Origin of the sequence: Bacillus cereus group sp. BfR-BA-01379, assembly GCF_022663605.1 — a bacterium.
Taxonomy (GTDB): Bacteria; Bacillota; Bacilli; order Bacillales; family Bacillaceae_G; genus Bacillus_A; species Bacillus_A mobilis.
Genome location: NZ_JAKUFT010000014.1, coordinates 1 through 84155, shown reverse-complemented (window position 1 = coordinate 84155; position 84155 = coordinate 1). Strand labels below are relative to the sequence as shown.

The window sequence follows — 84155 nt, the reverse complement described above, 5'->3', positions numbered from 1 at the left end:
GAAATTAGAATTTGATTACAACGGCAATTTAACACAAGTTTGGGATTCTAAAATTAGTAGTAAAATAAATAATCATTACGTAATTACGAATGCAGGATGGAATGGTGAAATTCCTCCTGGTGGGTCTGTTACAATCGGAGGAGCAGGAACAGGCAATCCTGCTGAACTATTAAATGCATCCATTAGCGAAAACTAAACGTAACCTCCATTAATTATTTCACTAAAGTTTGAATTTAGGTTTGAGTCCTCTGACCTAAATTCAAACTTTTAATTTTATGAAAAATCACAAATCTATATTACGATAACCTATTATAATCATATTTAGTTTCTAATATGAAGTTCATGTGAAGTTCATCTGAATTTTACATGAATTTCCTTTCAGTTCTATTGTCTTCCTATACTAATCACATTATCCTTTACATATAGGAATTATTTTCATTCCACTTCAAACTATCTATATATATAAAGAAAAGATAGTCGCCTATTAGGGAAAGGCATCTAAATATAAACATAACATAAGAAAAAGCACGCTTATAAGCGCACCATAAGAGTGCTTCTTCATACAATTCTCATGTAAGAGTTCTCGAAAATCATGTTAATCACAAAGAAAAGGCATTAGCTTTTATAAGCTAATGCCTTTTCTTTATTCATATTGTTCAGCGTTCCATTCTTCTATATTCCATACTTTTGTGACCCATTCTTCATAGAAAGACGGCTCATGTGAGACAAGTAAAACTGTTCCTGTATATTGTTGTAACGCTTCCTGCAAAGACTTCTTTGTTTCTATATCCAAATGATTAGTCGGTTCATCTAAAATTAACACATTGCTTTTCGTTACGATAAGTTCACATAAACGCACTTTCGTTTGTTCTCCGCCGCTTAATAAACGAATGGGTTTTAATACGTGCTCTTCTTTCAAGCCACACTTTGCTAATGCTTGGCGTACTTCTTTCCTAGTCATATCTGGTCTTTCTGTCCAAATTTTCTCTAATGGTGTTGTTTCTGAAGCAAACTCTTCCTGTGCAAAATAGGCAGGATTTACTCGCTCGCCAACAGAAATCGAACCACTGAGCGGCTTTATTTCGCCTAATAACGTTTTTAACATCGTCGTTTTTCCAATTCCATTATGACCAACAATCGCTATCTTTTCTCCCTTTTTCACTTGTAAATTCAACTCTGAACATAATGGATTACTATAACCTATCCTTAGTTTCTCAGCTTGCAATATACGACTTACTGGCTCCTCATAAACAGTAAAATCAAAACGGGATCGAGTTACATGATTGACCTTTTCAATCCTTTGCATTTTCTCTAATACTTTCTCTCGACTTTTAGCCTGTTTCGCTTTTCGAATTTTATTTTTTTGAATAAATGTTTCTAACTGAGCAATTTCTTTTTGTTGTTTCGCATGCGCTGATTGTAATTGTTTCCTTTGCAATTGATAACTTTGCACAAATTTTTCATAATTTCCTACGTACCGCTTCACTTTCCTTTCTTCTAGATGATAAATAACATTCGTAATACTGTTCAAAAATACTTCGTCATGTGAAATGATCACATAAGCTTTTTCATACAGCCTCAAATACGATTGTAACCATTCTATATGGGCTGTATCTAAATAGTTTGTTGGCTCATCTAGCAATAAAACATCTGCTTTTTCTAAAAGGAGCTTCCCAAGTAATAACTTTGTTCGCTGTCCTCCACTTAACTGTGAAACATCCTTTTTCAAACCTATTTCAAATAAGCCTAAGCCTATTGCTACTTCTTCAATTTCTGTATGAATTTGATAGAAATTAGAACTTTCCAATATAGTTTGTAATTCGCCATACTTTACTAACAGTTTTTCTATTTCTCCTGCTCCATTCATTTCTTCAGCAATTTTTAACATTTCGCATTCAATCGTATACAAATCCGAAAATGCACTTTGTAGGTATCCTTCAATTGTTATCCCCTCTTGTAAATCCATATGCTGTTGTAAAAAACCTATCTTCACATGTGGAAACCATTCAATGTTTCCGTCATCATGTATAAGTTCTCCTGTTAAAATTCTTAACAATGTTGATTTTCCAATTCCATTTTTCCCAACTAACCCAACATGCTCGCCCTTTAATAGTCGAAAACACGCATTATATAAAATGGTTTTCTCACCATACGAATGACTTAAATTTTCTACTGTTAATATACTCATTTTTTTCTCTCCTCTACTTATAGTTCATAAGCTAAATAGAGAGAACAACAGTATAAAGCCTTATTTAATTGTATATATAAAAAATGGGTAAGGTGAATACACCTTACCCATTACATATTATCGTAAAAAAGGATTAAGGTTCTTTACCTGCTGTCTTCAATTTAGCTTAATCGTTAAAAATGGGCAGACTTCTCCCGTATCAAGCTAAAACCATTTGAAGAACAGTTGATAAAGTCATTTTATCCTTTCACTCCTTTAACATTTGTTATATTAAGAGTATAAACTACTCTGTTATATTCTATTCTCTATTTTTTCTTTTGTTCCTTCTCCTCTTTATCATTTTCTGCATAAATTTCTTTATACATCTTTTCTAATGCATATGGACTTGTAAAGATGAGCGTTAACGAATCAACTATTTTCTCTATAGATTTCATCTTTCTCCCCCTATCTAAAAAAGCCTCTTAACAGTAATTATACAAAAAACTGTTAAAAGGCTTTTTCTATTTTTTCATATACGGGGCTAATACTCTCAGAATTTCTTCCTTATCCTTCTTTAACTCAAGTGATGTTAACATATCCATCGTTCTCGGCCTAGGTAATTTCACTTGTACCTCGCCAACTATTGATGCTGGTCTTTGAGATAAAATAAATACGCGATCCGAAAGCAAGATTGCCTCATCTAAGTCATGTGTGACCATAACGATTGTTTGCTTCTCTTGGTACCAAGAGTTTAAAAGCCAGCTATGTACTTCCATTTTTGTAAAGGCATCTAATTTTCCAAAAGGCTCATCAAGTAGCATAATTGGCTTTTCACATAAATATGTGCGCAGAAAACTAATTCTTTGACGCATACCACCAGACAATTCATCTGGATAATGGTCTGCATACTCATCTAGTTCAAACTGCTTTAATGCTTCCATTCCCTCTGTTAGCCTTTGTTTTTTCGGTTTCCCTTCGATTTCCAATGGAAGAACTATATTTTGCAAAGCTGATCGCCACGGTAGTAATAAATCTTGTTGCGGCATATAACTTACAACATCTTGCTCTTGCATTTGCTTATCGTTATACGTTACATCCCCACTTGTTGGATTTTCAACATTTGCAATCATATTTAATAATGTGCTTTTCCCGCAACCACTTGGGCCCACAAAAGAAACGAACTCTCCCTCTTGTATAGTAGCACTAATATTTGCTAATACATTCTTTCCATCAAAAGCTTTTACAACCTCTTTTATTTGTAATCCACTCATTTTTCGCTTGGAAGGAACTCATTTGTAAAGGCATCTTTCACATCAATTTTCTTCTTAATAACTTTGTTATCATATAAGAAATTCATGTAATTCGTCCAAACTTCTTCCTTCTGTACTCCCCATGCTTTTGCATCATCTTGATACTTCGTACTTAGCCACTTTTGACTTTCTTGTACTAAGTCTTTATTCACGTCTGGAACAGCTTTAATTAAAATATCAGCAGCTTCTTTCGGTTCTTTAATTGCAAAATTATAACCGTCTGTCGTTGCACTCATAAACTTTTTCACAAAGTCTTTATCTTGTTTCGTATGTTTTTCACTCGTAATCATAACAGGACTATAGAAATCAAGCGCTGGGTCTAAGTCTTTCACCATAATCGTATTTAACTCTTTTCCTTGGCGCTTCGCTTCAATTCCATCCCATCCGTAATAAATCCATTCAAAGTCTGCATCACGGCCGATTGATTTAAAGAAATCGGTTTGTCCTAATATGATTTTTTCAACTTTATTAAAATCAGCTTGATGTTTCTCCATAATTGTCTTTAACGTTGCTTCTTCCGCTGGTCCTCCCCAGCCTCCGTAACGTTTACCTTCAAAATCTTTCGGTGAAGTCATGTTATCTTTCTTAAGCGATGCAAAAGCTGAAGTGTTATGCTGAATAATCGCTCCAACAGATACAACAGGAATACCTTCTACACGAGCCAACGTTACATTTTCTTGTGCGCTTATTGCGAAGTCAGCTTTTCCTGAAGCTATCATTTGCTCCGCTGTCACATTATCACCAGGCTGAATAATTTCTACATCTAAGCCTTGTTTTTTATAATAATCTTTCGCTTGCGCTACATATAAGCCAGTATGATTCGTATTTGGAAACCAATCTAATACTACTTTTACTTTTTGATCTTTACTTGCACTTTCTTCTTTCTTCGCCGGATTACATCCAACCACACCTACTGCTAATAAGGCAGCCAACATAACTTTTAAACCTTTTTTCATTTTCTGCCGTCCTTTCTATATATCCATGGTGCTGTTATTCTTGCCATAAACTCTACGATAAAATACAGGCATAATGTCACCATAACAATAATTGCTGCCACACCAAATACTCGGGCTGTTAAAAAGGATTTTGTAGCTCTCGTAAGCATAACTCCTAATCCTTCACTGGCACCGAGCCATTCCCCAATAATCGCTCCCATTACACTATATGTAACTGCAATTTTTAAACCTGAGAAAAAGTATGGAAGCACTGCTGGAAACTTTACTTTCTGGTAAACTTGCCATTTCGTTGCCTTCATCGTTTGCAACAACTTCAACATATTTTTATCTACCGTTTGAAAACCTTCTAAAATGCTAAGCGCAATCGGGAAGAAACAAACGAGTATGACTACCATTACTTTCGGTAGCATTCCATATCCAAACCAAATAATAAATAACGGTGCAAGTACAACGATTGGAATCGTTTGCGAAATAACAAGCAGCGGATTTATTAAAATACGAAATAAAGGGATAACGTCCATAATAATTGCAATACTTGTCCCAATTAAAATCGCAAAGAATAGTCCAATTAAAACCTCTTGTAACGTTTGCATCGTATTCGGTAATAGTAAATCTTTCATTCCAATTAATTCTTGAACAATGGCAGAAGGCTTCGGTAAAATCCACGGTTCAATTTTAAATAATGAAACAGATCCTTCCCATATCGCAATGAGAAGGATAAGCCAAATAGTTGTAATTATTTTAGATTGCTTCTGGTTTTGCATATTCATCACGGTACTTCCAAACCTTTTCATCTATCGTTACACCAGTGCTTGGACGATAGTGGATTTTAATAGAAGTAATCACTTCCTCTGCTCCAGCATCCACACAAGCTTGTTGCGCACGTTTAATGACATCAAGAAGTACATCTAATTCTCCTTCCAGCGTTGTTTCCATTGCCCCTACTTCATAACGAACTCCCGATTGTTGTACAACCTCAATTGCTTTATCAACAACAGAATACACATCTTTGTTCTTCGCTTGTGGTACTACTGAAAATGAAATTGTAACTTGTTGTGACATAGTAAAATCCCCCTTATAAAATGAAATGTTAAAACAAGAAAAGGCTTTCCTACGCAGTAGGAAAGCCTTGTATGCAAGTTATTATAGAATAACATATGCTACATCACTTTAAGTAACTCCCTACGCTGGCATTATCCAGATCAGGTTGAGGGTCGATGTTTGTTTACATCCTCTCAGCCAATTGGCTCCCCGGTCCTTAATTCGTTTTCATTGTAGCATGATTTATTTTATTGAACAAACAAAAGCACGTATAATCATTTCATTTAACTTTTGAATTCCCCTATTAACTCTTGTAACTCCTGTGAAAGCCAGCTTAAAGAACTGGCTAATTCAGCAATATCTTGTACAGACATTTCCTGTTCTTTCATACTTTCTTCAACATTACTACTACTATTCGCATACGTATTTGCGATAAGTGATAGTTCATTTACAATCCGCACAATATTTTGGCTATTTTGCAATATATCACTTGAATTGTCAGAAACAACTCTAACCTGATTTGTAACAGATTGTGCTGATTTTGAAATCCCACCAAAGAAAGCACCACTACTTTCAACAAGTTTCATTCCAGATTCTACTTCTTTTAAAGCATTTTTCATTGAAACAACAGCTTCTTCCGTACCAGCTCGTGTTTCCCCTATTAATTTTGCTATATCTTTTGCTGATGCTTCGGTCTGCTCTGCTAATTTACGCACTTCATCCGCAACAACGACAAATCCCTCACCAGTTTCCTCAACACGTGAAGATTTAATAAAAGCATTTAGAGCTAGCGAATTCGTTTGATTTGAAATACCGGTAATTACTGTTACAATATCACTAATTTCTTTTGATCTTGTTTCCAAAGAATAAATAATAGAAGATAAATCTTGTACTGCATTTTGTATTATGTTCATTTGATTAATCGTCTGTTCAATAATGCCATTTCCTTTTACTGAATGATGCTTTGTACCTTCAGACTCTTTCGCCATTTGTTTTGCAGTATTCGTTATCTCTTCCATCCTATCTTCCATTTCATGTATAATATCTAAATACTTCGGTACTGCAGTTTCTTGTAATTGAACGCCAGCCCTTAACTCAACTATAGAACTTACGATTCCTTGAACTGCCATGCTATTCTCTTTCGTACTCACTGACAATTCTTGTGAAGATGAGGAAACCTGTTCTGCTGTCTGCTTCACTTTATCTATAATTCCTTTAAACTTCTCGATGGTATTATTAAAATACGCATTAATAATACCAATATCATCTGGTCTTTCCTCTAATTTAATACTTAAATCACCTTCACCGACTTTACGTAATCCTTCACGTAAATCTCGCAATGGAGCAAGTGCGTTACGTACGATTAGGAATTGAATAACCGTTGCAATTAAAACAGAAATACAAATAAACATTAAACCTTGTATAATGAACTTTTGTTTTGTCATAGGAACAATAGAAGCATCTACATCAGCTGCAACAATTGCCACAATATTATCTTCCTCATCTTTAATTGGCTCTAATATCGTTACCCATGATCCCAATGCGTCTTCATATACTACTGTCATGTTTGCTTTTTTTGTGCTCATTACTTTATCATATGCTTCCATCCAAAGACCTGGTTGTTTATAATATTCCCCTGGCCTTACCTCAACAACATTTGCTAAACCTGTGGACAAATCAATGATTTGTAGCTCACCTTTTTCATTTTTTTTCGCTCCAACAATATACGTTTGTCCAACACTATTCAATTCTTCCGTTGATTCATCTAATTTCTCTGTTAACTTCTCTCTCTTTTCTCTTTCTGCCGCTGGGTCTTTTGCAACATCTCTCAATATTTCTGCATCTAATTTATGTAATACCGTATCTCCTGTTTCAAAAGAATGCCTTTCAAATATAGACATCATACTATTTTGAAACATGTTAAAACTTAACGCTCCCATAGTACCAACAAGCGTCAAAATAACTAATACAGTTAGCAATACATTTTTTTGAAGAAATGATAGCTTGTGCCAATATTTTTTCATTAACATCACCTTTCTTAATTAATTTACTATAAAGTAACGCTATTAAAATATACACCTTATTAATAAATGATAACGGTTCTCATTTTTTTACAAACAAAAAAAAGACCAATGAAAAGAGCATTGGTCAAGACCAACCCTATCCGTCCGGTAACTGGCTAGCATAACCTTTCGGCCGTAGCTCCTGTAGTTTTGCGTCCTAATGTTTCCATCAGTTTGCCTTTCTCGCTGAACGAGTTGAACGATATGGGAGTTCTATGAGAATTAAAGTATTCTCTATCAAAGATTACAACATAAAAATTAAAAAGTCTACCTATTTAAAGATGCAAATGTAAAGTTTTAATGTATTATTTTTTCGAAATAATTTAACAAAGTTCGTGAATGTTACATTTCTTGTGTTATATAATAAAAAATGTATATAACACAAGGATTATTTTGAGTATTTATTTTAATTTTCATTCAAATTAAATTATTCGAATATATCTTAACTAATGAATTTCGGAGGTAGTTTATTATGTTTTGGCTACAATTTCTTACATTACTACTCTGCATTTTTATTGGCGCACGCCTAGGCGGAGTTGGTCTAGGAGTAATGGGTGGCGTTGGTATGGCAATACTTGTTTTCGTCTTCCACTTACAACCTACAGCTCCTCCTATTGATGTAATGCTTATGATTTTAGCAGTAATTACAGCTGCCGGTGCACTGCAAGCCGCTGGAGGAATGGACTACCTTGTTCATCTGGCTGAGAAAGCATTACGAAAAAATCCAAAGCGCATTACATTCTTTGCTCCAATTGTTACTTATTTATTTACACTATGCGCAGGAACTGGTCACGTTGCTTATTCTGTACTTCCTGTTATCGCAGAAGTCTCTCGCGAATCTGGGATTAGACCGGAACGACCAATGTCAATTGCCGTAATCGCTTCCCAACAAGCAATTACAGCAAGTCCTATATCAGCTGCAACAGTTGCCCTTTTAGCAATGTTAGCTGACTATAAAATTACTTTATTAGATATTTTAAAAGTAAGTATTCCTTCTACCTTCATCGCTTGTATGGTAGCTGCATTTGTTGCTAGCAAAATGGGGAAAGAATTAAATGAAGACCCTGAATACTTGAAACGTTTAAAAGAAGGAATGATTCCTAAAATTGAAGAGAAGAAAGAATTTGTTGGTTTAAAAGGCGCTAAACTATCCGTTATCCTTTTCTTAGTAGGAACTTTCCTTGTCGTACTTCTCGGTTCATTTGAAGCACTTCGCCCAGGATGGATGGTCGACGGGAAGTTAGCTCGTCTTTCCATGCCAAACACAATTGAAATGGTTATGTTAACTATCGCAGCTCTTATTATTATTTTCTGCAAACCAAATGTAGAAAGCATCGTGTCTGGTAACGTCTTTAAAGCGGGGGCAACAGCAGTTGTTGCTATTTTCGGTATCGCTTGGATGGGAGATACTTTCTTTAACGGAAACTTAAATATGATTCAAGGATCAATTCAGCACCTAGTAACAAGTGCACCATGGCTATTTGCCATCGCATTATTCATTCTATCTATTTTACTATATAGCCAAGCCGCAACAGTACGTGCTTTAATGCCTCTTGGATTATCACTCGGTATTCCACCAGCACTACTAATCGCGATGTTCCCTGCAGTAAATGGATATTTCTTCATTCCAAACTATGGAACAATCGTTGCTGCCATTAACTTTGATCGCACTGGTACAACAGGCATTGGTAAATATGTTTTAAATCATAGCTTTATGATTCCAGGTCTAATCGCAACATTCACTTCTATCGGAATTGGAATGCTCTTAATTTCAATTATGTTTTAAAGAAAAAGTACAAACCTACAATTTTAAAGGGTTTGTGCTTTTTTAATCAAACGTTTGTTTAAATAAACGAAACAACTCATTTTGCAACTCTACAAACCTATTCCGTTTCAAATAATCCCCCTTATTTCTAATTATTAATACCAAAAAAGCTATGTAGCATTTTAATACTACATAGCTTTTTTCTACAAATTCTTACTTACTTCCTCTACTAACTTCTTCGTACTTTCATACGCAGATTCCGCTAAACTAATCGCAGAAATAACTGAAACACCGTCCGCACCAGCTTCTATAACTGAAGCTGTATTTTCAATTGTAATGCCACCAATCCCAACGATCGGTGTTGTAATTCCTTGTTCTCTAAAATGAGCTAAACCTCTCGTTCCTTGCACTGCTTTCGTATCTTTTTTCGTACTCGTTGGAAAAACAGGGCCAACACCTAAATAATCAGCTCCGTTTTCAATTGCCCAGCATGCTTCTTCAATTGTATGCGTAGATACACCAACAATTTTATCACCCATTTTTTCACGAACAGAAGTAATTCCTTCATCATCTTGTCCAACATGCACACCATCTGCATCTAACTCGATAGCTAGTTCCACATCATCATTTACAATGAATGGGACACCGTACTCCTTACAAATAGCTTGTAGTTCTTTTGCGAAACAAATACGTTTCTCTCCCGTTAAAGCCCCTTCTCCCTTTTCACGGAATTGAAAAATTGTTATACCACCTTCAAGTGCATCTCTCAACACTTGTAGTGGTTCCTTCGTACAATTGTTACTTCCCATAATAAAGTATACTGATAACAATCTAGACATTTCAGCCTTTGTAATACGTGACATCTAATTCCCCTCCTTACTATATAAGCTCACTCTTCCCATACTTCTCAATATCATCTGAAGTGGTATTCGCTAACTGATTTAAAAATTCAATTTGGAAACTACCAGGTCCCTGCTCCACTGTCTTAGCAGCTGCCAGTTCCGCAGCTACACCATAAAACGTTAATGCAGCTACTGCTGCCTTTACATAATCCTTTTCTACTGCTACAAATGCTCCTATTACAGAAGTTAGTAAACAACCAGTTCCCGTAACTTTCGTTAAAATAGGGTGACCATTTCGAATAAGAATCGTTCGCTCCCCATCTGTAACAACATCTTCTTTTCCAGTAATCACCGCAACTGTATTTAATTCATCGGCTGCCTGTTTCGCAATACTTACAACATTGCCATTTCCAGCACCGGCGTCTACCCCTTTAATTTCCCAACTCTCATTAATAACGTTCGCTATTTCAGCTGCATTTCCGCGAATAATTGCTAAATCAATTTCGGCCGGAATATGTCTCGCAACTTCTGTTCGATACGATGTTGCTCCTGCACCAACTGGATCAAACAACACTGGTACATTGTTCACATTTGCTGATTTACCCGCAAGTAACATCGCTTCTACTTCTTCAGGACGAAGTGTCCCCATATTTAATACTAACGCTCCAGCAATGCTAGCCATTTCTGCTACTTCTTCTTTTGCATACGCCATTACAGGCGATGCTCCTAACGCTAACAAACCGTTAGCTGTAAAGTTTGTTACAACCACATTTGTAATATTATGAATGAGCGGATTAGATTCTCTCACCAAATCCACTACTTTACTAATTTCTTTCATATTCATCCTTCTCATCCCCTAACTATAGTGATGGGAGATACACAAAAAGGCACTTTGCGCGTACGCAAAGTGCCTGAACATGTGCTTTTACACTCTCCCTACGCTGGCATTATCCAACAGGTTCAAATGGTCAATGACGGATTAGTCATACTCTCAGTTTGCATCCACAAACTCCCATGTGTTTAGTATTCTTCTACTTCAAAGTCTACTCTTATTCTACTAAAATAACAAGTTCTTTACTTTTCTATTTCATATAGAAGCAATAATAAAACAACACGCATAATAAATATCTATTTCTCATAGTCTCATCATGGTGCATATTATGTTCTATCGCCATCATTCACCTTCAAACGGATGTTATCCCACTAAAAAACGTTCAAATCTGGAGCGAAACTGAATCTCAAGAAGATGTATGCTATAGTTAACGTATGGAAATTTGAAAGGATGTTTTAAATATGTCAAAAAGCGTTATAATCGCTGAAAAGCCTTCCGTTGCACGTGATATTGCGCGTGTACTTAAGTGCGATAAAAAAGGAAATGGCTACCTTGAAGGTAGTAAATATATTGTAACTTGGGCTTTAGGTCATCTCGTTACATTAGCAGATCCAGAAAGCTATGATGTGAAATATAAAAAGTGGAATTTAGAAGATTTACCGATGCTACCTGAGCGTTTGAAATTAACGGTTATTAAACAAACAGGGAAGCAATTTAATGCTGTAAAAAGTCAGCTACTTAGAAAAGATGTAACTGACATTATTGTAGCAACAGATGCTGGACGTGAAGGAGAATTAGTCGCTCGCTGGATTATTGATAAAGTTCGAGTTAACAAACCAATCAAACGTCTATGGATTTCATCTGTTACCGATAAAGCGATTAAAGATGGCTTCGCTAATTTAAAACCAGGTAAAGCATATGACAATTTATACGCTTCAGCAGTTGCACGTTCAGAAGCTGACTGGTATATCGGTCTTAACGCAACTCGCGCTTTAACGACTCGCTTTAATGCCCAGCTGAATTGCGGCCGTGTACAAACACCTACTGTCGCTATGATCGCTAATCGTGAAGATGAAATAAAAAACTTCAAAGCTCAAACTTACTACGGCATCGAAGCACAAACGACGAATCAGTTAAAGCTAACTTGGCAAGATGCTAACGGTAATAGCCGCAGTTTTAATAAAGAAAAAATTGATGGCATTGTAAAAGGTTTAGATAAACATAATGCTACTGTTGTGGAAATTGATAAAAAACAGAAGAAGTCATTCTCTCCTGGTCTTTACGATTTAACTGAATTACAACGTGATGCCAATAAAAAGTTCGGCTACTCTGCGAAAGAAACATTAAATATTATGCAGAAATTGTATGAGCAACATAAAGTGCTAACGTACCCTCGTACAGATTCACGCTATATTTCATCTGATATCGTTGGAACACTTCCAGAACGTCTAAAGGCGTGCGGAGTTGGAGAGTACCGTCCTTTAGCGCATAAAGTATTACAAAAGCCTATCAAGGCTAATAAGTCATTTGTTGATGATAATAAAGTAAGTGATCATCACGCAATTATTCCGACAGAAGGATACGTTAACTTCTCGGCCTTCACAGATAAAGAACGTAAAATTTATGATTTAGTTGTAAAACGCTTCTTAGCAGTTTTATTCCCAGCATTCGAATACGAGCAACTAACGTTACGCACAAAAGTTGGTAATGAAACGTTCATTGCACGCGGAAAAACTATTCTGCATGCCGGTTGGAAAGAAGTATATGAAAATCGCTTTGAAGATGATGATGTAACGGATGACGTAAAAGAGCAACTTCTACCTCACATTGAAAAAGGCGATACATTAACTGTAAAGTTAATTATGCAAACATCAGGTCAAACAAAAGCACCTGCACGATTTAACGAAGCTACTTTACTTTCAGCAATGGAAAACCCTACAAAATATATGGATACGCAAAATAAACAACTTGCTGATACACTAAAATCAACTGGTGGATTAGGTACTGTAGCAACGCGTGCTGATATTATTGACAAGCTATTCAATTCATTCTTAATTGAAAAACGTGGTAAAGATATTCACATTACTTCAAAAGGCCGTCAGTTACTTGATTTAGTGCCAGAAGAATTAAAATCACCTACACTAACTGGTGAGTGGGAACAAAAGCTCGAGGCAATTGCAAAGGGTAAACTGAAAAAAGAAGTATTCATTTCAGAAATGAAGAACTATACGAAAGAAATTGTTTCTGAAATTAAATCGAGTGATAAAAAATATAAACATGACAACATTTCTACAAAGTCTTGTCCAGACTGTGGTAAACCAATGCTAGAGGTAAATGGCAAAAAAGGAAAGATGCTCGTTTGCCAAGACCGTGAATGTGGTCATCGTAAAAATGTATCTCGTACAACAAACGCTCGTTGTCCACAATGTAAGAAAAAATTAGAATTACGTGGTGAAGGTGCAGGACAAATCTTTGCATGTAAATGTGGCTATCGAGAGAAATTATCCACATTCCAAGAAAGACGTAAAAAAGAATCTGGAAACAAAGCTGATAAGCGCGATGTTCAAAAATATATGAAACAACAGAACAAAGAAGAAGAACCATTAAATAATCCGTTCGCAGAAGCTTTAAAGAAATTAAAATTCGATTAAACAAAAAGGTTCCTACCTCTATCGGTAGGAACCTTTTATTATTAATGAATAATTTTACTTCCTTTTGCGTTCTCAACAAACTTTTCACTCGATTTATTAATTGGTGTTTTCAATAATAACGCAGCAACAATCATAACTACTACGAAAGCACTTAACACAAGTAAATCTCGCGTTACGATATCCCATAGCATTCCGCCTACTGTTTCACGAATTGCACTAATTGCGTATGTGAACGGTAAGAACGGATAAATTGCTTGGAAGAACGCTGGTGTCATTTGAATTGGGAATGTTCCGCCCGATCCTGCTACTTGCAGTACAAGTAAAATAATCGCCATCGATTTCCCAACGTTTCCGAAAATAGAAACAAGTGAGTATACGATACAAACGAAGACTCCACCAATAAATAAACTAAATAACACAAACCAGAACTTATCGACTACGTACGTACCGAGCAAGAATATATCTCCCATCGATACGATAAACGCTTGCGAAAGACCTATCGTTAAAAATGTTAATAAACGTCCGAAGTAAATTTCATGGCTCTTATAACTCGCGCCCTCTTCGTGTACTTCTACTGTTAATAATGAAACCATTAATAATGCGCCTACCCATAATGCAAGCACTGTATAGAATGGTGACATTGCTGAACCGTAGTTCGGCATCGCAAATAATTTATTCTCTTTTAAATTGACTGGATTCGCAAAGTAATCACTTTGCTTTTCAACATCATTTTTCAATAAGCGTATGATGTCTTTTATATCCTCTTCAGATTCAAAATCACGAATTTTATTTGCTAATTCTTTAACCTTTTTCTCAGTTTCCGGCATATCAGCTTTAATGTCTGTTAATTTCTTTTTACCGTCCACTAAGCCTTTTGATGAATCTTCTAGTAACTTTTTAACATCTGGAAGCTTTTTGTCTGCTTCTTTTAAAATTTGAGATGTGTTTTTAGACATACGTTTCGTACGTTCAATTGCTGTGTTAAAGTTTGGAACGATTTCTGAATCATATGTTGCTAAGAAATCGCCTAATTGAGCTGAAGCATTTTTAGTTGCTTCATTAATACTTTCTACGACCTCTTTTGTAGGCTTCTGTCCATTATTGATTAGTGTAGTTGCCTTATTCGTTGCATCTATACCTTTTTGAACAGAATTTTGTATTTTGTTTAATTTTGCAATTCCGCCATTAAGGTTTTTGTCACTATTTACATCTGCTAATACCTTATTTGTACTTTCTAGAACCGGAATCGCATCACCAATTAGATTATTAGTAGCTTGTAGTTGACCATTTAAATCATTTAAAGCTACTTTTGTACTATCTAATCCATTAACACCTCTATTATTTACGTCTGCTATAACACCTTCAAAATTATTTTTTGCCTTTTCATATTCATTTTTCACACTATCGTATGCTTCATTTGCATCAGCTTTAGCTTGATCGACTGTGCTAACTGCTTTTTTATAATCTGCTACAAACGTTTCATTATAATCTTTTTCCGCTTGATCAATTAATCCATTTGCTGCATCTAATTTTTGATTCGCTACATCTGTTACATCTTTCTTTACTTCTTGTCCTGTACCGATAACATTTACAATATCTTTAATACCGTTGTTTGCATTTTCCATACCGCTTTTCAGCTTAGTTAAGCGATCCACTCGCCCTTGGAAAAAGCTTTGACCAAAATCAGTCGTTGCCGATTTTTGAAGTTCAGTAAATACATTAATAAGGTATGCAATACTATCTGTACGACCTTGAAGATTTTCAGAAACCGCATTAAGGTCTTGTTTTGCCTTTTCTGGATCAAACTGGCCATTTTGCAATCCATTCACAACACTTTTCCCGTATGCTGTTCCTGCACGTGCTGAGTTTAAAACATTATTCACTGTTTGATTAATGTTTCTTGCAATATTTTTATAACCTTCATCGTTCATCTTTGAAAGATCCGGGCGTGCTGGAAACTCCGGTAATCCCTTCATACCAGAAAGGTCTATCCCTGGATTCATTAAAAAGTTCGTAAAAGTATTGGCCTTATCCATTACATCTTTTGCTACAGTTAAATTATTTCTCATTGTTCCAGGTGCATTCTTTAATGTTTCATCATTGTTGGCAAAGAACTTATCTAAGTTCCCTAACGCTTCTTGCCCATCATTGATAACACTTTCTACAACTGGCAACTCTTTCTGAGCTACTTTTACCAGATCCTCTGCTCGAGTCGCATCATCTAACGCCTTATCCATTAATGTATTCATTTCTGGGAACTGCGCTTCTAGCTTAAACACAAGATCTTTTACTTTCTCGATACTTGGTAAGTTTGTTTCTAAATCGATTCCAAGGTCATTGAAGATTTTAAAAATCTCACCGTTCGCTGTTTTAACGAAGTTTTTACTAATTTCTTCTGTAATACCTGATGCACCTTTTGCTGTAATTTTCGGTGCAATCGCATTTACTTTTTCATTTACATAGTAATCAAGTTCTGGCTTTTGCGGATTTTCATCCAGAACAGTTGCAATCTTTTCAGAGAAATCTTTCGGGATTGTAATACTTGCATAGTAATCCCCGCGCTCAACTCCGTAAATTGCTTGTTTTTGATCTACAAATTTCCACCCAAGATTTTTGTTTTTCTTAAGAGAATCTACAATCTCTTCCCCGATATTGATATCTTTCCCTCTTAAGTTAGAGCCTGCATCTTGGTTAGAAACTGCAATGGGAACCTCTTTTGTATTTCCATAAGGATCCCAGGAAGCTTTAATGTTAAACCATGCATATAATGATGGTAAAATCATTAATCCTAAAACAATAACAATCGCAGCCCAATGTTTAGCTACATTCCGTAAATCTGTCTTATAAATACGCCAAATTTGTTTCATAGAAGTTATCACCTAATTATATATTTTTCCTTCTTTAGAAAATGATACATACATTTTGCAATTATATCACTTTCTACATCGTGGATTAACCAAAAACGAACTATTTTTTCTCATTAACTTTGACTTACTACATTATATAACGAAGTCAGTCAAAGTATGAATACAAAATGACCAAATCGGTTTTACATTCAATAATAACAAATATATAGGAAATGTCATAAAAAATACAAGTATTTTATCTTGGAAATACTTGTATTCCTAAAAAAAATCCTCACAGCTTTTCATCATCTGTGAGGTTTTCTTCTATTATATATCTACTTGTACTTCTACACCGAAATGATCTGAAATTATATTTCGGTTTGTACCATTAAAAATGACTTTTGAAGAGCGAACCTTTTCACTTTGGTTACACAATATTAGATCGATTCGCAAATTATGTTTATTTTCATCCCAACCAGCAATCTCACCTTGGACAGTTGTTCCTTCATCCTTCTCTGTTGCTAGTTCATATGTGTCATACAAACCTTTTTGTATCATATACTCATAACCCTCTCCTTGCAAACGGGCATTATTATTAAAATCACCCATTAAGAAGGAAAGTTCATTGCGATTTACACGCTCCATTAAACGATCAACTTGAACTGTGAATGACTCTTCTTCATCATTCCACCAACCGAGGTGACAAGAGTAAAACGTGATGTTCTTACCATTATAAGCAATTGTTGCACTTACAATTTTGCGTGTTTTCCAATACGTTGTATCCTTATTTTCTGATACAAAAAACGTATCTTCATTTATAACATTATGTTTCGTTAGAATCGCTAATCCTTCTTCATACACATCATATCCAATATGAGAGAAATCCCAAGTAATATTGTAATCTTTTACATGTAACGCTCTTAACTCTTCTAATAGTAAAAGTCCAAAATTATCTTTTTTCTTGTGACCGCATACATTTTCAGCTTGTATAGACTGACTTACCTCTTGCAATGCGATCACATCATAATCTTCTTCTTGAATGACATTAGCAAGATATTTTATCTTTTCTAGTTGATTCTCTTCTTGCCAAGAGTGACAGTTTAAAGTTAGCAATTTCATCTTATTACGCACCTAACATATCTTGAATGTCTGACTTTAATACGTCAGCTTTCGGACCATATACTGCTTGTACACCTTTATCTTTTACGATAAGTCCTAAAGCACCATTTTGTTTCCATTGTGCTTCTGGTGCAACAACATCTAAATCTTTTACTGTTACACGTAAACGCGTCATACAAGCATCTACGTCAGCAATATTTTCTTTACCACCTAATAAATCAATAACTTTTGTTGCTAATGAACCATCTTGTACATTTCCTGTTCCTTCTGATGACTCATCTTCATTATCAATGTAGTTACCTGCACGGCCTGGTGTTGGTAAGTTGAACTTTTTAATTAAGAAATTGAATAATGTAAAGTTCAGGCCGAAGAATACTAATGAAACGATAACGAAATTGATTAAATCTCTAGTTAGTCCTGCATTAACCATCATCGGTGTACGAGTAATTAACTCAATAAATCCAAATGCGTGAACACGTAAGTTGATTAAATCTGCTAATGCGAATGCAAGTCCTGTTGTAATTGCATATACAACATATAATACTGGAGCAATAAACATGAACATGAATTCAATTGGTTCTGTTACACCTGTTAAGAATACTGCTAATGCTGCTGATAAGAACATTGGTTTATATTTTGCACGCTTTTCTTTATCAACATTACGGAACATCGCGAAAGCGATACCCATTAACGCTGCTGTTGAACCGATAACTTGTCCAGCTTTGAAACGAGCTGGTACAACATTATTTAATAGATCGTTATATGCTTTTGTATCTCCATTTGCTAATAAGTTATTTAAATCTGTAATCCATGCAAGCCATAATGGATCTTGTCCTGCTACAACTTGTCCAATTTTTGAGCCAGTTAACATTGTATACGTTCCGCCTAGCTCTGTGTAGTTCATCGGAATCGTTAACATATGGTGTAAACCGAATGGTAATAGTAAACGCTCTAACGTTCCATATACAAATGGTGCAACAACCGGTGCACTATCCTTTGAAGCTGCAATCCAGCGACCAAATTCATTTAATCCACTTTGAATGAATGGCCATAAAAGTGATAATACAATTGCAGTGACTGTAGACCAAACAATTACAACGAATGGTACAAATCGTTTTCCGTTAAAGAATGCTAATGCCTGTGGCAGTTTGTTATAGTTATAATATTTGTTATATAGAGTAGCTCCTAAGAAACCTGTGATAATCCCTACGAAAACTCCCATGTTTAATGCTGGTGCACCAAGTACAGAAGTAAAGTAATCTTTTACAATTAAATCTCCTGCTAATATTGAAGAAACTTTCGCTTTTGAATCCGCTAACATTTCAGCGTTTACGCCAAATATAGCTCCTGTAATTCTGTTCGTTAAGACGAATGCTAATAGCGCTGCAAATGCACCACCTGCGCGATCTTTCGCCCAAGATCCCCCAATTGCTACTGCGAATAAGATGTGCAGATTTGTAATAATTGCCCAACCGATATCTTCCATTACGCGAGCGATTGTATGAACTGCGTTAATATCCCCAGCAGACATCCCAATCAACTTACCAATAGAAATCATTAAACCAGCTGCTGGCATTACAGCTACAACAACTAATAATGCTTTCCCGAACTTTTGCCAAAAATCAAAAGACGTAATTTTCATCTGTTCTTCCTCCCCTTTATTTATAACAACATAATGATTTAAATTATAATTTCTGTTTCTATCATGAAAACGATTCCTTATGTTACTTTACTTTTATCTTTACGCAACCGTTTTCATAAATCTATTTTAATAAAAGCGTTTTCACTTTGCAATAGAAATTTATTTTTTTTCATAAAAAAAGATGCTCTAAGAGCATCCTTTTTTATTATGAAATGCGATAAACCCTTGTTTCATAAGGCTTTAACGTAATTGTAGTCACTTGTTCATGTTCCGCAACTTCATAGTTATTTAAAAGCAAACGTTTGCGTTCTAGTGCAAATGAACCCTCATTATACATTGCTTCCTCTTTTGAGATATTACTAATTACAACGATTTTTTCATCGTTTAATGTACGAGTATATACATAAATTTGCGGATCATCTTCTAAAAGTAAATCGTACGTACCGTAATTCAGTACATCATGCTCTTTTTTCAGGGCAATCATTTTCTTATAGAAGTTGAAAATAGAGTTTTCTTCATTCTTTTGCTTTTCAACATTAATCTCTTTGTAGTTTGGATTCATACCAAACCAAGGTGCACTTGTTGTAAAGCCAGCATTCATCTCATCGTTCCACTGCATAGGTGTACGTGAATTATCGCGGCAAGAAGCCCATATAATCTCCATCATATCTTGATGTGATACACCCTCTGCAATTTTCTCGCGATATAAATTTTTAATTGCTACATCATCGTAATCTTCAATATTTGGGAATTGAACATTTGTCATTCCAATTTCTTGTCCTTGATAAATAAACGGTGTACCGTGCATAAAGAAATACATTGCTCCAAGAGCTGTTGCACTTTCACGCCAATATTGTTTATCATCTCCCCAAGTTGAAACGATACGTGGCTTATCGTGATTCTCAATATATAAAGCATTCCATCCTTTATTTTCTAACCCTTTTTGCCATTTCGTTAATACCTTTTTCAATCCTACAACATCAAGATCTTTCTTCTTCTCTGCATCCCATAAGCTTAAATGCTCGAATTGGAATACCATATTGAACTTACCTTGCTCTTCTCCAACCCAAAGCTCAGCATCTTCAATCTTAACGCCATTCGCTTCGCCAACAGTCATAATATCGTACTTAGAAAATGTATTTTCTTTTAACTCTTCTAATAAAGGTTGAATACCATCTACATTCATATGTTTATCAAAAGATGGTACATACTTTAGTTCTTTTGGATTTGGCATATCTTTGAAGCCATCTTCTTTTTTAATATGGCTAATTGCATCCACGCGGAAACCATCAATTCCTTTATCAAGCCACCAATTAACTGTATCGTATAACACTTCGCGAACTTCTTTATTCTCCCAGTTTAAATCTGGTTGTTTACGCGAGAATAAATGTAAATAATATTGTCCTGTTACTTCATCATATTCCCATGCCGAACCATTAAAAATACTTTCCCAGTTGTTTGGTTCCGCACCATCTTTACCATCGTGCCAAATATACCAATCACGCTTCGGATTGTCTTTAGATGAACGAGACTCAATAAACCATGGATGTTCATCACTTGTATGATTAATAACTAAATCAATAATAAGCTTCATATCACGCTTATGAACTTCATCTAGTAAAGCATCAAAGTCTTCCATCGTACCAAACTCATCCATGATATCTTGATAATCACTAATGTCATAACCATTATCATCATTAGGTGACTTATACATTGGACAAATCCAAATTACATCTATACCTAAATCTTTTAAATAGTCCAGTTTCGCAATAATCCCTTGTAAATCCCCAATACCATCACCATTTGAATCCATAAAGCTACGTGGATAAATTTGATAAGCAACCGCTTCTTTCCACCATGTCTTATTCATAGTCATTCTCTCCTTTTGCATCCCATCGGAAATTTTATGCAAACGTTTTCGTAACACTATCATAACAAAATATGAATAGTTTGCAACTGTTTTCATTGAACTCTATGTAGATTCCTTATTCTTATGCTTTATTTATTTCTCACAAAAGCAAATCTCATTCCTCACCTGCTCTTGTCCACGCACGTTACATACGCTTTTCATATATTAATAAAAAGCACTGCTTATTTTTAGAAAGGAGTGATAAATTGAAACAAACAAAATTAACAGGTCGTATCGTTGTTCCCTCCGATCCTGACTATGACGTAGCCCGAATGAATTTAAATTTAAGTATTCCTAAACTCCCTTGTATTATTGTTTTTTGCCAAAATAAAAATGATGTGTGCAACGCCTTAAAATGGGCACGCGAACGTCATGTACCATTTCGCTTAAGAAGCGGCCGTCATAGCTATGAAAATTTTTCCCTTTTAAATAGAGGACTTATTATTGATGTGAGTGAAATGCATCGCATTACTGTTAATACAGATACATTAACAGCAACAATTGAAGCTGGCGCAAATCTTGGCACTGTTTATAAAGAGCTTTGGAATTATGGTGTGACAATACCGGCTGGTACAAGTGCAAGCGTTGGAATTGTTGGATTAACACTTGGCGGTGGCATCGGTATGCTTTCACGCTTATTTGGATTAACATGTGATCAATTAGTAGAAGTTGAAATGGTACAAGCGTGCGGTAAATTTGGAGCAAAACTCATTCGCGCAAACGAACATGAAAACCATAACTTGCTTTGGGCATGCCGCGGTGGTGGTGGTGGAAACTTCGGAATTGTTACTTCTTTAACTTTTCGAGTGCATCCTATAAAGAATGTATCAATCTTCTCCATTACATGGAAATGGAAAGATCTTATCGCTGCATTTCAAGCGTGGCAAAACTGGGCGCCTTATATAGACGAACGTCTCACTTCATCAATTGAATTATTCGCAAAGCAACGAAATAAAATTGAAGTAAAAGGTGAATTTGTTGGCCCTCCCTCTGAACTCCATTCCTTATTATCTCCTCTTCTTGAAACTGGTACCCCCTCACTTTTTATAGATGAAGTTCCGTATATACAAGCTGTTCAATTCTTTAATAGCGGTAATATTCCTGAAAACTTTAAGCGTTCTGGTTCCTACGTGTATAACCCTATCCCTCTTAAAGGAATTCAAATCATGCAACATTTTCTTTCTCATGCTCCAAATAAAGATGCGAGTATTTGGCACCAATCGCTCGTAGGTGCTGTTGAAAATATTCCGCCTACTGAAACAGCTTATTTTCATCGTAAAGCAATTATTGCGCAAGAATACATTACCTCTTGGAAATGTGATGCTGAAGAAAATCGCAATATACACTGGGTTAAAGATTTACGAGAAAGCTTAGATCCTTATACACGAGGTGACTATGTCAATTGGCCCGATATCGACATTAAAAATTGGCAAACTAGTTATTACGGTTCTAACTTTCAAAGATTACGTAAAGTGAAAACCATATATGATTCGTGCAATGTTTTTCGTTTTCAACAAAGTATCCCTCCTTTTCATACGTAAAAAAGGAAGAACAGAATGCTGTTCTTCCTTTTTACATTGAAAATCGTTCAATTGTTTGTTTCAAGTCCGCTGCTTGCTTCTCTAAATCCTTTAATAATTGATCGATTACTACCATATTTTTAGATTGTTGCAACGTCACACGTGCCACTTCTTGCGAACCAGCTGACGTTTCCTCAGCAATTGCTGCTACAGCCTTCGTCTGTGCTCCTGTTTGATGAATGTGACTCACTTGTTCGTTCATATAGCTGCTAATTTGCTTTGTTGCATCGGCAACTTCCATAATACTTGATGACATTTCTGTTAAAATTAATTCGGTAGCTTCCCCACGTTTTGCCTCTTCTTTAGCTGTTTTCACTTGCTCTGTCATTTTCAATGCGACTTGTTGCACTTCCTCTTGCATATTCCGTAATAACTGCGAAATATTTCTTGCAGAATGATCGCTTTCATCAGCAAGTTTACGTACTTCTTCAGCTACAACTGCAAAGCCCCTTCCGTGCTCTCCAGCACGAGCTGCCTCAATAGAAGCATTCAGTGCTAATAAATTCGTTTGACTAGCAATCTCACTCACAACAGAAACAATATGTTCCACTTGTTTCATTCGTTCTTCTAACTTCTGTACATTTTGCATCGAATTTTCATTTTCTTTTGCCAATGTTTGAATACCTTGAATTAAAGAAGTAAAGACTCGTGTACTTTGCCCTAAAGCTTGAACCATTTCTAAAGACAACTCGTCAGACTGTTTTGCTTTTTCTTCTACTTCACTCGCAATAGAAGTTGTTGTATCAACAGCCGAAACAATCGCCTGAATTGATGCTGCTGATTGCTCAGCACCTGAAGAAATCTCTGCAAGAGTCTCAGATACACCTTGCGCTTGTCTCGTTGCTTCGCCTGTTTGTTTTCTAATCTGCTGTACTTGATTGTTTGTATAAGAAAATGTTGTATCAATATTTTTTACCATGCCCCTTAAGTTTCCTAACATCATATTAAATGCAACACTTAAAGATTTAATCTCATCATCTGTTTTTGGTAACGGGACATCTTCACGAATATCGCCATCGGCCGCCTTCCGTGCAGCCTCCTCCAACTTTCTAAGTGGTTTAATTAAAAAGATTGCTGCTCCATACGCTAAAATTCCAGACCATACTACACCTAATAACATAACGATAATATTATAAACAGTTTGACTTACATAACTTTGAAAATAATCGTATATCACGTAGATAAAAAATATACTTGTTGAATATGTAATAAAAGCTAAAACTGTAGTAAATAGCATAAGTTGTGTACGTAAACCAAAAGAAAATGTTTTCCTTTCTTTTTCCATCTTCCCTTTCCCCCTTTTTATAAGCAATATAAATACTACCTATATATTATTATCCATATTTTCATTATAGAAGGATATAGGGATTTTAAAAATCATTATTTCTTTGAATATCCAATTGCACGAAAAAAATAAAGGATTCTGACAATTCGTGGCTAATAACAGAAATAAGGGGCAACATTTGTAAAATATATTTTTGACTGGGGGTTTTGTATGATTCAGGTTCGAAATCTAGTAAAATCATTCGGCTCACTTGATGTTTTAAAAGGAATTGATTTAGAAGTCAAAGAAAAAGAAGTTGTTGTTTTAATTGGTGCCAGTGGTTCCGGTAAAAGTACATTACTTCGCTGTCTTAACTTTTTAGAAATGTACGATGAAGGTGAAATTCACTTACAAGGTGAACGAATTGATCCTAAGCATTCAAATTTAAACAAAGTCCGTGAAAATGTCGGTATGGTTTTTCAGCACTTTAACCTTTTTCCCCATATGACCTCACTAGAAAACATCATAGAAGCACCTATTCATGTAAAAAAATTAGAAGCAGCAAATGCAAAGGATATTGGAAATCAACTATTGCAAAAAGTCGGCCTACAAGATAAAGCAGATGTAACGCCTCACCTCCTGTCAGGTGGTCAAAAACAGCGCATTGCCATTGCACGAGCTCTTGCTATGAACCCTAAAATTATGCTATTTGATGAACCTACCTCAGCCTTAGACCCTGAACTTGTTGGAGAAGTATTGCAAGTTATGAAAGAACTTGCTGAAGAAGGAATGACCATGGTTATCGTTACTCATGAAATGAATTTCGCAAGAGATGTAGCTGATCGCGTCATTTTTATGGATGATGGAAAAATTGTAGAGGACGCTCCGCCAACGCAATTCTTTTCAGCTCCATCACATGAACGAGCAAAACAATTTTTACGCAACGTTTTATAATGTAACTTCTGTTTCAAACGAAAAGAAATACATTCATACGGTGCACAACTCAATAACATACTTAAAACCATCCGTATGATCAATATATAGGAGGGGTTTTATGAAAAGAAAACTATTAACCATTGTTGCGAGTATTACATTATGTACATCCTTCATACTAGGAGCCTGTAGTAAGGAAAGTGCTACTACTTCTTCAAATGGTGAAAAAGAATTCCGTTATGCGATGAGTGGCTTATATAAACCTTTTAACTATAAAGAAAATGACGGAAAGCTTGCCGGTTTTGATGTGGAAATTGGTGAGGCACTCGCGAAAAAAATGAATATGAAACCCACTCCTATTACAAATCCGTGGGAAACGCTAATTCAAGGTCTACAATCGAAAAAATATGATGCTATATTGGGCAGTATGGCAATTACAGAAGAACGCTTAAAAGCTGTTAATTTCTCAAATCCTTATTATCGTTCTGGTGCCCAAATTTTTGTGGCTAAAAAGAATACATCTATCTCTTCTCCAGAAGATTTGAAAGGTAAGAAAATTGGTGTTGTAAAGGCTAGTACCTTTAAAGCCCTTGTTGCAAAACATACAGATCAAATCACAGAATATGACAGCGATATTACTGCACTTATGGACCTAGAGCCTGGGCGTGTTGACGCAGTAATCACTGATCAAATGGTCGGTTTACGTATGATCAAAGAAGGTAAATCAAATATAAAAGAAGCTGGAAAACCATTAAATCTGGATGAAATGGGAATTGCTATTCGTAAAGATGATAAAGCAATGGTTGAGAAAGTAAATAAAGCTTTAGATGAAATCATTAAAGATGGTACGTATGAAAAAATCAGTAAAAAATGGTTTGGGCGTAATATTCTCGGTGAAGAGGAAAAAACGAAGTAAATTAGCCCTTCAAATGTTTCATACATTATGCCCCACTTTTTATGTGGGGTATTTCATTCCCTACCAAAATCCATACAATATGAGGTGACACATATGTTTGAAATTTTTATGTCTACTTATCCCACACTCTTAAAGGCTACTATTGTCACATTACAATTAACATTAACTTCCCTAGTACTCGGTTCACTAATTGGATTACTATTCGCTTTTTTTCGAATCTCTAATAATAAGATTTTAAATAGTATTGCTCATGTATATATCGCCATTATTCGTGGTACACCTTTAATTGTTCAAATTGCCATTCTCTATTTTGGGATTACATCCGTTGTTGTTTTCACTCCTTTTTGGGCAGGAGCAATTGCTTTAGCAATCCATAATGGTGCATATATTACTGAAATTTTCCGCGGATCCATTCAATCTGTCGACCGTGGACAATTAGAAGCTGCTCGCTCTCTAGGTATGCCTTACCCTTTAGCAATGCGCCGTATTATATTACCGCAAGCATTTCGGCAATCTCTTCCTCCTTTAGGAAATCAGTTTATTATTGGATTAAAAGATTCTTCACTTGTTGCTTACGTAGGAATGTCCGAATTATGGGGATCAGGTTTATCTATTGCTGCAGGTAACTTCCAACAATTAGATACATATGTAATCGTTGGTTTATATTATCTCGTGCTTGTTCTCCTATTCACTTACCTTGTTAACCTTTTGGAAAAACGACTACAACGAAAAGAAATGAACTCCGGCCAAGTCCATAGAAAGAATAAAAAAGAAGTCTCTTTATAAAAAAAGCAAGCCAGAGATGGCTTGCTTTTTCATTGCAAAATATATCAATTTTTACTGATTTACTTTTTTAATACTCTCTTTTTCCTCTATATGTTCCTCACGATATGAAATATTATGAGGATCTAGTCCATTTCCTAAAGAACCATAGAAATGCTCTCTATGCGGATCCACTAATTCGCTTCCTTGATAATACACACGTGGTGTATTCCATAGTGCTGCCAAAGCTTTTGTCATTGGCATCTCATGATAGCGTTCCGGCCACATTTCTTTAATTTTATCTTTTACTAACGGATAGTATTTAGAGCTCATAGCAGGGAACAAATGGTGTTCTGTATGATATGAGAAATTGAAATGTAAAACATCTACCCAGCGCGGCACTGTTACTGATAAACAGTTTGCTAACGGATCATTTACTGGAACAATTGGATTTAAGCGGTGATTTGTTGCGATATATGCCATTACAATAAAGTTGGCAATTAACAACGGAATCACATATGCAAATAACCATTTTGCTGGTCCCATAATAAACAATAAACTAATCCAAACTGTCCAAGGCAAAAGAAGTTGAAGCCATACAGATTTTTGATTGGATGACTTAAATTCTTTTATAAAATGAAAGAACATTCGAGTCGAATGCAATGTAAATTGAATGGTTAATGACAGAAAACTAAAGAATGAACGTACATGAAGAGGCATACGATATACCCAGCTCAAAAACTTACTCTTTTTAAGCTTCTCAAGTGTCGGCCATGCATCTGGATCATTCTCTTCATGTTGTGTATGAACGTGATGCGTTGCATTGTGCCACTTTCTCCAAAGTTTAGGTCCTGTTGATAATGGCATAAACGCAATTGCTCCTAAGAAATCTCGAAGCCATGCCTTTCTTACAACAGTTCCATGTAAAATTTCATGGCCTAAAAACCCAAGTGAAGCAAAACATAATCCAAGAACAATCGCAATTCCTAGATTCGCCCACACATTCAATTCAAATACACCAATCGATATTAACCCCGCCAATGCCACAAGCAAATAAGCCAGTCCACCAAATAAACGAGTAGGAACTGGTTTAAATGCTTTTTTCGGCAAATGTGGTGATACACGTGCTGCATACCACCCAAACGTATGAAGCTCCTTCATCCTTTTGCCCCTTTCTTATGCCGCGCCTTGCGCAACTTACATATATCAATTCTTGCTTCCAGATTGATTTTACTAGGTGATCAAAAAAGCATCTATTATAAGGAAAATATACTCACTCTATCGTCACTTATTTTTTCGCTTTTATTATCAATGAAAAACATTTCTCTTTTTACTCTCTATCAACCTTTCCACATGATGAATCATATCAATAGAATTTCTATATTGTCAACAACTTTTATGACCTAGTAATAAAAGTTGGTTATATTTTTATAATCATACTTTATTTCACTAAAGAAAAAACATAGACTTTATAAGGTTTCACCCATTATGCATATACATACACTGACATACTATAGACTCTATCTTATTCAAGAACTCTCTATATAAACAACAAATAAACTCACCTGAATCTAGCTTTACACAACTCCTACCTCTTCATACCGATGACATTAAATAATTATATTAAAATAATTTTATCTTTCTTTTAATAAAAATAGACTCCTTCTAAAACAGCACACATGAATTTCCTATCATATGGAAATATTAAAAGGAAAATTGTTCTAAAATCGGGAGGTTTCTATAATGACAAGCGATACATTTCCACAATTCCCATTATCTTATTGGATTGAATCTACTCAAATCCCTGCTTTTCCAACTTTATCTGAAAATATAAAGACGAAAGTTGCTGTTATCGGTGCTGGTATTACAGGTATTACTACTGCCTATTTACTTGCAAAAGAAGGAATCGATGTTGCTTTAATTGATTCTGGTCTTATTTTAAATGGAACGACTGGGCATACAACTGCAAAAGTAACAGCTCAACATGATCTTATTTATGATGAATTAATCAATCATTTCGGTTTGGAAAAAGCGAGGCTTTACTATGAATCAAATAATCATGCTCTACAATTCATCAATGAGACTGTGCAAACATATAAAATCGACTGTAATTTCTCAAGTGAAGATTCATATTTATATACAACTACTGATAATGGATTAAGAAATTTATCGAAAGAATATGAAGCCTATCAAAAATTAAATATACCTTGTGACTATGTTCAATCTCTATCGATTCCGATTCCCATCCAATCCGCACTTGTCATGAAAAATCAAGCACAATTCCATCCCATCCTTTATTTAAAAACACTTTTAGAAAAGTTTGTGGAGATGGGCGGAAAAGTTTATGAACAAACAACAGCTATTGATGTGGAAAAAGGTGATTATCCACAAGTCATTACAAAGGGCGGACATCGCATCACTTGTGAATATGTTGTCTCTTGTTCACATTTTCCCTTTTATGATGCAAATAGCTTTTTCTTTACGCGAATGTATGCCGAACGCTCTTATGCTCTTGCAATCAAAGCAAAAACAAATTATCCAGGTGGCATGTATTTAAGTATTGATGATCCAAAACGCTCCTTACGCTATACAACAAACAACGGGGAAAAATTAATTTTAATTGGCGGAGAAAGTCATAAAACAGGACAAGGAATAAACACGATGCTTCATTACGAAGCACTGTATTCTTTTGCAGAAGCAACGTTTGGAGTAGATGAAGTTCCCTATAGATGGTCAGCACAAGATTTAATCACGCTAGATAAGCTTCCTTATATCGGACATATTAACGAAAGGAATCCAAATATATTTGTTGCAACTGGATATCGTAAATGGGGAATGACAACTGGAACTGCTGCTGCTCATTTATTGAAGGATTCCATTCTAAAAGTACACAGTCCATATAAAGAACTGTATGCACCATCACGCTTCCATGCAAATCCAGATATAAAAACGTTCCTCTCCCAGAACATTGATGTTGCGAAACATTTAATTGAAGGAAAGATCGAAACCGCATTACGTAAACCAGAAGATCTCGAAGTTGGTGAAGGATCTGTCGTGCATGTTAATGGGAAACGAGCAGGTGCTTATAAGGACAAAGATGGAAAATTACATATTGTCGATACAACTTGTACACATCTTGGCTGCGAGGTTGAATGGAACAATGGTGATTGTACTTGGGATTGTCCTTGCCACGGTTCCCGCTTTTCAATTGAGGGCGATGTTATGGAAGGTCCAGCAGATCAACCGTTAAAACGAGTTGATAATGAGTAAACAAATAAAGAAGTTCAACAGGATTCCTGTTGAACTTCTTTATTTGTTATAAAACCATTTCAGATAAATTCCGACATAAGAAGGAAAATTTTAACATCAAATAAAATAATATATTTATCTATAAATTAAAAGGGGTGAACATTATGCAACCTTCAGCTCCACCTCATCTAGAATCTACTGAAACTATCTTTTCAAGCTCTATTACAAAACTTGTTGTTTTTATTTGTTGGCTAGCCATTCTAGCTGATGGATATGATTTAGGTATTTACGGTGCCGTTCTACCAAAACTCCTAGAAGACAAAAGCTGGGCACTTTCACCCGCACACGCTGGTACAATTGCTAGCTATGCTTTATTTGGGATGTTTATTGGCGCTATTCTAGTTGGAACCATTACAGATCTAATTGGACGAAAATGGACACTTATATGCTGTTTAGCACTTTTTTCTATCACAATGGGCCTAGCTGCACTTGCTCCTTCCCCCGAATTATTTGGGTTATTTCGATTTATTGGAGGAATCGGATTAGGCGGTGTTATTCCAACAGCTTCAGCACTTACTGTTGAATATTCACCAAAAAAGCGGCAATCTTTTATTTATGCTCTTATGTTTACTGGCTATCCTTTAGGGATCGTGTTAGGGGCTATTTTGTCTATGTTTATGTTAGAAGATTTCGGATGGAGAATTATGTTTGGCATCGGAATGATTCCACTGCTCCTCATTCCTTTCATCATTCGTTATTTACCTGAATCCATTCAATTTTTATTATCACGTAATCGCCAAGAAGAAGTGAACCAAATTCTTAATCGTTTTCAAATTAAATTCCATGAAAAAGATGAAATTCCTGAAACACTAGCTAATACACAAAAGAAAAACGGATTTCTTACTTTATTCTCAAAAGAATACATAAAAGCAACGCTACTTTTTTGGATTACTTATATAATGGGAATGTTTTTAATATATGGTTTAAATACTTGGTTACCGCAGATGATGCGCCAAGCAGGATACCCTCTTGGATCTAGTTTATCATTTTTACTTATGCTAAATATTACTGCCGCTATCGGTGCTTTATTTGCTGGAGCAATCGCGGATCTTATAGGGGCCAAAATTGTTATTAGCATCTCCTATCTTATGGCAGCTATATGTATTGGACTATTAACCATTAAACCATCCGTTACAATCATTTATCTTTTAATTGGTCTTGCTGGAATTGGATCAGTCGGTATTACTCAAATATTGAATGCATATGTAACACAATACTTCCCATCCCATATCCGAGCTACTTCCTTAGGCTGGGGACTTGGACTTGGCCGAGTTGGTGCGATTGCTGGTCCTATTCTTGTCGGTATTATTATGACAATGCAATATGACTTAGCATGGAATTTTTACTTATTCTCATTCGCAGGTCTCATCGCAGCTATGTCTGTTTTCTTTATTCCTACAAAATAAAAAAGAGCACAAACTCACTTGCGCTCTTTTTCAATTCTTGCTAACTCCGCTTTAATTTTCTCTCTCATTTCATACCCTCTCCATTTTTTGATTATTTCCTTGGAAATTCGACAAATGTATTACTAAGTTTACTACATGCTAAAATAGCTGTCAGAAAATTCCCGACAGCCTGCCAAAATCCCTTATTTTTTACTTGTTCTTTTCTGTTACACTAACCGCAATTCGTTCAAACTCTTTTTGAATCTCCTCTTTATATGCATCTACTTTTGAAAAATCCATAGCAGCAATATAAATTCGTTCTAATTTATCACGAACTGATTTCGCTTTCGCTAAGAAAGACATCGCCTCATTCATTTTTGCTCTATATTGAATCGACACGTCGCGAATTTCTGTCGCATACTTCTCATCTGTCCCTGGTGTCACAATCAGGGCATACATATCTATAATTTCATCACCTTCACGGCTTGGAAAATATTCATGTGGTGCGGTACTATCAAAAATTGCAAAACCTAACTCTCTTACGATAACCATATCAAGACTATTTGGATCAAATCCACAATGATATACTTCAACCGCAAAGCCTTTTTCTTCTGCTACCTTAGCTAATTTTTTGAGCATTGTTGATTTCCCAGAGCCTGGGCGTCCTTTTATAAAATAACGATGTGGTAATCCTTCTGTTAAATTAGGAACAAAATCAACTGCTCCTTTCGGTGTAGCTGCTCCTAAAAAGCGATGTTTCACAAGCGATTGTTTCCCGCTTTTATCTGTAAATAGCTTCTGAATCAGCTGATCTGTTAGTTCATTTGCTTTATTAAAATCAATATTATTAATATATATTTTCTCCCACTCATCATGTATAATTAGCGCCTCGTGAAAACAAGCGTAAGCAGCTTGAAAAGCTTTGCTTGCTTCTGAAACAAATCGTTCAATTTCCACCTTCTGCTTTCTTAATTTATCTGAGTCCCAAGCAACCCCTAAATTGATATACTCCTCAACAACTCCTGGCATTTTCGGCTCGATAACATGCGGAGATGTTCCATCAACAATTCCTACTTTTAACTTCGGGATAATGACACCATCAACCGATTTATTATCGGAAGAACAATGTAAAAATTCAATACCATATCCTTTTTCAACCCATTCACGACCTATTGCCTTAATTAAAGAAGATTTCCCCGTTCCAGGGCCACCCTTTAAAATAAATAATCTGTCTAACCCTTTTAAATTCTCATCGTATAAATTATGAAATCCTCTAGCTGTATTTCCACCAGCATAATAATTCAATACAGTCCCTGTCACTGCACTCACTCCTTCGCAGCATTCTATTTACATAAGCTACAATATGCAAGCAGCTTTATTTGGGTGAATACCTATTTTGTATTGCACGAAAAAAGGAAATGAATTACAATTTAAATACAATGAATATTCAGAACCAAAATTAAATATGTCTTTATCAAGAGAGGCAGAGGGACCGGCCCTTTGACGCCCAGCAACCTCAGTTTATAGAAACTGAATAGGTGCTAATTCCTGCAAAATGCATTGCATTTTGAAAGATAAAACGTAACTATTGTGTGCACAACTCATCTTTCTTGATTACGAAAGGTGAGTTTTTTTATTTCAAAACATATACTGGAGGTATTTAAAGTGAAAGTAATTGACCTATCACAAACATTTGAAAACAATATGTCCCAATTCCCTGGAACACCAAAAATCAATTTAGGGGCCATTACAAGCGTTGAAGAGACAGGCTATCAAGTTACAGATTTTCATTCTGTCGTTCATGTTGGCACGCATTGTGATGCTCCTGCTCATTTCATTTCAGGCGCAACGACTATTGATCAATTACCCCTAGATCAATTTGTAGGCGAAGCGGTTCTTATTGATGTAACTCATGTACAAGAACGAAAACTACCGAAAGAAGTATTGCACAACGCTGACATAAAAAAAGGTGATATTGTTATTTTCCATTCCAATCTATCTACTAAATGGAATACAGAGGCATATGAGCAAGAAGCTTTTTATCTTTCTGAAGAATTAGCCGAAGAACTAGTTCAATTAAAAGTAAAATCGGTCGGCCTAGATTTCATTTCTCCTGATGAGGTATCGACAGAAACATCACCAATTCATCACATACTACTTGGAAATAATATTTATTTAATTGAAAACTTAACAAACTTAGATGCCATTCACACGAAACGTTTCTTTTTCTCAGCGGCACCTTTAAAAATTAAAGATAGCGACGGTGCTTTCGCAAGGGCATTCGCTGTAATTTTTTAAACAAACTATACAAAAAAGCAAAGATCATCATTGACCTTTGCTTCTATTTTTTTTATTTAAACTAAGAAAGAATTGCTCAACACGAGGACGTAACCAAGCTAAATAATCTTTCTCTTTCTTCTTTGTACAAGCTATTTCTTCTCCATCTACCATTCCGACAAGCTCTAGCTCTAACAGTTGCCTCGTAAATGCTAACATATTTATTTCTTCGTCTGGATACTCTTCTTTTAATTTCTCCTCAATTTCCCCTAATAAAAAACCGTCACGCATCATTGCCAATGCATCAATCCAAAGTGGCGGCATTTCATATTTCTCTCCTGTAATTGTATCTTTTACAATATAATTCTTTTGCTCTTTTCGAAATTGAATCGTGTGTAAGCATACAGTCGAATTTAATGTTAATTCCATCATACCACCTCTTTCATAATATCTGCATAGAAAAAAGGATGCGCGTGCACCCCTTCTTTTCCTAACACTACCGAACCGTTACATGAATAACAAATCTCATGTCGATATTTTCCTCCATTATAAACGAAGTATTTTATAAAAAAAACCCTTCTTGGAACATTTTATAAAATGTTTATATTTACACAACAAGAACACTTTTCTGAAAAATATTTTCTTCTAGCACATTATACTGTCGGTAAAGAAATTTCCACTTTCGTTCCTATTCCCACGTTACTTTGAATCGCGATACTTCCTTGATGTTCCTTAATAATTTTATATGTAATCATTAATCCAAGTCTCGTACCATTCTCCTTTGTTGTATAAAAAGCCTTTCCAACCTTCTCTAGCTTCTCCTTCTCTATACCAAAGCCTTGATCTTCAACAGACATGCACAAATGCCCTTCCGTTTTTCGATATGCACGGATATGAATACCTCCACCTTCTGGCATTGATTCTGTTCCGTTTTTAATAATATTTATCTACTTGTAAATGAAATCCCACTCTATACTGCGCTGCATAACTTTCCATTAGCTGTACAGCATATAAAAGGATTGCTTGTATATTACACCATTCATAATTTGTTGGCTTTGGTTTCCTTAACAAATCCGTTAATTTTTTAAAATACTTTTAAGGCTTCCCTTTCCTCATAAATCAAGCTTCATATAAATACTCCTCATGGATCCATACAAAAACTCTGCGTGTTATCTCCTTAAATTATAGCCTTCAGGGCAATATACAACCTTATCATACGAAAAGGAAGGAGATCTCTCCTTCCTTTTCGCTATAACTTATATCCATCTTACCCGATCATGTAGCAGACCATCCGTAAAATTATTATGTCCTATTACAAAATTATTCATATATAAATCTAGATATTCGCCGTACTTACTTTCTGTATTTAATAATAATTCCTCGACATAGTAAGCACCTTGTTTAAAGTTATCGAACAGTAAACTACACAAGCCAGCATAAATTCCGCACCCTACTTGGAAGTAAGTCGCGTTCGTTTTATATTTATGAAAAACTTGACTGCTATTCATCACGTTATACATATACATCTCGCTATTTTCATAAACGAGTAGCACACCAACCAGATCCTCCCCTGCAATCTCTTCTTCCGCTGGATTAAATACTTTACGATTCCAATTCCATAAATCTTCAACTTGATCTAAGTTCTGTCTAATTATATTAGTCGTATACTCATTAATTCGATAAAGAAAACCCACTTCCATATTGAAGTTTTTTCCTAAAATTAAAACTTCCTCATGTGGCATTAAACAACCATAAAACTCTTTCTCTCCTAACTTTACTTTATACTCTGAAGCATATACATCTTCATAAAAATAAAGAGGTCGATGATGGCTCATATACATCGGATAACTCCATATTGCTTCATCTAGAAATCGCTCTACTGCCCATGAAGCATAAAGTGTATGAGGCTTTATAAGTGCTGTATCATTTAAAAATGACGTATCATGTTCTACTATATAACATGCTTTGGGCTTTTCATTTGGACGTTCCTTCATAAGTTCAACAACCATCCATTGAACAACACCTGGATTCATACCTGATCCTATAATTGCTTTTGTATTTGTAAATTTCTCTTTTTCCTTCTCAAACCGCGTATATCTTTCCGTAAGCTGAAAGCCAATTAAACTATCGTCTTGATCTACTGCCTCATTTTCCAAAGCTGAATTAATATAGCAAATTCCAAGTTCATTACAACAGCTTAATACTCTGATTGTATCTGCCCCTGAAACATCAATAACAACACCGATTCTTTTTTCTTTCAAATGTTGTTTGAATTTCACTACATCTTGAAGGTCAATTTCATATAAAAACAATTGCTCTTTCAAATTTGGAAACAACTCATCATAATAAGTCCTATCTTTTTGTTTTATATCAACCAAATGAAATGTAACATTCTTTATCGCTTCATAAATCGGGTCTTTTTCATTTACTATCGCTTGATTTAAAATGGCTAAAACTGCTTTTGCTGCTCCACCAGCACTACCAAGTAATGTAATCGATAACGGATTCGAAAACTGCTCCACAAACAAAACCCCTTTAATGTATTAGTTGAACAGTTCTCCCTCAAAAAATAAATTGAATATATGAAAAGATGGCTCGTACATATCTTTTATAATTTTGCACAAGATTAACTCTTCATAGATAAAGCTAACATATTTATATTCAATTCATTTTCCCCCTCATATTCAAATCGTGCTAAACAAATAGGCTCGACCTTTTCTTCTGTATATAAAAGAAAAAGCCAGCCCTTTCAACTAGTCTACGGACAATGGACAGATTTCACATGTTGAATATTCACATACATTTTTGCATCACGTGCTTTTAATATTTCAATATGTCCCTCATCAATCTTCGCCATCTTTCCGATTTTATTAGATTCCTCGCCTAAATCGAACACCATGATTTTACCAGCCATTTTAATAAGCTGCTCTTCAAATGTTCTAGCTAACGTAATATTTAACGGATTCACGGGAAGTTCATTTTTATTGAGGGCATAAGGGACTTGATTTTCTTTATATGGAATTAACCATTTCAAATGCTTTAAAGATATATATACTGTTTTATAAACTGGGCTATAAAAAACGATATAATCGTTCATTACACTTGTAACATAACCGTGTATTGGAGCATTTCCTGCTACATAAACTTCTGTAAAAATCCCCTTAGAAGTACTTAATACTTTTCTCAAAGAAATGGAAGGTGATTCCCTCTTAATTACAGAATCAACATCAGGTTTTGATATTTCTTCATCATGTGGTCTTAAAAATTTATAATATTGGACATGGTATAAAGATATATATACGTAGTCTTGTCCATTGTAAAGAACAACAATATCATTTCCTACGTCTATTAATACACCTTTAAATCTTTGTTCACCGATTAATTTAACATATATATTTTCTCCAATGCTTTTGTTTAACTCATTCATCTATATCCTCCTTCCTATGAATTTCTTCTTTCCTGTCTTCCATTTCAAAAAAATAATCAGGGCAAAGTTCTGTCTTAATAGTAAGTAATTCCTTTTCATACTATCGAAATAAGAAATTGTTCTTCTCTTTCCCTCATAATGCCCCTCTTATTTATTAAACATTATTCATCTTCATTCTTTTTACATTTAACTACTTGACTCACACTCTTAATATGAGACTTAACTACATAAATAACTTCATCACAGTTTACTAGTGTAATACAACCATGGTGTACCTCACTTAATAAACCTTCCACACATTCTGGACCGCCACGATTAATTTTTACCCACTTATACTTCAAGTCTTTTAATATATCTAAAAAAGTATCCTCATCAGAACAGAAACATGAACTATAGCAATCGCCGCATTTACTTTCTTTCACTTTCTTAACTAGGCTCTTCACATGTTTCAATTGATAATATACTAATTCCCCATGAGGTAATTGTAGCGTTAGATAATCTTTGCCTAACGATACGAGCTCACCCACTCGACTTTCTGGTCCACGAAGGTTTACTTTTACAGTCTCACCAACTAAACATTTAATTTGGTCACAGCATAATACATTCTCCAATTTCGTATCCCCCTTTCTTATTATCTTCCTCTACTTGATTGTCTTTGTGCACGAGCGCGACCTGAATTATTGCTACTACTTTCCTTACTGCTACTATCGTCGCTCTCATTGCTCTCTCCACATGCTAATGCATTATAGTTAACGCTTTTAATATGCTTTACTGCAATTAATATAACTTCTTCTTTTACAATTAATGTCACAAAGTCACAAGAAACATCTTGTAAAATGCCTTCCACTTTCTCTGGACCACCGCGATTAATTTTCACCCAGCAATATTTGAAGCTTTGAAGTAGTGCTTCAAAGTCTTCTGCACATTCGCAATCTTCCCACTCGCACTTACTTGCTCCGCATTCTTTCGCATTTTTTGTAATACTTTTTAGATGATTAAGTTGATAGTAATAAAGTTCACCTTTTTCATTCTGCAATACGAAGTAGTCCGGACATACTGATATTATTGTTCCTTTTTGAGATTCTGGACCACCCCTGTTTACTCTCACAAAAGATCCAATTAAGTCTTTCAAAAAATCACAATGAAATATACTCACGAGAAAACCCCTTCCATTAATTTATAAGCTTTTGCACTGATAGTATATGTATCTGTACAGGTTACGTTCTCTATGTTTGTCCTAGCTAGAAAAAAATATGCTTTTAACATGGTAGACTACTACCTATCAAAATCTTAAAAAACGTTTACGGTCTTTTAAATTTGACATTTTTGCACAAAAAAATCCCGTATGAAGATACATTTCTGCCTATCTTCATACGGGATTTCCCATCGTTTAATCTTCGTCTTTAACATCCATATCTTCTGGAATTGGTTCGTTCAATATTTCTTCCACTAATTGCTTATATTTCTCCATTTGTTCTAAATGTGTATTAAATTGTTCTTTATTTAATAAATATTGTTCTCCATCAAATAGCGCACGAACTTTCTTTTTCTGAATTAGCTCTTCAATATACGATTTTGGTAAATTCAAATACTCCGCAGCTTCTTCTACTGTTATATACAACGCGTTCATTCCTTTATTATTTTTTCCTATATACTGTATCTTACTTTATTTTTGTAAACAAATAAAAAAGATTTTGTAAATGCAATTTAAAAAGAAGGTGGATGCATTCCATATATTGTATAATAATATAGTAAGGATTTTTTAAATATAGAATGGTATTACCCATTTACACAAAGGAGAGTTAACATATGGCTACTCGTCACATCATTACAATGTTAGAAAAAACATTACAGGTTGAAACAAAAAACACAATTTCTCATTTAACTACATCTTTATCTGATCGTATTCTTTCTCAAAGCTCAGCGATACATGAAAACAATTGTTACCATACAATTGGGGAATGGTACAAAAATCATTTTTTATTCCAACAAGATGATTTCCTTTGGGCTAAATACGCTTTCTATGACGCATATTGTGAAGCTATAAAGGGACAAGGACATCTTACAAAACGCGTCCGTCAAATATTAGAATCATTAGCTCGAATGCATGGAAAACAGTACATTGCATCTATATTAAATATGCCATTTCCTAACGAAAGAGCTAAAGGGACAGCATAATATAATACTGTTCTGCATCAGCAAAGCATAGATTCATTGCTTTCTAGGAAGATTTACAAATAAAACGTTCATATCACATGAACTGATGAAACCGGTGTCATTATAATGATTGAAAATATAGTAAACAGGAAAACCCCCATTTACCTCTCTTATCACTCGAATAGAGAAGTAAATGGGGGTATACTTGTTTTTTATTATTTCATCATCTGCTTGATCAATTCACGATTTCTTTTCTTAAATACTTCATTATGTGAAGAAACCATTCCATATTCGCTTGCATCTGGCTGAATAAATTGTTTCGCTTTATTTACAGCATTTCCTGCATCTTGGAACGCTCCCGCAATTAAGTGTAATTTCCCTTCATGCTTTAAAATATCTCCCGCAGCATATAATCCATCTACTGAAGACTCGCTATTCGCATTCCCTGCAATATAATAATTATCTATAATTGCAACGTCTAACTCACTATTTTCTAATAATGTAATGTCACGCTCATATCCATGGTTAATAATCACTTCTTCAATAGGTAAATGGGCAACTTCACCCGTCTCATGATTTGTTAATTCTACATATTCAATTGCTTCATGATTATCACCAGCAATTAATTTTGTAATAGAGGTATTAAAGAAACACTCCGCTGAGCTGTTCATAAGTTGCTTCACTTGTGCTTCATGACCAGATAATTCTTCTTTTCTATATGTTAAATAAACTTTTTTCGCAATTGGTTCTAACTCATTTGCCCAATCAATTGCAGAGTTACCTCCGCCTGAAATAATGACCGTTTTATCTTTGAAACGTTTTAACGATTTAACTGTATAATTTAAGTTTGATACTTCAAATCGCTCCGCACCTTCAATTGATAACTTTTGTGGATTCAATATACCACTTCCAGTTGCAACGATCACTGTTTTTGAAAAGTGTTCTTCTCCATTGCTCGCCTTTAACGTAAAAGTGCCATCTTCGTTACGAATAATCGATTCTATTTTTGTATTTACTACCACTTCAGGCTGAAATGTTAACCCTTGTTGTACAAGTTGCTCAATTAATTTTTCACCAGTAACCGGTAATAATCCGCCAATATCCCAAATCATCTTCTCCGGATAAACATGTATTTTTCCACCTAACTGTGGTTGAAATTCTATTATTTTCGTTTTCATCTCTCTGAGTCCACTATAAAAAGCTGAATAAAGCCCTGCAGGTCCCCCGCCTATCACGGTTACATCAAACAATTCTTCTCTATTCATTCACCTTCACTCCTCAGCTACTAATCATTGATTATCATTCTCAATAAAATATAACCTGTTTCCGCAAATTTTACAATCAAAATTACTATTGACAATACACCTATATAAAATTATATTATTTAAAGAATCAATAGTGATAATCATTATCATTTTGTTAATAATTAGCAAATTTGAGATTACATCTTCTTTCACTAATATGGTTAATACTATATTGTAAAATCTCACATTCAAGATTTTTAATAAGCATTTTGCATTACCACTACTCTTTCAAACAGATTGCAGTTAAACAAATTATTGTATACACATATCATCTATGTTAAAGGAGAAAAACGATGAAAAAGTTATTTATTTCACTAACAGTTCTTTTCGTTCTTGTTATGAGTGCTTGTAGCAATGGCTCTACAGACAAAAAGAACGATGCAAAAGGTAGTAAATCAGAAACAATTACATACCAATCTGAAAATGGTAAAGTAGAAGTTCCTGCAAATCCAAAACGCGTTGTTGTTTTATCATCATTTGCTGGTAACGTAATGTCATTAGATGTAAATCTTGTTGGGGTAGATTCATGGTCTAAACAAAACCCACGTTTTGATAGCAAACTGAAAGATGTTGCTGAAGTATCAGATGAAAATGTTGAAAAAATCGCTGAACTAAATCCAGATTTAATCATTGGTTTATCAAATATTAAAAATGTTGATAAGTTAAAGAAAATCGCTCCTACTGTAACATACACTTACGGAAAAGTTGATTACTTAAAACAGCATTTAGAAATCGGTAAGTTATTAAACAAAGAAAAAGAAGCAAAAACTTGGGTTGATGACTTCAAGAAACGTGCACAAGATGCTGGTAAAGAAATTAAAGCAAAAATCGGTGAAGATGCAACAGTTTCTGTTGTAGAAAACTTCAACAAACAGCTTTATGTATACGGCGAAAACTGGGGCCGTGGAACAGAAATTCTGTACCAAGAAATGAAATTAAAAATGCCTGAAAAAGTAAAAGAAAAAGCATTAAAAGAAGGTTACTACGCATTATCTACTGAGGTATTACCTGAGTTTGCTGGTGATTACTTAATCGTAAGTAAAAACAAAGATACTGATAACTCATTCCAAGAGACAGAATCATATAAAAACATCCCAGCAGTAAAAAATAATCGCGTATACGAAGCAAACATGATGGAATTCTATTTCAATGATCCACTTACATTAGACTTCCAACTAGACTTCTTCAAGAAGAGCTTTCTTGGTAAATAATACAAACATGAGGAATTCTTAAATTAAGAATTCCTCTTCCTTTATTCTATGAACAGAAAAGATGTGAAACGAATGACAAAAGATCACGACAATCCACGTTCTATAGCTTTTACATACAAACTCATTTTGAGCATAATTGCATTCTTTCTTATTTTTATGGTGGCAATGGTATTAGGGGCTGCCGATACTTCAATAAAAGATGTATGGTTAGCGCTCACTTCTTCTGCTAAAGGGGACAAAATATCTATTATTCGAGAAATTCGTTTACCACGTGAAGTAGCTGCAATTTTTGTAGGAGCTGGACTTGCTGTTTCTGGAGCAATTATGCAAGGATTAACACGAAATCCGCTTGCAGATCCTGGATTACTAGGGCTATCTGGTGGAGCAAATGCTGCACTTGCACTGACACTTGCTTTCAACCCTTCCATCAGCTATCTTTACTTAACATTAGCTTGCTTTATCGGTGCTGCAATCGGTGCGATTATGGTATTTGGAATTGGTATGGTGAAAAAAGGCGGGCTGTCCCCTCTTCGAATTGTATTAGCCGGTGCTGCCGTTTCAGCATTTCTACTCGCAATTTCAGAAGGAGTCGGCATTTACTTCAAAATTTCACAAGAGGTATCACTTTGGACTGCTGGGGGCGTAATTGGAACAACTTGGGGCCAATTAAAAATTATTATTCCAGTCATTTCAATTAGTATCTTTATCGCTATCTTACTAGCAAAAAAATTGACAGTTCTTAGTTTCAGTGAAGAAGTTGCTATTGGACTAGGTCAAAAAATTATTGTTATTAAAACCATTCTATTTATCATTATTATATTACTTGCTGGTGCGTCTGTAGCGCTTGTCGGAAATATGGCATTTATCGGCTTAATGGTACCTCATATGGTACGTCCAATTGTTGGGCCAGACTACCGATTTGTTATACCGATGTCAGCAATTGCTGGAGCTTCCTTTATGCTACTTGCAGATACAGTCGGACGTACTATTAACGCTCCGTACGAAACACCAGTTGCCGCTATTGTCGCAATTGTAGGATTGCCATTCTTCCTATTCGTTGTACGTAAAGGAGGAAAAACATTCTCATGATGCAATCTATTCTAAAAAAACAACGTCTTATTATACTCACTTTACTTATACTAACCATCACAACCATTGTAGTTGGAATGGGACTCGGTTCAGCATCTTTATCTTATGATCGACTACTCCCAACATTAATGGGACAAGGAACTTTTAAAGAGGAGTTTGTTTTATACTCTTTACGACTACCTAGAATTGTTATTACATTATTAGCTGGTATGGCTCTCGCTTTATCAGGTGCTATCCTGCAAGGTATTACCCGAAATGATTTAGCGGAACCTGGTATTCTCGGAATCAACTCCGGGGCTGGTGTTGCTGTTGCTATTTTCTTTTTATACTTTCCAATAGATGTAGGTTCATTTCTTTACTTACTACCTGTCGTTGGATTTATCGGCGCATTTCTGACAGCTGTTCTAATTTACGTATTTTCTTATAGTAAATCAACTGGACTTCAGCCAATCCGACTAACATTAACTGGTATTGGTTTTTCATTTGCACTATCTGGAATGATGATTGTCCTTATTTCATCCGCTGATCGTATGAAAGTTGACTTTATCGCCAAATGGATTGCCGGAAATATTTGGGGAGATGACTGGGTTTTCGTTTTGGCAATGCTCCCATGGTTAATCGTATTAATTCCGTTCGTTTTCTATAAAGCAAATCGATTAAACATTCTAGCATTAAACGAACCAGTCGCAATCGGTGTTGGAATTGAAATTGAAAAAGAACGCAGATACTTATTAGTCGCAGCCGTTGCGCTTGCAGCTGCAGCTGTTTCCGTAACAGGAGGAATTAGCTTTATCGGACTAATGGCTCCTCATATCGCAAAATCTTTAGTAGGTCCAAGACATCAAATTTTCATGCCTATCGCCGTTTTAATCGGCGGATGGCTATTGTTATTAGCAGATACAATCGGACGTAATATCGTTGAACCTAATGGCATTCCAGCAGGTATTGTCGTTGCCTTAATTGGTGCTCCTTACTTTATGTATTTGTTGCTTAAAAAGGCGTAGGAAACACCCTCAAGATTTTTTCTTGAGGGTGTTTTTATTTCATTCTACTGCTGCCCATACCCTTCAAACTTCTTCGCCAAATTCGCCATCTCATCTTCTGGCAAAAGCTTCGGCTCTCCGACACTTTTCGTTTGATAATAAATTTGCGCACAAAACTCAATTTCTTCTGCAACAGTAAACGCCATTTTTATGTTATTTGCACCTGCAATTAAACCGTGGTTCTCAAGTAAAACAGCACGACGATCAATCATGCCTTCAAAAGCAGCATCTGCTAATTGCTTCGTACCAAATGTTTCATACGGTGCACAGCGTACATTCGGGCCTGCGAAAGCAATTAAATACGATACTGCAGGAAGTTCCCATCCTAATGATGCAATCGTCTTCGCGTAAGGAGAATGTGTATGCACAAGCGCATTTATATCTTCACGCTTTCTATAATAAATAAGGTGCATATCGAGCTCACTTGATGGTTTTCTCTCTCCCTCTACCACTTCACCATCTAAGTTTAATATAACTACATCCTCAGGTTTTGTTTCATAATACTCTAAACCACTTGGGCTAATTGCAACAAGACCTTGCTCGCGATTGAAAATACTAATATTGCCGCCTGTCCCCTTTGTTAAACCGCTAGAAATCATTTTCTTTCCATACGCTACAATTTCTTCTCTTTCTTTTTGTAATAACATATACATCCCCCTAAGTATGAAGCTTATGATGACTGAATCTTTAACTCTATCTACTTATTGAAATAGCTTTTTTAAGTTCTCCGTAAACGGTGCTTTTACAATCCCTTTTTCCGTAATAATCGCTGTTACATTTTCATGTGGCGTGACATCAAATGCCGGATTATATACTTTACTTTCTTTCGGAGCAGAATATTGTCCGAAACGATTAATCACTTCAGAGGCATCTCTTTCCTCGATCGGAATTTCTTTTCCTGTCGGTGTTTTTAAGTCGATTGTCGGTGTTGGTGCTGCTACATAAAACGGAATGTTATAGTATTTCGCCAAAATAGATACGCCTAATGTCCCAATTTTATTTGCTACATCACCATTAGCTGCCACACGGTCGCATCCAACGATCACCGCATCAATCTTTCCTTGTGACATGACCATAGCTGCCATATTATCCGTAATAACAGTAACATCAATTCCCGCTCGCTGTAGTTCTAATGCTGTTAACGTTGAACCTTGTAATCTAGGACGTGTTTCATCTGAATAGATTTTTAAGTCCCATCCTTTTTCCTTCGCTAAGTACATTGGAGCTGTTGCAGTACCATACTTAGTCGTCGCTAACGCACCAGCATTACAATGTGTTAATACTCCCATTCCATCATGGAATAACGTTAATGCATGTTCCCCGATTTGACGGTTAATTTCTTCATCTTCTCTATGAATCTCTTTTGCTTCTTCTAGCAATCTATCTTTCAACTGAGCAATTGATAAGTTGGCATTCCCCGTCACTACAGTCTCCATTCTTTCAAGTGCCCAAAATAAATTTACTGCTGTCGGCCTTGATGTTGCCAAATATGCACATACCTTTTTGACTTCCTCTATAAATTCTTCCACCGTACTTTGAGTAACTTCCTTAGCTCCTAAATACACACCATAAGCTGCCGAAACACCAATCGCTGGAGCCCCTCTTACTTTCATTACTTGAATGGCATCCCACACACCTCCAGCTGTCTTGAAAGATTCATAGACAACTTCATTCGGTAATAATGTTTGATCTAATAAAACTAAAGCATCATCTTTCCACTGAATGGGTATTAATTGTTCTTCCATCATCTTCTCCCCTTACTTCGCATAGTGCATTGACTGTTCTTTTAACGTTTCTACAAAACTTGTGCCTGTTTTATATTGATTCGCCCGTAAAATAAATTTCTTCGCTACTTGAAGACAAATACGTTCTGCTCTAGCACGTGCTTCCTCATTCTCAATGCAAGTAATATCTTTTACTTTCGCTAGCCCAACAATGCGACGAATTAACTCAAGACCTGTCACTGCAGCTGCATCCTCTAATACAGAGTGTAAATATACTTCGTTAAAGCCTTGTTCCTTCGCCATAATCTCGGTCACATGAATATCCCAAGCATTTAAAAACTTCTTTTTAAACAAATCAATTACCTCTACCATTGTCGATTGTAGCCAACTCATATACGTATCTTTCTCAGCACCGGGCGGCATGGTTACATCTGCATTCACCCAAGCAAACATTAAATTCGCCATTACATTTCCAACGTCATATCCCATCGGTCCATAAAAGGCAAACTCAGGATCAATAACCTTTGTAGAATCATCTCTTACAAAAACAGAACCAGTATGTAAATCACCGTGAATAAGCGCTTGTGCATTCGTCATAAAAGAAAACTTAAGTTTTGCTACTTCCATACGAAGCTCTTTATCACTATAAATATGCTCTCTAATCCATCCTTCATTTAATGGAAACAACTCATTACGCTTATTATGATTTGTAAATGGCTCAGCGTATACGAGGTCCTCTGTAATCTCACATAATTCAGGATTTATATAGTTTTTCACAAGCTCCTTCTTCTCTTTATGATTCATTACAACATCCGATGTTAATAACAGTGTGTTTACCAAAAAGGTCGTTAAATCATCCGCAAGCTTTGGAAACATTTGATGATTTATAAGTGCTGTACGTAATATTGTGTGGTCCGATAAATCTTCCATTACGCAACAATTCATCACACTATCAAACAAATACACCTTTGGAACAAGCCCAGGTGCTAACTCCTCCTCTTTCTGCAAAACATCTGATTCTATACGAATACGATTCGTCGACAACTTAAACTCATCTGAAATGCGTGCTGTATGCCCAGCTTGCTTTACAATGACAGAAATATTCTTCTGCTCATCCCAAACGCGGAATACATAGTTTAAATTACCATCGCCTATTTCTTTACACTGTAACCCCTTTGCATCTTCAAACTTAGATAATTTCTCTTTCGCATACACAATCACATCGCTAGCTTCCATTAAAAAATACTTCGTGAACTTAGACATGGTTTCCCCTCCACACCAAATGTAAACGTTTTCTAAAAGCTATAAAAAATAATAGTTTGAAAAATTTTATCCTATATTATATCTTCTTCTTTTTGAAAGGTATATCTAGGTTTTATTATATCTTGTTAAAAATGGGAGTCAATGCTTCCTCTTTCTTAGTCTATTTTCTCTAAATAAAGGAAAATTTCAGTGCTACTGATAATTCGTTTGCACCACTCCCATACTTACAATTGCTATATTCATCTAACCCCTTTCCTTATCTTTGAACTTTCATGTAGAACATTATTTCCTCTACATTACAGGATACGTCATTAAAAACCACAGATTTCATAACATGTAAATACATTAAATCTTTATATTTAATATATACAATTTAAATATTGGAAATTTTATTATATATTATTGAAGAAGAGGTGATTACTCCATGTGGAAACAAGGCATCGGTTGGCTTCTCATCACTGTGATGATTTTTTTAATGATACATATTAACTTTCGAGATAGTGATACAAATCTCATTCAAAAACGTACACAAAATGGGACAATCGACTTACGTGATCTTCCTTCAAATGCGAAAATATTATCTTTAGCAGGCGAATGGAAATTCACCCCAAATAAATTTGTGGATGTGAACCAATTTCAAGAACAAGCTACAAATCAACTTGTGCCAGGACAGTGGGAATCCAAGGCACAATATGGTTCTTATCAATTAAAAATCGAGCTACCTAAGCATTTTTCTGAAGTTGGTTTTCGCATTCGAAACATTTGGTCCGCCCATACCATTTATGTAAACGGCGAAAAGGGTTCTGAAATAGGTCAGATTGGAAAATCAAAAGAAGCTACAAAACCTGAAAATCCATCATATGAAATGTATTTAAAACCGAAAACAAAAGAATTGCTCATAACAATTCACGTTTCAAATTTTTACAATGTACGCGGAGGTATTATTTTCCCAATCGATTTCGGTGACGCTAAAGCGATGCAAGAAGACGTAGCTGAAGATACAAATATCGAATGGACAGCCGTTTCCATCTTATTAGTTTTTAGTATTTTTCATCTAACTATCTTTTTATTACGTAAAAAAGATGATGGCTTTTTTTATAGCGGTTGTTATTTCCTAAGCCTAGCACTAATTGTTATGACACGAGGAGAACGTATATTACTTCGTGCGGTTCCTAATATCCCTTTTGAATTTTATTTTCGCTTACAGGACTCTATTACATTTTTTAGTGCTATTTTATTACCACTATTTATTTCAAAAACTATGCCGACTATTATAAATAAAAAACAACTGCTTTTATTATTTTCGCCTTTCTTTATTTATAGCGTAGGAATAATCTTATTTCCAGCTCGATCACTGTCAAATCTACAAACACCATTCTTTTTTTATATGAATATAATGTTGTTGTGGATTATTCTGAGAATGACTCAGCTCATCATACAAAAAAAGTGGATTATTAGTAAAAACGAAATTTTAATTTTCACCCTGATGTTACTTACTCTATTTATGTTTCTTTTTAGCGGTACACTCGAACAACTTTTTGCATCAGGTCGTAATATATTTAACCGCTTTGGGCTACTGGGGTTCATTATTATGATGAATGTTTTTTTAGGCACACGTTTTATTAATCGTACCGAAGAGGCCGAGCACTTATCAAAAAAATTAGAAGCTATTCATTTAACAAAAGATTCTTTTTTAAAAGTAACAACACAAGAATTAAAAGATCCTTTATACCATGCAATTAATTTAATTAAATCTGTAAAAGCTAATGATAAAAAGGAGAAGCATTCAAATGAGCTACATGTATTAGAACAGCTTACAGAACGTTTACTATACCTTACTAATGATCTACAAGATTTTACAAAAATTAAATTTCATGATTATTCTTTTACAGCAAAATCAACAAATATAAAAATGATTGTGAATCATGTTTATACATTAATGGAACTACCTCTCTCAAGAAAACATATTACGTATCAAGAATATGTACCAAATAATTTACACGGATTAGTAGATGAAGACCGATTAACACAAGTGCTTTACCGTATTTTAGAAGAATGTTGTTACTATGCAGTAGATGGGAAAATTGTTATTGATGCTCAGCATATAGGAGAAAATATCCATTTAACCTTTAAAGCGACTAGCAACTCTACCGTTACTTATGAAGATACTCACACTGAAATCGGGTTATTAATAAGTAAAGAACTGCTAGAACGTATGAATGGACATTTGCAGGTAGATTACTATAAAATTTCTATCTTATTTAAAATACAAGTTCCTTTTTATGAATATAAAGAAATACATACTATTTTACAGGAACAACATAATTTTAAAGAAGTTTCTCAAGCAAACACTAGTATGCTGCCAACAATCTTAATTGTAGATGATGATGTCATACATACAGAGGTACTAAAATCTTTACTAGCAGCAACATACAATATTACCATTGTGCATTCGGCTCAAGATGCTATTTTCTTATTAGAGAGCACGAAAGATTTCGAGCTTCTTATCATAGATGAAACTCTTCCTGAGATTGGAGGAGTCGAACTAGCTAAACATATACGCAAAAAAACATCAGTATTAGAATTACCTATTCTAATGTTAAGTTCAAAAGATTATCCAACGAATGTAGATCATTTATTTGCAAATGGAATAACTGATTACTTGGTCAAACCTTGTACAAAACAAGTGCTATTAGCTAGATTACATACTATTTTCCAAACAAAAGAAGCGATACTCCAAGCATTTGAAAATGAAATGGCCTTTCTACAGGCACAAATTAAACCGCACTTCTTATATAATGCAATGAGTAATATTATTTCATTTTGTTATACAGATAGCGAACGGGCTGCACATCTCCTAACGATGCTAAGCTCCTACTTACGATATATATTTGAATCTGGAAACGAAACAAATTACTCTACATTACAAAAAGAAGTTTCTATCATTCAAGCATATGTAGAAATAGAAAAGGCACGATTTGGCGAACGTCTTTCTTTTTCATATGAAGTTGATACTATTGAATCTTTAGATGAAATATATATACCTAATTTACTCGTACAACCACTTGTGGAAAATGCAATACGCCACGGTCTATTTGAGAAAGAAGGAAACAGTCATGTACAAATTAATATAAAACAAATAAAAGAAATTTTATTTATACAAGTAATAGATAACGGGATTGGAATGTCAGAAACAACCATACACAATTTGTTAAATGGGACTCTTCAGAACCAAGGAATTGGATTTTCCAATGTTCTACGTCGTGTTCGAAAGTTTTCCAATGGAACTGTAGAGATTTATTCTATTGAAAATAAAGGAACAACTATTAATGTAACGATTCCATTAAAGGAGAGAATGTAGTGTGGCGAATAGTAATAATAGAGGATGAAAAGCCTATTTTAGATTTACATAATCATTTATTAACAAAACATGGTGGATTTCAAATTATTGATACTTTCCAATCACCATTAGAGGCAATTAATATGCTTCCGGATTACACATTAGACGCTATTTTACTAGATATTGAAATGCCTAAAATGACAGGAATTGAACTCGCTAAGAAATTAGTAGATGACGGTATCGATGTTCCGATTATCTTTTCTACTGCTTACCCAAATTATGCTTTAGAAGCGTTTCGGGTACAAGCTCTCGATTATATATTAAAACCGCTAACACCTAGCGCTGTACAAGATTTAGATGACCGCCTAAAAAAATATTACGGTGTTCCGAATCAACAAAGAAATTCAAATACTCTTCAAGTACAACTGTACGGTAATACATTTATAAAAAAAGACCATCAATCACTAAAGTGGCCTACCCGTGTTACAGAAGAGCTTTTTTATTACTTCCTTCTCCATAAAGAAAAAACTGTTTCGAAGTGGCAGATCCTTGATGATATTTGGCCTAACATAGATGAAAAACGTGCATTAGCAAATTTGTATAATACTATTTATCGAATACGCCAACTATTTAGTGAGCTAAATATCCCTCTCAAAATCGAGCGTACAACTGATGGTTATGAAATGCAGATTAACCAAACAGTTCAATTTATAGAAGCACATAATACCGACGACCTATTATTAGAGTCCAAAGGATATTTATGGGCTTACAAACTTCAAAATATACAACTTTAAGAAACTTGTTTCTAAGCTGAAACAGGTTTCTTATTTTATAACAAATACCTTGAGAGATTTTTGAGAGAAACGTTTGATACATTAATAAATACAAATAAACCATATTTAAAGTATTATCCCATTTCATAAAACTATTTTCTTACTATCTATATAAGGAGAAAAAAATGAGCACTCACACTAATCAAGACATTATGCTTACAAACATTGAATCCATTTCCGACAGGACCAATTTTAATTTATATTTACAAGAATCCAATGATTTCGATCCTAACCTTATAAAATGCACCATGTTAGAATTTATCGTCACAAAAGACAGTGTAAAGATTTACATAAAACATACACCAAATTGCGATTCTGAAATTTATACGATCAAAGAGTACATGATTCCAAGCTCAGTATTCCATTACGTTTTCCCAACGATTCATGAAAATAACGAGGAAATATCCGTACACATGCAATGTTTTGGTATACATGGCGAACTACTCGTTGCCGAAAAATTATTTATCCATAAAAACAATCAGTTAAGTTCTAAATTACGTACATTTTTCGAAACACTGAACAGCAATATACATAACGCCCTACACGCATTAAAAAAGGATTAAAAGGTCCCCTATCAAGTCACATTACACTTGATAGGGAATTTTTTAATCCTTTAATTTTACAAAAGAAGCTGAGTTATTTCTTTTTCTCTAACCCCTCGCGAAACAACTTACACTTCAATATATGTCCAATAAATGAACAGTTAAAATAACAGTAATTTTTCAAAAAGATTCCGATTCATTTTGTTTTATTTATCTCATCATTCTTTGTACAATAAAGTAAGAAGTTACTTTTCAACCACATAACCTACTAAAAAATCTTTCCTCAAAACATTTAATTATCATCTATATGTTTCAAGCTTAAATGTAAACAAACTTCCACCTATGATTATACTGATTCCTTTACAACTAAATTTTCTACTCTATCACTGCCAAACTGTTTTATCATCTCAATTGAGAATAAATATTAATTAAATTGATATAAAGTTGGTATATTCTCTTGACAAAATAACCACTTCTATATGATAATTAATATCGAATTAGAATTATTATAGTTAATTAAAAAATATATTTTATGAGCACACTATTTTTTGATGCTCAAAACCAACATTTAGGAGGAATTTTAATATGTTATTAATCGGCACAGAAGTAAAACCGTTTAAAGCTAATGCTTACCATAATGGAGAATTTATCCAAGTTACTGACGAAAGTTTAAAAGGAAAATGGAGTGTAGTTTGTTTCTACCCAGCTGACTTCACATTCGTTTGCCCAACTGAACTTGAAGACTTACAAAACCAATACGCAGCTCTTAAAGACTTAGGCGTTGAAGTATACTCTGTATCTACAGACACTCACTTCACTCACAAAGCATGGCATGATAGCTCAGAAACTATCGGCAAAATCGAATACATTATGATTGGTGACCCAACTCGCACAATTACTACAAACTTCAACGTTTTAATGGAAGAAGAAGGTCTTGCTGCTCGTGGTACATTCATCATCGATCCAGACGGCGTTATCCAGTCTATGGAAATCAATGCTGACGGTATCGGCCGTGACGCAAGCATTCTTGTTAACAAAATTAAAGCAGCTCAATACGTACGTAACAACCCAGGTGAAGTTTGCCCAGCTAAATGGCAAGAGGGTTCTGCAACACTTAAACCAAGCCTTGACCTTGTAGGCAAAATCTAAGGAGTTCGATCAAAATGATACTAGATGCAGATATAAAAACACAACTATCCCAATACCTTCAGTTAATGGAGAACGATATTTTACTTAAAGTAAGCGCTGGAGACGACGACGTATCTAAAGATATGTTAGCTCTAGTAGACGAATTAGCTACTATGTCATCTAAGATTACAGTAGAAAAAGTTGAATTAGAGAGAACACCAAGCTTTAGCGTAAATCGCCCTGGTGAAGACACTGGTGTCGTATTCGCTGGTATTCCATTAGGACACGAATTTACTTCATTAGTGTTAGCTTTACTACAAGTAAGTGGACGCGCTCCAAAAGTTGAACAAAAATTAATCGATCAAATTAAAAACATTCAAGGCGAATATCATTTTGAATCTTATATCAGCCTAAGTTGTCATAACTGTCCTGATGTTGTACAAGCTCTTAACGTAATGAGCGTTCTAAACTCTGGTATTACACATACTATGATTGATGGCGCTGCATTCAAAGAGGAAGTAGAAAGCAAAGACATCATGGCAGTACCAACAGTTTTCCTAAACGGCGAATCTTTCGGAAGCGGTCGTATGACTCTTGAAGAAATTTTAGCTAAAATGGGTAACGGTCCAGATGCATCAGAGCTTTCTGATAAAGATCCATACGATGTTCTTGTTGTTGGTGGCGGCCCTGCTGGTGCAAGTGCAGCAATTTATGCAGCACGTAAAGGCATCCGCACTGGTATCGTTGCTGAGCGCTTCGGTGGTCAAGTAATGGATACTATGGGTATTGAGAACTTCATCAGCGTAAAACGCACTGAAGGTCCTAAGCTAGTAGCAAGCCTTGAAGAGCACGTAAAAGAATACGACATCGATGTAATGAATCTACAACGTGCAAAACGTTTAGAGAAAAAAGAACTTATTGAAGTGGAACTTGAAAACGGCGCTATTCTGAAAAGTAAAAGCGTAATCGTTTCAACAGGTGCTCGCTGGCGTAACGTTGGCGTACCGGGTGAAGCTGAGTTCAAAAATAAAGGTGTAGCATACTGCCCACACTGTGACGGTCCATTATTCATTGGAAAAGACGTAGCAGTTATCGGCGGAGGTAACTCTGGTATTGAAGCAGCTATCGACTTAGCAGGTATTGTTAAGCACGTAACTGTTCTTGAATTCATGCCAGAATTAAAAGCTGATGCTGTATTACAAGAGCGTCTTAACAGCTTACCAAACGTAACTGTTCTGAAAAACGTTCAAACGAAAGAAATCACTGGTACTGATAAAGTAAACGGTATTTCTTACATCGATCGTGAAACTGAAGAAGTTCATCACGTTGAATTACAAGGTGTATTCGTACAAATCGGTCTTGTGCCAAACACAGACTGGTTAGGCGAAACAGTTGAACGCGCTCGCGGTGAAATCGTAACAGACAAGCACGGCGCTACAAACATACCAGGAGTGTTTGCTGCAGGTGACTGTACAAATAATCCGTACAAACAAATCATCATCTCTATGGGTTCAGGTGCAAACGCAGCTTTAGGTGCATTTGATTACTTAATCCGTAACTAATTATATAGACGTGAGTAAAGAAAAGCAGGTGCCAAGGCACCTGCTTTTTATAATCTTAATGTATAAACTAAAAACCTTTCATTCCCATTCTTCTCATAAGCTCCAGGCAATCTTACTTCCCTCTTCAGCTCAAACGCAGTCTGATTCTCCAAGAAGAAAATATAATCTTCAGAAGGATAGTATAAAATAATATCCACTTCTCTCTCCGTCTCTTCTACCGAAAGTAAAATATTATTTACTACGTTCATAAATACTTGTACAGAAAATGGATTGAAGAAATAAAACCGGTTATCCCGTGGATCGATTTCATATTCCTGCGCTAAACAACATTCAAACCCAATCTTATCTTTACTGTTTCTTACCTTTCGTGCATAGCGCTCTAGATTATCCATTGCTTCTTTATAAAACTCTTCATTCATTTCAATTCCAACCGCTGAAGCGCCACACTTATGGTGCATGTAAAAGTTTAATCGTCCTTTTCCGCATCCAAAGTCTACAACTCGGTCGCTACTTCTTATTTCATATTGATTTAATAGTTCATCTAATCCGCTATATGGCGTTGGTTCATAACGGTGATAGTGCATAGACTTGTTAAAGCCCTTTTGCTCACCGACAGTTTTTATATGTAATACAGCATCGTAATATTGTTCGTTCATTTTTCTTCTCCTATTAGAAAATGGTACTTATTATTATACACCATGTACCGGAGAGGGATTTTTCATTGCATTAATTGGTGCGTGAAATTATATCGACGATTTTTTTAATATATCGACTTACCGACAATTCACGAAAAAAACAGGAGCTCTCTAGCTCCTGTCCTCTAATACCTTTAATACAGTTTGTTTCAATATTTCTACTCCATCCATAATACAACTATGATCGAACTTCATATACGGATGGTGTAATCCAGGTTGTAAGTTTGCCCCTAGTCCAAGCATGACAGCTTTTAAATGTGGTCTCTTCACTGTGTAGTAATGGAAATCATCGCTTCCTGTCGTATACAGTGGTCCCGTGCATCCCTCTTCCCCGTATACTTCAAGAATGCCTTTTCGCATAAAGCGCTCAGCTTCTTCTGACACTTCAGCTCCTGGTGCAAGATCGATCCATTTATATGAAGTTTCCGATCCCATCGATGCGGCCGATTCTATTACATGTTCTATTTTTTTCTTTAATTCTTCTAATAACGTATTACTCTCTGCCCTAACATCTAAGCTAAAGTGGCCGTTCCCCGGAATAATATTTAAATTATCTCCACCAGCTTGGCACCTCGTCATCTTTACTGAATAGGAACTTTGCGGTGGTAACCATATATTTTTCAAACCGATATTGATCATAGAAATGACATCAATTGCATTTATCCCTTGATGCGGACGTGCCCCATGTGCATCATCTCCATGAATCGTTCCTTCTAAAAATCCTGCCGCTCCGTGACGAATAGATGGGGCAGCTTGTTTCAAAGGCAGTTCTTCAATCGGTCTTAAATGAACACCAAATAAGAAGTCCGCATCATCCACAGCCCCCTTCTCTACCATCTTTAAAGAGCCATTTCCTTTTTCCTCTGCCGGCTGAAAAATAAACCTAACAGTACCGCTATCCCATCTCATATTTTTCAATTGTAAAATAAGCCCCATCACAATTGTCATATGTGCATCATGACCACATGAATGGTTCGCTTTAAATTCTCCGTCCACTTCTTGCCATAGTGCATCCATATCAGCACGAATCGCAATAACTGGATTCCCGCTTCCGATTTCAGCAATCACACCTGGGCAATCATCAAATATTTTATATGAAATTCCTTCTTCTTTTAAAAAGTTAGTAATATACGCTGTCGTTTCATACTCTTTCCAACTCACTTCAGGGTTTTCATGTAAATGCTGAAAAATTTCAGTTAAACGCTCTTGTAGTTCTAATGTTTTCAAAGCTACATTCTCCTTCCCAAATTCCAAAACCATTCAGGTTAATTATACTTATGAAAAACAGATGTTTTTATGAACATATTGAATTTTAAGAAAAAAGTCAATTGTTTATTTTTAAATACGATCAACAACTCATTTCCACTCATTCCATAACGATAGAACATTCCTTATTTTCTGTTTTTTATTGACGCTCATATCAATTTTTAGTTATTATAATTTAATAACGTCTATTTTGCGACAATTCTAAAAATACAAACATACATAATGAGGAGGCATTTTATGAAAAAAGAAATACCTTTTGGCGTAGCAATAATCCCTATTATCATTACAGTTGCAGTTATGATGGTTACAATTGTTGTATTAAAACAAAGCCCTCACGTCCCACTTATTATCGGTACAACCGTTGCTTCTATCGTCGCTTGGCGTTACGGTTACAAATGGCACGATATTGAAGAAGCGATGTATAAAGGAATTCGCCTCGCATTACCCGCTATCGTTATCATTATTCTAGTAGGTTTAACGATCGGTGCTTGGATTGGCGGCGGAATCGTCGCAACAATGATTTATTACGGTTTAAATCTTTTAACTCCATCACTATTTTTAGTTTCAATTACAATTATTTGTTCTATTGTTGCATTAGCTATCGGTAGCTCTTGGTCTACAATGGGAACAATTGGTGTTGCAGGAATGGGAATTGGACTAAGTATGGGAATCCCAGCTCCAATGGTTGCCGGTGCTATCATTTCCGGTTCTTATTTCGGCGATAAAATGTCACCGCTTTCAGACACAACAAACTTAGCCGCAGGATTAACAAATACAGATCTATTCACACATATTCGTCATATGTTATTTACTACAATTCCAGGTTTACTTATTACTCTTATCGTTTATGCGTTCTTGGGAAGAAGCTTCGGTGCTAACAATATTGATGCAAAAGGTATCGATCAAACGTTACAAGTATTGCAACAAAACTTTGTTATCTCCCCTTTCCTACTAATCATACCTGTAGTTGTTATGGTATTAGTCGCTAAAAAGGTTCCTGCGATCCCAGCTATTCTCGTAGGTATTATTTTAGGATTCTTATCACAAGTCTTTATTCAAGGCGGTTCTGTCTCCGCTTCTGTCGGTGCACTCCAAAATGGATTTGTTATAGACACTGGCAACAAGCTAGTAGACGAACTCTTTAACCGCGGTGGCTTAGATTCGATGATGAATACCGTTTCTATGACAATTGTCGCTATGACTTTCGGAGGAGTACTAGAACATACTGGTATTCTTCGCTCAATTGTAAATCAAATTTTAAAATTAGCGACATCAGCAAAAGGGCTTATCGCTTCTACTATCGCATCTTGCTTTGCAACCAATCTTACTTGCTCTGAACAATATATTTCGATTGTTGTTCCTTCAAGAATGTACGCAAATGCATACACAGAAAAGGGGCTACACTCTAAAAATTTATCCAGAGCATTAGAAGATGGTGGAACATTAACTTCTGTGTTCGTACCTTGGAATACATGTGGTGTATTTATACTCGCAACACTTGGAGTTGGCGCATTCGAATATGCTCCTTATGCTATATTGAATTTCATCGTACCTATTATTTCGATCATTTATGGTATAACTGGTCTCACAATTACAAAACTATCTGACATTGAAAAAGCAGAACTACTAAAAAAACAAAAGGCTCAATTAGAAGCTTAAAGATAACGGTAAATTCAGTTCATATATTGCGCGAGGGCGTCCTTGTTGATAGGGCATTTCCTCGCCGCAAATATGAGCATACCCGTAATCAACTAGTTTCTTTAATAACCTTTCTGTTGATCGGCGAGTCACTTGTAAGTATTCAGAAAGGTCTGCTGCGGTAAACTTCAATGACGAATGTGATTGACTAAATTGAATAATTTTTGATAAGTTTGCTGGACTAAGTTTTGTTTCCTTCGCTATTTTCATGAGTTCCGGGTTTTCATTCTTCAAACTTTGTACTCTCTGTTCTTTCGGGAACGGACCAAATAGTTCTTTATCACTTGTTAGTATATAAAAGCAGTGGTCTATTGGATTATTCTTCGCGAAACTTTGAGCGATTTTAGCATTTTGCTCCGCTTCTTTCACAGTTTTTCCGTAACCAAATCCAATAGCTATCGTTCCTTCTATACTCGCAAATAAAGTATGTATCATATTTGTTTTTATAATCGATTCAATATCACCACGAGTCGTATACAAAATGAACGTCATTCCATCAACTTTTTTAAATGAACCATGTAGTGCTTTTGAAATGGCATCTAATTGCTCAAGCAAACCTTCTCTTAATTCTAAAGAAGAAATCATACAAGCACCGACAGTAGCTGAATGGCTTTTTGCTAACTCAGCTTTTATTTTTGCATCTTTTAACCCATGTATAATGGATTGCTTCGGATCTATCATACGCTCTGAAGGAATACCTACTTTTTGAAGTTCATCATAGACAGCATGAATACTAGTTAAAGCTAAATGAGCTTCTCCTGATTGATATTTAGCTATATGAAAATCCGTAACTCTATTTATTTCATCTTTACTCCACAGCATGTTTTCATAATCAAACACTTGTGGACTTTCTTTTATACCGATATCATGGAACACATTTGTAATGAATGAGCGGTCTACTAAATCAATTGAAATTTTATGTGGTTGAATACGTTGGTGATACATGACAGAAAGAATGGAAGATACGACAGTTGTCTCGTCTTGCTGTAAATACGTACTTGGAATTCGTAATTGTTCTCTTATTTCTTTTGCCATATAATAAGGTAAAGCACCTGAGAAAAAGATGAAGTCACAAGGCTTTAAACGCGTTAATAGTTCAGAAGATTCTGCCGGATGAAGGTAAATATATGGATCAATCTCTATTTCTTCTAGTTTATGAGCAATAGGTAAAAGTGTCTCCATAAACTCTTTTGAACCGACGACTGCAATTTTTATCATCATTTTTCTAGCTCCTTATCATTAATTAACGACTATTTAACGTCAACTATATCAAATATACAAAACTATTGTAAACAGGAAGGGGTCTCTACCTAATGAAAATTACAGCTATTCATCTTTATGCAATTCGTTTACCGCTTCGCGATCCGTTTGTTATTAGTTATGGTTCTTATTCTGATATGCCTTCTATTATCGTCAAAATGGAAACAGATGAAGGTATTATCGGTTACGGTGAAGGTGTTGCTGATGATCACGTTACAGGCGAATCATGGGAAAGTACTTTCCATACTTTAAAACATACACTTGCTCCTGCGCTCATCGGGCAAAATCCAATGAATATCGAGAAAATACACGATATGATGGACAATACAATTTACGGTGTGCCTACTGCGAAGGCTGCGATTGATATTGCTTGTTTTGATATAATGGGCAAAAAACTAAATCAACCTGTATATCAATTAATTGGCGGGCGCTACCATGAAGACTTCCCTGTCACTCACGTCTTAAGTATCGCCAAACCTGAAGACATGGCTGAAGAAGCGGCTTCCATGATTCAAAAAGGTTATCAATCTTTCAAAATGAAAGTCGGTACGAATGTAAACGAAGATGTAAAAAGAATTGAAGCGGTACGTGAACGTGTAGGAAATGATATCGCAATTCGTGTTGATGTAAACCAAGGGTGGAAAAATAGCGCCAACACATTAACGGCACTTCGTTCATTAGTTCATTTAAACATCGATTGGATTGAACAGCCTGTTGTCGCAGACGATATTGACGCAATGGCTCACATTCGTTCGAAAACAGACCTTCCGCTTATGATTGATGAAGGATTAAAAGGTTCTCGTGAAATGCGCCAAATCATTAAATTAGACGCGGCTGATAAAGTAAATATCAAACTAATGAAGTGCGGCGGCATATATCCCGCTGTAAAACTCGCTCACCAAGCAGAAATGGCCGGCATTGAATGCCAAGTTGGATCCATGGTCGAATCATCCGTTGCCTCTTCCGCAGGATTCCATGTCGCTTTCTCGAAAAAAATCATTACGAGCGTTGAACTTACAGGTCCATTAAAGTTCACGAAAGACATTGGAAACTTGCATTACGACGTACCATTTATTCGCTTAAACGAAAAGCCAGGACTCGGCATTGAAATAAATGAAGATACATTACAAGAACTAACCGTCTTTCAAGACGTTGTACGCTAAAGGAGGACTAAACACATGACAGTTCTATACAAAGGATCATTAAAACAAAATAACGAGCCATTTCACGTTACATTACTATCACTAGAGAACATCGAGCAAATCTTATCACTACAAAACGTCATAGTTGAGGCGCTAGAAGATAAAAGTCGCTTACAACCACTCTCGCTAGAAGAGTTTCAATACATTCTAGAAGGAAACGGCATGATGATCGGTGCTTTTATCGACAACGAACTCATCGCATTTCGTGCCCTACTCGTCCCTCCTATTGACGATGAACATTTAGGACTTGATATTGGTATAGCAGAAAGCGAACTACACCGCGTCATCTATCAAGAAATCTCAAATGTTCACCCAAACAGCCGAGGAAATGGGATGCAAAAAATATTAGCTACAGTTATTATGGACGAATTACAAAAAGAAGATAGCAAATACGACTATGTTTGTTGCACCGTTGCCCCTTTTAACATTCCGAGTTTGAAGGATAAGTTTGCGCAAGGAATGGAGATTGCTGCATTGAAGGAGAAATATGGTGGTAGTATGCGGTATGTGTTTGTGAAGGAATTGCGTGGGGACAAGGTAAGAGATTGGACAGAGATTGAGAACGTTCTGATGAGCGATGCTGGTGGACAACAGACGTTACTTTCAGAGGGATATCGTGGGTATGGATTGGAGAAAATAGACGAAGATTTTGTTGTGAAATTTGGACGATAATTGCTAAGTAAGAAAAAGGAGATGTCTGCTGTGACATCTCCTTTTTCTTCATTGAATATATCGATTGCAACTCCAAATATATCAGCGATTTTCGAAATATATCGACTTAACGACAAGTATTGACAATAATCGCAACCTATATAAAGCGTGCCACTAAACCGTCATCTTCCAACTAGATAACGCTAACCAGTTCTCCATTTCCTTATAATCAGGCATTATCTTCCCGACAAGACGCCAAAAAGATCGATCATGATTTAAATGAACCATATGACACATTTCATGAACAACTACGTAATCAATTACTCGCTGTGGTGCCATTGCTAGCTTCCAATTGAATGTTAGCTGTAAATTTGAATCACAAGTTCCCCATGTGCGGCTACTATCTGTAATACGAATAGAACGCGGTTTTGTTTTGAAGTTACTTTGATGTGCTTTAATACTCTTCTCTACTAATGACTTACACTGCTTATAGTAAAATCGTTTTAACGCTTGTTGTATTTTCTCATCCTTAAGCTCTTCCACATAAATATGTAGCTTATCTCCTTCAAACACTGCACTGTCTTGCGTAATACTTACATCCTGAGAAATCTGTATCGGATACGTATTTCCTAAATACAGAAAGCCCTCTCCTTGATCATAATCCTTTTCCTGCGGTCCGAGTGCTCGCTCTTGCATTTCCTTACGTGTTTTCTGAATCCAATCCCATTTCTCCTCTAGCAACTGGACTAAGTATTCAACAGGTGTTCCCTTTGGAGCCTGCACTTCCACATTTCCGTACGAATCTACAAAAAGACGCACCGACTTTTTCTTCTTATAAGTTATATGAAAATTAATTGTCTCACCTAAATATGTATGTACCATTTCATCACCTAACGTATTATTTTACAAATAAAAAAGAGTAGGATACGAACGTCCTACTCTATCTATTATATCATTTACCGCTTTAACAAACTCATTACCCTCTATACTTTACACCTAATCCCTTAATAAAATTCCTTGCGTATCTATCGCCGCACTCTTTGTAATTTTTATGGCCTTTTTTTCTTAATAGGGCTCCTAGTTCTCCCTTTGTTACCGTAACGCCTACGCTATCTAATATATCAAGTACATCCTCACTCGTTAAAGATAGTGCAATTTTCATTTTCTTTAGAAGAAGGTTATTCGCACTCTCTTTGCTTTGTACAGGTGCCGGTTGTCCTGGTTTCGGATCTTGCTTGCCTCTTTTTAAAGTGATAAATCCATTGAAGAATGCCTCTAACATCATCATATCGCATGTTAATACGTACTCATCTTCGACCACATCATCATTTTCAGCTTCATGCTGAGGCGCTCTCTTTATTTTTGTAAGCATATCAACTACGTCTTCTTTCGTTACTTCCATCCCGCCAAGTTTAAAGATTTCTACCATATCTATATCTCTTATATCTAAAGCGTACCTTACTCTTTTTAATATATCGTTGTTGCTCATTGCCATTGTTTTTCCTCCTGAAATGTTGATTATAGTAATGCTTTTAGCATGTATAAATGAATGTCGTTAAGTTACTACTTTAACATTTTAGGGGGAGGTTTTGTAGTCTTAGGTGGATTAATGCTTGTGGGGAGTAATCCTAAGAAGAGGTTTGAATGCTTTTTGGGTCACCTTTACCTATATTATTTTTTTATAACAATACAGAGATGTTAATTATTATAATAGAGTAACAACATCTTAAGGGCTTTTAGCAAGTAATTTGTAAACTCTTTCTATGTTATGGATAAAAAACATACTTTATTTTTACGATTGGAGTTTGTTGTACATGTTAGAAAAAGGTTTAGACCAAATGAACAAAGTAGAATTAATGGACAAACATCTTGATTCTCATCAAGGAAAAATAACTAGTACCGAGATTTGTAACATCGTAATGTCCATTTTCAAATTTGATTTAACAACTAAACCTGTCCTATCAAAGGAATCGATAATGGCAGGAGCGGTTTCCTCAACTGAGAACATTGCTAAAATGGCCATAGATTCTACCCTCGCTCATTACGGAGAAAAGGTGACAGGAATAGAGATTCGCCAACTTATCAATCAAATTTTTGGCATTAACTTAGATGCGATATCCTCTTTAGAGGGAGCAAGAATTTCTTTATTTTCTAAAGAGCAGTGGGTTGTTCGAGATGAACAAGACTTATTTGTTGTTCATACTGGATTAGGAGATGTTGATGTGAAAATTTTCGCCACTGACTATTTTACTAAACAAACTGGATTAGAGGAGTTGCCAAAGACCCTACAGCAATCATTAACAAACTTTGGGTTCTCTTGCGATAAGGGAAACGGATATTATTATTACTCAAATCCATCTGAAGAAGCAATTCCAGATGCCTTTAAGGGGCAGATCATCGGAACAATCCTTAAGGTAATTCACGATTCATATCAGTCTTTATAAAAAAAATCATATAGGGAGACCCTATATGATTTTTTTTATCGGTGAATACAACAACTTTATTTTCCAAAAGACGATAAAAATTTAACTCTATCTCCCATAGGAGGAGTATTGTTATCGACTAAAGCGACTTCTAGAACTGCTGGTCCATTTGAATTCATTAAGCCGTTTATAACATCTTGATTGATATCTTCTAGTTCAGTGATTCTGTAACTTGGGATATTCATAGCTGCGGCCATTGCGCTAATATGTATGGATTCCTGTTCGAAGGATGGATGAGTCCTACGGAACTGTAGCGAGTGACCATGATATACCATCCCTAAACGGGCATTATTCATCACAACAAATAAAATTGGCAAATTATATTCCTTTGCCGTCAGTATTTCCATTCCGTGCATGAAGAAGCAACCATCACCCGTAATACATACAACAGGGCGCCCCGGTTCAGCCAGATTTGAACCAATCGCAGAACCAATCCCGCTTCCCATTGCGCCAAAATGCACGTTAATATTATAGGAATCAAAATCTATGACCTTCATGTGATGGATAACATACGCCATAAACTCACCAATATCAATGGTATACCTAGTAGTTGATGGTAAACATTTTTGAAGGATCAGGAGAACATTTTTCGTATTATATTCCTCCGTATTCTCTTCCTCTTTTTTCTTTTCAACGGTAAGCGCGGCGCTTTCCTTTTGCAACCCTAAAGCTTTTAATTCTTCTATTAATAATAATAAACTTAAATTTATATCGCCTAGTACTGGAATATCCACTTTGTACTTCCGATTAAAGACAGATTGGTCAAAATCCATTTGAACAGAGAAGCGATCTTTTATTAAGTTTCCATTATAATTATTTGTCGCAGTTTCTCCCAAGCTGGAGCCTACAACCAATAATGCTTTTCCATCACCCTCATTAATCAATGCGGAAGCAGCCTCATGACCAGCAAATCCAAACACTCCGACTAAAAGCGGATGTTCCTCAGGGATATATCCCTTTGCTTGTGGAGTTGTTATAATCGGCCATTTCAGCAGTTCTGCCAGCTCTATTAATGAATCAACAGAGTTTCTTATTCCCTGTCCTGCAAAAATATAACCTTTATCCCTTTTTACCAGCTCTCTAGCTGTTTCTTTTATTGTGCCTAGGTCAGGAACAATAGGAAGTCTTTTAGGAAGTGGCGGCATTTCAACACTTTCTATATTTTCGTGTTGAATATCAATCGGTATTGCAACATGGACAGGTCCTGGCACTCCGGATAGAGCAATTTCAATAGCTAGTGCGACTTCTTTAAGTACATCCTTTACATCATTAACCGTAACGCTATATTTTGTAACAGACCTAAAGACTGGTTCTACATCTAATTCTTGTGATGCATTCAAGCCTACCGTATTCATGGGTACAGCACCTGTAATAAATAAGACAGGTAAATGCTCTCGCATGGCATTAGCAGCACCAGTTACAAGATTTGTGGCACCTGGTCCGCTACAACCAATACATACACTTAGCTGGTTTGTGTATTTCGCATAAGCGGCGGCCATGTAGGATGCGGCACCTTCATGCTTTGCTACAATTGGTGTTAATTCAGGCATATCATACAACTCATCGAAAAACGCATTTACAGAACCGGCTGGAATACCAAATATATGTTGAACTTCATTAGCTATTAAATATTCTAATACATTTCGAGCTGCTCTCATATTTATTCCCCATTCATTTAAAAGTGATTTCTCTATTAAAAAGCTTTTCCATGTCTTCAGCTGTTATAGGACGACTGAAGAAATACCCTTGCATTAAATAACAATTTCGTGCAGATAAAAAGGCTACCTGTTCCTTTGTCTCAACACCTTCAGCAATAACGTCAAGATTCAAATTCTTAGCCAGCGTAATAATAGTATTCGTAATGGCTGCATCATCTTTTGTCATGTCTTGCACAAAGGATTTATCAATTTTTAATGTTGAAATAGGCAATTTTTTTAAATAACCTAAAGATGAATAACCAGTGCCAAAATCATCAATAGCGAGATTTATTCCTAGACCTTTTAATTTCTTCATTGTTTTTAAAGTTGATTCTGTATTTTTAACAATTAAATTCTCAGTGAGTTCTAGTTGTATATACCTCGGAGATAACTCTACTTTCTCTAACACATTTTTAACGACAGCAAATAAATCACTTTGTTCAAATTGACGTGCAGATAAATTCACGGACATACTAATTAATGGGAAACCTTGATCGTGCCATTTCTTTAATTGCTTGCAGGCCTCTTCCAGAACCCATTCACCTATTGGGACTATTAATCCCGTTTCTTCAGCTATTGGGATAAACTTATCAGGCGATATCATCCCATGTTCTCGATGGTTCCACCTAATTAAAGCCTCTACTCCCTCAATCTCATTCGTTTTACCATTTATTTGCGGTTGGTAATAGATTTCAAGTTCTTCTTGTTCCAAAGCCTTATACAAATCATTTTCTAGCTTGATGCTTTCAAAGGTTCTGGTATCCATTCCTTCACTGAAGAAATGATAACTGCTTCCTGATATTTCTTTAGATTTGTACATGGCTGTGTCTGCATTTTTAATTAAGATTTCAGTCGTATCACCGTTATCAGGAAATATACTAATACCAATACTCGTTTTCATATACATTTCATTTTCTACTAAATTAAATGGTTTTGAAAAAGAATCAATGACACGATTTACTACCTTTAACACTTCTTTTTCACTTTTGATATTGGGTAAATAGATAGTAAATTCATCCCCGCCCTGTCTCGATACCGTAGCACTTTTTGGGACACAGGCACTTAATCGATTTGCAACTTCTCGTAGTAATAGATCACCGAAGCTATGTCCAAGCGTATCATTAACAAATTTAAACCTGTCTAAATCTAAATACAGAACCGCTAATTTTTCAGCATGCAATTGAGCATATGTCAGCCCTTGGGTTAGCCTGTCCTTTAATAGAACTCTGTTAGGTAAATCTGTTAAACTATCAAAATAAGCATGATATTTTATTTCTTCCTCCATCTGTTTCCTTTGGGTTACATCTTTAAAGGTAATAACTTCTCCGACAATCTCGGTCCCTTCTTTTATAGAGGAAATAACATACTCCACCGGAAAGCAGGATTGATCTTTTCTAAAAAATTGCTCGGTTTTATCGTACAGACTCCAATTCTCATCACAACCTGAGGCCACCTGCTTTTTCTGTCCTGTTTCAATTCCGTTGAAAACCATACTGGATGGTTTTCCTATTAGTTCATTTTCCATATCATAACCTAACATGGAGGCACCCGCTGGGTTACAAAAGGTTATATTCCCATCAAGGTCTAAACCAAAAATCCCTTCCCCAGCAGAATTGAGAATCAATTCTTTCTCACGGCTAAGCTGTTGCAATTCAGTTATTACTCGCTCCAATTCCTTATTTTTCACAGTAATTTCTGAGGTTCTCTCTTCGATAATGACTTCCTGTTTTTCCATATATAAAAGGTTTGATAGCGTGGAGGTAGTTGCATCGACAATAGATTGTGACAGCTGTATTTGTGCTTCAGAATAATTGAAATTACTATCACCTAGATTGACTACAGATATTTGTCCTAATACCTCTCCCATTGAAACCAATGGCAGCATCAAGAGTCCCTTCATGTCAAAATTACGACAAACATCATGGTTTGGCCGCGAATCTGTATAAACATCTGGAATCCAGATTGATTTTTTTGTCTTAATAACCTCTTGCGTGACTCTATCATTGCTTTGATCAAATTGTATCTTATCGTGTGTCTTCATCCAGTCTTCTTCTGTCCATTCGGAATCTTTACTTAATTTCACTGGTTTAATTCTTTTCTCCGCTAAAGGCTCTAGTAAATGAACTCCGATATTATAATTACCTAAAACCTTTCCCAAATATGAAAAACAAGTGTCAAGACTCTCCTGCATAGAGGAACACATAGATAGATCCCGTGTCACATCAAGCAAAAGCTGTTTTTCAGCAATAAGGTTTACCTTATGAGTTAAATTGTTCGCATTTTGAATGGCAACGGCCGCCATATTCACATATGCCTCAACCGTTTGAATTTCTGACTCTGTTAAATTCATGGGAATTCCATAATCAAATAAAAAAACTAGACCAAATAACTCTTCTTCAAAAGAGATAGGAAGTACGAATAAAGATTTAATTCGAAACCCTTCCACTGCTCTCGGATCCGGCCTACTATCCTTTGATGTATCCGGTATATAGATGGCTTTTTTTGTTTCAATTACTTCTTTCGCCAGCAAATCAATATCTGTATCAATGACATGCATATCCAGTGTCCATCCATTAATAACTTCTGGTTTTCCTACATATCCCCTAAACGTCCCATCTTCCTGCGGCAAATATATACCAACAGAATCGCATTGAACGATTTCTTCAGAAATTGCTATTGTGACTTGCTCTAAAACTTCACGTAAATCTAACTTTGTATTAATCATTTTAGTTATATTCGCAAGTCGAGAATACCTTGTTTGTTCCTTCAACATAAAAACGAACTCCATTTCATTGAAAATATATATTTATATTCAAACTTAAATTCTTATTTAAAACTAATCAATACTATAAGTTTGCTATGTAATTATTGTTAATTCGACAAAATATTTCATATTTCTCACTATTATAATGTTTTTTATAGATTTAATATAGGAATTGTTTGCATAATCATTTAATATTTTTATTACTCAGTTGCGAGATACATACATTGTCATTACTAAAGGTCATACATTTTTTTTCAGCAACAAAAATTCATTTACTTATAATACAACTCAGCTTACTTAAAATGAAGCAAATACCACTCTATTTAGGTAAAAATGTACAACATTACTTATTACTTTTTTAATATATTAAAACAAAAAACAGATGGGAATTCCTACTCATCTGAGTCAAGATTCCCATCTGTCTATTCAAACTATCCCTATATGCCAGTCACAAACTCCACATACACGGAAATACAAAACTGCTGGTTGGTTCAATACGTTTATAAAACTGTTTTCTTTCTATCGTTATCTACAACAGAAGTCAAAACTAAATAAAGTGAAACTTTAATCAGTGGGGGTTTTCTTCATCCCCCACCTAACTTCTTTGCTTTCGCTGAATTTTGAGGTGGGGGTCTTACTGCCCATTAAAGCGGGATAAACAGAATCCATTTCCCTCTACTTCAGAGAGTTACACCGTTTCACTACTTTCTACCGCATTTACACTCGCCTCAAACTTATCAAGTAATGCGCGTACTTCATCAGTTGATTTTGTACTCATCAATTGATTTCTTAGTTCAGCAGCTCCTGGGAAGCCTTTTACATAAATTTTGAAGAAGCGATGTAGTCCTGTGATAGAGCGTGGTAATACTTCTGCATATTGATCTTGCAGATTAAGTTGTAGTCTTAAAAGATCTAAATGTTCTTTACTGCTATGCTCTCTTGGCTCTTTTTCGAAAGCAAACGGATTTTTAAAGATACCTCGTCCAATCATAACACCATCAATGCCGTATTTTTCAGCAAGTTCCAGTCCGACTTTACGGTCAGGAATGTCTCCGTTGATTGTTATTAGCGTATTTGGTGCGATACGGTCACGTAATTTTTTAATTTCCGGAATTAGTTCCCAATGCGCATCCACTTGGCTCATTTCTTCTCTTGTACGTAAGTGAATAGAAAGGTTTGCGATATCTTGTTTGAAAATATGCGTTAACCAATCTTCCCATTCACTTAACTCTTTAAAGCCAAGTCGTGTTTTTACGCTGACAGGTAATCCGCCCGCTTTTGCTGCTTGAATAAGCTCTGCCGCAACTTCTGGACGTAGAATAAGGCCACTACCTTTTCCTCTTGATGCTACGTTCGGTACAGGGCAACCCATATTAATATCGATGCCTTTAAATCCTAACTCTGCCATGCCAATACTCATTTGGCGGAAGTATTCAGGATTATCTCCCCAAATATGCGCCACGATCGGTTGTTCATCTTCTGTAAAAATTAAACGACCACGTACACTTTTCATACCCTCTGGATGACAATAGCTATCCGAGTTTGTGAACTCTGTGAAGAATACATCTGGGCGACCAGCTTCACTTACTACATGACGGAAAACAACGTCTGTCACATCTTCCATTGGTGCAAGTACAAAAAATGGTCGTGGTAAATCACGCCAAAAATTATCTATCATTTCAAATTCAAATCCTCTCAATATGAATGCAATTTCAAATTCTCAATAAACCAAAAAGCAGATGGTATAGATTTTCCTATATCAACTGCTTTCCTATTATACCAACTTAAGCCAAGCCACACACTCCACATGAGTTGTATGCGGGAACATATCAACAGGTTGTACTTCCTGCGTTTTATATCCGCCTTCTTCTAGTACTTTTAAGTCACGTGCTAATGTTGCTGGATTGCATGATACGTATACGACGCGTTTCGGTTTCATGTCGATGATTGTGTTTAGTAGTGCCTCATCACAACCTTTACGCGGTGGATCTACGACCATTGTGTCAGCGATTACGCCTTCTTTGTACCATTTCGGAATGACTACTTCTGCTTCTCCTACACCAAATTCAGCGTTTGTCATGTTGTTTAGTGCTGCGTTTCGGTTTGCGTCTTCGATTGCTTCTGGAACAATTTCAACACCGTACACTTTTTTCGCTTTTTGCGCTAGGAATAAGGAGATTGATCCAATTCCACAATAGGCATCAATTACTGTTTCGTTACCATCTAATTTTGCGTATTCTAACGTTTTATCGTATAACACTTTCGTTTGTTCTGGATTTACTTGATAGAATGAACGTGCTGAAATTGCAAATTTAATGTCACCGATAAAGTCATAAATGTATTCTGATCCGTACAGTACTGTAGTTGTGTCTCCGAAGATTACGTTTGTACGTTTCGTGTTTACGTTTTGAACAATCGATTTTACTTCTGGGAATTTTGAAGCAATTTCTTCAATGATTGCTTCTTTGTTTGGTAATTCTGCCGTACGAGTAATGAAGACAAGCATAATTTCCCCTGTTACTTGTCCGTAACGAGCCATTACGTGGCGAAGTGTTCCTTTATTACGCTCTTCGTTGTATGCCGAAATACCGTGTTTTTCACAAATACGTTTTACTTCCTGGATTAATGTATCGTTTTCTTCTGCCTGAATTAAACATGATTCCATATTAATGATGTCATGTGTTCCTTGGCGATAGAAGCCAGCTACAAGACCACCTTCACGTTCTCCAATTGGTACTTGTGCTTTGTTACGGTATACCCATGGGTTCTTCATGCCAAGTACAGAATGCACAGGAACATCGCTTAATCCGCCAATGCGCTGCATAACGTCACGTACTTGTTTTTCTTTCGCTTGTAATTGTCCTTCATATGTTAAGTGCTGAAGCTGACAACCGCCGCACTGATTGTACACTGGGCATTCTGCATCTTTACGATATGGGCTTTCTGTATGAAGTTTCATTAAACGACCAAATGCGAAGTTTTTCTTCACTTTAATAATTTTAATTTGTGCTTCTTCACCTGGTAATCCGTTTTTAACGAAAATAGGATAGCCCTTTACTTTCGCAACACCGGCACCATCATGTGTTAAATCTTCAAATACTACATCTATAAACTCATTTTTCTCAACTGGTGGCGTCATTTTTGTACTCATTTTCCGACCTCTCTTTTTCATAACACTGCGTTACATTTTATCATACTTATATGGTCTATTTCTATCGGAAGAAAAAAAGCTATTGACGATAGTTCTCTGTTAATGTTACGCTACTACTAATTTAATACGGACGATGTTACCTCATATATATTCGATAATATGGATCGAGAGTTTCTACCCGGCAACCTTAAATTGCTGGACTATGGGGAAAACTAATGAATATTAGCCTATGTGCAAAAAAGGACTCATATTGATTAGCTTTCTCTCATAGATGAAAGTGAATCCATATGGGTCTTTTTTTATTTTTATTTTTCTAAAAGGTCAGACATCTTACGTATGACATAAAACCTCTTTGTTTTATTTTTAGTAATATAACGAGCGTTTTATGTACAAACTTTATACGAACTTCTGAAAGGGGCAACTACATGCAATATGTAATGAGCATTATCGGTATTCTTGTCGTTTTAGGTTTATGCTTTGCTTTGTCAAACAATAGAAGTAAAATCAACTTCCGTGCAATTGCTATTATGATTGGTTTTCAAATTTTAATCGGTTGGTTTATGTTTGGCACAAAGATTGGTCAACAAATCATTATTTTCATTGGTAAAGTTTTCAACAAACTAATTAAACTTGGTACGACAGGTGTCGATTTTCTCTTTAACGGAATTCAAAGAGATTTTGTCTTTTTCTTAAACGTACTATTAATTATCGTATTTTTCTCAGCACTACTTTCTATCTTTAGTTATTTAGGTGTTTTACCATTCATCGTTCGCGTTGTCGGCGGTGCAATTTCAAAAATTACTGGTTTACCACGCGTCGAGTCATTCCACGCAGTAAACTCTGTATTCTTCGGTTCAAGTGAAGCATTAATCGTTATTAAAAATGATTTACAACATTTCAATAAAAACCGTATGTTTATCATTTGTTGTTCTGCGATGAGCTCAGTTTCTGCTTCTGTTACAGCATCATACGTAATGATGTTAGATGCAAAATATGTACTAGCAGCTCTTCCGCTAAACTTATTCTCAAGCTTGATCGTTTGTTCGCTATTAACACCAGTTGATACGAAGAAAGAAGATGAAGTGATTCAAAAATTTGATAGAACTTTATTCGGTGACAGCTTTATCGGTGCAATGATTAACGGTGCGCTTGATGGTTTAAAAGTAGCCGGTATCGTTGCCGCATTAATGATTGCCTTCATCGGTGTGATGGAAGTTGTAAACTACGTAATTAGCGCAGCTTCAGGTGCAATGGGATATGCTGTTACTTTACAACAAATTTTCGGTTATATACTTTCTCCATTCGCATTCTTAATGGGTATTCCAACTCAAGATATTATCCCAGCTGGTGGTATTATGGGTACGAAGATTGTATTAAACGAGTTTGTAGCAATCCTTGATTTAAAAGATGTTGCATCAACATTATCTCCACGTACAGTTGGAATCGTTACAGTATTCTTAATTAGCTTCGCAAGTATTAGCCAAATTGGTGCGATTGTTGGTACAATCCGTGCCCTTTCTGAAAAACAAGGAAGCATCGTTTCTAAATTTGGTTGGAAAATGTTATTTGCATCCACACTTGCTTCTATCTTATCTGCAACAATCGCTGGATTATTTATTTAATAAAAAACTCCACCTTACTTCTCCTTTTTCAAAAGGAAATTTAGGTGGAGTTTTTTTATTTTCTTCTATATGTATTTTCATGTAAACTTCACCAGAAAAATATAAAGGGTTTTTCCGAATTATTCCAAAAATGTATTCCCCTATATATTCTATAATGATATGATGTACAAGGGTATAATTCAAATTTTTTAAAATCGAAAATTTGAGTTAGTGTCATTTATGCGAATGATGATTTCATGACATAATTGATGATAATTAAAACACAATAGAAGGATGATAGAATGAAAAAATATACATATATCGCTTTACTTTCTTCTGCTATTCTCGTAGGTTGTAACACTAGTAGCACTAGTGATAAACAAATAAAAGAAGCAACGGCGAAACAAACAGTTGAACAAAAAAAAGCGAAAGCAGTGGAACTTCCTTTAACACAAGGAACTATTACATGGGATCCATATGAATATAACGCACAAAACACCACGCTTTATACAAAAGATTTAAGAGACTCATTCACACAAGTACGTTACAATATTTGGCGTACTGCTGATGGTCCTGAAAGCAAACAAACTTTTACTTCACAAGAAAAAGAACGTAACTTTGCCCTCCCACTACATTTAAAATCATTTCATTTAAAACGTGGCGAATTTCAAATTGAAACAGTAGGAATCAAAGAAGATCATACTGAAACAAATCTAGTAACATCTAAAATTACATTCCAGCAAAGTGTACCCGTATTAATGTACCATGCGATTGAAAAATACCCTGGACCAAGTGATGGGGATTATGGATTATACGTACCACCTGAGCAATTCGAAAAACATATGCAACATTTAAAAGATAACGGTTATACGATGCTTACATTCGAACGTTGGAGTGATATAAATCGTGTAAACAAACCTGTTTTTGTAACGATGGATGATGGTCGAAAAAATAATATGAACGCTCTTCATATTTTACAAAAATTAAAGGATGATAGATTTCACCCTATGGCTACTGAATTTCTTACTGCAAATGAGATAGACAAACCAAATCGTCTATCAACAGATGAGATAAAACAAATGATGGATTCAGGCATTTTTTCTATTCAATCACATACTGCTAATCATACGATGATGGCTCATTCAAGTAATTATGATGAGGAATTACGTAGTTCGAAAGAAAAAATCGAAGCCCTTACTGGTAAAAAGGTCATCGCTCTCGCCTATCCAGTAGGTTCTTATAATGACCTAGCTGTTGAAGAAACAAAAAAACATTATGAGTTCGCAGTAACTACTGATCACGGCAATCACATTACAAAAGGAATGCCAAACGAACAGTACTTAATTAAACGCCATTTTGTAGGCCCTAATACATCGATGGAAAAATTCATATCTCTTATAAAGTAAAACTTTAATTAGTGGAGGATTTGTTCACCCCCACTAATTATTAGCCCTCACCAATCGGGCTTTTACAAGCAGTTGCTCCCCCCACCTAACCTCTTTGCTTTTGCTGAATTCTGAGGTGGGATCTTACTGCCCGTTAATTCGGGATAAAGTAAACTTCACTAGAAGACGAACGAATAGATTTATTGAAAGTTACTAACCTATCTCATTACTAAAATGATATGATGAACAAGGGTATGTCCCCACCTCTCTTACAGCGGTGGGGATTTTAAATACGTATGCAACATAATACACAATAGAAGGTGATTTTATGAGAAAATATGCAGCAATCGCTTTATGTACGTCTGCCATTTTAGCTAGCTGTAACAGTAGCAATGTAAGTCCTGAACCTAAAAAAGAGAAAAAGGTTCAAGAGACTAAGAAACAAGAAGTGACCGTACAAGAACAAGGTAAAATTTCTTATCACCCAATTACACACGAATCTACGAATACTACTATTCATATGACAGATATAAAGGATACTTTAACTGAGGTACAATATAAAATTTGGCGCACCGCTGATGGAAAGGAACACACTAAATCTTTTTCTTCTAAAGAAAAGGAGAAACAATTTACACTTCCTTTTGACATAAAAGAATTTGAAGGAAAACGCGGTGAATTTCAAGTTGATGCAATAGGAGTGACAGAGGATGGGAAAACCATTCCACTCACTAAATCTGCTATTACTTTCGAGCAAAAGGTTCCCGTTCTTATGTACCATGCAATTGATGATTATCACGGACAAGGTATTAAAGATTTATTCGTATCCCCCGCTAACTTTGAAGCCCAAATGAAGTATTTAAAGGACAATGGTTATACATTACTAACTTTTGAACGTTGGGGCGATATAAATAAAGTGAATAAACCTATCTTTGTTACATTTGATGACGGTATGAAAAATAATATGAATGCATTTCATATTTTGCAAAAACTAAAAGACGATACGTTTAAACCAACGGCAACAGAATATATGATCGTTAATAATGTTGATGCTGAAGGATCTCTTTCTACATCTGACATAAAAGAAATGGTCGATTCCGGCATTTTCTCCATGCAATCTCATACTGCAACGCATGCAGACTTACCGAAGATTACAAACTATGAAGAAGAATTAAAGGGATCGAAAGAAAAGCTAGAAAAAATAACAGGTAAGCCCGTTATCGCAGTTGCTTATCCATTCGGTCATGTCGATGATAAAGTCGTTGCAGAAACGAAGAAATATTATCAGTTCGCGACGACAACAAAACCCGGAAAATTCATTACAAAAGGTGAACCCGATGAATTATTAAAAATGAAACGTGTTCGCATACACAATTCGACGACTGTGGAACAATTTGCTTCTTCAATTAAATAACGATGAGAGCTCAATATATTTTGAGCTCTCTTTTTACGCTATATTTATATATATTTTTTGAATTTTCTTGTATTATATATAGTAAGAAATCTTTCAAATTAAAGGAGATTATACATATGTCATTTGAACAAACGTTAGAGAAATATGCTGCCCTTGCAGTCAATGTTGGTGTTAATATTCAACCAGGACAAACATTATCAATTAGTGCACCTCTTGAAGCTGTACAATTTGTACGCCTCGTTACAGAAAAAGCATATAAATCTGGTGCAAAACACGTATATGTGGATTGGAATGATGAGACGTTAACACGCTTAAAGTTCGATCTAGCTCCTGAAGAAGCATTCGCTGAGTTCCCATCTTGGAAAGCACACGCTCGTGAAGAATTAGCAAAAGAAGGCGCTGCATTTATGTCTATTTATGCAGAAAACCCGGATTTATTAAAAGGTGTAGAAGCAACGCGTATTGCAACAGCTCATAAAGTAGCTGGGGAAGCAATGAAAGTATACCGTGATTACGTACAAACTGATAAAGTAAGCTGGTGTGTCATTTCTGTCCCTACGAAAGAATGGGCTGCGAAAGTATTCCCTGACGTTGCGCCAGAAGAACAAGAAGCAAAACTATGGGATGCTATTTTTAAAGCTACTCGTGCTGATTTAGAAAATCCTGTGGAAGCATGGAAAGAACACGATGAAACGTTACATACAAAAGTTGATTACTTAAACGAAAAGCATTATAAAGCTCTTCACTATACAGGTCCTGGAACAGATTTAACAATCGAACTTCCAGAAAAGCATGTATGGGCTGGTGCTGGTAGCTTAAATGAAAAGAACGTACCATTTATGGCGAATATTCCAACTGAAGAAGTGTTTACAATGCCACTTAAAACAGGTGTAAACGGCCAAGTATCTAGCACAAAACCGTTAGCATTTGCAGGTAACATTATCGATAACTTCACGTTAACATTTGAGAACGGACGTATCGTAGATTATAAAGCTGAAACTGGTGAAGAGGCTTTAAAACATTTAGTAGAAACAGATGAAGGTTCTCACTTCTTAGGAGAAGTAGCTTTAGTACCTCACGATTCACCGATTTCAAACACAAATGTTTTATTCTACAATACGCTGTTTGATGAAAACGCATCTTGCCACCTTGCAATCGGAAGTGCTTATGCATTCAACTTAGTTGGCGGAAAAACAATGTCTAAAGAAGAACTTGCTGAAAACGGAGCAAATACTAGTATTACACACAACGACTTCATGATCGGATCAGCTGAGCTTGATATCGATGGTATTACAGATGATGGAAGACATGAACCAATCTTCCGTAAAGGTAACTGGGCATTTTAATATAAATAAAAGGCTATCTTCCACACCGGAAGATAGCCTTTTATGATGCCGATGAAACCTTAAGTCCAATTACTCCTAAAACAATAAAGAGAATACAAAATGCTTGGAATAAGCTAATGTGTTCTTTAAAGAAATACACGCTAATGATTGTAATAAGTAATGTTCCTACACCAGACCAAATGGCATAAGCGATACTTAAATGAATTTTTTTGACAACGATAGCAAATACGCTGAAACAAATTCCATAAAACACGAAAATTAGTACACTTGGAACGAGCTTTGTTAAACCGTTTGATAATTTCATCGCAATTGTTCCAGCTACTTCAAAAATAATTGTTACGAGTAATAATAGCCAATATACCATACTAGAATCTCCTTCTCTGTTACCTTATAGAGATTCTAGTATACTACTTATAGTCCTAATGAAATATATTTAATTTCTAAATATTCCTCGATACCGAAATGGCCTCCCTCGCGGCCAATACCACTCTCTTTAAAGCCACCGAACGGTGCTTGTGCAACTGATGGAAGACCATCATTCAATCCGATAATGCCGTACTCTAATGCTTCACTAATTTGGAATGCTTGACTAATATCTTTTGTAAAAATATATGCAGCTAAACCGTATGGTGTATTATTTGCACGTTCAATTACTTCTTCAACCGTTTTAAATTTTGCAACTGGTGCAACTGGACCGAATGTTTCTTCATTCATACAAAGCATCATATCGTTCGCCAATCCAATTACAGTTGGTTGCATAAAGTGTCCATCTAGCTCTGCAACCTTTTGGCCACCATATAAAACTGTTCCACCTTGTTTAATAGCATCTTCGATATGTTCCTGTACTTTCGAAACTGCATTCTCGTCAATAAGTGGTCCTACAGTCGTTCCGTCACCGAAACCGTCTCCTACTTTCAACTGCCCTACTGCCTTTTGGAACTTCTCTGCAAATACTTCATACACTTCTTCCTGAACAAATACTCGGTTTGTACATATACACGTTTGTCCTGCGTTACGGAATTTCGAACCGATTACCGCCTCTACCGCTTTATCTAAGTCCGCATCGTTCATAACAATAAACGGCGCATGACCACCTAACTCAAGTGAAACTTTTTTCATCGTTTGTGCAGCACTGGCCATTAATTCTTTCCCAATTTCTGTTGATCCTGTGAAGGAAACTTTTCGAACACGTCCATCTTCCATCCACGTATCAGCGATTGCTTTCGCACTGCCTGTTACAATATTTATTACGCCTTTTGGAATATCCGCTTCATGAGCTAATTCAGCTAATTTCAACGCAGTTAACGGCGTTTGACTTGCAGGTTTTACAACTGCCGTACATCCTGCTGCAAGTGCCGGAGCTACCTTTCTCGTAATCATAGCGGCCGGGAAATTCCAAGGTGTAATAGCTGCCATAACCCCAACTGGTTGCTTCATAACTAAAATACGTTTATTCGGATGAGAAGCAGGAATCATTTCACCGTATACGCGTTTTCCTTCTTCTGCATACCATTCAACAAAGCTATTTGCATAATTCACTTCACCAAGTGCTTCTGCAAATGGCTTTCCTTGTTCTCTCGTCATGATCGCTGCAATCTCTTCTTTATTTTCATCGATAAGTGTGAACCATTTTTTCAACTTCACTGCACGGTCTGCTGCCGTTAACTTAGACCATGATTTAAAAGCTTCATGAGCAGCATCAACAGCTTGCTTTGCCTCTGTTACCCCGCCCTTTGGTACTGTCGCAAATATTTCCTTCGTTGCTGGATTATTTACTTCGATTTGTTCTTGCAATGTAATCCACTCACCATTTATATACATCGCCTTTTTCTCTACATTTACGAACGTCGCTTTTTTATCCAATGTTTTCTTCCTCCTCTATAAGTTTCTTTATTTTCCTAGTGGCAGCAGATTGACTTATTTTTAAAAACTCCGCTACTTTATAACTCGATCCATATGTTTTATATGCTTTCAAAATAATATTCCGTTCTACTTCTTCTAACATTTTATAGAGACTTTGACCGGACTGTTCAACCGTTGATTCTTGCATCGCTATTGGCAAGTCTTCTATCGTAATGATATCATCAGCAGTTATAACAATTCGCTCAATCACATTTTCTATTTCTCTATTATTTCCTTCCCATGGGTAACCAACAAACATTTGCAATGTGCTAGGTGCTAATTTTACATTTCGGCCATATTTCTCGTTAAAGTGCTGTAAATAATGATAAATGAGCGGCAAAATGTCTTCCGTTCTTTCCCGGAGTGGCGGAATTAAAATTGGAATGACATTCAGACGATAATATAAATCTTTCCTGAATGTTCCTTGTTTCACCATCATACTTAAATCTCGATTTGTTGCTGCTACAATTCTAACATCCACTTTTTTTAATTCTCTTCCGCCAATAGGGCGAAACGTTTTTTCTTGCAACACTTGCAAAAGCTTCGCTTGAATTTCAAGCGGCATTTCGCCAATTTCATCTAAGAAAAGAGTTCCTTTATGCGCGGATTCTAATAGTCCCTTTTTCCCTTCACGATTCGCACCCGTAAAAGATCCACCTGAGTATCCAAAAAGCTCTGATTCAATTAAATTCGTTGGCAATGCCGCACAGTTAATTTCATAGAAACTTTCATTCTTCCGGTTACTCACTTCATGTAAATGACGTACTAATCGACTCTTCCCTACTCCTGTCTCACCTAAAACGAGAACTGTACTATCTACCACAGATACTTTCTTAATTGTCTCAACTATTTTTTGCATAGCGATACTTTTAAAAATAAGTCCTTCATGCTCATACGTTTCTCTTAATTCTTTTTTATATGTTTTTAACTGATTATCCATTTCCTCTACCTTTTGACGTAATTGGTAGAGTTCTGTAAGATCACGAGAGTAACTGATTACTCTTCTTAAATTTCCCTCATCGTCAAAAACAGGCCTCGTACGAACATGTAAATACTCTCCTGATTTTGTCGTTTGAACGAGTTCAATCGGTCTCTTTTTTTCAATTACTTCTAACGTTGCTGATGGATAAAAGATACCATCCTTCTGCAATTCTTTCACATGCTTACCTACTAACTCTTTAGCAGCTAGTTGATAGTGCCTTTCACATGTACTATTTACACGCACAACGATTCCCTTTTCGTCAGTTACAAAAATTTCGTCAAACGCATATTCAAATACATCTTGTAAATCCATTAACATTCGTTCCTTTTCTGCAACCATCCTAGCCACCCCTAACTTCCAACCCATCAATTCACTTCACTACCTTTATTATAAAGTGAATTTTCTGCATTTTATATAGAGTCAGCTAGAATGTTTGCGATTTATTATTTAGCTTTTAAACACGAGCAATATTTGCTTTTTCATAACAGACTTGCAATGATTCTTCAATGATTGTTAATCCTTCTTCAAGTTGCTCATCTGTAATAACTAATGGCATTAACACACGAACCACATTACCGTATGTCCCTGCTGATAGTAGAAGTAATCCGCGTTTGTTTGCTTCTGCGCACAAGTTAGCTGTTAACGTTTTATCAGGTGCTTTCGTCTTACGATCTTGAACGAGCTCGAATGCACACATTGCTCCTAAACCACGCACATCACCAATGCAATTATATTTATTTTTCATCTCTTCGAATCGGTTCATTACGACTTTTCCTAATTCTATCGCTCTATCATTTAAATTCTCTTTTTCTATTACATCAAGTACTGCCAATGCTGCCGCACATCCTAGTGGGCTTCCTGCGTACGTTCCACCAAGCTCTCCCGGTGCAGACTCATTCATAATTTCTTTACGTCCAATAACACCACTAATCGGTACACCAGCACCTAACGATTTAGATACCGTAATTAAATCTGGAACGACATTATAATGATCAATGGCAAAGTACTTTCCTGTACGGCTAAATCCTGTTTGAATCTCATCCGCTACAAATAAGATGCCGTGTTCTGAACAAATATTGCGTACTGCTTGCACAAACTTCTTACTTGGAACGATAAATCCACCTTCCCCTTGAACAGGTTCCATTACAACGGCTGCAATTGTTTCTGGTGCTACTTCTGATATGAAGAAATTCTTAAACTCTTCAATCATAAAGTCATCGTACTGCTCTTCCGTTAATCCTTCTGGGCGGCGATATTCGTACGGGAATGGTGCTTTATAGACTTCAGGCGCAAATGGGCCAAATCCAAATTTATATGGTTTTACTTTACTTGTCATCGTCATTGTCATTAATGTACGCCCGTGGAATCCTTTAGAAAACGCGATAATACCAGGTCTTCTTGTATATTTACGCGCGATTTTCACGGCGTTCTCAACTGCTTCTGCACCACTATTTAAAAATAGTACTTGCTTATCAAAACTTCCCGGCGCTAATGCCGCAAGTTTTTCTGCTAATTCAATATATGGCTCATACATCATGACATTAAATCCAGTATGAATGTATTGATCTACTTGTTTATGGAGCGCCTCTTTAACAGCTGGATGACAATGCCCTACGTTAATTGTTCCGATTGCTCCCGCGAAATCAATGTACTGATTGCCATCAACATCTGTTACAAGAGCACCATTTGCAGATTGTACAAACGTTGGGATGCCGTTACTTACTCCTTTTGGTACTATATTTTGGCGGCGTTCTAATAAAGACGCTGCTTTCGGTCCAGGAATTTGTTCATTTACTTTAGCAAATTTTTTTGTGTTCATTACGTACCCCATCCTTTTCTTTACATTGTTTTCTCTTTACATTGCAAAATGTATGCCAACATTCTTTTCTAGCATTCATCCTACATGCCTTCTATTTCAGCATAAAAAATAAGTCTATAAAGACTCATTGAGAGTCCCAATAGACTTATTTTTCTTACACATTAGACTTTCCTTGTTCCCAAATAAACTCACCTGAATGAGAAATAAAATCCCCAACAGATTGTACTACTAAATCCGCAAGTGGTTCTAACGTTTGACGATCTCCTGTACCAGATAGTACTCCAATTGCATAGCACTCGCCGCCATTTTTCGCTAAATGTAAATCAGTTGGAGTATCTCCTACGACCGCTACTTCACACGCCTCTAAATGAAACCTTTCACAAAACGATTCTACAATTCTTTTATCTGGTTTTTGTGCCGGAAACGTATCTGAAGCTACAACATAATCAAAATAAGTCTCTAATTGATACTGTTTTAAAAATAATTCTGTCGGTGCGAAATCATCAGCTGTAACAACGCCTAAAATAAATCCTCTATCCTTTAAACTTTGTAAAATTCTTGGTAAATCTGCCGTCATTCTCATATAGGAACGGTGCTCGTACATAAGGGAAAATAATTTTTCACTTACCCACTCATGCATCTCTTCTTCCTTAGATGACGTAATATACTTACAAAGCCCTTTTGCAACATCAAGGCTTGTTCCTGCCGCTATTGCGCTACGAGGGTTCACAAATACCCCATCTACACCGATCTCTTTTAATAAAGTAGGCTGCATTGACTTTGGAAGTTGATATAAATTTATACATTCTGCCACCAGTTCTTCAGCTACTTTTATCCAAATTGAGTGAAAATCCATTAACGTCCCGTCTTTATCAAATAGTATTGCTTTTACCTTCTCCATAGCACCCTACCTCTCGTTTCTTATCTCCTCCAGTGTATCAATAAAGTATGGATATAACATAAACGAATTGTAAAAATACCATAAAAATCAAACTAACTTCCAATTTACAATTCCTCTATATAATAAAAAGGATGCCTTTACAGGGCATCCTCTTGATGTTCAGGAACAAATAGTTCAAGACAATGATATATATTTTCGAATTCCATCGGTGCATCTCCACCGTATTCACCGTCTAAATTAATCATTAGTTTATCTGGTGAATGCACTTTAATTCGGTTTGCTTGCGTGTATAACACTTTTGGATTGTTAATATGTTCACCACGCTGCGCTTGTGTTGCAGCTTTAATTAAGTCAGCAATAGAACCTTTTTTCAGTACTAATAAATCAAATAACCCATCGTTAATTGATGCATATGGTGCTACCTTTTCAAAACCGCCCACTGAACGAGTATTCGTAATTAAAAACATCGTAATTTCTTCTTGTAGCAACTTTCCATCATACTCGATTTCAACATATGTTGGATGTAATGATGGTAACATTTCGATTCCTTTTAAATAGTAAGCAAGTTGGCCTAATACTGTCTTTAGCTTACTTGGTACTTCATATGTTAATTCTGTAATACGGCCGCCACCAGCGATATTAATGAAATATGTATCATTTGCTCTACCAAGATCTAACGGAACTGTTTTCCCTTCACAAATAATATCCGCAGCCTCTTCAATAACACGAGGTACACCGATCGCACGCGCAAAATCATTTGTCGTTCCAACTGGAATAATTCCAAACTTTGGACGATGTTCATGTCCTACTAAACCGTTCACCACTTCATTTAATGTACCATCACCACCAGCTGCGATAACAACATCAAACTTACGATCCGCAGCTTGCCTCGCAGCCACAGTCGCATCTCCAGGACCAGTTGTCGCATGACAAGACGCTTCATATCCAGCTTGTTCTAATTTTTGTAATACTTCCGGTAAGCTCTTCTTAAATAGCTCGCGCCCAGAAGTAGGATTATAAATAATTCTTGCTCGCTTCATCATTTATTAGCACAGGAAATTTCTTTATGTATCAAAAAAGAACATACCGAACTTCTATTCAGTATTCCCATGCCTACCTCCTCTCATCTTCCTATCCTTCTTTTATCTCGCTCAAACAGGCAGTAAGAACCCGATTCGTGTAGTCCATCAAAAGTAAATATTCATTTCAATGGTTTTGTTTTATTTGACAAAAAATTTATGTCCATCTATTTCCTCACAACAATTTACATATAACGAATAATAATTATCTATTATTTCATGAGATGAAAAAAAACCTCTATGTCTAGATTTATCATTATTCCCACCTTTTTGCAACTATCATACCATAGTTGCTATACAAACATTTTTACACTTTTGACAGTTAATCAAACGTTTGTTTAAACGATCTTCTCTCATTTAAACAAACGTTTGATTAACCTAGAAAAACACCCATGTACGGGTGTTTTTCTGCTTAATCTTTAAAAGTTGTTACTATTATCGCTTATTAATCTCTTCAAGTAAGATTTTGTTAACAAGCGGTGGATTAGCTTGTCCTTTTGTAGCTTTCATAATTTGACCAACTAAGAAGCCAATTGCACGGTCTTTACCGTTTTTAAAGTCTTCGATAGATTGTTCATTGTTATCAAGAATTTCTGTTACAACTTTACGAAGTGTACCCTCGTCAGAAATTTGAACAAGACCTTTCGCTTTAACGATTTCTTCTGGGTCT

68 protein-coding genes, 3 pseudogenes and 5 riboswitches are annotated in these 84155 nt (G+C 35.8%); of the genes and pseudogenes, 27 read left to right on the top strand and 44 right to left on the bottom strand.

Annotated elements, in window-relative coordinates; all coding sequences use genetic code 11:
- The coding region (locus MR113_RS08120) for a cellulose binding domain-containing protein (RefSeq protein WP_242253284.1) at positions 1-196 on the top strand (196 nt) is incomplete at its 5' end.
- A gap of 447 nt (positions 197-643) precedes the next feature.
- Here the strand turns inward: MR113_RS08120 and MR113_RS08115 are convergent.
- From MR113_RS08115 to MR113_RS08090, 7 genes are all read right to left on the bottom strand, one after another.
- Entirely contained in the window at positions 644-2188 is a 1545-nt protein-coding gene (locus MR113_RS08115) for an ABC-F family ATP-binding cassette domain-containing protein (RefSeq protein ID WP_242253282.1), read from the bottom strand.
- 305 nt (positions 2189-2493) lie between these two features.
- On the bottom strand, positions 2494-2622 hold the full coding sequence (locus MR113_RS28330; protein WP_270730937.1) for a hypothetical protein: 129 nt from the start codon (positions 2620-2622) through the stop codon (positions 2494-2496).
- A 66-nt stretch (positions 2623-2688) separates the two neighbouring features.
- Entirely contained in the window at positions 2689-3438 is a 750-nt protein-coding gene (locus MR113_RS08110; RefSeq protein ID WP_242253280.1) for an ABC transporter ATP-binding protein, read from the bottom strand.
- Positions 3435-4433, bottom strand: coding sequence for an ABC transporter substrate-binding protein (locus MR113_RS08105; RefSeq protein WP_242253279.1), 999 nt, complete (start codon positions 4431-4433; stop codon positions 3435-3437). The genes MR113_RS08110 and MR113_RS08105 overlap by 4 nt, the downstream gene beginning before the upstream one ends.
- A complete protein-coding gene (locus MR113_RS08100; RefSeq protein WP_001057159.1) occupies positions 4430-5203 on the bottom strand; it encodes an ABC transporter permease in 774 nt (257 codons plus the stop codon). The genes MR113_RS08105 and MR113_RS08100 overlap by 4 nt, the downstream gene beginning before the upstream one ends.
- Positions 5175-5495, bottom strand: coding sequence for an MTH1187 family thiamine-binding protein (locus MR113_RS08095; RefSeq protein ID WP_000082898.1), 321 nt, complete (start codon positions 5493-5495; stop codon positions 5175-5177). Before MR113_RS08095 ends, MR113_RS08100 begins: the two co-directional genes overlap by 29 nt.
- 100 nt (positions 5496-5595) lie before the next feature.
- Positions 5596-5697, bottom strand: a riboswitch (TPP riboswitch).
- A gap of 61 nt (positions 5698-5758) precedes the next feature.
- Positions 5759-7498: a methyl-accepting chemotaxis protein gene (locus tag MR113_RS08090; RefSeq protein ID WP_242253278.1), complete on the bottom strand. Its 1740-nt coding sequence runs from the start codon at positions 7496-7498 to the stop codon at positions 5759-5761.
- Between the two features lie 143 nt (positions 7499-7641).
- Positions 7642-7726, bottom strand: a riboswitch (cyclic di-GMP riboswitch).
- A gap of 283 nt (positions 7727-8009) precedes the next feature.
- On the opposite strand from MR113_RS08090, the gene MR113_RS08085 reads away from it, so the two are divergent.
- Positions 8010-9323, top strand: coding sequence for an anaerobic C4-dicarboxylate transporter family protein (locus MR113_RS08085; protein WP_000498711.1), 1314 nt, complete (start codon positions 8010-8012; stop codon positions 9321-9323).
- A 182-nt stretch (positions 9324-9505) separates the two neighbouring features.
- On the opposite strand, the gene thiE is transcribed toward MR113_RS08085, so the two are convergent.
- Positions 9506-10165, bottom strand: a complete 660-nt coding sequence (thiE, locus tag MR113_RS08080) for a thiamine phosphate synthase (RefSeq protein WP_242253277.1) — start codon at positions 10163-10165, stop codon at positions 9506-9508.
- 16 nt (positions 10166-10181) lie between these two features.
- Complete coding sequence (thiM, locus tag MR113_RS08075) at positions 10182-10988, bottom strand: hydroxyethylthiazole kinase (protein WP_242253271.1); 807 nt, start codon at positions 10986-10988, stop codon at positions 10182-10184.
- A gap of 72 nt (positions 10989-11060) precedes the next feature.
- Positions 11061-11170, bottom strand: a riboswitch (TPP riboswitch).
- 267 nt (positions 11171-11437) lie between these two features.
- On the opposite strand from thiM, the gene topB reads away from it, so the two are divergent.
- Positions 11438-13627, top strand: a complete 2190-nt coding sequence (topB, locus tag MR113_RS08070; RefSeq protein ID WP_242253268.1) for a DNA topoisomerase III — start codon at positions 11438-11440, stop codon at positions 13625-13627.
- Positions 13628-13668: 41 nt separating this feature from the next.
- Here the strand turns inward: topB and MR113_RS08065 are convergent, their stop codons facing one another.
- From MR113_RS08065 to MR113_RS08050, 4 genes are all read right to left on the bottom strand, one after another.
- Entirely contained in the window at positions 13669-16494 is a 2826-nt protein-coding gene (locus MR113_RS08065) for a YhgE/Pip domain-containing protein (protein WP_242253258.1), read from the bottom strand.
- 306 nt (positions 16495-16800) lie between these two features.
- Positions 16801-17592: an endonuclease/exonuclease/phosphatase family protein gene (locus MR113_RS08060; protein WP_132134525.1), complete on the bottom strand. Its 792-nt coding sequence runs from the start codon at positions 17590-17592 to the stop codon at positions 16801-16803.
- Between the two features lie 4 nt (positions 17593-17596).
- Positions 17597-19234, bottom strand: a complete 1638-nt coding sequence (locus tag MR113_RS08055) for a PTS transporter subunit IIBC (RefSeq protein WP_242253256.1) — start codon at positions 19232-19234, stop codon at positions 17597-17599.
- Between the two features lie 205 nt (positions 19235-19439).
- On the bottom strand, positions 19440-21104 hold the full coding sequence (locus tag MR113_RS08050) for a glycoside hydrolase family 13 protein (protein ID WP_242253253.1): 1665 nt from the start codon (positions 21102-21104) through the stop codon (positions 19440-19442).
- A gap of 245 nt (positions 21105-21349) precedes the next feature.
- Here MR113_RS08050 and MR113_RS08045 point away from each other — a divergent pair, with 245 nt between their 5' ends.
- Positions 21350-22684: an FAD-binding oxidoreductase gene (locus tag MR113_RS08045; protein ID WP_242253250.1), complete on the top strand. Its 1335-nt coding sequence runs from the start codon at positions 21350-21352 to the stop codon at positions 22682-22684.
- 31 nt (positions 22685-22715) lie between these two features.
- Here MR113_RS08045 and MR113_RS08040 read toward each other — a convergent pair whose 3' ends face one another.
- Together MR113_RS08040 and MR113_RS28725 are read right to left on the bottom strand one after the other, a co-directional pair.
- Complete coding sequence (locus MR113_RS08040; RefSeq protein ID WP_472927134.1) at positions 22716-23642, bottom strand: methyl-accepting chemotaxis protein; 927 nt, start codon at positions 23640-23642, stop codon at positions 22716-22718.
- Positions 23643-23657: 15 nt separating this feature from the next.
- Positions 23658-23843, bottom strand: a pseudogene (locus MR113_RS28725) (HAMP domain-containing protein); the annotation flags it as partial.
- Positions 23844-24218: 375 nt separating this feature from the next.
- Here MR113_RS28725 and MR113_RS08035 point away from each other — a divergent pair.
- From MR113_RS08035 to MR113_RS08025, 3 genes are all read left to right on the top strand, one after another.
- A complete protein-coding gene (locus tag MR113_RS08035) occupies positions 24219-24941 on the top strand; it encodes an amino acid ABC transporter ATP-binding protein (protein WP_098872603.1) in 723 nt (240 codons plus the stop codon).
- Positions 24942-25041: 100 nt separating this feature from the next.
- Positions 25042-25836, top strand: coding sequence for an ABC transporter substrate-binding protein (locus tag MR113_RS08030; protein ID WP_073518117.1), 795 nt, complete (start codon positions 25042-25044; stop codon positions 25834-25836).
- 93 nt (positions 25837-25929) lie between these two features.
- Positions 25930-26622: an amino acid ABC transporter permease gene (locus tag MR113_RS08025; protein ID WP_242253246.1), complete on the top strand. Its 693-nt coding sequence runs from the start codon at positions 25930-25932 to the stop codon at positions 26620-26622.
- A 51-nt stretch (positions 26623-26673) separates the two neighbouring features.
- Here the strand turns inward: MR113_RS08025 and desB are convergent, their stop codons facing one another.
- Positions 26674-27759: a Delta(10) desaturase DesB gene (desB, locus tag MR113_RS08020; RefSeq protein ID WP_097817910.1), complete on the bottom strand. Its 1086-nt coding sequence runs from the start codon at positions 27757-27759 to the stop codon at positions 26674-26676.
- A 582-nt stretch (positions 27760-28341) separates the two neighbouring features.
- On the opposite strand from desB, the gene MR113_RS08015 reads away from it, so the two are divergent.
- A complete protein-coding gene (locus MR113_RS08015; RefSeq protein WP_242253244.1) occupies positions 28342-29868 on the top strand; it encodes an FAD-dependent oxidoreductase in 1527 nt (508 codons plus the stop codon).
- Positions 29869-30011: 143 nt separating this feature from the next.
- Entirely contained in the window at positions 30012-31313 is a 1302-nt protein-coding gene (locus tag MR113_RS08010) for an MFS transporter (protein ID WP_242253241.1), read from the top strand.
- A 189-nt stretch (positions 31314-31502) separates the two neighbouring features.
- Here MR113_RS08010 and MR113_RS08005 read toward each other — a convergent pair whose 3' ends face one another.
- Positions 31503-32612 (bottom strand): PRK06851 family protein, encoded by a 1110-nt coding sequence (locus MR113_RS08005; protein WP_242253240.1) that lies wholly within the window; start codon positions 32610-32612, stop codon positions 31503-31505.
- A 148-nt stretch (positions 32613-32760) separates the two neighbouring features.
- Positions 32761-32873: riboswitch (SAM riboswitch) on the top strand.
- Positions 32874-32957: 84 nt separating this feature from the next.
- Between MR113_RS08005 and MR113_RS08000 the strand changes: the two genes are divergently transcribed.
- Positions 32958-33590: a cyclase family protein gene (locus MR113_RS08000; protein ID WP_242253238.1), complete on the top strand. Its 633-nt coding sequence runs from the start codon at positions 32958-32960 to the stop codon at positions 33588-33590.
- Between the two features lie 27 nt (positions 33591-33617).
- Here the strand turns inward: MR113_RS08000 and MR113_RS07995 are convergent, their stop codons facing one another.
- The 7 genes and pseudogenes from MR113_RS07995 to MR113_RS07965 form a co-directional block, all read right to left on the bottom strand.
- Complete coding sequence (locus MR113_RS07995) at positions 33618-33998, bottom strand: hypothetical protein (protein ID WP_000424111.1); 381 nt, start codon at positions 33996-33998, stop codon at positions 33618-33620.
- Between the two features lie 224 nt (positions 33999-34222).
- Positions 34223-34640: pseudogene (locus tag MR113_RS07990) on the bottom strand (ATP-binding protein); the annotation flags it as partial.
- Between the two features lie 185 nt (positions 34641-34825).
- Positions 34826-36091 (bottom strand): S-adenosylmethionine decarboxylase related protein, encoded by a 1266-nt coding sequence (locus tag MR113_RS07985; RefSeq protein ID WP_242253236.1) that lies wholly within the window; start codon positions 36089-36091, stop codon positions 34826-34828.
- Between the two features lie 236 nt (positions 36092-36327).
- The gene (locus tag MR113_RS07980) at positions 36328-36996 is read right to left on the bottom strand and encodes a DUF2642 domain-containing protein (protein ID WP_242253235.1); all 669 of its coding nucleotides are present in this window, start codon (positions 36994-36996) and stop codon (positions 36328-36330) included.
- A 161-nt stretch (positions 36997-37157) separates the two neighbouring features.
- Entirely contained in the window at positions 37158-37607 is a 450-nt protein-coding gene (locus MR113_RS07975; RefSeq protein WP_242253233.1) for a PI-PLC domain-containing protein, read from the bottom strand.
- Between the two features lie 20 nt (positions 37608-37627).
- Positions 37628-38152, bottom strand: a complete 525-nt coding sequence (locus tag MR113_RS07970) for a spore coat protein (protein ID WP_242253231.1) — start codon at positions 38150-38152, stop codon at positions 37628-37630.
- Between the two features lie 234 nt (positions 38153-38386).
- A complete protein-coding gene (locus MR113_RS07965) occupies positions 38387-38626 on the bottom strand; it encodes a helix-turn-helix domain-containing protein (protein ID WP_242253229.1) in 240 nt (79 codons plus the stop codon).
- Positions 38627-38805: 179 nt separating this feature from the next.
- Here MR113_RS07965 and MR113_RS07960 point away from each other — a divergent pair, with 179 nt between their 5' ends.
- Complete coding sequence (locus tag MR113_RS07960; protein ID WP_242253227.1) at positions 38806-39174, top strand: hypothetical protein; 369 nt, start codon at positions 38806-38808, stop codon at positions 39172-39174.
- Positions 39175-39368: 194 nt separating this feature from the next.
- Here the strand turns inward: MR113_RS07960 and MR113_RS07955 are convergent, their stop codons facing one another.
- Positions 39369-40418 carry an NAD(P)/FAD-dependent oxidoreductase gene (locus MR113_RS07955; protein WP_242253225.1) on the bottom strand — a complete coding sequence of 350 codons (1050 nt, stop codon included), beginning with the start codon at positions 40416-40418 and terminating at the stop codon, positions 39369-39371.
- Positions 40419-40750: 332 nt separating this feature from the next.
- Here MR113_RS07955 and MR113_RS07950 point away from each other — a divergent pair, with 332 nt between their 5' ends.
- Genes MR113_RS07950 through MR113_RS07940 form a run of 3 tightly spaced genes read left to right on the top strand, consistent with a single transcriptional unit; the run spans position 40751 to position 43761 of the window.
- Entirely contained in the window at positions 40751-41668 is a 918-nt protein-coding gene (locus MR113_RS07950; RefSeq protein WP_242253223.1) for an iron-hydroxamate ABC transporter substrate-binding protein, read from the top strand.
- A 48-nt stretch (positions 41669-41716) separates the two neighbouring features.
- Positions 41717-42757 (top strand): FecCD family ABC transporter permease, encoded by a 1041-nt coding sequence (locus tag MR113_RS07945; RefSeq protein WP_242253222.1) that lies wholly within the window; start codon positions 41717-41719, stop codon positions 42755-42757.
- Positions 42754-43761 (top strand): FecCD family ABC transporter permease, encoded by a 1008-nt coding sequence (locus MR113_RS07940; RefSeq protein WP_242253220.1) that lies wholly within the window; start codon positions 42754-42756, stop codon positions 43759-43761. Before MR113_RS07945 ends, MR113_RS07940 begins: the two co-directional genes overlap by 4 nt.
- A gap of 44 nt (positions 43762-43805) precedes the next feature.
- Here the strand turns inward: MR113_RS07940 and MR113_RS07935 are convergent, their stop codons facing one another.
- Genes MR113_RS07935 through mtnK form a run of 3 tightly spaced genes read right to left on the bottom strand, consistent with a single transcriptional unit; the run spans position 43806 to position 46787 of the window.
- The gene (locus tag MR113_RS07935; protein ID WP_000926556.1) at positions 43806-44447 is read right to left on the bottom strand and encodes an L-fuculose-phosphate aldolase; all 642 of its coding nucleotides are present in this window, start codon (positions 44445-44447) and stop codon (positions 43806-43808) included.
- Between the two features lie 54 nt (positions 44448-44501).
- Positions 44502-45545, bottom strand: coding sequence for an S-methyl-5-thioribose-1-phosphate isomerase (gene mtnA, locus MR113_RS07930; protein ID WP_242253219.1), 1044 nt, complete (start codon positions 45543-45545; stop codon positions 44502-44504).
- A gap of 12 nt (positions 45546-45557) precedes the next feature.
- Entirely contained in the window at positions 45558-46787 is a 1230-nt protein-coding gene (mtnK, locus tag MR113_RS07925; protein ID WP_242253212.1) for an S-methyl-5-thioribose kinase, read from the bottom strand.
- A 424-nt stretch (positions 46788-47211) separates the two neighbouring features.
- Here mtnK and MR113_RS07920 point away from each other — a divergent pair, with 424 nt between their 5' ends.
- The 5 genes from MR113_RS07920 to ahpF all read left to right on the top strand — a co-directional run bounded on the left by MR113_RS07920 (position 47212) and on the right by ahpF (position 54192).
- Positions 47212-50148 (top strand): histidine kinase, encoded by a 2937-nt coding sequence (locus tag MR113_RS07920; protein WP_242253206.1) that lies wholly within the window; start codon positions 47212-47214, stop codon positions 50146-50148.
- Positions 50148-50921 carry a response regulator gene (locus MR113_RS07915; RefSeq protein ID WP_242253200.1) on the top strand — a complete coding sequence of 258 codons (774 nt, stop codon included), beginning with the start codon at positions 50148-50150 and terminating at the stop codon, positions 50919-50921. The genes MR113_RS07920 and MR113_RS07915 overlap by 1 nt, the downstream gene beginning before the upstream one ends.
- A gap of 164 nt (positions 50922-51085) precedes the next feature.
- Positions 51086-51523 carry a DUF3978 family protein gene (locus MR113_RS07910; RefSeq protein WP_098585872.1) on the top strand — a complete coding sequence of 146 codons (438 nt, stop codon included), beginning with the start codon at positions 51086-51088 and terminating at the stop codon, positions 51521-51523.
- Between the two features lie 564 nt (positions 51524-52087).
- Positions 52088-52651 (top strand): alkyl hydroperoxide reductase subunit C, encoded by a 564-nt coding sequence (ahpC, locus tag MR113_RS07905; RefSeq protein ID WP_000924417.1) that lies wholly within the window; start codon positions 52088-52090, stop codon positions 52649-52651.
- A gap of 14 nt (positions 52652-52665) precedes the next feature.
- A complete protein-coding gene (ahpF, locus tag MR113_RS07900) occupies positions 52666-54192 on the top strand; it encodes an alkyl hydroperoxide reductase subunit F (RefSeq protein WP_242253198.1) in 1527 nt (508 codons plus the stop codon).
- Between the two features lie 47 nt (positions 54193-54239).
- Here ahpF and MR113_RS07895 read toward each other — a convergent pair whose 3' ends face one another.
- Positions 54240-54848 carry an SAM-dependent methyltransferase gene (locus tag MR113_RS07895; protein WP_242253190.1) on the bottom strand — a complete coding sequence of 203 codons (609 nt, stop codon included), beginning with the start codon at positions 54846-54848 and terminating at the stop codon, positions 54240-54242.
- A 150-nt stretch (positions 54849-54998) separates the two neighbouring features.
- Positions 54999-56114: a M20 peptidase aminoacylase family protein gene (locus MR113_RS07890; RefSeq protein ID WP_242253189.1), complete on the bottom strand. Its 1116-nt coding sequence runs from the start codon at positions 56112-56114 to the stop codon at positions 54999-55001.
- Between the two features lie 276 nt (positions 56115-56390).
- Between MR113_RS07890 and nhaC the strand changes: the two genes are divergently transcribed.
- Positions 56391-57812 carry a Na+/H+ antiporter NhaC gene (nhaC, locus tag MR113_RS07885; protein ID WP_242253186.1) on the top strand — a complete coding sequence of 474 codons (1422 nt, stop codon included), beginning with the start codon at positions 56391-56393 and terminating at the stop codon, positions 57810-57812.
- Here nhaC and MR113_RS07880 read toward each other — a convergent pair.
- Entirely contained in the window at positions 57801-59072 is a 1272-nt protein-coding gene (locus tag MR113_RS07880) for a transcriptional regulator (protein ID WP_242253180.1), read from the bottom strand. The genes nhaC and MR113_RS07880 overlap by 12 nt on opposite strands.
- A 92-nt stretch (positions 59073-59164) precedes the next feature.
- Between MR113_RS07880 and MR113_RS07875 the strand changes: the two genes are divergently transcribed.
- Positions 59165-60274 (top strand): mandelate racemase/muconate lactonizing enzyme family protein, encoded by a 1110-nt coding sequence (locus MR113_RS07875; RefSeq protein ID WP_061678072.1) that lies wholly within the window; start codon positions 59165-59167, stop codon positions 60272-60274.
- A 15-nt stretch (positions 60275-60289) separates the two neighbouring features.
- Entirely contained in the window at positions 60290-60985 is a 696-nt protein-coding gene (locus MR113_RS07870; RefSeq protein WP_242253178.1) for a GNAT family N-acetyltransferase, read from the top strand.
- A gap of 153 nt (positions 60986-61138) precedes the next feature.
- Here the strand turns inward: MR113_RS07870 and MR113_RS07865 are convergent, their stop codons facing one another.
- On the bottom strand, positions 61139-61846 hold the full coding sequence (locus MR113_RS07865; RefSeq protein ID WP_242253175.1) for a M48 family metallopeptidase: 708 nt from the start codon (positions 61844-61846) through the stop codon (positions 61139-61141).
- 94 nt (positions 61847-61940) lie between these two features.
- On the bottom strand, positions 61941-62459 hold the full coding sequence (locus tag MR113_RS07860; RefSeq protein ID WP_242243103.1) for a YehS family protein: 519 nt from the start codon (positions 62457-62459) through the stop codon (positions 61941-61943).
- 319 nt (positions 62460-62778) lie between these two features.
- On the opposite strand from MR113_RS07860, the gene MR113_RS07855 reads away from it, so the two are divergent.
- Complete coding sequence (locus MR113_RS07855; protein ID WP_242253174.1) at positions 62779-63408, top strand: hypothetical protein; 630 nt, start codon at positions 62779-62781, stop codon at positions 63406-63408.
- A 56-nt stretch (positions 63409-63464) separates the two neighbouring features.
- On the opposite strand, the gene MR113_RS07850 is transcribed toward MR113_RS07855, so the two are convergent.
- The 4 genes from MR113_RS07850 to rlmD all read right to left on the bottom strand — a co-directional run bounded on the left by MR113_RS07850 (position 63465) and on the right by rlmD (position 71059).
- Complete coding sequence (locus MR113_RS07850; protein ID WP_242253171.1) at positions 63465-65105, bottom strand: thiamine pyrophosphate-binding protein; 1641 nt, start codon at positions 65103-65105, stop codon at positions 63465-63467.
- A 13-nt stretch (positions 65106-65118) separates the two neighbouring features.
- Positions 65119-67917 (bottom strand): EAL domain-containing protein, encoded by a 2799-nt coding sequence (locus MR113_RS07845; RefSeq protein ID WP_097865335.1) that lies wholly within the window; start codon positions 67915-67917, stop codon positions 65119-65121.
- A gap of 679 nt (positions 67918-68596) precedes the next feature.
- Positions 68597-69586 (bottom strand): tRNA dihydrouridine synthase, encoded by a 990-nt coding sequence (locus MR113_RS07840; RefSeq protein ID WP_242253168.1) that lies wholly within the window; start codon positions 69584-69586, stop codon positions 68597-68599.
- A 96-nt stretch (positions 69587-69682) separates the two neighbouring features.
- Positions 69683-71059, bottom strand: a complete 1377-nt coding sequence (gene rlmD / locus MR113_RS07835; protein ID WP_242253163.1) for a 23S rRNA (uracil(1939)-C(5))-methyltransferase RlmD — start codon at positions 71057-71059, stop codon at positions 69683-69685.
- Between the two features lie 121 nt (positions 71060-71180).
- A riboswitch (purine riboswitch) is annotated at positions 71181-71282 on the top strand.
- 202 nt (positions 71283-71484) lie between these two features.
- Between rlmD and MR113_RS07830 the strand changes: the two genes are divergently transcribed.
- The 4 genes from MR113_RS07830 (at position 71485) to MR113_RS07815 (ending at position 76802) form a co-directional block, all read left to right on the top strand.
- Positions 71485-72681, top strand: a complete 1197-nt coding sequence (locus MR113_RS07830) for a NupC/NupG family nucleoside CNT transporter (protein ID WP_001200509.1) — start codon at positions 71485-71487, stop codon at positions 72679-72681.
- Positions 72682-72962: 281 nt separating this feature from the next.
- On the top strand, positions 72963-74066 hold the full coding sequence (locus tag MR113_RS07825) for a polysaccharide deacetylase family protein (RefSeq protein ID WP_242253152.1): 1104 nt from the start codon (positions 72963-72965) through the stop codon (positions 74064-74066).
- Between the two features lie 307 nt (positions 74067-74373).
- Positions 74374-75456: a polysaccharide deacetylase family protein gene (locus tag MR113_RS07820; protein WP_242253150.1), complete on the top strand. Its 1083-nt coding sequence runs from the start codon at positions 74374-74376 to the stop codon at positions 75454-75456.
- A gap of 116 nt (positions 75457-75572) precedes the next feature.
- Positions 75573-76802, top strand: a complete 1230-nt coding sequence (locus tag MR113_RS07815) for an aminopeptidase (protein ID WP_242253148.1) — start codon at positions 75573-75575, stop codon at positions 76800-76802.
- A 40-nt stretch (positions 76803-76842) separates the two neighbouring features.
- On the opposite strand, the gene MR113_RS07810 is transcribed toward MR113_RS07815, so the two are convergent.
- The 7 genes and pseudogenes from MR113_RS07810 to MR113_RS07780 form a co-directional block, all read right to left on the bottom strand.
- The gene (locus MR113_RS07810) at positions 76843-77166 is read right to left on the bottom strand and encodes a DMT family transporter (protein WP_000263262.1); all 324 of its coding nucleotides are present in this window, start codon (positions 77164-77166) and stop codon (positions 76843-76845) included.
- Between the two features lie 47 nt (positions 77167-77213).
- On the bottom strand, positions 77214-78665 hold the full coding sequence (gabD, locus tag MR113_RS07805) for an NADP-dependent succinate-semialdehyde dehydrogenase (protein WP_242253146.1): 1452 nt from the start codon (positions 78663-78665) through the stop codon (positions 77214-77216).
- Positions 78658-80025, bottom strand: a complete 1368-nt coding sequence (locus MR113_RS07800) for a sigma-54 interaction domain-containing protein (protein ID WP_242253144.1) — start codon at positions 80023-80025, stop codon at positions 78658-78660. The genes gabD and MR113_RS07800 overlap by 8 nt, the downstream gene beginning before the upstream one ends.
- A gap of 115 nt (positions 80026-80140) precedes the next feature.
- Positions 80141-81505, bottom strand: coding sequence for a 4-aminobutyrate--2-oxoglutarate transaminase (gene gabT / locus MR113_RS07795; protein ID WP_242253125.1), 1365 nt, complete (start codon positions 81503-81505; stop codon positions 80141-80143).
- A 154-nt stretch (positions 81506-81659) separates the two neighbouring features.
- On the bottom strand, positions 81660-82406 hold the full coding sequence (locus MR113_RS07790) for an HAD family hydrolase (RefSeq protein ID WP_242253123.1): 747 nt from the start codon (positions 82404-82406) through the stop codon (positions 81660-81662).
- A gap of 137 nt (positions 82407-82543) precedes the next feature.
- Positions 82544-83449, bottom strand: coding sequence for a diacylglycerol kinase (locus MR113_RS07785; protein ID WP_242253121.1), 906 nt, complete (start codon positions 83447-83449; stop codon positions 82544-82546).
- A gap of 471 nt (positions 83450-83920) precedes the next feature.
- A pseudogene (locus MR113_RS07780) lies at positions 83921-84155 on the bottom strand (Asp-tRNA(Asn)/Glu-tRNA(Gln) amidotransferase subunit GatB); the annotation flags it as partial.

Coding starts and splice junctions, on each gene's coding strand:
- MR113_RS08090 (WP_242253278.1), bottom strand. CDS start 7,498: ATGAAAAAATATTGGCACAAGCTATCATTTCTTCAAAAAAATGTATTG.
- gabT (WP_242253125.1), bottom strand. CDS start 81,505: ATGAACACAAAAAAATTTGCTAAAGTAAATGAACAAATTCCTGGACCG.
- MR113_RS08115 (WP_242253282.1), bottom strand. CDS start 2,188: ATGAGTATATTAACAGTAGAAAATTTAAGTCATTCGTATGGTGAGAAA.
- MR113_RS08025 (WP_242253246.1), top strand. CDS start 25,930: ATGTTTGAAATTTTTATGTCTACTTATCCCACACTCTTAAAGGCTACT.
- MR113_RS08085 (WP_000498711.1), top strand. CDS start 8,010: ATGTTTTGGCTACAATTTCTTACATTACTACTCTGCATTTTTATTGGC.
- MR113_RS07820 (WP_242253150.1), top strand. CDS start 74,374: ATGAGAAAATATGCAGCAATCGCTTTATGTACGTCTGCCATTTTAGCT.
- MR113_RS07845 (WP_097865335.1), bottom strand. CDS start 67,917: ATGTTGAAGGAACAAACAAGGTATTCTCGACTTGCGAATATAACTAAA.
- MR113_RS07880 (WP_242253180.1), bottom strand. CDS start 59,072: ATGATGATAAAAATTGCAGTCGTCGGTTCAAAAGAGTTTATGGAGACA.
- nhaC (WP_242253186.1), top strand. CDS start 56,391: ATGAAAAAAGAAATACCTTTTGGCGTAGCAATAATCCCTATTATCATT.
- MR113_RS08110 (WP_242253280.1), bottom strand. CDS start 3,438: ATGAGTGGATTACAAATAAAAGAGGTTGTAAAAGCTTTTGATGGAAAG.
- MR113_RS08035 (WP_098872603.1), top strand. CDS start 24,219: ATGATTCAGGTTCGAAATCTAGTAAAATCATTCGGCTCACTTGATGTT.
- MR113_RS08055 (WP_242253256.1), bottom strand. CDS start 19,234: ATGAAAATTACGTCTTTTGATTTTTGGCAAAAGTTCGGGAAAGCATTA.
- MR113_RS08040 (WP_472927134.1), bottom strand. CDS start 23,642: ATGGTAAAAAATATTGATACAACATTTTCTTATACAAACAATCAAGTA.
- MR113_RS07955 (WP_242253225.1), bottom strand. CDS start 40,418: ATGAATAGAGAAGAATTGTTTGATGTAACCGTGATAGGCGGGGGACCT.
- MR113_RS07800 (WP_242253144.1), bottom strand. CDS start 80,025: ATGGTTGCAGAAAAGGAACGAATGTTAATGGATTTACAAGATGTATTT.
- MR113_RS07910 (WP_098585872.1), top strand. CDS start 51,086: ATGAGCACTCACACTAATCAAGACATTATGCTTACAAACATTGAATCC.
- MR113_RS07855 (WP_242253174.1), top strand. CDS start 62,779: ATGTTAGAAAAAGGTTTAGACCAAATGAACAAAGTAGAATTAATGGAC.
- desB (WP_097817910.1), bottom strand. CDS start 27,759: ATGAAGGAGCTTCATACGTTTGGGTGGTATGCAGCACGTGTATCACCA.
- MR113_RS07785 (WP_242253121.1), bottom strand. CDS start 83,449: ATGATGAAGCGAGCAAGAATTATTTATAATCCTACTTCTGGGCGCGAG.
- MR113_RS08105 (WP_242253279.1), bottom strand. CDS start 4,433: ATGAAAAAAGGTTTAAAAGTTATGTTGGCTGCCTTATTAGCAGTAGGT.
- topB (WP_242253268.1), top strand. CDS start 11,438: ATGTCAAAAAGCGTTATAATCGCTGAAAAGCCTTCCGTTGCACGTGAT.
- MR113_RS08050 (WP_242253253.1), bottom strand. CDS start 21,104: ATGAATAAGACATGGTGGAAAGAAGCGGTTGCTTATCAAATTTATCCA.
- MR113_RS08060 (WP_132134525.1), bottom strand. CDS start 17,592: ATGAAATTGCTAACTTTAAACTGTCACTCTTGGCAAGAAGAGAATCAA.
- MR113_RS07790 (WP_242253123.1), bottom strand. CDS start 82,406: ATGGAGAAGGTAAAAGCAATACTATTTGATAAAGACGGGACGTTAATG.
- MR113_RS07815 (WP_242253148.1), top strand. CDS start 75,573: ATGTCATTTGAACAAACGTTAGAGAAATATGCTGCCCTTGCAGTCAAT.
- MR113_RS07875 (WP_061678072.1), top strand. CDS start 59,165: ATGAAAATTACAGCTATTCATCTTTATGCAATTCGTTTACCGCTTCGC.
- rlmD (WP_242253163.1), bottom strand. CDS start 71,059: ATGAGTACAAAAATGACGCCACCAGTTGAGAAAAATGAGTTTATAGAT.
- MR113_RS07865 (WP_242253175.1), bottom strand. CDS start 61,846: ATGGTACATACATATTTAGGTGAGACAATTAATTTTCATATAACTTAT.
- MR113_RS28330 (WP_270730937.1), bottom strand. CDS start 2,622: ATGAAATCTATAGAGAAAATAGTTGATTCGTTAACGCTCATCTTTACA.
- MR113_RS07950 (WP_242253223.1), top strand. CDS start 40,751: ATGAAAAAGTTATTTATTTCACTAACAGTTCTTTTCGTTCTTGTTATG.
- MR113_RS07860 (WP_242243103.1), bottom strand. CDS start 62,459: ATGGCAATGAGCAACAACGATATATTAAAAAGAGTAAGGTACGCTTTA.
- MR113_RS07825 (WP_242253152.1), top strand. CDS start 72,963: ATGAAAAAATATACATATATCGCTTTACTTTCTTCTGCTATTCTCGTA.
- MR113_RS08100 (WP_001057159.1), bottom strand. CDS start 5,203: ATGAATATGCAAAACCAGAAGCAATCTAAAATAATTACAACTATTTGG.
- MR113_RS07850 (WP_242253171.1), bottom strand. CDS start 65,105: ATGAGAGCAGCTCGAAATGTATTAGAATATTTAATAGCTAATGAAGTT.
- MR113_RS07960 (WP_242253227.1), top strand. CDS start 38,806: ATGGCTACTCGTCACATCATTACAATGTTAGAAAAAACATTACAGGTT.
- MR113_RS07895 (WP_242253190.1), bottom strand. CDS start 54,848: ATGAACGAACAATATTACGATGCTGTATTACATATAAAAACTGTCGGT.
- MR113_RS07965 (WP_242253229.1), bottom strand. CDS start 38,626: ATGAACGCGTTGTATATAACAGTAGAAGAAGCTGCGGAGTATTTGAAT.
- MR113_RS07840 (WP_242253168.1), bottom strand. CDS start 69,586: ATGATAGATAATTTTTGGCGTGATTTACCACGACCATTTTTTGTACTT.
- MR113_RS07940 (WP_242253220.1), top strand. CDS start 42,754: ATGATGCAATCTATTCTAAAAAAACAACGTCTTATTATACTCACTTTA.
- thiM (WP_242253271.1), bottom strand. CDS start 10,988: ATGAATATGAAAGAAATTAGTAAAGTAGTGGATTTGGTGAGAGAATCT.
- MR113_RS07810 (WP_000263262.1), bottom strand. CDS start 77,166: ATGGTATATTGGCTATTATTACTCGTAACAATTATTTTTGAAGTAGCT.
- MR113_RS07830 (WP_001200509.1), top strand. CDS start 71,485: ATGCAATATGTAATGAGCATTATCGGTATTCTTGTCGTTTTAGGTTTA.
- MR113_RS08095 (WP_000082898.1), bottom strand. CDS start 5,495: ATGTCACAACAAGTTACAATTTCATTTTCAGTAGTACCACAAGCGAAG.
- ahpF (WP_242253198.1), top strand. CDS start 52,666: ATGATACTAGATGCAGATATAAAAACACAACTATCCCAATACCTTCAG.
- MR113_RS08030 (WP_073518117.1), top strand. CDS start 25,042: ATGAAAAGAAAACTATTAACCATTGTTGCGAGTATTACATTATGTACA.
- MR113_RS08010 (WP_242253241.1), top strand. CDS start 30,012: ATGCAACCTTCAGCTCCACCTCATCTAGAATCTACTGAAACTATCTTT.
- MR113_RS08065 (WP_242253258.1), bottom strand. CDS start 16,494: ATGAAACAAATTTGGCGTATTTATAAGACAGATTTACGGAATGTAGCT.
- MR113_RS08015 (WP_242253244.1), top strand. CDS start 28,342: ATGACAAGCGATACATTTCCACAATTCCCATTATCTTATTGGATTGAA.
- ahpC (WP_000924417.1), top strand. CDS start 52,088: ATGTTATTAATCGGCACAGAAGTAAAACCGTTTAAAGCTAATGCTTAC.
- thiE (WP_242253277.1), bottom strand. CDS start 10,165: ATGTCACGTATTACAAAGGCTGAAATGTCTAGATTGTTATCAGTATAC.
- MR113_RS07870 (WP_242253178.1), top strand. CDS start 60,290: ATGACAGTTCTATACAAAGGATCATTAAAACAAAATAACGAGCCATTT.
- MR113_RS07935 (WP_000926556.1), bottom strand. CDS start 44,447: ATGTTATTACAAAAAGAAAGAGAAGAAATTGTAGCGTATGGAAAGAAA.
- MR113_RS07995 (WP_000424111.1), bottom strand. CDS start 33,998: ATGGAATTAACATTAAATTCGACTGTATGCTTACACACGATTCAATTT.
- MR113_RS07980 (WP_242253235.1), bottom strand. CDS start 36,996: ATGAATGAGTTAAACAAAAGCATTGGAGAAAATATATATGTTAAATTA.
- mtnA (WP_242253219.1), bottom strand. CDS start 45,545: ATGGAAGAACAATTAATACCCATTCAGTGGAAAGATGATGCTTTAGTT.
- MR113_RS07945 (WP_242253222.1), top strand. CDS start 41,717: ATGAACAGAAAAGATGTGAAACGAATGACAAAAGATCACGACAATCCA.
- mtnK (WP_242253212.1), bottom strand. CDS start 46,787: ATGTCTAAGTTCACGAAGTATTTTTTAATGGAAGCTAGCGATGTGATT.
- MR113_RS07920 (WP_242253206.1), top strand. CDS start 47,212: ATGTGGAAACAAGGCATCGGTTGGCTTCTCATCACTGTGATGATTTTT.